At 31.6% G+C, this 112,418-nt stretch carries 103 protein-coding genes, 1 tRNA gene and 1 pseudogene (1 of these 105 only partly in view); 63 read left to right on the plus strand and 42 right to left on the minus strand.

From position 1 onward, the window contains the following. From U0D62_RS23190 to U0D62_RS23205, 4 genes are all read left to right on the plus strand, one after another. A protein-coding gene (locus U0D62_RS23190) for a GNAT family N-acetyltransferase (RefSeq protein WP_322289743.1) crosses the window boundary here: on the plus strand, positions 1-600 show its 3' portion. 318 nt of this gene lie to the left of the window's left edge; 600 of the gene's 918 nt are visible here — the last part of the coding sequence; its start codon lies off the left edge, out of view; its stop codon occupies positions 598-600. Between the two features lie 35 nt (positions 601-635). Then, positions 636-1,331, plus strand: a complete 696-nt coding sequence (locus U0D62_RS23195; RefSeq protein ID WP_322289744.1) for a cyclase family protein — start codon at positions 636-638, stop codon at positions 1,329-1,331. A 109-nt stretch (positions 1,332-1,440) separates the two neighbouring features. After that, positions 1,441-2,550, plus strand: coding sequence for a DNA alkylation repair protein (locus tag U0D62_RS23200; protein WP_322289745.1), 1,110 nt, complete (start codon positions 1,441-1,443; stop codon positions 2,548-2,550). 25 nt (positions 2,551-2,575) lie between these two features. After that, entirely contained in the window at positions 2,576-2,995 is a 420-nt protein-coding gene (locus tag U0D62_RS23205) for a DUF3995 domain-containing protein (RefSeq protein WP_322289746.1), read from the plus strand. A 28-nt stretch (positions 2,996-3,023) separates the two neighbouring features. Here the strand turns inward: U0D62_RS23205 and U0D62_RS23210 are convergent, their stop codons facing one another. From U0D62_RS23210 to U0D62_RS23220, 3 genes are all read right to left on the minus strand, one after another. Next, positions 3,024-3,836 carry a M23 family metallopeptidase gene (locus U0D62_RS23210; RefSeq protein WP_322289747.1) on the minus strand — a complete coding sequence of 271 codons (813 nt, stop codon included), beginning with the start codon at positions 3,834-3,836 and terminating at the stop codon, positions 3,024-3,026. An 80-nt stretch (positions 3,837-3,916) separates the two neighbouring features. Then, a complete protein-coding gene (locus tag U0D62_RS23215; RefSeq protein WP_322289748.1) occupies positions 3,917-5,698 on the minus strand; it encodes a TonB-dependent receptor in 1,782 nt (593 codons plus the stop codon). Between the two features lie 29 nt (positions 5,699-5,727). Beyond that, on the minus strand, positions 5,728-8,745 hold the full coding sequence (locus U0D62_RS23220; RefSeq protein WP_322289749.1) for a tetratricopeptide repeat protein: 3,018 nt from the start codon (positions 8,743-8,745) through the stop codon (positions 5,728-5,730). 338 nt (positions 8,746-9,083) lie between these two features. Here U0D62_RS23220 and U0D62_RS23225 point away from each other — a divergent pair, with 338 nt between their 5' ends. Further along, positions 9,084-9,767 carry a cell division ATP-binding protein FtsE gene (locus U0D62_RS23225; protein WP_322289750.1) on the plus strand — a complete coding sequence of 228 codons (684 nt, stop codon included), beginning with the start codon at positions 9,084-9,086 and terminating at the stop codon, positions 9,765-9,767. A 6-nt stretch (positions 9,768-9,773) separates the two neighbouring features. Here the strand turns inward: U0D62_RS23225 and U0D62_RS23230 are convergent, their stop codons facing one another. After that, positions 9,774-10,607, minus strand: coding sequence for a 2OG-Fe(II) oxygenase (locus tag U0D62_RS23230; RefSeq protein ID WP_322289751.1), 834 nt, complete (start codon positions 10,605-10,607; stop codon positions 9,774-9,776). A 56-nt stretch (positions 10,608-10,663) separates the two neighbouring features. On the opposite strand from U0D62_RS23230, the gene U0D62_RS23235 reads away from it, so the two are divergent. Next, a complete protein-coding gene (locus U0D62_RS23235; protein ID WP_322289752.1) occupies positions 10,664-11,548 on the plus strand; it encodes a glycosyltransferase family 2 protein in 885 nt (294 codons plus the stop codon). Beyond that, a complete protein-coding gene (locus tag U0D62_RS23240; RefSeq protein WP_322289753.1) occupies positions 11,548-12,486 on the plus strand; it encodes a glycosyltransferase in 939 nt (312 codons plus the stop codon). Before U0D62_RS23235 ends, U0D62_RS23240 begins: the two co-directional genes overlap by 1 nt. Here U0D62_RS23240 and U0D62_RS23245 read toward each other — a convergent pair. The 4 genes from U0D62_RS23245 to U0D62_RS23260 are packed head-to-tail and all read right to left on the minus strand — an operon-like array spanning position 12,469 to position 16,408. Further along, entirely contained in the window at positions 12,469-12,912 is a 444-nt protein-coding gene (locus tag U0D62_RS23245; protein WP_322289754.1) for a sugar 3,4-ketoisomerase, read from the minus strand. The genes U0D62_RS23240 and U0D62_RS23245 overlap by 18 nt on opposite strands. Next, positions 12,885-13,955 (minus strand): glycosyltransferase, encoded by a 1,071-nt coding sequence (locus U0D62_RS23250; protein ID WP_322289755.1) that lies wholly within the window; start codon positions 13,953-13,955, stop codon positions 12,885-12,887. The genes U0D62_RS23245 and U0D62_RS23250 overlap by 28 nt, the downstream gene beginning before the upstream one ends. A gap of 38 nt (positions 13,956-13,993) precedes the next feature. Further along, a complete protein-coding gene (locus U0D62_RS23255) occupies positions 13,994-15,289 on the minus strand; it encodes an O-antigen translocase (protein WP_322289756.1) in 1,296 nt (431 codons plus the stop codon). Continuing rightward, complete coding sequence (locus tag U0D62_RS23260; protein ID WP_322289757.1) at positions 15,290-16,408, minus strand: DegT/DnrJ/EryC1/StrS family aminotransferase; 1,119 nt, start codon at positions 16,406-16,408, stop codon at positions 15,290-15,292. 177 nt (positions 16,409-16,585) lie between these two features. Between U0D62_RS23260 and U0D62_RS23265 the strand changes: the two genes are divergently transcribed. Then, entirely contained in the window at positions 16,586-17,731 is a 1,146-nt protein-coding gene (locus U0D62_RS23265; RefSeq protein WP_322289758.1) for a glycosyltransferase, read from the plus strand. A 3-nt stretch (positions 17,732-17,734) separates the two neighbouring features. On the opposite strand, the gene U0D62_RS23270 is transcribed toward U0D62_RS23265, so the two are convergent. The 4 genes from U0D62_RS23270 to U0D62_RS23285 all read right to left on the minus strand — a co-directional run bounded on the left by U0D62_RS23270 (position 17,735) and on the right by U0D62_RS23285 (position 21,689). Further along, positions 17,735-18,667 (minus strand): GNAT family N-acetyltransferase, encoded by a 933-nt coding sequence (locus tag U0D62_RS23270; protein WP_322289759.1) that lies wholly within the window; start codon positions 18,665-18,667, stop codon positions 17,735-17,737. 84 nt (positions 18,668-18,751) lie between these two features. After that, positions 18,752-18,910 carry a hypothetical protein gene (locus U0D62_RS23275; protein ID WP_322289760.1) on the minus strand — a complete coding sequence of 53 codons (159 nt, stop codon included), beginning with the start codon at positions 18,908-18,910 and terminating at the stop codon, positions 18,752-18,754. Positions 18,911-19,219: 309 nt separating this feature from the next. Continuing rightward, the gene (gene typA / locus U0D62_RS23280) at positions 19,220-21,019 is read right to left on the minus strand and encodes a translational GTPase TypA (protein ID WP_322289761.1); all 1,800 of its coding nucleotides are present in this window, start codon (positions 21,017-21,019) and stop codon (positions 19,220-19,222) included. A 136-nt stretch (positions 21,020-21,155) separates the two neighbouring features. Further along, complete coding sequence (locus tag U0D62_RS23285) at positions 21,156-21,689, minus strand: DUF3575 domain-containing protein (RefSeq protein WP_322289762.1); 534 nt, start codon at positions 21,687-21,689, stop codon at positions 21,156-21,158. Between the two features lie 123 nt (positions 21,690-21,812). Here U0D62_RS23285 and kdsA point away from each other — a divergent pair, with 123 nt between their 5' ends. Then, entirely contained in the window at positions 21,813-22,634 is an 822-nt protein-coding gene (gene kdsA, locus U0D62_RS23290; protein WP_322289763.1) for a 3-deoxy-8-phosphooctulonate synthase, read from the plus strand. A gap of 9 nt (positions 22,635-22,643) precedes the next feature. On the opposite strand, the gene U0D62_RS23295 is transcribed toward kdsA, so the two are convergent. Continuing rightward, complete coding sequence (locus U0D62_RS23295) at positions 22,644-23,003, minus strand: DUF1801 domain-containing protein (protein ID WP_322289764.1); 360 nt, start codon at positions 23,001-23,003, stop codon at positions 22,644-22,646. 152 nt (positions 23,004-23,155) lie between these two features. On the opposite strand from U0D62_RS23295, the gene U0D62_RS23300 reads away from it, so the two are divergent. From U0D62_RS23300 to U0D62_RS23345, 10 genes are all read left to right on the plus strand, one after another. After that, positions 23,156-26,974: a M48 family metallopeptidase gene (locus U0D62_RS23300; protein ID WP_322289765.1), complete on the plus strand. Its 3,819-nt coding sequence runs from the start codon at positions 23,156-23,158 to the stop codon at positions 26,972-26,974. A gap of 182 nt (positions 26,975-27,156) precedes the next feature. Continuing rightward, on the plus strand, positions 27,157-29,076 hold the full coding sequence (locus tag U0D62_RS23305) for a lipoxygenase family protein (protein ID WP_322289766.1): 1,920 nt from the start codon (positions 27,157-27,159) through the stop codon (positions 29,074-29,076). An 80-nt stretch (positions 29,077-29,156) separates the two neighbouring features. After that, on the plus strand, positions 29,157-29,882 hold the full coding sequence (locus tag U0D62_RS23310) for a DUF6090 family protein (RefSeq protein ID WP_322289767.1): 726 nt from the start codon (positions 29,157-29,159) through the stop codon (positions 29,880-29,882). A gap of 342 nt (positions 29,883-30,224) precedes the next feature. Further along, on the plus strand, positions 30,225-30,836 hold the full coding sequence (locus U0D62_RS23315) for a hypothetical protein (protein WP_322289768.1): 612 nt from the start codon (positions 30,225-30,227) through the stop codon (positions 30,834-30,836). Between the two features lie 78 nt (positions 30,837-30,914). Next, positions 30,915-31,208 (plus strand): winged helix-turn-helix domain-containing protein, encoded by a 294-nt coding sequence (locus U0D62_RS23320; RefSeq protein ID WP_322289769.1) that lies wholly within the window; start codon positions 30,915-30,917, stop codon positions 31,206-31,208. 57 nt (positions 31,209-31,265) lie between these two features. Further along, complete coding sequence (locus U0D62_RS23325; protein ID WP_322289770.1) at positions 31,266-31,733, plus strand: hypothetical protein; 468 nt, start codon at positions 31,266-31,268, stop codon at positions 31,731-31,733. Positions 31,734-32,034: 301 nt separating this feature from the next. Further along, positions 32,035-32,691 (plus strand): DUF1361 domain-containing protein, encoded by a 657-nt coding sequence (locus U0D62_RS23330; protein ID WP_322289771.1) that lies wholly within the window; start codon positions 32,035-32,037, stop codon positions 32,689-32,691. Positions 32,692-32,755: 64 nt separating this feature from the next. Continuing rightward, positions 32,756-34,111 carry a cell envelope integrity protein CreD gene (gene creD / locus U0D62_RS23335; protein ID WP_322289772.1) on the plus strand — a complete coding sequence of 452 codons (1,356 nt, stop codon included), beginning with the start codon at positions 32,756-32,758 and terminating at the stop codon, positions 34,109-34,111. A 106-nt stretch (positions 34,112-34,217) separates the two neighbouring features. Next, positions 34,218-34,811 carry an RNA polymerase sigma factor gene (locus U0D62_RS23340; protein ID WP_322289773.1) on the plus strand — a complete coding sequence of 198 codons (594 nt, stop codon included), beginning with the start codon at positions 34,218-34,220 and terminating at the stop codon, positions 34,809-34,811. A gap of 92 nt (positions 34,812-34,903) precedes the next feature. Next, a complete protein-coding gene (locus U0D62_RS23345) occupies positions 34,904-35,404 on the plus strand; it encodes a DUF192 domain-containing protein (RefSeq protein WP_322289774.1) in 501 nt (166 codons plus the stop codon). 70 nt (positions 35,405-35,474) lie between these two features. Here U0D62_RS23345 and secDF read toward each other — a convergent pair whose 3' ends face one another. The 6 genes from secDF to asnB all read right to left on the minus strand — a co-directional run bounded on the left by secDF (position 35,475) and on the right by asnB (position 45,861). After that, on the minus strand, positions 35,475-38,501 hold the full coding sequence (secDF, locus tag U0D62_RS23350; RefSeq protein ID WP_322289775.1) for a protein translocase subunit SecDF: 3,027 nt from the start codon (positions 38,499-38,501) through the stop codon (positions 35,475-35,477). A gap of 180 nt (positions 38,502-38,681) precedes the next feature. Continuing rightward, positions 38,682-39,302, minus strand: coding sequence for a hypothetical protein (locus tag U0D62_RS23355; RefSeq protein ID WP_322289776.1), 621 nt, complete (start codon positions 39,300-39,302; stop codon positions 38,682-38,684). Between the two features lie 190 nt (positions 39,303-39,492). After that, positions 39,493-40,419: a malate dehydrogenase gene (mdh, locus tag U0D62_RS23360; RefSeq protein WP_322289777.1), complete on the minus strand. Its 927-nt coding sequence runs from the start codon at positions 40,417-40,419 to the stop codon at positions 39,493-39,495. Between the two features lie 150 nt (positions 40,420-40,569). After that, positions 40,570-41,571 (minus strand): DUF6588 family protein, encoded by a 1,002-nt coding sequence (locus U0D62_RS23365; protein ID WP_322289778.1) that lies wholly within the window; start codon positions 41,569-41,571, stop codon positions 40,570-40,572. A gap of 269 nt (positions 41,572-41,840) precedes the next feature. Then, on the minus strand, positions 41,841-43,781 hold the full coding sequence (gyrB, locus tag U0D62_RS23370; RefSeq protein WP_322289779.1) for a DNA topoisomerase (ATP-hydrolyzing) subunit B: 1,941 nt from the start codon (positions 43,779-43,781) through the stop codon (positions 41,841-41,843). Positions 43,782-44,172: 391 nt separating this feature from the next. Then, entirely contained in the window at positions 44,173-45,861 is a 1,689-nt protein-coding gene (gene asnB, locus U0D62_RS23375; RefSeq protein ID WP_322289780.1) for an asparagine synthase B, read from the minus strand. 260 nt (positions 45,862-46,121) lie between these two features. Between asnB and U0D62_RS23380 the strand changes: the two genes are divergently transcribed. Beyond that, complete coding sequence (locus U0D62_RS23380) at positions 46,122-46,655, plus strand: DUF2911 domain-containing protein (protein ID WP_322289781.1); 534 nt, start codon at positions 46,122-46,124, stop codon at positions 46,653-46,655. Positions 46,656-48,294: 1,639 nt separating this feature from the next. On the opposite strand, the gene U0D62_RS23385 is transcribed toward U0D62_RS23380, so the two are convergent. Continuing rightward, complete coding sequence (locus U0D62_RS23385; protein ID WP_322289782.1) at positions 48,295-48,924, minus strand: 7-carboxy-7-deazaguanine synthase QueE; 630 nt, start codon at positions 48,922-48,924, stop codon at positions 48,295-48,297. A gap of 74 nt (positions 48,925-48,998) precedes the next feature. Continuing rightward, entirely contained in the window at positions 48,999-49,460 is a 462-nt protein-coding gene (locus tag U0D62_RS23390) for a RidA family protein (protein WP_322289783.1), read from the minus strand. Positions 49,461-49,689: 229 nt separating this feature from the next. Between U0D62_RS23390 and U0D62_RS23395 the strand changes: the two genes are divergently transcribed. The 11 genes from U0D62_RS23395 (at position 49,690) to U0D62_RS23445 (ending at position 60,497) form a co-directional block, all read left to right on the plus strand. Next, the gene (locus U0D62_RS23395) at positions 49,690-51,225 is read left to right on the plus strand and encodes a helicase HerA-like domain-containing protein (RefSeq protein WP_322289784.1); all 1,536 of its coding nucleotides are present in this window, start codon (positions 49,690-49,692) and stop codon (positions 51,223-51,225) included. A 43-nt stretch (positions 51,226-51,268) separates the two neighbouring features. Further along, on the plus strand, positions 51,269-51,838 hold the full coding sequence (locus U0D62_RS23400; protein WP_322289785.1) for a hypothetical protein: 570 nt from the start codon (positions 51,269-51,271) through the stop codon (positions 51,836-51,838). A gap of 9 nt (positions 51,839-51,847) precedes the next feature. Beyond that, the gene (locus U0D62_RS23405) at positions 51,848-52,216 is read left to right on the plus strand and encodes a cupin domain-containing protein (protein ID WP_322289786.1); all 369 of its coding nucleotides are present in this window, start codon (positions 51,848-51,850) and stop codon (positions 52,214-52,216) included. After that, positions 52,213-53,049: an alpha/beta hydrolase gene (locus U0D62_RS23410; protein ID WP_322289787.1), complete on the plus strand. Its 837-nt coding sequence runs from the start codon at positions 52,213-52,215 to the stop codon at positions 53,047-53,049. Before U0D62_RS23405 ends, U0D62_RS23410 begins: the two co-directional genes overlap by 4 nt. Before the next feature lie 34 nt (positions 53,050-53,083). After that, the gene (locus tag U0D62_RS23415; protein ID WP_322289788.1) at positions 53,084-54,427 is read left to right on the plus strand and encodes a gluzincin family metallopeptidase; all 1,344 of its coding nucleotides are present in this window, start codon (positions 53,084-53,086) and stop codon (positions 54,425-54,427) included. Between the two features lie 170 nt (positions 54,428-54,597). After that, on the plus strand, positions 54,598-55,467 hold the full coding sequence (rluF, locus tag U0D62_RS23420) for a 23S rRNA pseudouridine(2604) synthase RluF (RefSeq protein WP_322289789.1): 870 nt from the start codon (positions 54,598-54,600) through the stop codon (positions 55,465-55,467). A 93-nt stretch (positions 55,468-55,560) separates the two neighbouring features. Continuing rightward, on the plus strand, positions 55,561-56,517 hold the full coding sequence (locus U0D62_RS23425; protein WP_322289790.1) for a YybH family protein: 957 nt from the start codon (positions 55,561-55,563) through the stop codon (positions 56,515-56,517). 37 nt (positions 56,518-56,554) lie between these two features. Continuing rightward, positions 56,555-56,980, plus strand: coding sequence for a VOC family protein (locus U0D62_RS23430; protein ID WP_322289791.1), 426 nt, complete (start codon positions 56,555-56,557; stop codon positions 56,978-56,980). A gap of 205 nt (positions 56,981-57,185) precedes the next feature. Next, positions 57,186-58,007, plus strand: a complete 822-nt coding sequence (locus tag U0D62_RS23435; protein WP_322289792.1) for a hypothetical protein — start codon at positions 57,186-57,188, stop codon at positions 58,005-58,007. 155 nt (positions 58,008-58,162) lie between these two features. Continuing rightward, entirely contained in the window at positions 58,163-59,104 is a 942-nt protein-coding gene (locus U0D62_RS23440; RefSeq protein ID WP_322289793.1) for a sterol desaturase family protein, read from the plus strand. A 28-nt stretch (positions 59,105-59,132) separates the two neighbouring features. Continuing rightward, a complete protein-coding gene (locus U0D62_RS23445; protein ID WP_322289794.1) occupies positions 59,133-60,497 on the plus strand; it encodes an aldehyde dehydrogenase family protein in 1,365 nt (454 codons plus the stop codon). Positions 60,498-60,582: 85 nt separating this feature from the next. On the opposite strand, the gene U0D62_RS23450 is transcribed toward U0D62_RS23445, so the two are convergent. After that, entirely contained in the window at positions 60,583-61,383 is an 801-nt protein-coding gene (locus U0D62_RS23450; RefSeq protein WP_322289795.1) for a class I SAM-dependent methyltransferase, read from the minus strand. A 157-nt stretch (positions 61,384-61,540) separates the two neighbouring features. On the opposite strand from U0D62_RS23450, the gene U0D62_RS23455 reads away from it, so the two are divergent. The 9 genes from U0D62_RS23455 to U0D62_RS23495 all read left to right on the plus strand — a co-directional run bounded on the left by U0D62_RS23455 (position 61,541) and on the right by U0D62_RS23495 (position 67,121). Next, positions 61,541-62,389 (plus strand): helix-turn-helix domain-containing protein, encoded by an 849-nt coding sequence (locus tag U0D62_RS23455; RefSeq protein ID WP_322289796.1) that lies wholly within the window; start codon positions 61,541-61,543, stop codon positions 62,387-62,389. Between the two features lie 109 nt (positions 62,390-62,498). Further along, positions 62,499-62,975 carry a hypothetical protein gene (locus U0D62_RS23460; protein WP_322289797.1) on the plus strand — a complete coding sequence of 159 codons (477 nt, stop codon included), beginning with the start codon at positions 62,499-62,501 and terminating at the stop codon, positions 62,973-62,975. A 38-nt stretch (positions 62,976-63,013) separates the two neighbouring features. Then, positions 63,014-63,385, plus strand: a complete 372-nt coding sequence (locus tag U0D62_RS23465) for a DoxX family membrane protein (protein WP_322289798.1) — start codon at positions 63,014-63,016, stop codon at positions 63,383-63,385. A 150-nt stretch (positions 63,386-63,535) separates the two neighbouring features. After that, on the plus strand, positions 63,536-63,697 hold the full coding sequence (locus U0D62_RS23470) for a hypothetical protein (RefSeq protein WP_322289799.1): 162 nt from the start codon (positions 63,536-63,538) through the stop codon (positions 63,695-63,697). A gap of 152 nt (positions 63,698-63,849) precedes the next feature. After that, positions 63,850-64,398 carry a carboxymuconolactone decarboxylase family protein gene (locus U0D62_RS23475; protein WP_322289800.1) on the plus strand — a complete coding sequence of 183 codons (549 nt, stop codon included), beginning with the start codon at positions 63,850-63,852 and terminating at the stop codon, positions 64,396-64,398. 43 nt (positions 64,399-64,441) lie between these two features. Then, entirely contained in the window at positions 64,442-64,798 is a 357-nt protein-coding gene (locus tag U0D62_RS23480; RefSeq protein ID WP_322289801.1) for a cupredoxin domain-containing protein, read from the plus strand. 67 nt (positions 64,799-64,865) lie between these two features. Next, positions 64,866-65,447: a Crp/Fnr family transcriptional regulator gene (locus U0D62_RS23485; RefSeq protein WP_322289802.1), complete on the plus strand. Its 582-nt coding sequence runs from the start codon at positions 64,866-64,868 to the stop codon at positions 65,445-65,447. 102 nt (positions 65,448-65,549) lie between these two features. Beyond that, the gene (locus tag U0D62_RS23490; RefSeq protein WP_322289803.1) at positions 65,550-66,281 is read left to right on the plus strand and encodes a type 1 glutamine amidotransferase domain-containing protein; all 732 of its coding nucleotides are present in this window, start codon (positions 65,550-65,552) and stop codon (positions 66,279-66,281) included. Positions 66,282-66,389: 108 nt separating this feature from the next. Next, a complete protein-coding gene (locus tag U0D62_RS23495) occupies positions 66,390-67,121 on the plus strand; it encodes a hypothetical protein (RefSeq protein ID WP_322289804.1) in 732 nt (243 codons plus the stop codon). An 80-nt stretch (positions 67,122-67,201) separates the two neighbouring features. Here U0D62_RS23495 and U0D62_RS23500 read toward each other — a convergent pair whose 3' ends face one another. Further along, positions 67,202-68,314, minus strand: coding sequence for a linear amide C-N hydrolase (locus tag U0D62_RS23500; RefSeq protein ID WP_322289805.1), 1,113 nt, complete (start codon positions 68,312-68,314; stop codon positions 67,202-67,204). 238 nt (positions 68,315-68,552) lie between these two features. On the opposite strand from U0D62_RS23500, the gene kynU reads away from it, so the two are divergent. The 10 genes from kynU to U0D62_RS23550 all read left to right on the plus strand — a co-directional run bounded on the left by kynU (position 68,553) and on the right by U0D62_RS23550 (position 78,000). Then, positions 68,553-69,821 carry a kynureninase gene (gene kynU / locus U0D62_RS23505; protein WP_322289806.1) on the plus strand — a complete coding sequence of 423 codons (1,269 nt, stop codon included), beginning with the start codon at positions 68,553-68,555 and terminating at the stop codon, positions 69,819-69,821. Continuing rightward, positions 69,821-71,218, plus strand: a complete 1,398-nt coding sequence (locus U0D62_RS23510) for an FAD-dependent oxidoreductase (RefSeq protein WP_322289807.1) — start codon at positions 69,821-69,823, stop codon at positions 71,216-71,218. Before kynU ends, U0D62_RS23510 begins: the two co-directional genes overlap by 1 nt. Before the next feature lie 13 nt (positions 71,219-71,231). Then, positions 71,232-72,224, plus strand: coding sequence for a fumarylacetoacetate hydrolase family protein (locus U0D62_RS23515; protein WP_322289808.1), 993 nt, complete (start codon positions 71,232-71,234; stop codon positions 72,222-72,224). Position 72,225: 1 nt separating this feature from the next. Beyond that, on the plus strand, positions 72,226-72,642 hold the full coding sequence (locus U0D62_RS23520) for a RidA family protein (protein WP_322289809.1): 417 nt from the start codon (positions 72,226-72,228) through the stop codon (positions 72,640-72,642). A gap of 12 nt (positions 72,643-72,654) precedes the next feature. Then, a complete protein-coding gene (locus tag U0D62_RS23525; protein WP_322289810.1) occupies positions 72,655-73,422 on the plus strand; it encodes an IclR family transcriptional regulator in 768 nt (255 codons plus the stop codon). A gap of 18 nt (positions 73,423-73,440) precedes the next feature. Further along, positions 73,441-74,883, plus strand: a complete 1,443-nt coding sequence (locus U0D62_RS23530) for an aldehyde dehydrogenase (RefSeq protein ID WP_322289811.1) — start codon at positions 73,441-73,443, stop codon at positions 74,881-74,883. Between the two features lie 30 nt (positions 74,884-74,913). Then, positions 74,914-75,693, plus strand: a complete 780-nt coding sequence (locus U0D62_RS23535) for an SDR family oxidoreductase (RefSeq protein WP_322289812.1) — start codon at positions 74,914-74,916, stop codon at positions 75,691-75,693. A gap of 84 nt (positions 75,694-75,777) precedes the next feature. After that, positions 75,778-76,305: a 3-hydroxyanthranilate 3,4-dioxygenase gene (locus U0D62_RS23540; RefSeq protein ID WP_322289813.1), complete on the plus strand. Its 528-nt coding sequence runs from the start codon at positions 75,778-75,780 to the stop codon at positions 76,303-76,305. A 50-nt stretch (positions 76,306-76,355) separates the two neighbouring features. Further along, the gene (locus U0D62_RS23545; RefSeq protein WP_322289814.1) at positions 76,356-77,453 is read left to right on the plus strand and encodes an amidohydrolase family protein; all 1,098 of its coding nucleotides are present in this window, start codon (positions 76,356-76,358) and stop codon (positions 77,451-77,453) included. A gap of 334 nt (positions 77,454-77,787) precedes the next feature. Then, positions 77,788-78,000 (plus strand): hypothetical protein, encoded by a 213-nt coding sequence (locus U0D62_RS23550; protein ID WP_322289815.1) that lies wholly within the window; start codon positions 77,788-77,790, stop codon positions 77,998-78,000. A 96-nt stretch (positions 78,001-78,096) separates the two neighbouring features. On the opposite strand, the gene U0D62_RS23555 is transcribed toward U0D62_RS23550, so the two are convergent. Continuing rightward, on the minus strand, positions 78,097-78,918 hold the full coding sequence (locus U0D62_RS23555) for a tetratricopeptide repeat protein (RefSeq protein ID WP_322289816.1): 822 nt from the start codon (positions 78,916-78,918) through the stop codon (positions 78,097-78,099). Then, complete coding sequence (locus U0D62_RS23560; protein WP_322289817.1) at positions 78,915-79,478, minus strand: RNA polymerase sigma factor; 564 nt, start codon at positions 79,476-79,478, stop codon at positions 78,915-78,917. Before U0D62_RS23560 ends, U0D62_RS23555 begins: the two co-directional genes overlap by 4 nt. Before the next feature lie 128 nt (positions 79,479-79,606). On the opposite strand from U0D62_RS23560, the gene U0D62_RS23565 reads away from it, so the two are divergent. The 6 genes from U0D62_RS23565 to U0D62_RS23590 all read left to right on the plus strand — a co-directional run bounded on the left by U0D62_RS23565 (position 79,607) and on the right by U0D62_RS23590 (position 85,938). Beyond that, positions 79,607-80,071 carry a hypothetical protein gene (locus tag U0D62_RS23565; RefSeq protein ID WP_322289818.1) on the plus strand — a complete coding sequence of 155 codons (465 nt, stop codon included), beginning with the start codon at positions 79,607-79,609 and terminating at the stop codon, positions 80,069-80,071. Between the two features lie 31 nt (positions 80,072-80,102). After that, complete coding sequence (locus U0D62_RS23570; protein WP_322289819.1) at positions 80,103-82,832, plus strand: CHAT domain-containing tetratricopeptide repeat protein; 2,730 nt, start codon at positions 80,103-80,105, stop codon at positions 82,830-82,832. Between the two features lie 99 nt (positions 82,833-82,931). After that, a complete protein-coding gene (locus U0D62_RS23575; RefSeq protein WP_322289820.1) occupies positions 82,932-83,459 on the plus strand; it encodes a hypothetical protein in 528 nt (175 codons plus the stop codon). A 280-nt stretch (positions 83,460-83,739) separates the two neighbouring features. Beyond that, the gene (locus U0D62_RS23580) at positions 83,740-84,360 is read left to right on the plus strand and encodes a hypothetical protein (protein ID WP_322289821.1); all 621 of its coding nucleotides are present in this window, start codon (positions 83,740-83,742) and stop codon (positions 84,358-84,360) included. Between the two features lie 502 nt (positions 84,361-84,862). Then, on the plus strand, positions 84,863-85,489 hold the full coding sequence (locus U0D62_RS23585) for a hypothetical protein (protein ID WP_322289822.1): 627 nt from the start codon (positions 84,863-84,865) through the stop codon (positions 85,487-85,489). A 203-nt stretch (positions 85,490-85,692) separates the two neighbouring features. After that, complete coding sequence (locus tag U0D62_RS23590; protein ID WP_322289823.1) at positions 85,693-85,938, plus strand: hypothetical protein; 246 nt, start codon at positions 85,693-85,695, stop codon at positions 85,936-85,938. A gap of 92 nt (positions 85,939-86,030) precedes the next feature. Here the strand turns inward: U0D62_RS23590 and U0D62_RS23595 are convergent, their stop codons facing one another. Next, the gene (locus U0D62_RS23595) at positions 86,031-86,537 is read right to left on the minus strand and encodes a ferritin (protein WP_322289824.1); all 507 of its coding nucleotides are present in this window, start codon (positions 86,535-86,537) and stop codon (positions 86,031-86,033) included. 556 nt (positions 86,538-87,093) lie between these two features. Between U0D62_RS23595 and U0D62_RS23600 the strand changes: the two genes are divergently transcribed. Beyond that, positions 87,094-87,753, plus strand: coding sequence for an O-methyltransferase (locus U0D62_RS23600; protein WP_322289825.1), 660 nt, complete (start codon positions 87,094-87,096; stop codon positions 87,751-87,753). A 65-nt stretch (positions 87,754-87,818) separates the two neighbouring features. Here the strand turns inward: U0D62_RS23600 and U0D62_RS23605 are convergent, their stop codons facing one another. From U0D62_RS23605 to U0D62_RS23630, 6 genes are all read right to left on the minus strand, one after another. Further along, a complete protein-coding gene (locus U0D62_RS23605) occupies positions 87,819-89,312 on the minus strand; it encodes a S8 family peptidase (protein WP_322289826.1) in 1,494 nt (497 codons plus the stop codon). Between the two features lie 334 nt (positions 89,313-89,646). After that, positions 89,647-89,940 (minus strand): Sec-independent protein translocase subunit TatA/TatB, encoded by a 294-nt coding sequence (locus U0D62_RS23610; RefSeq protein ID WP_322289827.1) that lies wholly within the window; start codon positions 89,938-89,940, stop codon positions 89,647-89,649. Positions 89,941-90,030: 90 nt separating this feature from the next. Continuing rightward, positions 90,031-92,343, minus strand: coding sequence for a M1 family metallopeptidase (locus tag U0D62_RS23615; RefSeq protein ID WP_322289828.1), 2,313 nt, complete (start codon positions 92,341-92,343; stop codon positions 90,031-90,033). Positions 92,344-92,406: 63 nt separating this feature from the next. Continuing rightward, the gene (locus tag U0D62_RS23620) at positions 92,407-92,916 is read right to left on the minus strand and encodes a DUF6702 family protein (RefSeq protein ID WP_322289829.1); all 510 of its coding nucleotides are present in this window, start codon (positions 92,914-92,916) and stop codon (positions 92,407-92,409) included. A gap of 102 nt (positions 92,917-93,018) precedes the next feature. Further along, positions 93,019-93,777 (minus strand): peptidase associated/transthyretin-like domain-containing protein, encoded by a 759-nt coding sequence (locus tag U0D62_RS23625; RefSeq protein ID WP_322289830.1) that lies wholly within the window; start codon positions 93,775-93,777, stop codon positions 93,019-93,021. 131 nt (positions 93,778-93,908) lie between these two features. Beyond that, on the minus strand, positions 93,909-94,697 hold the full coding sequence (locus U0D62_RS23630; RefSeq protein ID WP_322289831.1) for a carboxypeptidase-like regulatory domain-containing protein: 789 nt from the start codon (positions 94,695-94,697) through the stop codon (positions 93,909-93,911). Between the two features lie 170 nt (positions 94,698-94,867). On the opposite strand from U0D62_RS23630, the gene pepE reads away from it, so the two are divergent. From pepE to U0D62_RS23645, 3 genes are all read left to right on the plus strand, one after another. Further along, positions 94,868-95,575 (plus strand): dipeptidase PepE, encoded by a 708-nt coding sequence (gene pepE, locus U0D62_RS23635; protein ID WP_322289832.1) that lies wholly within the window; start codon positions 94,868-94,870, stop codon positions 95,573-95,575. 8 nt (positions 95,576-95,583) lie between these two features. Continuing rightward, positions 95,584-96,501, plus strand: coding sequence for a glutaminase (locus U0D62_RS23640; RefSeq protein WP_322289833.1), 918 nt, complete (start codon positions 95,584-95,586; stop codon positions 96,499-96,501). Between the two features lie 64 nt (positions 96,502-96,565). Further along, positions 96,566-98,896, plus strand: coding sequence for a tetratricopeptide repeat protein (locus U0D62_RS23645; RefSeq protein ID WP_322289834.1), 2,331 nt, complete (start codon positions 96,566-96,568; stop codon positions 98,894-98,896). A gap of 26 nt (positions 98,897-98,922) precedes the next feature. On the opposite strand, the gene U0D62_RS23650 is transcribed toward U0D62_RS23645, so the two are convergent. From U0D62_RS23650 to rffA, 3 genes are all read right to left on the minus strand, one after another. Beyond that, a complete protein-coding gene (locus tag U0D62_RS23650) occupies positions 98,923-100,401 on the minus strand; it encodes a hypothetical protein (RefSeq protein ID WP_322289835.1) in 1,479 nt (492 codons plus the stop codon). 140 nt (positions 100,402-100,541) lie between these two features. Then, on the minus strand, positions 100,542-102,761 hold the full coding sequence (locus U0D62_RS23655) for a hypothetical protein (RefSeq protein ID WP_322289836.1): 2,220 nt from the start codon (positions 102,759-102,761) through the stop codon (positions 100,542-100,544). A 3-nt stretch (positions 102,762-102,764) separates the two neighbouring features. Next, positions 102,765-103,901 carry a dTDP-4-amino-4,6-dideoxygalactose transaminase gene (rffA, locus tag U0D62_RS23660; protein ID WP_322289837.1) on the minus strand — a complete coding sequence of 379 codons (1,137 nt, stop codon included), beginning with the start codon at positions 103,899-103,901 and terminating at the stop codon, positions 102,765-102,767. A 139-nt stretch (positions 103,902-104,040) separates the two neighbouring features. On the opposite strand from rffA, the gene U0D62_RS23665 reads away from it, so the two are divergent. Continuing rightward, positions 104,041-104,961 carry a glycosyltransferase family 2 protein gene (locus U0D62_RS23665; RefSeq protein ID WP_322289838.1) on the plus strand — a complete coding sequence of 307 codons (921 nt, stop codon included), beginning with the start codon at positions 104,041-104,043 and terminating at the stop codon, positions 104,959-104,961. Continuing rightward, positions 104,958-105,638, plus strand: a complete 681-nt coding sequence (locus tag U0D62_RS23670; RefSeq protein WP_322289839.1) for a GNAT family N-acetyltransferase — start codon at positions 104,958-104,960, stop codon at positions 105,636-105,638. Before U0D62_RS23665 ends, U0D62_RS23670 begins: the two co-directional genes overlap by 4 nt. A 16-nt stretch (positions 105,639-105,654) precedes the next feature. Here the strand turns inward: U0D62_RS23670 and U0D62_RS23675 are convergent, their stop codons facing one another. From U0D62_RS23675 to U0D62_RS23705, 7 genes are all read right to left on the minus strand, one after another. After that, positions 105,655-106,497, minus strand: coding sequence for a GNAT family N-acetyltransferase (locus U0D62_RS23675; RefSeq protein ID WP_322289840.1), 843 nt, complete (start codon positions 106,495-106,497; stop codon positions 105,655-105,657). Further along, entirely contained in the window at positions 106,498-107,361 is an 864-nt protein-coding gene (locus U0D62_RS23680) for an NAD-dependent epimerase/dehydratase family protein (protein WP_322289841.1), read from the minus strand. After that, the gene (locus U0D62_RS23685; protein WP_322289842.1) at positions 107,354-108,970 is read right to left on the minus strand and encodes a hypothetical protein; all 1,617 of its coding nucleotides are present in this window, start codon (positions 108,968-108,970) and stop codon (positions 107,354-107,356) included. The genes U0D62_RS23680 and U0D62_RS23685 overlap by 8 nt, the downstream gene beginning before the upstream one ends. Beyond that, complete coding sequence (locus U0D62_RS23690) at positions 108,961-109,377, minus strand: hypothetical protein (protein WP_322289843.1); 417 nt, start codon at positions 109,375-109,377, stop codon at positions 108,961-108,963. Before U0D62_RS23690 ends, U0D62_RS23685 begins: the two co-directional genes overlap by 10 nt. Further along, on the minus strand, positions 109,364-110,212 hold the full coding sequence (locus U0D62_RS23695) for a polysaccharide deacetylase family protein (RefSeq protein ID WP_322289844.1): 849 nt from the start codon (positions 110,210-110,212) through the stop codon (positions 109,364-109,366). Before U0D62_RS23695 ends, U0D62_RS23690 begins: the two co-directional genes overlap by 14 nt. 97 nt (positions 110,213-110,309) lie before the next feature. Beyond that, positions 110,310-111,188: a glycosyltransferase family 2 protein gene (locus U0D62_RS23700; protein ID WP_322289845.1), complete on the minus strand. Its 879-nt coding sequence runs from the start codon at positions 111,186-111,188 to the stop codon at positions 110,310-110,312. Between the two features lie 145 nt (positions 111,189-111,333). Further along, positions 111,334-111,406 (minus strand) — tRNA-Gly (locus tag U0D62_RS23705). A 352-nt stretch (positions 111,407-111,758) separates the two neighbouring features. Between U0D62_RS23705 and U0D62_RS23710 the strand changes: the two are divergent. Then, positions 111,759-112,418 (plus strand): annotated as a pseudogene (locus U0D62_RS23710) (hypothetical protein); the annotation flags it as partial.

Raw genomic sequence — 112,418 nt, forward strand, 5'->3', positions numbered from 1 at the left:
GGTTATGGGTTTGAAATAGCAAATGCAACAATGAATTATGCAAAACATCATCTTAATCTCAATAAAATTGTAGCTATTACTGATGTTAACAATACAGCTTCGATAAAACTTGTTAATAAAATTGGGCTTCAATTTGAAAAAACTGTGAAATTATCAGAAGACGATAGTGTACTTCTCTTCTCTCCTCCGTCTAATAAAAAAGATAAAGAAGAAATTGATCTTCTATCAACCAGTTTTTTTGACCTCTTCACCAATGCTAATGGTGCAGCTCCCAACTTAAAGAATATAAAAGACCTATTCATTTCTAACGGGATGATTATAAAAAACACTGAAGGAAATCCTGAAATATATAATTTAGAAGAATTTATTACTCCTAGAGAAAAAATCTTAAATGATGGAACACTTATAGATTTTAAAGAAAGTGAAATTTCGCATACCACTGAGATATTTCAAAATATAGCACATCGATTTAGTCTATATAAAAAATCGGGGAAACTAAATGGTGTAGATTTTGAATCCAAAGGTGTAAAAACAATTCAGTTTATTAAAGTTGACAATACATGGAAAATTACCTCTGTTGCCTGGAGTGACGAGAATTAATTTTTTATAAGATAGTTAACACCACATATAATTTAATGAGTGAAATAATTGATTTAAGCCAGGAGATCTATGAAGGGATGCCCGTATATAAAAGTCTCCCGCAAGTTAAGATGAGTATTCATAACACTCATGAAGAATGGGATGGGGTTGAAAATCCTATTACCTCAACACCCAGTGTATACAAAATAGAAATGGGAGAACACACAGGTACTCATGTAGATGCTATAAATCATATGGCAAAAGAGTATAAAGAACAATCAATTGATATAATGCCACTTTCTATGTTTTATACAGAAGGAATTTGTCTTGATTTTTCGTATAAAAGCCTGAAAGAACTTATTACTAGTACAGAAATTAAACAAGCATGTAATAAGGCTAATCTTAAAATAAAAAAAGGAGATACTATACTATTATATACTAATCATTACAGGAAATATTTCACTACCGAAAATTGGGGTAATGGACCAGGAATAACTGCTGAAGCCACTCGCTGGTTAGGGCAAAAAGAAATATCAGCTTTTGGCGTTGAAACCATGTCTCCAGGAGTTCCCGGAGTTTCTAATAAAGAAGTACATAAAATATGTGGAGAATTAAATTTCACACATTATGAAAATATGATCAACTTGCATCTTTTGATTGGAAGAGGGCGATTTCGGTTTATAGGATTACCATTAAAAATAAGAGGAGGAACTGGTTCTCCTGTAAGAGCAATTGCCGTATTCGAGGATTAAAGACTATAATCCGTAGCTCGTTATATAAAAATATAGAATTCTCATAAAACTATTGACATAGGGTTGTCACCACCCTCTTTTACTTTTGTCATATAATAATTATTAACTCATGGCAGAATTACTTAAGAACATATACAACGATCATTTTTTTAAACAATTTACGGAGGTTATTAAAAAGGTAATTCCAGACTTTAACTCCTCTTCTTTTATTAATACTATTCATGATGGTGAATGGAAAAATAGGGAGCTTAAACAAAGAATGCGACATATATCCATTACTTTAAAAAATCATTTGCCCTCAAACTATAGTCAAAATGTAAAGACTATCTTAACTCTGATAGAAGAATTAAAAGAAAACAAAATAACAGAAAGCAGTCTTGAGTTTATGTTCTTTCCCGATTTTATCGAGTTATATGGTTTAGATTACTTTGATACTTCTATTCCTGCTATTGAAGAAATAACAAAATTTACGAGCTGTGAGTTTGCTGTCAGACCCTTTATTATAAAATATGAAGAAAAGATGTTAGCTCAATTAGAATTATGGAGTACTCATAAAAATCTTCATGTACGTAGATTAGCATCAGAAGGGTCTCGACCGAGATTACCTTGGGCAATGGCTATTCCTTCTTTTAAAAAAGATCCTCAAAAAATAATACCCATATTAAAGAACCTAAAAAATGACACGTCAGAATATGTACGAAGAAGTGTAGCCAATAATCTAAATGATATTTCCAAGGACAATCCAGAAGTAGTTATCGATATAGTCAAAAAATGGAACGGTTCTAATAAAGAAATTAACAAACTAGTAAAACATGCAAGTAGAACACTTTTAAAAGAAGGTAATCAAGAAATTATGCAATTGTTTGGCTTTGGTTCTATTGACAGGATTAAAGTACATTCTTTTCAAATATTAACACCCAATATACAGATAGGAGAATTCGTAGAATTTAAATTTAAAATTAGTAATATAAGTGCTGTAAAAACCAAAATAAGGCTAGAATATGGCTTGTATTATCAAAAAGCTAATGGTACGTTGTCAAAAAAAGTATTTAAAATAAGTGAAAAGGATTATAGTGCTAATTCAACTACCGTTATTAAAAGAAAACAATCATTCAAAATAATTACCACCAGAAAACTTTATCCAGGAAAACACCAAGTATCTCTAATTATCAATGGGATTGAAGGTAAAAAATTAGATTTTGAATTAATCAAACAATAAAACTTTGATCGATAAAAAGTTAATTATGATTTTACCTATTTTATTAAGCTTGTTATTTTTTGTATTAGGTCTTATACATTTAAGTTGGGTTTTTGGCGGAAAATTTGGATTTGAAGCCTCATTACCTACAAAAGAAAATGGCGAACGTGTATTAAACCCTAAAAAATTAGATAGTGCTGTTGTAGGATTAGGGCTCATGGTGTTTGGACTCTTTTATTTATCAAAATCTGGTATCATTGATTATGATCTTCCTTCTATCATACTTAACTATGGTAGTTGGATAATACCTGCTATTTTTATCTTAAGAGCTATTGGAGAATTTAAATATGTTGGTTTTTTTAAACGTGTAAGACAAACAAAGTTTGGAAAATTAGACACACTATTTTTTTCGCCTTTATGTCTGGTAATTGGTATTCTAGGAATTCTAATTAAGTTAATGCACTAATTATATATTTGAGGTTAAGTTTCTATTTTTAATACATTCTAGTGTATTGTTCCTTCTCAATAAGTTCCATAGCTTTATTTCCTTTATCCACCAAAAATTTAGTTTTTAATGTCTCTCTATCTTTGATTCTTTGAAAAAACACAATAAAGTGTAAATGTGGACCTGTCGCCCATCCTACATTGCCACTATATCCAATAAATTGCCCAATTTTTACTTGATCACCTATCTTTACCTTAGCTCCTTCTTGTTTGATATGTGTGTATTCTGCAAAAGTCCCGTCTGAATGGTATACGACAATAAAGTTATTAAACTTGGCACATTCTGCATCTGTACAGCTTCTACTATAACTATCTTCTACATCAATTACGACTCCATCTCTTGCCGTATAAATTTTAGAACTCATTGGCATTTTAAAATCTAAAGCATTTTCACCCTTATGAGAAGTGGCTCCATCGTATCCTTGTGACAACCAATAGGTTTTACCTTTCTCAAAAGGAAGGTAATATCCAAAATCATCCTCGTACTTATTTAGGGTATGATCTCCAAAATTATAGGAAGTATTAAATCCTAGTTTCATTCTTTTTTTTCGATCTACTACCGTAAGATTGGTGATTATATGCTTCTTCTTTTGAGCAGGAATAACGAATATTTTATTATTTCCTTTAGAAGATTCCAGGTTTTCTAAATTGAAGTTAATTTCCGCAGAAACAGGGCAAAACTCATCATTATCGGCTAGAATAACAAAACCTGTATCTGTATGCTCATAATATATTTTGAAATTATCTTGTGAGAATATAGCAATTGAATAAAAGCATAAAAAAAGAATCGTAATCTTCTTCATAACCAAAATTTTATTCAATTTACATCAAAAATTATACCTGGCATATTACTTTAACCTGAGTTTAAGCCGGTTTTGATATTTTAATAATTGAATTTATAGGTTACTCCTCCTAAGAATTGAATCCCCTGAACCGGAAAATTAGCCCAACGTTGGTAATTCTCTCCAGCCAAATTATTTCCTTTTACAAAAACAGATAACTGTTCATTAAATCTATATCCTAGATTTACATTAGCATCAAAATATGAATCCAGAGTTATAGTAGCTTCTGGATTAGGAAGTGATAATGGGATTGCTGTATTAATGTCCTTACGTTCACCAACATAAAATAATTGTGCTCCGGCAAACCATTGATCTGTAATTTGATAATCCACAATGGCAGATGCTTTAAGTTCTGGTAAATTCCAGGCTTCTTGCTCATCATCTAATGAATAACTAAAATATTCTCCTGTAACTCCCAATTTGAATTTCTTATTGATATTAAAATTCAATTCGCCATATCCAGTAACTGTAGTAATATCATCATATCGGTATGAAAATGAATTTCCAAAATCAAAACCTTCTAATTGAAGTGTAGGTATTCTATTGTTTACAAATAATGGTTTATCATCCTCAGAACTATAACTAGCTCTAAAGTTATAACTTACCACATCTGATACCTTTCCTTTTAAACCTACAAACGCATCATATTGATTATTCGTAGTTGTCAAAATCAGAGTTGGAGAAACATATGGATTATTTTGTACTGCATCTCTATAAGTATTTTGTTTTAATCCTCCTTCTAAACCACCATAAGCAATTACGGTTTCATCTATAAGTCTATAAGAAGCTGTTACTTTTGGGTAAATAAAGAAATCATTGTCATTATTTTTGGTATCTATACTATAAAACACAGCTGCTCCCAAGTTAATGGTCAAATTATCTCTTAAGATTACCAGGCTGGGATTAACTCCAAGATTTAATATGCTATACTCATTAGGTGTTTGTAAAACCAAATCCAGATCACGCTCAAAACTTCCGTTTAAATAATCTACAATAAAATTAGTAGTGATCAGTTCATCACCAATTTCGAATTCAAAAGTAGGTTGCGCTACTACATGATGTTCTACAGAGCTTAGTTCATCGGCAAAAAACCGATAATTAAGTGTTGCTCTTCTAAAATGAAGATCATCGAATTGTAGTTTCCCTCCTATTTTTGCTCCAAAATAACTCTGCTGAGGATCGATTGCATTAATCTGATCTGGTGTCAAAACAGGTAACTCTGGTAAACCATACCAGTTATATAATTGATGTTCAACTCCTACTTCGATTCCATATGTATAATCTCTAGTGCGAGACGTATAATTAAGATCTAAAAAAGTATTATAAAATTTATCTTCCAATTGTACATCTTCAATACCTCCTTGAGAAGAATTATGATGCAGATACAATCCCATATTATCAGAACGACTAAGCTGAAAATTACTGTAAAACTCTGCAAGAACTGACGTAAAATTACCAAATCCTAAGGTAGCATAATTATCATAAATAGGTACTCGTTTTGGTTTATCTATACTTGCTGCCCGTCCTTTTGCAGGGGTAAATGTAGATGCTACTGGAACTGAGAAAATGCTATATCTTATTTCTTTTTTCTGTTGTGTGACAGAATCATTTAAAATAGGGGTAGATTTTATTTTAAATGCATCACTAATAGTTGGTGTATATGCTTTGACAATAACTACGCGTTCTGTCTCTATAGTTTCTTCTTCTTTTTCTTGCGCTACCATGGCTCCAAAGCTCATTATAGACAAACATAAAAAAAGTATCTTTTCAGGCTTTACTAGTGCATGAGGCCTGCTTATCATTTTTTGAAATTTTATGGACATACAATACAAATCGTTTACTAACTGGATTATTACTGTTCGGTTTGGATGGATGAATTAGTTTTTGCTTCTTCGGCTTTTATTTTTTTGAGTTCAGCTCTCGCTTCATCAATTACATCTGGATAATCTGAAAAGTTTTTGATCACACTTTCTAAAATATAGGTAGCTTGATAGGCATCTTTCAACCCATAAAAATTCTTAGCCATTAAGACTAATCCTTTTGCTCCATATAATTTATATCCTGAATAATCTTTGGCTAATTTTTGTATGGTTTGATTAGATGCTTTATAATCACTTGACCTGTGTTTGAAATAAGCATTATAATACAATGCTTCTGCAGCGAGTTCTCCTGTTGCTATTTTCTGAACTTCTGCATATGCTTTTTTTGCTCTTACCTCATCTGCAGTTTGTAAAGCAGCTCTGGCTATAAATATCTGAGCATCACTTTTTACATCATTTTGTATTTTGGGATTCGCCAATACTTTTTCTGCATAATCAATGGTTTTCTGATAGTTGATCAATTGATAAAAAGACTTCATTAAGTTAGATTGTGCAAAAATGATATTTTGCGGAAAATCGGCATCTTTTTCTAATCGTTCTAATACAGGAATTGCTTTTTCATAAGCTCTATTCTCCAAATGCACTTGAGATAATCTAGCTAAGGCTTGCTCTGTAAACTCTGTACGATCTTGTTGTAAAACATATTCGTAATGCGGAATTGAAGCATCTCTATTTCCTTTTTTAAAGTATAACTGTGCTAATTGAAAGTGACTTTTTAATGCATGAATTCCGTTAGGGAATTCACTTAAATATTTCTCAAATCCACTAATAGCTCCACTATCGTTATTCTCTAAAAACTGTTTTTCTGCGGCTTCATAAGAAGTATTATCCAGATCTGCATCACTAACATCTACAAAACTTAATCCTTTTACCCAATTAGCATATTCATCTGTTCTTCCGAGATCTACATATATTAATCTAGCTGTATTCACTGCTTGTACTGCTTCTTCGGTTCCTGGATAATCTGCAACTACTTTTTTAAATTTGGATAAAGCTCTATTTCCTTCATCTCCGTTATAATATATAAGTCCTTGTTTTAGCAACGCCTTAGGGACATAAGAACTTCTTGGTATTTCTTTGATCAAACGATCATAAGCACTAATTCCGCTTCTAATTTTATCTTGTGCTATATAGGTGTCTCCCAATGCAAACATTGCATCATCTCTATAAGTAGAATGAGTATACTGCTTAATAAACAGTTCTAAATCATTGATTTTTTTATTATTCTTATTCACAAACCCATAACTTATTGCCTTTTGGTAATGAGCATAATCAGAATCCGGGCCTCCATTTTTGATTGCTTTATTATAGGATTCCATCGCCGGCCAATAATTCCTTGAAATAAAATAGCTATCTCCTAATCTAAGATAAGCATCTGTTAAACTAACCTCATCAACTCCTCTTTTCTTAGAAAACGTCCCAAAAAAATCTGCTGCCTGAGTGTATTGTTTTAATTTAAAATAAGTATAACCGATATGGTAATCGATCTTTTCATATTCTACTGTGTTAGCAGCATCAGAACTTCCTTTAAATTGTTTAAACCCAATTAAGGCGTCATCATAATTATTTTGCAGATAATCACTTTCTGCTTTCCAATAGATTGCCCTAGCTGTAAAAATAGGATCTCGTTGCTCATTAAGAGATTTATCAAAATACTGAATAGCTTCTGGATAGTTATTTTCATTATACAATTCGATACCACGATAAAAAGCTACTTTCTGATATACCACCTTATCCTGAAAATTACGGCTACTCTCTAACAAGTCCATCGCCTCTTTATAATTCTTGGATGTAATGTAAGAACTGATCAACAATTCTCTGATTTCCTCTCTATATTCTGAATTAGGGTATTTGTCGAGATAAGACAATAAAACTTTGGGAGCTGTTTCATAAGAATTCCCGATCTCATAACTCAATTTTGCATAATTGTATAAGGCATCCTCTTTGATTTTGGGTTCAAAATCCATTTCTGAAGCATTCTTAAAAGCATTTAGTGCTTGCTGCTTCTGATCTGTATTTAAATAAGATTCTGCAAGATGATAATAAGCGTTTTGAGCTGTAGCATTTCTCCCGTCAACTATTTTATTAAATTCAGAAATAGCATTGGTATAATCACCTCCTTTATAGAACGCGTATCCTAACTGATAATAATCGGTATTGTTCCATTTTCCTTTTCTACCTCTATACCCTTTAAGATAAGGGATCGCTTTTTCATATTGCCCAAGATTAAAATAACTCTCACCAATAATTTTATTCAATTCGGATTTCTCAGAAGGTTTTGACCTTGATAATTGTCCTAATCCTTCATCAATAGCTTCTTGAAATTTACCTGCCTTAAAATTCATGTCACTTTGAAAATATGACAGATTCTTATTGTATTGATCCAAATCTTTTACTTCATCAAACAACTTAGTAGCTTCTTGATAATTATCTCCTTCATAGGCAATAAAACCAAGGTAATATTTGGCTTTAGCTCCGTATTTATCAGACTCCTGTACTTTATTTAAGAATTTTTTTGCTTCATTAAAGCGTTGAATTTTGAAATACGCGTATCCGTTATTAAAGTTAAATTTTTCTTTTTCAGAACGCCCCATATTACCCTCATCCACTTTTTCATACCATTTACGTGCATAAGCATATTTACCATTATCAAAATAATAGTTAGCCACGTCGAGGTAGGCAGCGTTACGCTTAATACTTGTAGGATACTGTACTACAAAATCTTCCATAAGCTGATCTGCGCCTTTTTGGTTTAACCAAACTGCACAATTTGCAATATAATAGGTACAATCAGCATCTATATTTTCATCATCCACTGCATCTCGGACTTTATCAAATAAATTCTGAGCTGCCAGAAATTGTTTATTGTTATAAAGTTCAAGTGCCTGATTATACAGTACTAAATCGTTGGTATATATTGCTGATTGCTGAGCGGATAGATTCGCAGACAGGCTAATCACAAAAAGTATCAAGGTGGTGTACTTGTTCATTTAATTACTCCTTTTAACGGTTACACTATAGGTAGCATCCATAATTTTAATCTTACAGAGCGCCTAAGATAAACCTTACACAATTTTTCTAAAAGTAAATATCGTATCCCGTGAATAAATTTTGTGTTAAAGATAGCCTAATCTTCATTTTAATAACGAAAGATTTTGATGTTAATTACATGGTGAATTCAGAAATATCATATTAAAGCCATAAATTATCTAACTCAAACCAAAATATTCGAATAAAATAGAGGTTATATTTTTATAAGTTCTTAAACTCAATAATTTTAAAAGAAACTTTATATTTTTACACTTATAATTAATTCTGAAATCTAAACATGTCTAATACCGTTTTACAATTAAAAAATGCTTCTATTTATCAACGAGAAAGTTTAATTCTATCAGATGTAAATGTTGAAGTTAACAAAGGTGATTTTGTATATCTTATTGGTAAAACAGGTACTGGAAAAAGTAGCTTTATGAAAACCTTATACGGAGATATTCCGTTAATGGAAGGAGATGGAAGTATCGTAGATTTTGATTTAAGAACTCTTAAAGAGACTCAAATCCCTTTTTTAAGAAGAAAATTAGGTATTGTTTTTCAAGATTTCAAATTACTTAATGATCGCACGGTAAAAGATAATCTTTTATTTGTTCTTAAAGCAACTGGGTGGACGGATCAAAAGGCTATGGAAAGTAAGATTGATGATGTCTTGGATAAGGTAGGTATGAAAACCAAAGATTTTAAATTCCCATATCAATTATCTGGAGGGGAACAACAACGAATTGCTATTGCCAGAGCACTATTAAATGATCCTGAGCTTATTCTTGCTGATGAACCTACAGGAAATCTTGATCCGCAAACTTCTGTAGAAGTTATGGAGGTATTGCAGGATATAAATAAAAACGGAAACACCATTCTTATGGCAACTCATGATTATGCTTTGCTACTTAAATATCCATCTAAAACTTTAAAATGTGATGGCAATAAAGTGTTTGAAGTAGTTCAAAGAAAGGAGTAATAACACTCAATCATTATCTTTCTTTTTATACACATGAGGATTCTCTTTTACACCTTTTTTGAATAATTTTCTTAATCCCATCCTTAGAGAAGAATCTATTTTAAGAATACGATTTTTAAAGCGTTGATCTGGTCTTCCTCTAAATGTGGTGACATGAAAAGTTTTTGCTGAATCTACAGGTTTTTCTGAAAAATAGTAATTAGAAACACAACATCTAATCTTACTTACGCTTACTTTACTTACAGAATGCCAGGACTTTTTATGGGTCGCCATTACAGCTAAACGATTAAAGCGGGATTCAACGGTTATTGGATTATCCTTTATTCCGTTAGGCCATAATTCTAGGTTACCTCCATGATCAATTTCCCACGCTGGTGTAACATAATATAGTAGATTAAGTACTCGCCATAATTTTCGGTCTTTATCGTGAGAATTATCTAAATGTGGATTCAAATAATTGTCTTTACCCATCATAGAAATTCCTCCTGCATATAAATTTTTATCAGGCTGTATATCGTTATAGTTACATATATTAGAAATAACCTCTACTATTCTCTTATCTTGAAAAGCATATGTTACTTCCTCTAATAGTGGATGATACTTATCCATTTGGGCAGCTACATACTTAAATTCTCTAATACTCTTTTTTAGATGTACTTCTTCTTTTGACGGAAAGCAAGAGAATATCTTATTAGCTAGCTCGTCTGGCAAAACATTATCCAGATAAAAAAAACCAATAGCATCACGTGAGGCTGTAAAGTGTTTTTTTAAAGCATCTTCATTATCTTTGAGACTTGTTAATATAAGATCGGCTATTTCTGTCCTATTGGGGTAATTCATAGATCCATCGCAAATTTGTTCTAAAAGTAATTATAAACTTTAAGTAAAACATATAGATGTTATCAATTTTAATTCCTGTTTATAATTATGATATCGTTCCACTGGTTATCGAAATCCATAAACAAGTAACTACAAGTGATCGTATTTTTGAAATATTAGCTTATGATGACGGTTCTGATCCTCGGTACAATGCCAAAAACAAAGCTATCAAAAACCTTAAAGGTTGTACTTTTAAAGAATTACCAAATAATATTGGGCGTAGTGCTATCCGAAACCTATTAGCTTCTGAGGCTAATTATGAATTGTTATTATTTATAGATGCGGGTACTTTTCCTAAACATAAAAATTTTATTAGCAATTATCTAAAAGAAAAGTCCAATACCGTGGTTACTGGTGGTATGACTTGTTTATCCAAAACACCAAAAAAACCTTACAAATTAAGATGGTTATATACCCAAAAGAGAGAATCTATAAATAATCAAGATCCTTCTAAAAATGCTACAATTATATGTTCTTCTAATTTTTTGATCAGAAAAGAAATATTTGAAACTGTACAATTTGATGAAAGTCTTAAAAAATATGGTTGTGAAGATGTTGTATTTTTTGATGAAGTTTTGAAACAAGGAATTTCTATAAAGTATATTAATAATCCTGTAATTCATGATGCTGGAGATGATTCTTATGCATTTATGAAAAAGACTGAGCAAGCCGTAGAAAATTTGGTGTATTTAATTTCATCAAATAAGATTGATAAAAACAGGTATAAAGTATCCAAAATCTATCATAATCTAAATAGATTAAAACTCGATACTCTCGTTGCATTTATTTTTTCAAGCTTTAAAAAAATATTATTAATAAATTTAAATTCTTCTTATCCTTCAATTTTATTATATGATTTCTATCGTTTAGGCTATTTTTGTTTATTAAAAACCAAAAATTAGTGCCTTATTTTTCTGTAGTCATACCACTTTTTAATAAAGAACATAATATTGCCAACACGCTGCATTCGGTAATTAATCAAAGTTTTATTGACTATGAAATTATTATCATTAATGACGGTTCTACCGATAATAGCGAACATATTGTTTCTCAATTTACCGATCCAAGAATAAAGTATTTCTATCAAACTAATCAAGGTGCGGCCGTTGCCAGAAATAAAGGTATTAATACCGCTCAAGGAAATTATATTGCGTTATTGGATGCCGATGATCATTGGTTTCCTAATCATCTAGAGGAGTTCAAAAAAAGTATCGATCAATATCCTGATCATTTTATTTTTTGCAATAATTATTCGATTAAAGTAACATCAAAAAATAATATCCCTACTCATTTTAGCTATTTACCAAAAGGAAACATTGTTATTATTGACAATTATTTTAAAAGTAGTTTATTTAATTCTATAGCCTCTTCTACGACAATCTGTATTCATAACTCTGTTTTCAAAAAAGGATATAATTTTGATCAGCAAATAGCTTCTGGGCAGGATACTGATTTATGGATTAGATTAGGGCTTGAATATAAATTTATATTTAATAAAAATGTAACTGCCATATATAACAGATACATTGACAACAGTTTATCTAAAACTAATAATTCTGATGCTCGCAGAAAATTTACATTAAAATTTATCGAAGCTGAGAAAAAAGATAAGCACTTAAAAAAGTATATCGATTTAAACCGTTTTTCTATTGCTCTTCAATATAAAATAGACGGAAAGACTAAGGAATATAAGCAACTACTATCAGAGCTAGACCAGAATCATCTTAATCAAAAGCAAAAACTCTTAATAAGATCACCAAAATTTATAATTGTTATTCTTAAAAAGATTCAAGAATTATTAATCTACGGAGCAAATATCAGGTTAACTAGTTTTAAATAATTCAAAATCTTCAAAGTTTCTGATATAATCTTCTTCTTTATATATATCAGAAGCAAGAACCACGCATACTGATCCAGAAGAAAAGTTATCCAATTCTCTCCATATCCCAGGAACTATTAATAATCCTTTATCGGGTTTATTAAGCGTAATTCTTTCTTGGTTTTCTCCATCTCTCAAAACTACTTCAAAACTTCCGCTAACGGCAATCAAAAACTGATATAGATTTTTATGTGCATGACCTCCTCTACTAGCATCACTAGGAACATCATATAAGTAATATACTCTTTTGGTTTCAAAGGGAACAACATCTTTTTCAATAACCGCAATATTGCCTCTTGTATCACGAATTTTAGGAACTTCAATAATTTTACAACTAGAAAGTTTTGTAGGATGGTTCACTATTTTGGAGGAAGTATTGCTTGCCATTGTGGGGTAATATTTTGAATTCTAAATTTTGATACACTCGATATAGAACCTTCTTTACATTTTTTATAAAAACCTACGTCTGTCACCATTTTATTTAAGGAGTTTATAAATTCATTTTCATTTTTATATGGCACTAAGATACCATTCTCTCCTGTAACTATCACTTCTGAGGGTCCCGAATTACAATCTACAGAAACCACTGGAGTACCCATTGCCAAAGATTCTATTAAAACCATCGGAAATCCTTCATAATTGCTAGTTAATGTTGTAAACAAGGCGTTACGAACATATGGAAATGGATTTTCTGAAAAATTTTTAAAAACTACCGAAGATTCTATATCATATTCTTTAACTAAGTTTTGAATTTTTTTCTTATCTGGTCCTTCGCCTAGAATCCATAGTTTTATTCCCTTAGAAGGTAATTTTGAAGATGCATACGTTCGAATCAAAAAACTATAATTCTTAGATTCATCTACAATTCTTCCATAAGATAATATATAAGGTCTCTCAGGTAATTCAATTTTTGCTTGTGATAAAGTATTCCAATGTCCTTCATCAAAAGCATTGTAAATACAGATACCATTATTCAAACCATATTTTTGCTTAAAATGAGTTACCGCAGCCTTTGACACACCTGCTAGCTTATATGCTTTCTTATATAAACTTCTCGCTAACCACCTATTATCAGGGAAATATGATTTCAAATTATAATTATGTACCATATAAACTATGGGTAATGCTCTATAGATAAACATAGTGGTAATCCATTGTTTTAACCATCCTGGTCTGGTACGTGCATCAATTACATAGTCAAAATTTTCTTTTTTAAATACGTTATAGGTGTATCTAAATTTTTTCAAACGTTTAAAAACACCTCGTTTTTCTAAGGTTAATTTTCCCAGATTAACAAGGTTTCCTTTATATTCAAATATTATTTCATCTACTATACTAATGATAGTTACTTCATATCCGCTATCAACTAACATTCTAGAAAGTATTGCTGTAGACCTTTCTGCTCCTCCTGAGCTTAGAGAATATACCATTAAGCAGATTTTTACCTTTCTTTCTTTCTGCATATCAATCAAATATTTCTATCTGGTCCAAAAAATGATTTTCTAAAAATCAAAATCAATAAAATGAAATAAAACAAATAATTAAAAAAATGAGCCATCGAACCTCCAATAAAACCATATTGTTTAATCAAAAATATACTACAGAAATATAAAAACCCTAATGAAAGTATTTCTGTAATGATATAATGCCAAAACATTCGTTTTGCCAAAAACTGATATGCAATCACTAATGAAGCAATTTTAAAAACATCTCCAGACAGCTGCCAGATAAAAAGTGGTTCCATTTTTAAAAAATCATCAGACAGAAGAATCCTAACGATAAAATCTCTTAAAAAGTAAATTAATAAGAACCCCAAAACAAATACTGGAAGAATGATTTTATAAAAGTTTAAAACCTCCAGTTTAAATTGTTTGCTTCTCTTTATTTCTGATAGTTTTGGCAATAAATATAATGTAAGTAAAGTGGTAATAAACATCATATACTGATTGCTTATTCTCTGCATAGCTTCCCAAAAACCTGCTTCATCCACTCCTTGACTAGCTATAATAAAGTTTCTGATTTTAATCAATATAGCTGGTAAAACTGTAGCTGAGATTAAAGCCATAATAGAATAAGAACTAAATCTTTTAAGATATTTGAAAGAGATTCTATTTGCTAATAATAGTTTGGCAAAATTCTTTTGGTTCATTATCACAATTATGGTGATCAAAAGAGCAATTGCAGGGTTTAAAACAATGGCAAAAAATGCTCCTTCCAGTCTAAACTCCCAAATCAAAAATAAGGTTACTAATAAACCTAAAACACTACTAGCAATATTAAGGAGTATATATACTTTATATTTTGAAAAACCATTAATTATTGCAAGACATAACATATTAACCGCATAAAACGGCAATGCAATGCCCATAGCTTCAAAAATATAATCAAAATCATATTTCTCTCCAAAAACCAAGTCGTTCCAAAAATCTGGATTAAAGTATAACCAGCCTGCCAAGCACGTCATTACAATAAAACAGCTGTAATAAGCTGTAGAAAGTACCTCTATGAGCTCATCTTTATTTTTTTTATGCTCAGCAATGTATTTAACAACTCCATTATAAAGTCCTAAAGTCCCTACAGATTGTATCGAGGTTAAGACATTTCTTAAGTTACCGATAAGCGCCATGCCTTCTGCTCCCAAAAGTACTGCTATAACTTTGGAGCCTACCAAAGCAGTTACAAGTTTAACCGCAACCCCAATGGCATTAAAAGAACTAACTTTTACTAATATGTTCTTTTTTAATTTGTCTAAGTATGAACTCACTTAATACGCATTAAGGATTTTAATAATTTGTTTTATTTCTTCTTCTGTTAAACCAATATGCAAGGGGATACTGACTACTTCTTCGTGAATTCTTTCAGTAATTGGTAACGAAAGATATGAAAATTCGATCAATGCTTTTTGTCGATGAGGAGGTACCGGATAATGAATCAAATAACCTATTCCTGATTTTTCAAGATAATTAACAAAGTGCTTTCTATCTTTTACTCTAACCACAAAAAGATGAAAAACATGATTATTTGTTTTATTCCAAAATGGTAATAGAATCTTATGGTTATTTATTTCTGAAAGATAGCTTTCGGCTATTTGCCTACGTTTGATATTATCTTTCTCTAGATTCTTAAGCTTTGCCAGTAAAAAACCTGCCTGTATTTCATCTAATCTAGAATTGACTCCAATGAAATCATTAATATACTTGGTAGAAGTTCCATAATTACCTAAACTTCTTACCATATCAGCTACGTCTTTATCATTGGTAGTAACAGCTCCTCCATCTCCCAGTGCTCCCATATTTTTAGCCGGATAAAAACTAAAAGCTGCTGCATCACAAAGATTCCCTGCTTTATTGCCACCTTTATCTTCTGCTCCATGTGCCTGCGCTGCATCTGCAATCACCAAGAATCCTTTTTCTTGAGCAAACGAATTAATCTCAGGTATTGGTGCTAACTGGCCGTATAAATGTGTTGGGATAATTACTTTTGTTTTAGAAGAAACGCTTGTTTTGATATTAGGTATATTAATGTTAAACGTCTTTTCATCTGGTTCTACCAAAACTGGAACTAAACCAGCTTGTTTAATTGATAATATAGTTGCTATAAATGTGTTTGCTGCTACAATAACCTCATCTCCTTCTTCTAAACGACCAAGTTCTATATATGCTCTTAATATCAAAGTTAAAGCATCAAGACCATTTCCTGTACCAACACAATATCCGGTACCACAATACTTAGCATATTCTATTTCAAACCTTTGTAAAAAGCTACCTTTAAGGTATACTCCTGAATCTAAGAATTCTGAAAATATATTTTTAAATTCTTCTTGATAAGATATGTTGATTTTACGAAGATCTAAGAAAGGGATGGGTAGTTGATGATTAGCCATAAGTACATATTTATGTTTACCCTTATCAATCCTCTGATTAAGTATTCAATTCGGGAGCATTGTATTTTTTTAATTATTAAAGGATTTACAACTACCTTTACAGCAAAGATATTTTTTTTTACGTAAGCCTAATAATTGGTATTTAGAATTTTTATAGTATTTATTGAAACGTTTTGAATGAGAATATTACTTGTAGGAGAATATAGTAGACTTCACAATTCACTTAAAGAAGGACTTATAAAAAATGGTCATGAAGTTACTCTTATAGGTTCTGGTGATTTGTTTAAGAACTATCCTGTTGACATCAATATAGATGCTCATAAGGTAAAGAACAACTTTTTAATTAATAAAATACGCCATTTCATATATTTTACTACTAGTATTGACATAGCTTCTATTGAAATCATTTCTAATGTTAAAAAACATAAAAAACAACTTATCGATTACGATGTTGTTCAACTTATTAATGAAACACCTTTTAACATAGGGCCTTATTTTGAGAAAAGATTATTGAATTTCATTTTCAGGAATAACAGCAATGTTTTTTTATCAGCTTGTGGGGATGATCATGTTTTTATTTCTTATTTATTATCTAACCAACTCCCTTACAGCACTTTCACTCCTTTTTTAAAAAATAAAAAACTAAAAAAACATTATAAATTCCCATTACGATATATCACAAAAAAACATAGAAAATTGCATGATTTTGTTTTTAAGAATATCAAAGCTGTAATACCTGCAAGTGTAGAATATAGTATTGCTTATAGTCATATTCGTAAAACAGTTCCATTAATCCCCAATGCTGTAAATGTGGATATTATCCAGAAAACACCATTATCTACAGAAGGTAAAATCAAAATTTTTCACGGGATTAATAGTTCCAATACTATAAAAAAAGGGCATCAGTATTTTAAAGAAGCTTTAGACTACATCATCCAAAACTATAATGATAAAATCGAAATAACTACCACTAAGGATTTACCTTATGCTGATTATATTAAAAAATATAAAGAAGCACATATTGTCTTAGATCAGGCTCAAGCTCATGATCAAGGATACAATGCTCTTGAAGCGATGGCAATGGGTAAAGTCGTATTTACAGGTGCTGGTAGTGCTTTTAGGAATTACTATAACCTGGATAAAACTGTAGCAATAGATGCTACTCCGGATAGTAAAAAAATTGCCCAGAGTCTTGAAAAACTTATTTTAAACCCAAAAGAAATTATACAAATAGGTAACAATGCCCGAGAGTTTATAGAAAAAGAACATCATTATATGCAAATAGCTAAAAAATATGTTGAAACCTGGAAAATTAATTCTTAGAATTTATAGAGATAAGCGATAAAAATCCTGAGTATAAATCTCACAACCTAATTCTTCTTTTTGTTTTAATAAGCCAAAATTATTTTCAGTAACTGTACCCATGTCAAAGAATAAATAGCCTTCTTCTTTATATTTTTTAATTAAAGATATAAATAGAAAGTCCAAAGCTCTATTTTTTTCTCCGTCCATTGTTACTGCTCCATACTGTGATTTTACTACAGTAGTTGTTTTAAAAATAGTTATCCCTGCTTGAATTTTTCCTTGAAAACGTATAACAAATTGTTTAATGTTTTCTGGAAAACGATTTTTAAGTAACATAATCTCAGAAATCGAATGTACAGGAGTTGTTTTATGTTTTTGTTGTAGTCTTGGTATTAAAACCTGTTCCCAAAATTCTGAACAATCTTCTACTTCTTCAATTACAAACCCTAGATCTCTTTTTTTGTCAAAGTGTTTTAATTTACTTTTATGTATTTGTAATGGTAAGCGATAGTCTATAGCCAGATTTAAATCCCTTCTATACATCTCTCCTCCAGAATCCGTAAGAAAAAAAGAAAGCTCATTCGAAGGTCGTTGATTATAGAAAGATGGTTGATACTTAATAAAGAGTCTATGATTGCCTTCAGATTTTATATAATCTGTTAGTGTTTGAAGTATATGTCTTATTTTTTCTCCGCCAATGCTTTTCCTTAAAATGAGTCCTCCATATGTTAAACCTTGATGAGAATAAATATCCGTATTACTTTTGTTAGCGGGTAACAATGCTATTAAGCGCTGCCCATCATAAATCAAGAGTGAAAAGTCATCAAATCGATCTTTATGATATTCAATAAAATCTCGGTGAAAGAGAAAAGTACCATTTTTTGCATCCGCTACAAACGAATTCCATAGGGAATAATGATCTTTTTGATATTTTTTAATAGTATATACTCTCAAAATTTATATTTGGAAAGTGAAAATACTCAATTTGCACGTAGTAATTTAAATATAAATATTACTTTTATATGAGCATATGTAATATTATGCTTCTTTTTTGATAAAAAGATAATATAGATTTATACTCACAATTGCCATATTGGTTATAACAATAGGTAATGACCAATTGAGTAGTATCCCATAAATCACAAAGGCAACACACCCCACAGAGTTTACAAGACGAAGCTTTTTTATATCTCTCATCAGAAAAGATATTAATACCATAAAAGATGCGAAATATCCAACAATTTCAGTAATTAGACCTAGATCTGAAAACATAGCATTTATGTGTTTTATCGTTAAAAAATGTATTTTACCGGTAATTTGATTGTTTTTTACAAGTTTTGGAACACTTAAGCACATTACATTTGTCACCTAATTGATCTGGACAAATAAATGTTAAAAAATATTGTCCCCCAAAACCAATTTACCCCTAAAATTTTCCCCAATTATATCTAAAAAAATCCCGAGTGCACTCGGGATTTTTGTTTTTTTATATAATATGCAATCGCTTTATACGATTTTATTACGCTTACGTTCTACCTCAGTCAGAAATACTTTTCTTAATCTCAAATGATTAGGAGTAACTTCTACATATTCATCCTTTTGGATATACTCTAATGCTTCTTCCAATGAAAATTTAATAGCTGGAACAATTTTAGCTTTATCATCAGCACCCGATGAACGTACGTTAGACAGTTTTTTAGTTTTAGTAATATTTACTGTCATATCATCACCACGAGAGTTCTCACCGATTACTTGTCCTTCATAAATATCTTCTCCTGGATCCACAAAGAATTTTCCTCTGTCTTGTAATTTATCAATTGAATATGGAATAGCAGTTCCTTTTTCCATAGAAACAAGTGAACCATTTATTCTTCCAGGGATATCTCCTTTTAAAGGCTGATATTCTTTAAAGCGATGTGCCATTATAGCTTCACCAGCAGTTGCAGTTAATAATTGATTACGTAACCCTATAATTCCTCTTGAAGGAATCAAAAACTCACAAACCATACGATCTCCTTTAGCTTCCATACTTAGCATTTCACCTTTACGCAAGCTCACCATCTCGACTGCTTTTCCTGAAACGTGCTCTGGTAAATCGATAGTAAGTTCTTCTATTGGTTCACACTGTGCACCATCAATAGTCTTAATTATAACCTGTGGTTGTCCGATCTGTAATTCATACCCTTCACGGCGCATAGTCTCGATTAAAACTGATAAGTGCAGTACACCTCGTCCAAATACCAAAAATTTATCTGCACTATCCGTATCATTAACTCGTAATGCTAAGTTCTTTTCCAGCTCTTTTGCTAATCTTTCCTTTATATGTCTTGAGGTTACAAATTTTCCGTCTTTACCAAAGAAAGGTGAATCATTAATGGTAAATAACATACTCATTGTTGGTTCATCTATAGCAATAGTTTTAAGTCCTTCAGGGTTTTCAAGATCTGCAACAGTATCCCCTATTTCAAAACCTTCTAACCCTACTAATGCACATATATCTCCTGCCTCAACTTTTTCAACTTTTTTTCTTCCTAAACCATCAAAAGTATGAAGTTCTTTTATTTTAGACTTCTTAATAGTTCCATCTCGTTTTACAAGTGAAACCTGCATCCCTTCAGTTAGTGTTCCTCTCTGTAAACGACCGATAGCAATACGACCAGTAAACGAAGAGAAATCTAATGATGTGATAAGCATTTGTGGGGTTCCCTCTTCTATTTTAGGAGAAGGGATATGGTCAATTACCATATCAAGTAATGGTTCAATATTATCAGTTTCATTCTTCCAATCTTCACTCATCCAGTTATTCTTAGCAGACCCATAAACCGTTGGAAAATCCAATTGCCATTCTTCTGCTCCTAACTCAAACATCAAATCGAATACTTTCTCATGAACCTCATCAGGAGTACAATTTTCTTTATCTACCTTATTAACCACAACACAAGGTTTCAAACCAAGGTCAATTGCCTTTTGTAAAACAAAACGAGTTTGAGGCATAGGTCCTTCAAAAGCATCTACCAATAATAATACTCCATCAGCCATATTTAACACACGCTCTACTTCACCACCAAAATCGGCGTGACCAGGAGTGTCAATAATATTAATTTTGGTGTCTTTATAAGTAACCGAAACATTTTTAGAAGTAATTGTAATTCCTCTTTCTCGTTCCAGATCATTATTATCCAAAATAAGATCCCCTGTATTTTCATTCTCACGAAATAACTGGCAATGGTACATAATCTTATCTACCAACGTAGTTTTTCCGTGATCTACGTGAGCAATTATAGCAATATTTTTTATAGCTTTCATATCTCCCTGATTTTTAAGGGTGCAAATGTACGAGTTATTTCGACAGGTTGTATATTAAAACTGAATTATTAAAAAAGCTTCATAATCAGGCATCTAAAACCTAAACATGAAGCTTAACTATTTAACTACTTGTTCTTTATTTACCTATTACCCAGCTAAGTCTAAAGCCAACAATGGGTGCTATATTTCCATCCTCATTAGTAAACTCATACCCCAAACCAAGTTCTAAACCTATATTAAAATTAGAATTATATGTTCGTTGAAATCCCCAAACAGGGCCAACGACTCCAATATAATCTATATCTGTATCCAAATCTCCGATAATTGGGTTTCCAGGAGCTAAAAAGGAAGTTAATGCTACATAGTTTCCTGAGTTTTTTGTAATATTTTTATTTTTTGACAAACGTTTCTCCAGATTGTAATAATATCTATATGCTCCCTCAAAAGTGAGAAATACTCCAAAATCTTCTTCATTATTTGTTTTTACATAGGCAAAACCAGTTCCTACTCTAAAATCAAGAGTGCTATTTTTATTAAGACCTACTTCATACTCTATCCCAGGAGTAAAAAGATTAATTTTAAATAATTGATCTTCTACACTAGCATCCCCATATTGTGCAGATACTACTATAGTTGTTAAAAAGAAAATTGCTGTGAGTACTTTTTTCATGAATGTTATCTTTTGTGTGAATGCCTAAGCATTTATCAAACTCTATACCAGATCCACTTTTTCTAAAATTTCTTTAATCCAAACTAACTAAAACTCTATCTTTGCTGCTCTTAAAAAAACGATATGAATCTTTCTGAAATCAAAAACCTTAAAAATCTTGAAGCTGATAATTTTTTCTTACTTGCTGGCCCTTGTGCTATTGAAGGAGAAGATATGGCACTACGTATAGCAGAAAAAGTTGTGGCTATTACTGATAAATTAAAGATTCCATATGTATTTAAAGGTTCTTTTAAGAAAGCTAATCGTAGTCGTATTGATAGTTTTACAGGTATAGGAAATGAAAAAGCTTTAAAAATATTACGTAAAGTTGGCGAGACTTTTACAATTCCGACCGTTACAGATATTCATGAAAATGAAGATGCTGCAATGGCGGCAGAGTATGTGGATATTTTGCAGATTCCAGCTTTTCTGGTTCGTCAGACGGATTTAGTAGTTGCTGCTGCTAAAACAGGTAAAACGGTAAATCTTAAGAAAGGGCAATTTATGAGTCCTGAAGCAATGCAGCACGCAGTTAAAAAAGTAAATGATAGCGGTAATTCTAAGGCTATGATCACGGATCGAGGAACTATGTTTGGTTACCAGGATATGATCGTAGATTTTAGAGGAATACCTACAATGAAACAGTACGGAACAACGGTATTAGATGTTACACATTCTCTTCAACAACCCAATCAATCAAGTGGAGTTACTGGAGGTAGACCAGAAATGATAGAAACTATCGCCCGTGCCGGAGTTGTAACAGGAGTTGATGGACTATTTATGGAAACTCATTTTGATCCTGCTAATGCAAAAAGTGATGGTGCTAATATGTTACATCTGGATCACTTAGAAAAACTATTAACCAATCTTGTAGCAATAAGACAGACTGTAAATAATCTGTCGTAAGATATACGGTTATTTCCAAAACTTCTTACCTCTTACTTTATAAGCATCTTGTAAGACTTCTATTAAAATAGTGTGGTCTATTTCTTCAATACTTCTGTATCTAAGGGATTTCATTACTTTACGTCCTGCTGTTGTCATATGATCTAAATGCACTGTAAGATGAGCTGCATTCCAGAAACCAACATCTACATAATCTTTTGCAGCATTGAGATAACAAAATGGTTTACCGTCAATATAATAAAAGGGGATTTTATATTTATATAATAGTTCTACTGATGGTATTGTTGTTTCTATAAGCACTTGTAACTGTAGAAGAATCGTTTTAAACTTTTCTGGTTGATTAAGTATATATGTTTCTGCAGGATTCATATTTCAAAAATACATTTATAATTAAGTTTTTATATCAAATAATGTATCTACTCTTTTGAATTTAATGGAGAAAAATCATAACTGGTTTGGTAACATTTTCCTAGGTTAAGACACATACCTATACTAATCACCTGAAAATCTAAGTTTTTACTATGGAAAATTTTTATGAAAAAATCTCTACCAAAATACCTGAGAATCTAACTAAACCCAGTACTTCTTTTAAAAAACACGTATGGTTAGCTATGGGAGGACTAGTTCTTTTTGTTATTGCCTATATAGCATTGTCTTGGTGGTTTGGGTATACCTCGTATAGATTGTTTTCTGATTCGCTAGCGGGAGGAAAAAATTCGTTTTTGAACTTTTTACTTGCTCTTCCTAACCTTTTTCTTTTCATTTTCATGATTAAAGCCTTGTTTTTCATAAAGAAAGGAGGGGATCCTAATCAAAAAGAAATCACAGAAAAAGAGGAACCTATTTTATTTAATTACCTCCATCAACTTGCAGATGAAGCTGGTGCTCCTCGCCCACATAAAGTATTTCTTTCTAGTAGAGTAAATGCGAGTGTGTCATATGATCTTTCTGTATTAAATCTCTTTTTTCCTTCAAAGAAAAATCTAGAAATAGGGATTGGTTTAATCAATGTTTTAAACTTAGGAGAGTTCAAAGCCGTATTGGCACATGAATTTGGACATTTTGCTCAACGCTCTATGTTGGTGGGTCGTTGGGTATATATGGCACATCAAATAGCAGCTCATATAATTGGACAACGAGATATTTTAGATAAATTTCTAAATACTATATCATCTGTAGATATAAGAATAGCTTGGATTGGCTGGATACTTTCTATAATTGTTTGGTCTATAAGGTCTCTTATTGAGATTTTCTTTAAAATCGTTCTTGTTGCGCATCGAGCACTTTCTAGAGAAATGGAATTTAATGCAGATTTAATCGCAGTTTCTTTAACAGGTAGTGATGCCTTAATACACGCTTTACATCGACTCCAAGCAGCTGATGATGCTTATGACAAATCTTTAGATATGGTAAACATAGCACTAACTAACAAAAAAGCTGTAGTCGATATGTTTGCTTTGCAGAATAATGCTATTGAAAGAATGCGATATATACTTAATCAAAAAGATTATGGTGCATCTCCAATAGTTCCAAAAGAAAATCCAGAAAATAACAGGGTCTTTACTTCCAAACTTGCAAATCCCCCTAAAATGTGGGCTACGCACCCAGCAGATCACGATCGAGAAAACAATGCCAAAAAAGTATATATAAATGCCTTTATTGATGAGCGTTCTGCTTGGAGTCTCTTTAAAAACCCTGAAGGTACCAAGAAGAGAATTACAGCTGAGCTAATAGAAACTGCTAAAGTTGAAACAACTCCATTATCTACTGAAGAAAGTATTGAAGAACAAAATAAAATTTTCAATAAAGTATATTACAATCCAAAATATAGAGGAGTTTATTTAGATCGATCTTTTTTCAGAAATTATGAGAATGCTAATGATATATATTTATTGAACCATTCTTTTAAGAATCTAAAAAATGAGATTACCTCTTTATACCCAGAATCTCTTAATGAAGATTTAGAAATACTTAAAACGATTAATGAAGAGCAAGTTTTACTTACAGCTCTGAAAGAAAAAATTCTTACCGCCCCTGGAGGTGTAATCATGTACCGTGGTGAGCAAATTTCTAGAAAAGATCTTCCAGAAGTTATCAAAAAAGTAGACAAAGAACTTATCACAGCAAATGATAAAGTAATATCTCATGACAAATTAAGTAGAACAATTTCACTCGAAGCTGCAAAACAAGCTGGAAACGGATGGGATAAATATCTTAATAATTTATCTGGGATTTTACATTTTACAGAACATACCAGAGCAAATGTAGAAGATGCAGAAAATGTTCTATACAATGTACTTAATGTTGTTATGGCTGATGGAAAAGTAACATCATCAGAACTTGATAGATTATTACGAGCTGCCAATGATCTACGTGGAGTACTGAGTAAAGCCTTTACTAATAGTAGAAGCATCGAACTCTCAAAAGAATTTCTAGATAAACTAGAAACAACAAGTTGGCAAGAATACATTGGTACATTTGATCTTGTTCATGCCGATAGGGATAACATTAACAAATGGATGGAAGTAATTGAGAGCTGGACAGGAACTATAAAATCTGCTTTATCTGCACTTAGGTCCATTGCACTAGAAGATCTTCTTAAAAGCGAGGAATATGTCAATAATCTAGTATTATCAGAACAAACCTCCGATATGTTTCCTCCAAAACTTTCTAATCTACCAGAAAAATACAATCTATTAATACCAGGAAAAGAAAGGCCTATTCAGAAAAAATTAGGATGGTGGGATCGTTTTCAAACAGCAGATGGATTTTTTCCTTCTATTGTAAAATTAATAGTCGCAGCTTTGGTTGTTGGAGCTACTGTCTTTGCAGGTGGTTATATTGGAACCTCATCATTAGCTATTTATAATGGTTTAGCAAAAGATGTAATCGTGTATGTTGATGATAAAGAAGTTAAATTATCTCCATATTCTTCTGAAAAAATAGATCTAATTACTTCAAATGGAATTTCTATAAAAACGGTTTCTTATGATGATCAAACAGAAATAGAAGCATTTACACCAAATACTGAATCTGCATCTAAAACCTATGTATACAATATTGCAAATGCAGCGACCTTAGTTAAATGGACTGCTTTTTATGGAGGGATTTCATACAATGATAACAAATATTTAGGCACTTCTCGATGGAGTACAACCAATGCTGATTATGTTTTTGAAGAACCACCATCATCAGTTTCTACAAGAGGTGGATCTACCACCAGGGATGTTCTGGAAGCCTATAGTGATCTAGCTCCCCAAACATTACTGAATATGGTTAAATCAGAAGATGATATCAGTCCCATGGTTCTGGCTCACGCTAAATGGGATGACAGAAATTCTATCCACATTATGACTTGGTTAACATTAGCCCAAGAAATGGAAGAATTTAAAACTATCCTTAAAAAGAGATTAGATCAAAATCCTGAAGATACTATGCTCTTAAGAATGCTTCAGGAAAGCGCAACTGGAGAAACAAAAACAAAAGTTTGTAACGATCATACTGATCTTGCAAATGCTAATCCTGATAATGGTAATTATTTTTACCTCAAAACTCGTTGTATGGAAGATGGGATAGCACAAAACAACGCTTTTAAGAATGGTCACAAAAAATGGCCCGATAATCCTTGGCTAGCTTTTGCATCAGGCTATGCTTTTGCTGAAGATAAACAATGGAAAGAAGCTGAAAATAGTATGAAGATTGCTATTAGTAAAGAACCAGCCCTTAGTTATTATATCAGCATTGATCTTAAACGAATTCAGAATCTTTTAGATAGAAATGAACAAACTTCTTTAAAACGTGATTTTAAAATAGATTATCTGGATTATATTGAAAACCTTAAAACAGAAAGTGTGGAAGTCAGAAATTCTCCTGATTATGCATATGTCTTATTAAATAATGGCGAACTAAAAAAGGCTATAGTTCATGTACAAAATGATAATTTATATGACTTCTTTATAAGACAAGCAGCTGCTTCAGACAATGCAAATCAAGATATTATAGAGACAGCTTTATTATTGGACAACGAAAAAGGAATCGATGGCTATTCTATATGGTCAGCATTAGGACTTGCTGCAAAAAAGAATAAAAACCCAGAAAAATTCAGATCTAAAGTAAAAGAATTATATCCAGAATATGAAAATCTTATATATGATTTTATAGGTCTTGTAAAAAACAAAAGTATCAAAGAAGCTGAAACAAAATTACAGGAAATGAATCCCTTTGAATTGGGTTCGTTTTATGCAATGGGGACCGTAATTCTAGGTAATCAAGCTCCCAAACATTGGAGAAAAAATGCAAAAAGATTGTTATTTATCACAGAACGACCTTATTTTGATTAAGTAAAACTTAAAAAAATCAGGTAGTCAAAACACCAATGACTACCTGATTATCAAATATTTCCACATAAAAACACGTAATAATACGCTTACATAGTACATTACTCTTTATTACATTTACATAGTATCATTTTTTTAATTAGAAATGATCAAAGGGCTTATTTATCATCACAAATCTCTTTATTATGGATGTAATTCTGGCAATTATCGGAGGTATTTTGCTTATACTACTACTATGGTATTTGTATCGAACCTATATAAAAAAAGAAAAATCGATCCGTCATTTACCTTTGCAAAGATTAGGTTTTCATCACGTCCCTGCTTATCCTATTATTCTAACAGAAGTTTTAGAAACTTTACTCAATCTTGCTGCTAGAGAAAGAGAAATAAGTCAAGCAAAATCTGGGCTTTCAGAAATGTTTACAATTCAAGGATATTTTGCAAATGCATATTCATTTGTCTTTGGAAAAACTAATAATGATGAAAGAGAAAAGGAATTACTTAAATTTAGAGGAGAAGTCAAAAAAAATAATTTCCGACAGTTTAAAAACTCAGCGTTTGTAAAACGTAAATTAACATTTGAAAGTAATTCTAGTATTGCATCAAAACAATCTTTAACAAATTTATCTTTAGATAAACCAAGTCAGTTTTCTTTGTCATGGACCACTTTTGGTAACATATTTAGAAATGCTTCTGAAAAACTACTCCCAATATGGACAAAAACTATTTCTAACGCTGAAGAGGCTACAAAACAATTTTTTCCAACTATCGCCAAATATGGCGCTGCTTATAATTTGCTAATACTTCAAAAAGTAACAGATAAAAACCTATCAGAATATAGAAATGCTTTTCCTAAGCAATGGACAGAAGAAATGGACCTCCTCTATAAAAAGGGAAATTTATATGTCATAGATTTTAGAATTTATGCGACTCTTGAACCTCAGGAAGCTAAAGGATCAGAACGATTTACACCTACAACTTTTACCTGGTTAAAACAAAATTCAAAAACAAAAGAACTTAGACCATTCGCCATATATGTATCAGGATACAATGGAAATCATCAACAATTTTATGATATTAACACAACTACTGAATCTGCCTGGTTATATGCTTTACAAGCAGTTAAAACATCAGTTACAGTTTATGGCATATGGTTAGGTCATGTGTATCATTGGCATTTAGTTACTGCATCTATGATTATGACCATGTTCAATAATATCTCAAAAACTCATCCTATTTATGAGATCCTGGCACCTCAATCTAAATATATTATAGGTTTTAATGATGTTCTAGTGCTTCTTTGGGAAAAAATAGCACCACCAACCTCAATAAAGACACCTTATCAATTCCTAGAGCTTATCGATAACTTTGCAAAAGACCGTACTTTTTTTGATGATGATCCAACCAATACTTTAAAAAAACTTGGTTTGTCAAAAAGAGATTTTACTGTTTCAGAACCTTGGGATATGTATCCAATTATTGGATATCTTTTAAAAATTTGGGAGATTGTAAAAGAGTACACCTACATTTTTGTAGAAAACACATACATAAGTAATGAAGCTGTTAAAAAAGACACCGAATTACAAGCCTGGATTGCCGCCGCCGGACAAAAGGAAAATGGAAATATTAAAGGATTACCCAAAGTTGATACCAAACAAAAGTTACAACAAATACTCACAAGTATTTTATATAGAATTACTGCGCACGGATTATCAAGAATGGATAATACAGCTAATCCCGCTTTAACCTTTGTCGGCAACTATCCTCCTACTCTACAAAGTGCACATATTCCTGAACCTTCAAGTACATTTTCAACAGAAGAGTTACTTCAGTATTTACCCAATACCGGTACAATAGGAGAAATGATTACTTTCTACTACACTTTTGTAAATTCTGCTCCTTATGAACCTTTAATACCCGTAACCGGAGCGGATGAGGATCTATTTTTTAGCGGTGGAGGAACCGACGCCAGAAATATAGCTTTGGCCGATTTCCGAAATAAATTAACTTCTTTTATTAAACAATATACAATAGAAAATAAAATACCAGACCTGCCTCCTAATATGCCACAAATTCATCAGTGGCCTATGAATATTGAAACCTAAAAAGATCTAATCTTTTTAGGTTTCAATTTCAGTTAAAAAGTTTTACCTATTTTTAGTAACTACAAAAAAGGTAATTACTTATGGCGAAAATCTTTAGAAACATTCGACAGAACTCTTTATTATCAAATAGATTTTCTAAATACCTCTTTTATGCAATTGGTGAAATCATACTTGTAGTCATAGGAATTCTTGTCGCAGTACAGATTAATAATCTAAATGAGTCCAGAAAACAAGCTAAGGTTCTTAAAAGCATCTTGAAGAATGTTTCGTATGATCTGGTTACTGATACAACGATTGCAGGAAATTATATAAAAACAGAAGAAGAGGTTATTATTCATAGTAATCGTATTTTAAATAAAGAGATTAATCTTTCTAATTTTAAAGAATGTCGCCCTTGTGCCAGTATTGTTACTACGTACAGACCTTTGTATATTAATACCAAAGGATATACACAATTAAAAAATTTGATTGATGAGAACTCAGCGCAAAAAGATTCTCTAATTATAGACATCGTTCAGTTTTATGATATTTTTTCTGGTCTTATTAATGATAGTAACACTATGCTAAAAAACGAAGCATTAAAAAATGTTAGTGATTTTCAACAATATGACTGGTTTGTAGATTGGACCCAAGGAAAGTATAATGAAGAAATGATAGCCTATTTTGCTGGTAGTGAAGATTATCGAAAAAGAGTAGCTGCATACAACCTTTTGGCAGAAGGAAATCACCTTGCTCGTTTAAAACTTTATCATCAAAACGCTTCAGAAATACTGAAATCTATAGACAAAAGGATTAAAAAAGAGTAATCCATTCACAATTCTATCCTTATTGGGTCTAAACCCGTATTATGCATTAGAAAATTTATTACAATTTTCAATTACTTCAAATACTGACGTTTCACTTCGTTTTTTAATCTCATCATAGCGGTGCTATAATGAAATCAAGAAAATAACAGTATTTATTGTACTCAAAAACTTCTTGACAAAGTTCTAATGCATAATCCGAGTAAAAATAATATTTGCACAATTCAATATTTTAATTTTACTTTGTATTTCAAAGTACTTTTAATAATATGATTTATTTATATATAACAATTCCTTTGTATTAAACAGTACTTAACCCACTGACTTGAGATAAAACCAGGCATTATGAGTACAGAAGATTATTTAAAAGACATTACCGAGATCAAAGACATGATGAATAAATCATCACGCTTTTTTTCTTTAAGCGGTTTATCAGGGATATTAGCAGGCATTTATGCTTTAATAGGCGCTGCAGTGGCATACTATCTTGTAAGTATTAGTGGAAGAGATTATTTAATCCTTGATGGAAAAATCTTTAACTATATACTACTTGATTTAGTAATTGTCGCCTTTCTTAGTGTTTTGACTGGTATCGCTCTTAGTATACGAAAGGCGAGAAAGAATAATGAAACATTATGGAATGGTACTTCCAGAAGATTGCTTGCAGCCTTCTTAGTTCCTCTTGTTACAGGAGGGATTTATATTATAATCAAGATTTTTAGCAATCATTATGGCCTCACAGGTTCATTGATGCTTATCTTTTATGGATTAGCATTAGTCAATGCCTCAAAATATACAATTGGTAATGTAAAATATTTGGGATATATAGAAATTGTATTAGGTTTGATCTGCGCAATTTATCCCGGTTATGGTTTCTGGTTTTGGGTATTGGGATTTGGTGTTATGCACATTGTGTATGGAAGTTTAATATATTTTAATGAAAACTCAAATACTTAATAATTGAATTGAAATAGCTAACAGTTTGAAGCTTTCACAATCAACTAATTAAATCCTGAAACAAATTCGGGATAGCAAATGAAAAATATAATAGGTAATATAAATAAAGCTTTTGATCATCGCATCCGATTAGGGATTATGTCTATATTGATGGTAAATGAACATGCCGATTTTAAGAGTTTAAAAGAACTGTTAGGTGCTACTGATGGTAATTTGGCAAGTCATACCAAAGCACTGGAAAAAGAAGAATATATCATTGTAGAAAAATCATTTATAGGTAGAAAACCTAACACAAGATATAGCGCTACAAAAAAAGGAAGAGAAGCTTTTAAAAAACACGTAGAAGCTATTGAAAAATTACTGAAACAATAAAAAGAATATTTTTTTAATCATTTTACTTTGAATTTCAAAGTACTTTTAAATCATCAAATGAGAGCATTTATTTTAGAAACAATTTATGAATGGAGCAAGACACCATATCAAAGGTGGTTTAAAAAGAATCCTCCCTGGGAAATGACAACAAAAACTTTGATTCAATTCCCTAAGGATAGTTTAGGATTTCATCTGGGATGTTTTTTGCTTAAACATAATTTTAGCCCTCAACCTAAATTAGAAAACCATGATGTTTTTCACGTTTTGACAGATACTGGTACATCTGTACCCGAAGAAATATCTATGCAGTATTACCTTCTTGGAAATGGCAAACGTAGTATCTATCTATTTATGGTAATTCTACTAGGCACAATACTCTATCCTGATAAACTATTACTGTTTAAAAGAGCCTATCAAAAAGGAAAAGTAGCTTATCCATTTCATCAATTGGACTATCAAAAATTATTACACAAATCCATAGAAACAATTCGAACAACATTTTTAATCTCATCAATATGCAAATAGTTCAATCAATTAATAAAAAAGCCCTGATGTTAGCGTCCATAAGTTTTCTATTAGGCACTATTATACTTTTATCTTACTTCCTCATTGAATCAGAAACCTTTCTGATTATCGGGTTGTTTTATGTGTTAGTAACACTGGTATTAAACGGTATGACACTTATAGGTTTACTTGTCAATTCTGTTATAAACTATCAATATTACAGAGAAAACATCACTACCATATTAATCTTCTTACTTAATATACCAATTACAGCCGGGTACCTTTTCCTAGTTTTCAACAACCCTTTTAAACATAATTTGATATGATCAATATACTAAGCAAGCAACTGCCTTTTATTAAAGGGTTTGTTATTTCCGTCACCTTTAGTATTCTTCTGTTGTTTACTAGAATTATAAAAACCGATTCTGGATTCTTCCTATTTCTGGTATGGAACTTATTCTTAGCCTGTATCCCTTATGCCATCACAATGATTTTAAGTTTTAGAAAAATAAACAATCTATTATTCTGGACAGGTTTTATCATATGGCTGGCGTTTCTGCCCAATTCACCTTATATCCTAACCGATTTACAACACATTAGATTAAGCACGTTACAATCAGTTTGGTTTGATGTATTACTAATACTTTCTTTTGCCATTAATGGGTTGATTATAGGGTTTGTCTCCTTAAAAATGATGCAAAAACTACTTGTACAACGATTTTCTAAAACCGTTACAGATCTTATCACTTATCTCATACTACTGTTATGCGGGTTTGGTATCTACCTGGGTAGAATATTACGATGGAATAGTTGGGACATTCTACAACACCCTTTAGATATCCTGGCAGATATAGCAAAAAGAATATTGTTCCCAATACAACACCTCAATACTTGGGCATTTACTATAGGCTTTGGTGGTTTTCTAATCATTACCTATAGGCTATTTATCATTTTAAAAAAAATCGAAATTAAATCTTAAAACAACACTTTATTTCTCTTTCAAAAAGAATCATAAAATACAATCACTATAAAATTTTTAAACTATGGAAACGCAAAAACAAAAAAAGTCATTTGGTCAATGGATAAAAACTTCTATCACTATTAGAATGCTAATGGTTGGTATATTAATTCTAGTACTCCTTATTCCGTTATCTTATATTAAAAATCTAATACAAGAAAGAGCATATAGGCAAGAAGAGGTTGTAAATGAAATTAATCAAAAGTGGGGAAACGAAGTTTTATTATATGGTCCCATACTTAAAGTTCCTTATCAAGTACATAATCTCAAAAAAATCTGGGATGATAAGACCAAATCATATTATGAAGAAGATCTAATCTCCACAAAATATGCTTTCTTTTTCCCTAACACTCTAGACATAAAAAGCAATATCGAATCTGAAACACTAGGTCGTAGTATTTATGAATCAGTAGTATACTCTGCCGATATGAAAATAAAAGGTTCTTTTACCACTCCCAGTTTCGAAATTCAGGATATAAAAGACGAAGATATCTTGTGGAATAAAGCAACCATTATAATTAATTCTACCAATCTTAAAGGAATAAAAAGCAATCTCGATTTAAAAATCGGATCAGATTCATACCCATTAAGATCACGATATTCTCAAAATTCATACACCAATACTTTAGAGACTAAGTTTCTTAAAGAACACTCACTCCCAAAAGAAGGTGCTATTAATTTTAACCTTGATTTGATTATTAACGGAAGTGAACAATTAAGATTTATCCCTATTGGAAGAGAAACCAAGGTTTCTATGAACTCTAACTGGGCTTCTCCAAGTTTTAATGGCAATTATTTACCAGAAACAAAAACCAAAGAAATTACAGCATCAGGTTTTAAAGCCACCTGGAAAGTTTTGGAAACCAATAGAGAATTTGAACAAGAGTTCTTTGGAGAATTACCACAAATTAATTCCTCTGCTTTTGGAGTAAAATTATTGATTCCTGTAGACGAGTATCAAAAAAGTGAACGTGCTACAAAGTATGGATACCTTGTAATTGCTCTTACTTTTTTAGTCTTCTTTTTAATCCAAACGATCAGTAAAATAAACATTCATCCTTTTCAATACCTTATGATAGGGTTGGCATTAACCATGTTTTACACATTACTTATCTCTATCTCTGAGCATTCAAGTTTTCTACAAGCATATGCTATTGCTGGTATAGCTGTGGTATTACTAATTTCTATGTATTCTAAGGCTATTCTTAAAAGTTTTAAATTCATGGGATTCATCGCTGCTTCACTAGCTGTTTTATACACTTTTATATTTGTTATCATTCAGTTAGAAAATTATGCACTTCTAGTAGGAAGTATTGGACTCTTCTTAATATTAGGAACAATTATGATGATATCACGCAAGATTGATTGGGGGAATTATTAAAATCAATTATGAAATATAGAGTATTGTCTGTTGGGCAATACTCTATATCCTATCCTTATTATAAAAATATATCACATCAAAAAATCATCAATAACATTCTCTGTTTATGGTAGACTTAAACAACAATATCATCATAGGAATTGGAAAAGGGGATTCAGGAATATTAAAAGCTTTTTACAAAAAGAATATGCCACACATCAGAATGTATATACTCAAAAACTCTGGGTGTGAAAAAGATGTGGAGGATGTATTTCAAGATGCACTAATCATTATTTATCAAAAAATTCATTTAGGTACTTTAGAAATAAGTACCACCATCCATTCTTATTTTTATGCTGTCGCAAAAAATATTTGGTACAATCAACTACGAAAAAGAAAGAAACTCCTTTTTGATAAAAGGTTTATTGAGCTTTTTGACAGAGGGAATAATGATTCTATTATTGACAAAATAAATCTTAAAGAAAAGTATGGTTTGTATTATAAATATTTTCTACAATTAGATACATCTAGTCGTCAATTACTACATCTATTTTTTGAAGGAAAAAGTACAAACGAAATTTCTAAAATCATGGGATATACTAAAGCATATACTCGTAAGAAGAAATTTAAAGCAAAGAAAAAGTTATTAGAAATGATAGAAAAAGATCCTGCATATCATGAATTAGCAAGCAACCACATCTTTTTACAAGCTGTTTCATAAAATCGCGTTGGTTAGTTAGTGATGAAAAGTCGTACTTCGTATTTTTGAAGTGCGGCTTTTTTAGCTACTTTCGTTTTTTAAAAATTTATATAATGATAAAGAATAAATATCCACTCATAATAGCTCTTACTGCTTTTAGTATCTTTTCTTGTAAAACAGATCCTAAAAATGAAAAATTAGTTATTCAAGAGGTGACATTCACCAAAGAAGCAGAGCTCTCTCTTTTTAATCTGAAAGATTCCATTGTAAATCCAATCACCAAACTTGATATCGAAATTGCAGATGATGATTACCAGATACAAACTGGTTTAATGTACAGGAAATCTATGCAAAATAATCAAGGGATGTTATTCATCTTTTCAGAAGAAACTCCTCGCTCTTTTTATATGAAGAATACTGAGTTTGCTTTGGATATTATTTTTATAGATGCTAATAATAAAGTAGTAAGCATCCAAAAAAATGCAAAACCTCTTGACGAAAGTTCTTTACCTTCAGAAGGGCCTGCTCAATATGTTTTAGAAGTAAATGCAAAACTTACTGATACTTGGAATTTACAAAAAGGAGATTCTATTTCATTCTCTAAAATAAAATAAAAACATATTACTTAAATAAAAAAACCGTGCGATATCGCACGGTTTTTTTTTATTATTCATTGAGAAAGAATTACTTCTTCTCTTCTTCAGTTTCTTCTTTAACTTTTAAACCTACTTTACTTACAGTGTCATACATTACTGGCGTTGCAATAAATAATGAAGAATACGTACCTACTAACACACCTATTATTAATGAGAACATAAATCCTCTAAGTGGTTCTGCAAATATAAATATTGCAATAAGTACTAATAAAGTAGTTAAAGACGTATTTAATGTACGACTCAATGTACTATTCAATGCACCATTAATATTTTTACTCAATGGCCATGTTGGATGATCATTAAAGAATTCTCGAATTCTATCAAATACAACCACCGTATCATTCAATGAGTAACCAATCACGGTAAGAATAGCAGCTATAAATGCCTGATCAATCTCCATATTAAATGGCATAAATTTATATGTCAAAGAGAATACACCAAGTACTAATAATACATCATGGAATACAGCACTTACTGCACCTAAACTAAACTGCCATCTTCTAAATCGTAATAAAATATATAAGAACACCACAATTAATGATCCTAATACAGACCAGAAAGCAGCTTTCTTAATATCATCTGCAATAGTCGGTCCTACCTTCATCGAAGACATTACCCCTACTTGCTTGGCTTCATCTCCATCAGAGAACTTCTCATAGGTTAATCCAGCCGGGAGATATGATTTTAATGCATTAAATAATTTATTAGAAACTTCAGAATCAATATCAGTTCCTGTTTCATCAATCTTATATTTGGTAGTAATTTTTAATTGGTTATTTGCTCCTAAGGTTTTTGCCTCGGCACTTCCAAACTCGGCTACCAAATCTTTTTCTACAGTAGTCGGTACCACATCTTCAGCAAAACGAACAGTATATGTTCTACCTCCAACAAAATCTACACCTTGATCTAATCCTTGAGTAAATAATGATCCAACACCAACAGCAATAATAATTCCTGAAATTACATAAGCTATCTTACGCTTCCCTAAGAAATTAACACTCACATTCTTAAATAGGTTCTTAGTAAGGTTTGTAGAAAACGCTAGCTCTTTTCCATTTTTACCATATCCATCGATAAATAATCGAGTTACGAATATTGCGGTAAATAATGAAGTAAGAATACCTATCAATAATGTAGTTGCAAAACCTTTAATAGGTCCTGTACCAAAGAATAATAAAATTAAACCGGTAAGACCAGTAGTAATATTTGCATCTAATATTGAAGACAATGCATTTCTAAATCCATCTTTAATAGAATCAGCCTGAGACTTACCTTTGGCAAGTTCTTCTTTAATTCTTTCAAAAATAAGTACGTTCGCATCTACAGACATACCAATTGTCAATACAATACCAGCGATACCAGGAAGTGTTAATACAGCTTTTAATCCTGCCAATACTCCAAAAATAAATAAAATATTCACTACCAAAGCAACATCTGCAAATGCTCCTGCTTTACCATAGTAAAAGATCATCCAGATAAGGATTAATACTAATGCAATTGCAAAAGACATAACTCCACTATCTATAGCTTCTTGACCCAATGAAGGTCCTACTACTTCACTCTGGATAATATCTGCAGAAGCTGGTAATTTACCCGCTCTTAATACATTTGCTAAATCTTGCCCTTCTTCAATAGTAAAATCTCCACTGATCTCACTTCTTCCTCCACTAATAGGTCCAGAAGTTACTCCTGGAGCAGAGTATACTATATTATCCAGTACAATGGCAATTTGACTTCTATTGGTAAATGCATTACCTGTCATTTCTTCCCATTTCTTAGCTCCTTTACCATCCATTTGCATAGTAACGGTAACTTCTCCTACCTGGCTATATTCTTGTCTTGCATCAGTGATTACACCACCACTAAGCTGTGGTTCATTATCACGATTACCTTTGATTGCATATAGATCAATAAATTCTGAATCTTTCTTAGGTTTACCCCAAGCAAACTTTACAAAACGTTGTTCTGCTGGTAATAAAGCTCTAACTTTAGAATCTCTAAGATAGTTACTAAATTGAGCTGTATCTTTTGCTGCAATAGTAACAAGAACAGGTTGTCCTTGTGCACCAGGTGCCACCATTAAGTCAAATAATGGATTTACCTGCTCCTCTACTTCTACAGAATCTTCAGCACTCTCTAATAAGTTTTCGATAGCTGCATCTGCATCAGTTTTTGTAGTATCAACTTGTGTAGAATCTGCAGTAGCTTCTGTTATCTCGCTTTTCTCTTCTACTTCAGTTTTAGTCTTTTTTGCTTTTTCTGCTTCTTGTTTTAAAAGATTATTTGCTTGAAAAAGGAAAGAAGAAAGCTCTTCAGACTTATATACATCCCAAAACTCTAATTGTGCCGTACTCTGTAATAGTTTCTTTACACGATCAACATCTTTGGCTCCTGGTAATTCTACCAAAATACGTCCAGATTCTCCTAAACGCTGAATATTTGGTTGTGTAACACCAAATTTATCAATACGCTTACGCAGTACTTCGAAAGCCGAAGTTACTGATTCATCAATCTTTCTTTTTAGAACTGGTTTTACCAGATCATTAGTCATATCATAAGTGATATCATCACTTAGATTTTTATTTGCAAAAATATCCGGAGATGCTAATTTTGCATCTGGAATTTTTTCAAACTCAGTAAAGAAATCTTCAACGTATGTATTCTGACTATTCTTCTGTACTTCGTCTGTAGCAAGTAAAGCCTGATTAAATGATGGATCTTTAGAACCATTAGCCAAACCTTTTAAAATATCCTTTACAGATATTTGAAGAATCACGTTAATACCTCCTTTAAGGTCAAGACCTTTATTAAGTTCTTTATCTTTTGCATCAACATAAGTAATACCAGCAAAAATTGGATCTTTTCCAATTGAATCCAAATAGGTACGTTCTGCTATTTCTCTTTGCTTAGAGTCTTTTGCTTCAGGATACTTTTGTTGTGCGTAAACTTCAGCTTCTTTTTCTTTTGTATAAGTTAAATACGTATATGACAATTGGTATACACATACCAATCCGAACAATATCGCAAATACTCTTACAAGTCCTTTATTTTGCATTAGTTGTTTGTTTTGAGTCAAACCTGATATTTAAATTCGTGATCACTATAATCACTCTTAGGTTTGACAATTATTTTTAAATATTAATTAGTGTAATAAGCTTTATCATACTATATATGATAAGCTATCGTAAAGGTTAATTGATTTTTTAAAGAAATCTCTTTAAAATCCCGATCGTAATTAAGAAGTTGGACCGGCTCGTACTTCTGGAGTGTTATGAGAAGTGTTGTCTATTGCTATTGCAATATTTCTATTTATTTTCTGGGCGACTTTTACAAGCCTATCTATGTCATCATAATCAAATTCGACACCAAAGCTATGAGGATTATAATTAGAATACCCATCTTTTTCTTGCTGTATTTCTAATACATATAAACCATTAAAATCAGTTTCAAAATCTGTACTTTTTTGGATTTCATAAACATCAAGATTGTAATCTTTTACGTTTTTATCGGTCGGAAGTTCTTTATCACCCTTATTTTGATCATAAAAAACATGATCAAGCGCTATACTTTGTCCTTCAGAAAGTATTCTTTTAATATAGGTGACATCTGCATCACTATAGTAAGCTATTTTAAGTTTCCCGTCTTCTAAATCCCTTGATATTCTAGTGTTTTTTACTCCTATTGATTCCAATTGTTTTTTTACAATTGTTATCGCATTTTGAGCTTCTGGAGAAGATACATCGGCGTTAACAAACTCTAGAACTATCTCTTGATTAGGTACAACGACTTGTTGCTGGATTACAACAAGTAATGCCAGCGCAGTAATTAAAGTCCCGAAGTACCATTTTTTAGACATGCCGCAAATATAAAAAAATTAAAACTACATTTCTAAAGTCTTTGCATAAATATCACCGGTTGATCTTAAACACTTATAACGATCTAAAAAGATAACCTATAAAATTTCTATTATTCATCTATCTATTTAAAAAACAAAGAACTGTCATATGACAGTTCTTGTTAGTATATTTAAGTAAGATTTAAAAAGATTATAGTTCTAATAATCCATTAGTTTTTCTTACTCCTTCTGCACTTTCTGTAAGTTTAGCTTTTTCAGCATCGCTTAATTTAATCTCTACGATTTTTTCGATACCATTTTTACCTAGAACCACTGGAGCTCCAATACAAAGATCATTTAATCCATACTCTCCTTCTAATAAAGTAGAGCAAGGGAATATTTTCTTTTGATCACAAGCTATTGCCTGAACTAAACCTGACACTGCTGCTCCTGGTGCATACCAAGCTGAAGTTCCTAAAAGCTTAGTTAATGTTGCTCCACCTACCTTAGTATCTGCTGCAACTTGCTCTAAACGCTCATCAGAAATAAATTCTGAAACCGGAACACTATTTCTGGTAGCTAGTCGTGTTAATGGTACCATTCCTTTATCACTATGTCCTCCAATCACCATTCCATCAACATCAGAGATAGGAGCTTCTAATGCTTCTGCTAATCTGTATTTAAATCTTGCGCTATCTAGTGCTCCACCCATACCAATAATTCTATTCTTAGGTATATCTGTAGTCTTGTGCACTAAATAAGTCATAGTATCCATAGGATTACTTACCACTATAATTATAGCATTTGGAGAATGCTCTATAAGACTAGAAGATACTGTTTTAACAATACCTGCATTGATACCGATCAACTCTTCTCTAGTCATTCCTGGTTTACGAGGGATTCCTGAAGTGATTACAGCAATATCGCTTCCTGCAGTCTTGGAATAATCACCGGTAGTTCCTGTTATCTTAGTATCAAATCCATTTAAAGAAGCTGTTTGCATAAGGTCCATTGCTTTACCTTCTGCATATCCTTCTTTAATATCTAATAACACTACTTCTGAAGCAAAATTCTTTATGGCAATATATTCGGCACAACTTGCACCTACTGCACCAGCTCCTACTACTGTAACTTTCATTGTTTATATTTTATGTTGTGATTAAAATTTTATTCGCCCCGCGAAAATACGAATTCTTTCACGATTTTTTTTCTCAAAAAAAGGTTAATTGATTACAACAAAAGTGAATATAACTGTAAAGTGTCAGATCAAGTAAAAAAAGTTATAAAATTACCATCCAAAATTAAGCCCTAACGATACATTATTGTAATTCTGCAATGTATAATCAAGATTAACTCTAAAGAATGTAAGTGATAATTTTGCTCCAATCGTGGCTTTTACTCCAGATTCATCATGCTCTACACTTAAGGGATCTGTTACCGTTTGTGAAACTAATGGTCCATTTTCTATTCTATAGGTACCTAATAAATCAGTTGTGCTTGATCCAGTATAGAATCCCAGTCCTGCATAAAAATTGAGTACAGGTAATTTAGTAGACACAATACCAGAGACCAACCATGAATTTGCTTTTAATTCTACCTTTTGACCTTCTCCATCAATAGCACTATCTTCGGTAAAATCATAGGAGCCTTTTATATTGGTATATCCGATAATTCCCGAAATCTTAACTGGCCATCGTTTCCAACCAAAAATCCAACTTGTCAATTCGTGCTGAACACCTACTCCATATAATTGAATTTCTGTATTATCACCTGCTTCAATTTTAGGTAAAAAACGTCCTTTTAACTCTGTTCCTTTAGACAACCCAACACCAAATTGAAGATATCCTGTAGGCATAAAATTAACACCTGTTCCTCCTAGTCCATCAGGCAGTGTAATTTCAACTTCTCCAGCTGTGCCTTCAGCAAAAACCAAAACCACATCAGATTCGTTTTCTCCAAAAGCATTAGCCACAGATTGTACAGATGGTCCGTTTCTGAATGTTATATCTGTATAATCGTTTTCATTTAATCTAAAAGATTGCTTTTCTTCTCTTACAAAAGAAGCATTCCCAACAATACCTATTTCAAAGTGAAATAGCTTCTTAGCGGCAGCAGAGTTATACCAACCACTGGACATTCCGTTAACCACTCCTTCTCCCGCTGGTTGAAAATAATCTTGACTAAATCTTTGTGCGTTATCAATTCCTATCTCAAGAATCTGATCAATATTTACTTGAGAAATAGTAACATGACCGGTAAGTAATACAAATAGCAATGTAAGTTTTTTCATGTCTTTAAGTTTACGGTTGTTAAATTCGTCCAATCTTCACTCTAATAATTATTTAGAATAAAAACAGTTAAACTCATCATATATCAATTTTGTCTCTGCAAAATCTAAATATGATTCATTTATTAGATTTGGGTTTAATATCAAGTCAATTATAAAAGAACTAAATAATCTGCTTTACATTAATCTGATATTAATAGGCTTTGCAATATAAAAAAAATCCGCTATATCAGAGATATAACGGATTTTATATACTTGTTTTATTCTATTGGTTATGCATCGATATTTGCATATACTGCGTTCTTTTCTATAAACTCTCTACGTGGCGGAACCTCATCTCCCATTAACATTGAGAAAATACGATCTGCTTCAGTAAGATTATCAATACCTACCTGTCTCATGGTTCTGAATTCAGGATTCATTGTAGTATCCCACAACTGTTCTGCATTCATCTCTCCAAGACCTTTATATCGTTGTATTTTTGAATTTTCTCCAAATTGTCTTACAATCTGATCACGTTGATCGTCATTCCAAGCATATTGCTTCTTAGCACCTTTTTTCACCAAATACAATGGTGGTGCTGCAATATATATGTGTCCTGCTTCTATTAATTCTTTCATATAACGGAAGAAGAATGTTAAAATCAAAGTAGAAATATGGCTACCATCCACATCCGCATCACACATAATCACTACTTTATGATATCTTAATTTCGAAAGATTTAAAGCTTTACTATCTTCTTCTGTACCAATAGTTACTCCTAACGCGGTAAAAATATTTTTAATCTCCTCGTTTTCAAAAACCTTGTGATGCATTGCTTTTTCTACATTCAAGATTTTACCTCTTAACGGAAGAATTGCCTGAAACATACGATCTCGACCTTGCTTTGCTGTACCACCTGCAGAATCTCCCTCTACAAGGAATACTTCACACAACGCTGGATCTTGTTCTGAGCAATCTGATAACTTACCAGGTAAACCTCCAATACTCATTACAGACTTACGCTGCACCATTTCACGAGCTTTTTTAGCAGCGTGACGTGCCTGCGCGGCAAGAATAACCTTTTCTACAATCGTTTTTGCATCACTAGGATTTTCTTCAAGATAGTTTTCTAACATTTCAGAAACTGCCTGAGAAACTGCAGAGGTCACCTCACGGTTACCCAATTTTGTTTTGGTTTGCCCTTCAAATTGAGGTTCTGCAACTTTTACTGAAACTATCGCTGTTAATCCTTCACGAAAATCATCTCCAGCAATTTCAAACTTTAATTTATCTAACATCCCTGAAGCATCTGCATACTTCTTAAGTGTAGATGTTAATCCTCTTCTAAAACCCGAAAGGTGTGTTCCACCTTCATGGGTATTAATATTATTCACATACGAATGAAGGTTTTCTGCATACGAATCATTATAGATCATTGCTACTTCTACAGGAATGTCATTCTTTTCACCTTCCATAGAAATTACATGACCAATAATAGCATTACGGCTGGCATCTAAGAATCTTACAAATTCTTTTAACCCTTCTTCTGAATGAAATACCTCAGAAACATAATTACCTTCATCATCTTTATGACGCTTATCTGTTAAAGAAATAGTAATTCCTTTATTAAGATATGCCAGTTCTCTCAAACGACTCGCTAAGGTATCGTAATTATATTCTGTGGTTTGTTGAAAGATTGAGGTATCAGGTTTAAATGTAACCACGGTACCTCTAAAATCTGTATCTCCAGTAGATTTTACTGGGTATAATGGTTTTCCTCTTTCATATTCTTGTTCCCACACTTTACCATCTCTATGCACATAGGCATGTAAATGATCTGAAAGTGCATTTACACAGGATACCCCTACTCCGTGCAAACCTCCTGAAACTTTATACGAATCTTTATCAAATTTCCCTCCTGCTCCAATCTTGGTCATTACTACTTCTAAAGCAGAAACACCTTCTTTTTTATGAATCTCTACAGGAATCCCACGACCATTATCTTTTGTCGTAATAGAATTATCTTCATTTATGGTAACCTCTATAGCATCACAATGCCCTGCTAGTGCTTCATCAATAGAGTTATCCACAACTTCATAAACCAAATGGTGTAAACCTCTGGTTCCTACATCTCCAATATACATAGATGGACGCATGCGTACATGTTCCATTCCCTCTAATGCCTGAATACTATCGGCAGAATACTTTTTTTTGTTTGTTTCTTCGCTCATAAACCAGCTTTATTTTATGATAATTTTGGTCAACGAACAAAGATAAAAAAACAGTAAAAGGATAAAAGGGTTTTATCAAGGATGATTTAAAGAGTTATCAACAATTAGTTAAGAATAACACCAGAAAAAGAAAAAATGCTCTTAAAAACGATAAAAATAGCCTTAAAAACGATTTAAGATTATAATAACATTTCTACAGGTTTTAAAATTATATTTTTCAAATCGTTAAAAATGAGTTTAATAGAACAACTCATTTCTTTTATCCGCTTCAAAAACAGAAGATTTAGAAAAAAGCAATATTCTATAAACAAAAAAACCCCGGAAAATAAATTTTCCGGGGCACATCTCAATTAACTCAACTTACAGCTACACGCTCAAGCAGTTAGTCTTATTATTGTTCTACGATTGTTTCTAATTCATAAGCTTCATCATGTACATTGGCCACTGCTCTTCCACTTGGGTCATTCAAGTTTTTAAAAGCTTCATCCCATTCTAAAGCAATTTTGGTACTACAGGCTACAGATGGTTCTTGAGGAACACTTAATGCTGCTGTATCACTTGGAAAATGTCCTTCAAAAATAGATCTATAATAGAACTCCTCTTTGTTTTGCGGAGTTTGTATTGGAAATCTAAAATGAGCATTCGCCATTTGTTCATCACTAACTTCTTGTTCTACTACTTCTTTCAAAGTATCAATCCAGCTATATCCCACACCATCAGAAAATTGTTCCTTTTGTCTCCAGGCAACACTTTCTGGCAAGTATGATTCAAATGCTTTACGGATCACCCATTTCTCCATTCGTTCTCCGTTGATCATTTTATCTTGAGGGTTGATACGCATGGCAACATCCATAAACTCTTTATCTAAAAACGGAACTCTTCCTTCAATACCCCATGCTGCTAATGATTTATTAGCTCGAAGACAATCGTACATATGTAATTTATCTAATTTACGAACTGTTTCTTCATGAAAATCCTTTGCACTAGGTGCTTTATGAAAATATAAGTATCCTCCAAATATTTCATCAGCTCCTTCTCCTGATAGTACCATTTTCACTCCCATAGATTTAATAACCCTCGCCATTAAATACATTGGCGTCGAAGCTCTAATGGTTGTAATATCATACGTTTCTAAATTATAAATAACATCACGAATTGCATCAAGACCTTCTTGAATTGTAAATTTAATTTCGTGATGAACAGTACCTATATGATCTGCAACTTTTTGAGCTGCTGCTAAATCAGGAGAACCTTCTAATCCAACAGAAAATGAATGCAATTGTGGCCACCAAGCATCTTTGGTATCTCCAGATTCTATTCGTTTTTCAGAATATTTTTTAGCAATCGCAGAAGTCACAGAAGAATCCAAACCTCCAGACAACAATACACCATAAGGTACATCTGACATCAATTGCCTATGCACTGCAGCTTCTAGAGCTTCTTTTACTTCTTCTATGCTTGTCTGGTTTTCTTGCACTGATTCAAAATCATTCCAGTCCCTAATATACCATTTTTTTAGGTCTTTATCCCTACTAAATTTATAATGCCCTGGAGGAAACAATTCTATCTTCGCACAAACACCTTCTAATGCCTTTAACTCTGAGGCTACATAAAAGGTACCGTTCTGATCCCACCCCATATATAATGGGATTATACCCATATGATCTCTGGCAATTAAATACTCATCTTCTTCAACATCATACAACGCAAAAGCAAATATACCATTCATATCATCCAAGAAATCAGCTCCTTTTTCTTTATATAACGCTAGAATAACCTCACAATCAGATTCAGTTTGAAAATTATATTTTCCTTCAAATTGTTTACGCAACTCTCTATGGTTATATATTTCACCATTAGCTGCAAGTATCAGTTTTTTATCTTCACTAAACAAAGGTTGCTTTCCTGATACTGGATCAACTATAGCCAGACGTTCATGAGCAAGAATTGCTTTTTTATCTGAATATATCCCGCTCCAATCAGGTCCACGATGACGAATTTTCTTCGACATTTCTAATAATTGAGGTCTTAACACCTCTGCATCTTGCTTTAAATCAAAAGCACAAACAATTCCGCACATAAATTTTCTTTTTCTATTAATCGAGAAGTCAAAGATTAGCCTATAGTTACAATAATAAAATCATATATGTTATTTTGATTATAAATTGAAATCATAAATATTCAAAAAAATAACAATAAGTAAGCTACAATTGTTATTTCATAAAATTTACTATCAGATCGTTACTTTTAATATTTAACAGAATTTATAGAGTGGATTAACATTTAGCATGTAAGTTGGAGCATATCTTTACGTCAGTTACAGAAATCAAAATCACTATTATGAAAAAAACAATTTTATTAGTTGCTATTATGTTTTTAGGTGCATTGTCCACCGTAAGCGCTCAGAAATTTGCAGGACTACAAAAAAGTCCAACCGATATTTCTTATGCAAAAGCTGATAGAAATTCTAAGCCAGCGATTAAAGTAATCTATAGTAGACCACAGAAAAAAGGAAGAGAAGTATTTGGTAATCTTGTAAAATACGACAAGGTATGGAGAACTGGAGCTGACGAAGCAACAGAAATTAAATTATTTCAGGATATGAAAATTGGAGATAAAACTGTTAAAGCAGGAACATATTCTCTATATACTATTCCTGGTAAAAATGAATGGACTATTATTTTAAGTTCTGACCTAGATAGTTGGGGAGCATATTCTTATGACAAAGGAAAAGATGTTGCTAGAATTAAAGTACCTACATCTAGCGGAGAATCTTTAGAGGTTTTCTCTATTGCATTCAAAAAAGCTGACAAAGGTTATCATATGGTTATGGGATGGGATACTACCAGAGTAGAGGTTCCTTTTTCACTGTAATCTATTGGTAAGAAAGAAATTGTCATTAAAAAAAGAAACGAGACTGTGGTTCTGTCTCGTTTCTTTTTTAATTTTAGAATGCCCTTAAATAGTGATTTAATTTTCGACACAAGGTCGAAATAACATCTTTACCTACCTGTGTATAGCGTTACCTGATGCACTTGGTAGTTCTTTTAGAAAATCCATTACGACTCTAAAAGTTAATTTAAACTTCGTGTAAAATAGCCCCATAATCTTTATTTAAAAATTAATTATTACAAATATAACACCCAAAACAGTGATGTCAATAACTTTCTTAATTTATTAGATATAACACAAAAATTAATCGACAACTAACGCAAAAAATATTTTTTTTGTTAATTTTTTTGACTGATATCCAATATTTTACAAGTTTTAATACATATTTCGCAACAAAACTTATTAATCTTTTAATTTAAATTTATAATAAACTTCGTAACATTATAAATAATAAAGAAATCTATCTATGAATTGCGTTGCTACACGCTGACGGTAACTCTTTCAAAAATTTCTTTAGTGCCTTTATATCTATTACCAATATACCGTAAAATAGCTTCATAATCCACTGTCATTTAAATTATTATACAAAGATACACCCTAACTCTTTTTTTGTAAAAAAAATTAACATAATCAAAATATGATTTTAGATATAACACATTCTTGAAACGACATCAAGTTTAAAAGCTATTTTTTTCTGTTAAATTATGAAGAATTATCTTACACAAAAAAACATAATTCCCGGGGTTTTACCCCCCTATAAATGAACTAAGCATGTATAATTCATTTTTTACAATACCAGAAAAAATAAAAATATCTCTTCAAAATATATCTAAATCTTAAAAATCATTAGAACTTCCCCATTGTTACTTATTTCATTAAACAAAAAAAGACAACCTACAATTTGGGGCGTCTTTTGTATAAGTTTGATTATATAAGTAAAATTAAATTTAGGATATAACACATAAGACTTTATATAATCTAACATTATATCACTTTAGAACTGATTAAAGTTCTTTACATAGGCATAAATAGAATTCAGGAGTGTTCAATTAAGAACTAATTGAACATAAATATAAAGAATTATCCGTTAAGATTCAAGCATTTTAATAAAAAAACTAATTAATCAGAATATCAATCAAAAGGTGATTCTAATAAAAAAAGAAATTATCATGTAGATAATTTCTTTTAAATTTTTGTTTAACAAATGAGTAATAATACAATAATTGTATCAATTACATATTATCTGCGCATTGCATAACGAGATGCTCGCGGCAAATCTTTTAAGAAGTTAATAAAACCTTGAAAATTTAATCCAAAAATAGTGTAGAATTGTTTCATAGCATGTTGATTATAAATTAGTTACATAAAGTTACCTTTGGATGATGGTATTTTCAAATAAAATTAAGGTTAAAAAGTATTTTTTCGATTAAACACAATTAAAATCGACAAAAAACACAAATATCATTTATTGAATAGAAAATAAGTAAGAAAAAACCTTCTTTTATTTTATGTGATTATGGGGGAATTTCCCCTTATGTACGGTTTAAACGTAAATCGCTAACAATCAAATACTTGTACTTTTGATTAAAAATTCACTTAAACCGTAATTGTTTAACTTTTTTTAAGGAATATTTAAGTATTTATGAGTTTGCAGAGACACTTTCCATTTAGGGTTTTTCATAACATACTCTACTATTAAAGGGATCATTTTTTCACGAACGCTCCATTCTGGTTGTAGATATAAAATACAGTCTTCAGAAACTTTGGCAGCCTGTTCTTCAGCAAATGCAAAATCATTCTTGTTATATACTATACATTTTAGCTCATCAGCACTTTTATATATCTTGGCCTGAGGTAATTTTACTTTTTTAGGAGATAAACAAATCCAATCCCAATCTCCTGTGAGCTGATATGCTCCAGAAGTTTCGATATGCGTTTTAGCTCCTCTATCTTTAAGGCCTTTTGTTAACGCACTCATATCCCAAGTAAGAGGTTCTCCTCCTGTAACTACAATAACATCACTATAACTAAGAGCATTTTCTATAATTACATTTGTATCTGTTGGAGGGTGAAGATCAGCATTCCAACTTTCTTTCACATCACACCAATGACATCCTACATCACATCCTCCGATTCTAATAAAATACGCAGCCGTGCCTTTATGATATCCTTCTCCTTGAATGGTATAAAATTCTTCCATCAACGGAAGCATTTTTCCTTCATTCACCAATTTCTGTGTACTTTTTTGCATAAGGATGCAAAGGTAATTAATATTGATTTACCAGATATCTTTTATAAACTTAGATTTAAAAATTAGCTAGAAATTTATTTACTAGCTTTAACGGCAATACATTCTATTTCTATTTTTGCACCTACGGCTAATCCTTTTGCAGCAAAAGTAGTTCTTGCCGGTTTTTGAGGCAAGTATGTTTTATAAACCTCATTAAAAGCTGAAAAGTCTTCAATATCTGCAAGTATAACAGTACATTTTACTACATCTTTCATTTCCAGGTTATGGTGTTTCAGAACAGCTTTAATATTTTCAAGCGTTTGTTTTGTCTCTTCTTTAATTCCACCCACTACGAGTTTTCGGGTTGCGTGATCCATACCAACTTGTCCAGAAAGAAAATATAAATCTCCTACCTGTACTGCATCAGAAAATGGTGCTCTGGATTTTTTAGGTTCATGTGTTTTATGAAATATTGCTTCTACAGGAACGTTCGTATCTGTATTAGTACAACCTATCGCTAGCAAAGCAATTGCTAAAATGATATAAAGTCTCTTCATGATGTGTGTGATATATTAATTCTTACAGTTTAAGCATTATCAAAATTAACCGATTATACACCTTAATGTATATTATACTTCATAAAATGATTCTTTAAAAGTTATAAAACAGTTAACTCCTTTTATTACATTTTTGTCAAAAAGTCTAAATTTACTAAAAAAACAAAATCACATCCATTCTCGATAGAATAAGTTAAGATTCTTATTTTTATCAAAATTTACATCAATTATGAGCGATACTCAGGCTTTTCTGGATCATATTAATAAAGGATATACAACCAAAGGTGATTTTTTAACCTTAGGTGCGGCGATATATAATAATGAAACGATTACTAATGCCCACGTAAAAGTACCTTTAAAAACCTTAAATAGGCATGGACTTATTGCTGGAGCTACTGGAACTGGTAAAACCAAAACATTGCAAGTGCTGGCAGAAAACCTTAGTGATCAAGGAATCCCTGTTCTTCTTATGGATATTAAAGGAGATCTGAGTGGTATCGCTGCGGCTAGTCCCGGACATCCAAAAATTGATGAACGTCACGAGAAAATAGGAATCCCTTTTGAGGCAAAGAATTTTCCTGTAGAAATCCTTTCATTATCAGAACAAGATGGTGTCAGACTTAGAGCTACTATTAGTGAGTTTGGTCCTGTCCTGCTATCTCGAATTTTGAATGTTACAGAAACTCAAGCCGGAATTATTTCTATCATCTTTAAATATTGCGATGATAACAAACTACCTCTACTGGATCTTAAGGATTTAAAAAAAGTATTGCAGTTTGCTACACAAGAAGGCAAAAAAGAGTTAGAAAAAGACTACGGAAGAATTTCTACAGCTTCTACAGGGTCTATTCTTCGTAAAATTGTGGAGTTAGAGCAACAAGGAGCAGATCTCTTTTTTGGTGAACGTTCTTTTGATGTACAGGATTTATGTAGAGTTGATGATGATGGTAGAGGAATGATCAATATCATTAGGTTAACTGATATACAAGACAAACCTAAATTGTTTTCTACTTTTATGCTTAGTCTTCTGGCAGAAATATATGGTACATTTCCTGAACAAGGGGATAGCGGAAGACCTGAATTAGTTATATTTCTGGATGAAGCCCATCTTATATTTAAAGAAGCATCTAATGCCTTGATGGGGCAAATAGAAAGTATTGTTAAATTAATTCGATCCAAAGGAGTAGGACTATACTTTGTGACTCAAAATCCTACAGATGTACCAGACGGTGTTTTAAGTCAATTAGGGCTTAAAGTACAACATGCACTTAGAGCATTTACCGCAAAAGATCGCAAAGCCATAAAACTTACCGCAGAAAACTACCCTCTTTCTGATTATTATGATACCAAAGAAATTTTAACCTCTCTAGGTATTGGTGAAGCTTTAGTTACTGTATTAGATGAAAAGGGAAGACCCACTCCACTTGCTGCCACTATGCTTCGTGCCCCAATGAGTAGAATGGATATTCTGGAAGAAAATGAACTCAAAGATCTGCTAAAAAAATCAAAACTTATCTCTAGATACAACGAAGATATTGATCGAGAAAGTGCTTATGAGATATTAAATGAAAAAATAGAAAAAGCTGAAGCTGAAGAAGCTAAAGCTGCGGCCAAAAAAGAAAGAGAAAAGCTAAACCGGAGTTCATCACGTTCTCGTTCCCGAAGCAGAAGAACCAGTACTACTGAAAAAGCTATAGTAAAAGTATTGACCAGTGCAACTTTTATTAGAGGTGCTTTAGGTGTACTTAATAAGTTATTGAAATAATTTACGTTTAGTAGTTATATTATAGTATTACTTAATTTAAAAAATGATGTTTAAAAAAATCTCTCTCATATTTATTGTTGCGCTTTGTATTTCAAGTTGTCAAAAAGATACAAAACAAGAACCCTTTGAAATAGCTTCAAACAGGGTCGGTCATTTGACCAATACCACCAAACTTTATCAATTAGATTCGATCTATTCTCATGATTCGATAGTTAAAAACACCGCCAAGAACAAATTTTTGTCTAATTCTGATGAAATCGAAATCTATGAAAAAGGAGGCGTTAAACTTTTAATACTTCAGCCTAGAGAAGCATCTGATTCCACATCTACTATCGCAAGTATACAAGTACTCGATCCAAGATATCAAACAGTTTCTGGATTATCACCCGAAGGTTATTTTACTGATATTAAGAAAAACTATAAGATCTCCAAAATTAACAACACCTTAAGTGCTGCGGTTATATTTGTAGATAGTATTCAAGCATATATAGCTATTGACAAGAAAGAATTGCCTAGCGAATTTAAGTTCAATACAGATATTAAAATTGAAGCCTCTAAAATTCCAGATTCAGCAAAAATCAAACATTTTTTGATAAGTTGGGATGAAAACTAAATACAAAAAATGAGTAAGAAATATTATATTCAAAAGTCTCCGTTCATCGTTCCCACCAATGATGGTAAATTGATAGAAGAACATTTTGGCAAAGCATCAGATCAAAATTCTGATATAAGCATTGCTCATATGGTAGCTCCCCCACATTGGAGTGAACCTTTTCAAACTCCCGATTTTGATGAATATACCTATATCATTCGAGGCAAAAAGCAATTCATTATAGATGATGAAAAAATAATTTTAGAAGCCGGACAATCTATAAAAATCAAAAAGAACAGTCGAATTCAATACTCCAACCCATTTGATACAGAATGTGAGTATATTGCTATTTGCCTTCCTGCTTTTTCTATAGAAGCTGTGCATAGAGAAGATGCATGAATAAAAAAGTAAAAAAATATGCTCCGATTATAATAGGAAAGAGACTCCTTTTATTATTCTTTTTTGTTCCTAAAAAAGCAATCCATAAAGCCTTTCTACTGGTATGTACTCCAAGAAAAGGTAAAGTTTTACCCGATCAAATATATTTTCTTGAAGATGCCGAAGATGAAATTGTTATTGTTGATAATCTGTATATACAAACGTATCGATGGCCCAATGATGGTGAAACTATCCTTATGGTTCACGGATGGGAAAGTAATACCCACCGTTGGAAGACATTAATACAGAAGTTTCATCAGAAAGGATACAATGTTATCGCATTTGATGCTCCCGCTCACGGAAACTCCTCTGGAAAAATATTAAACGTACCTCTATATGCAGAATGTCTTCAAAAAGTTATAGAACTCTATAGACCTAATCATATTATAGGGCATTCTGTTGGAGGAATGACTACTATTTTTCATCAATATAAATACCCGAATGATGAAATAGAAAAACTTGTAATACTAGCGCCACCATCGGAATTGTCTAGAATTATGAAAGGTTTTCAGAAAATTCTAAAATTATCACCAAAGTTCATGAAAGCTCTTGAGCAATATTATAAAGATCAATTTGGATATAATTTTAAAGAATTCTCCGTTGCCGATTTTGCAAAAAACATTACTCGTAAAGGATTATTAATACATGACCTAAACGATGATATTGCTCCTTATTCTGAGGCACAAGCAATAAGTAAAAACTGGAATGATGCTCAATTTATAACAACAGAAGATTTTGGTCATTCCCTATTCTTTGATGAAGTTGATGATATGATTATCAAATTTTTAGATTAACAACCTATAACAATACATAATATAGTCTTTCAATATGTTACTCAAAATCATAGATAAACGATTTTTAACCCTTATTGCTTTATTATGTATAAACTGTATAATAGGTCAAAAGTTCTCTACACCTAGTGGACATATAAGTGGCTCATACACCATTAATATTGAAAAACAAACGATCCAGGCAGAATTGATAATTACCAATATTGATGTATCTGACCCTTCTCAACTAATCCTTAACGATATATTCAAAATTGATTATTTACAGTATAATCAAAATGAAATTCGCATTAAAAAAGATAAAAAGAACTGTTATGATTGTGTTGGGTATAAAATTGATGCCGTCGTAACAAAAAAAGACACTATTAAACTCAAGTATTCAGGGCGATTCAATACACCTAAGAAAGATTATAAAGGTAAAATTTCGTGTCAGCATAAAACTCTAAGAGCTAGCGAACAATCTAAATGGTTGCCTGTATGGCATATTACTAATAGTAAAACTCCTAAAACATTCTCAGAAACGTTATACACTTATGATTTATCAGTTAATTGTAACACTTGTAAAGGTATACTTATCGAAAATCAGTACTATAAATCAGGAAACAACACTAAGCAATTTACAAATACTAAAGGATCCAAAACTATAATGCTTATTGCTGGAGATATCAATTACAAAAAAGGAAAGAATGCTGCTTTTTTAAACCTTAACAAGAATCAAATTAAATATACAGATAGTCTTGCCGGTAGAATAAGAACCTATTATAATACGCTCGTTCCTCAAATTGAGTTACAAAATAACTTTATCGTTGCGAACTGCCCATCAACTACAGAATGGGCTTTTATAACCTATCCAGTAATAGTAACTACTCAAAATAATTATGATGATTACTATAAAAGTAATAAACTTATAAAGACACTTTCACACGAATTTGGTCATTATTATTTTGGAGGTAATATTTTAAAAGCTAACAGTCCTCTTTTTTGGTTCTACACAGAATCTTTTGCAGAATATCTCTCACTAAAATTCATGAATGACTCTCATTACCCAAAAAGGTATTTTAATAACTTTTCTGATAAAATCAATCAATCTTTTATCAATCTAAAAGAAATAGAACACTACAATCAAATAGATGGAACCTATAGATATAGGATTGCTCCTTTATTATTACTTGCCATAGAAAAACATATAGGAGAAGAAAAGATGACAAAATTCATTAATCATATTTTACAAAAAGCGATAAAAGATCCAGCTTTGGTAACCAATTATGAGTTTTTCACAACATCTCTTGTTGAATCTGGAGTTACTAAAGAGCAAATAACTTATATAGAAAATAACGGAATTATTAAATTCAATCCTGAGTTTTACAAAACAGCTTTTCAATAAAATATACAATATCTCTTTTTATAAACTAACATAAGAGTAGGTTAGATAATCCAAAGTCAAAAAACAAATCAAGGTAAACATCAATTACTAATACTAATACATTGTAACCATCACAAAACAACCTAATATAAACAGATGAAATAGTATATTTGCCTATTATTTATCAAACTATGTCAGAAACCAATCTTGTACGATTAAATAAACACCTTAGCGAGGTAGGATATTGTTCTCGTCGCGAAGCAGATAAACTTATAGAACAAGGTAGAGTTACAATTAATGGTAACGTACCAGAAATGGGTACCAAGGTAGCACCCAATGATGTAGTACGAGTTGATGGTGAGTTAATAAGCGAACCAAAAGATAAACACGTGTACTTGGCTTTTAACAAACCAGTGGGAATTGTTTGTACAACGGCTCAAAACGAAAAAGATAATATCATTGATTATATCAATTACCCAAAACGTATATTCCCTATTGGTCGATTAGATAAACCTAGTGAAGGCCTTATATTCTTAACCAGTGATGGAGATATTGTCAATAAAATTCTTCGAGCCAGAAATAATCACGAGAAAGAATACTTAGTTACCGTTAATAAACTAATCAGTCCTCAATTTATAAAACGAATGGGAAATGGTATTCCAATTCTGGATACGATTACTCGAAAGTGCGAAGTAGAACAAATTAATAAATATGATTTTAGAATCGTTTTGACACAAGGGCTTAATCGACAGATTCGAAGAATGTGTGAATATCTGGGTTATGAAGTAATTCGATTAAAAAGAATCAGAATTATGAATGTTACTTTAGATGTTCCGGTTGGTCAGTGGCGAGATTTAACAGCTCAAGAATTAAAGGTTATTAATACTGATGTTGGAGATTCTAGTAAAACTCAAGAAGCTTCAGTTATAGAAGAATCAAAACCAAAAAGGCAACGTAAAAATCCTAAACGTTTTAATGCCAAAAATGACATTAGAAAAAGTTCTACTAAAAGAGATTCTTCGATATCAAAAAATAAAAAACGCAGAGATCGTAGAAATTAATTCTTGTTGTTAATTATATATTAATTTTATCCAAGCATTTATTGCTCCTATTTCAAAATAAGTAAATTACGGTACTAATCAATTCTTAACCTTATGAAAAAATTAGTATTTCTCACCTTCTTATTTACCACTACTATTGCCATAGCGCAGAGCGAATATGAACCGTCTGATGCTTATCCTTTTGGTCAACCCAATCCTAAAGCTCCAAAAGAAATTACAGACTATGCTCCATTAATAGGTATTTGTGATTGTATTTCTCAAACTCGTAATCAAGATCAAACTTGGGCTGATCCTGTTAAGATGACCTGGGAGTTTAAGTATATAATGAATGGGATGGCCGTTCAAGATCAAACTATAAAAGAAGATGGTAAAAATTCTGGGAGTATCAGGCAATTTATAGCAGATAGTAGTAAATGGTATGTTCATTATTATTCTAGTGCAAGTCCTTCTACTGTCTTATCGGTTTGGGAAGGAAATAAAAAAGAAGACAAAATCATTCTATATCGTAAACAAAAGGCTCCCAATGGAATGGATGGTTTCTACAAAATAAAATTTCACGACATTAGTGAAGATGGTTTTAAATGGATTGGTGCCTGGGTAACTACTAATGAATCTTTTTCATTACCAACCTGGAAAATTGAGTGTACAAAAAGAAAAGACACGCAAAAAATATCAGATAAAGATCAGATCATGGCAGCAAACAGAGCTTTTTCTGCCGCTTATATTAAAAAAGATTATGAAGCGTTGTCAAAAATCTACACTGTAAATGGTAAAGCTTTTCCTAACCGTTCTCCAATAATCACAGGGTATAAAAACATTAAAAAAGCTTGGTCTGGTTCAACAGATTATACTCCTGTAGAACACGAGATTATTTCTGAAGAAATTGTAGTACTAGGAGATACTGCTCACGACTATGGTTATTATAAAGGAAAAAACTTAGACAAAAATGGAAAAGAAATAACCTATAAAGGAAAATATGTCGTTATCTGGAAAAAAGCCAACAACCAATGGAAGATGTATCTGGATATATGGAACTCAATAAAAGAATAAAAAAACATTATTTTTCAATATAAATTTTAAACATACCATGAGTACACTCTCCCCTTTTCATCTAGCCATACCAGTAGACAATTTAAAAAAAGCTCGAGATTTTTATGCAAATATTCTTGAACTAGAAGAAGGCAGAAGTAGTGATCACTGGGTCGATTTTAATTTTTTTGGTCATCAATTGGTGATTCATTATAAAGCAAAGCCTGATTTAAAAGAAAATCATACGAATCCAGTAGATGGTAAAAATGTACCTGTTCCTCATTTTGGAATCATTCTGGATTGGGATACTTGGGAAAACCTTTCTCAAAAACTTTTAGAAAAAAAAGTTCAGTTTGTAATTGAACCGTATATCCGCTTTAAAGGTGAGACAGGCGAACAAGCTACTATGTTCTTTTGTGATCCGTGTGGCAATGCTTTAGAATTTAAGTCTTTTAAAGACACATCTCAGATTTTTGCAAAATAAGCTTATAAAAGTAATATTTAAACACATTTTTGTAGTGCAAAACCTACAATACTACATAATTATTTTTAAAAATGTGTTTTTTAAAGCATTTTTATTATATTTAAACGTTCACTCTTAGTAAAACTCATACATTACTTAACAAATTCTATATTTATAATTTAACATTTCATACGATTATATATCGTAACTGTAACAAATACTAATTATGAAAAATAATCTACTCTTCAATATTTTAATAGCATTAATTATGGTCGGTTGTGGAGTACCACAAGCTGATTATGATAAATTAAAAGAAGAAAACGAAAAACTTAAGAAAGAAATATCAGAATGTCAATTGACACCTAATCAGATCTTAGATCAAGCAAATGATTATTATGATGGGTTGGATTATGAAAAAAGTAAGAGTCGACTTATAGCTCTTGTAGAAAAATATCCCAATTCAAAGGAAGCCAAAAAAGGCAAAAAACTTCTTAAAAAAATAGAAAAGGAAATTATAGAAGCAAAAAAAGCAGACGATAAAGATAAACTAGCTGCTCCTAATACTCCAGAATATAAAAGAGCTATTTCTAAAATGAATAAGAAATATGATGTTGAAAATGAGGTAACCTGGTATTCTGATAAATCTACATCTCGCCAACATAATGTAAATTCTTTTTACACTTATATAGGTAAAAAAGATAAAAGAAAACCTTGGCTTGCATTAGTAATCAATCACTTTTCTAAAAAAGAATGGTTATTTATACAAGAGATTGTTATTGATGCGGACGGAAAAATCTTTACACTAGAAGAAGAAAACCCAGGAGAATTTAAAGCTCTTGCAGAATCAGGAGGAACAAGAGAATGGTTAGATAGAGTTATTAAAATAGAAGATCTTGATTTAATCAACGCTGTTGCTTCTAGTAAAAAAACCAAAATAAAGTTTATAGGTAAAGAAGAAAACGATGAACGCATCATAAGTCGAACAGAGAAAAAAGCATTGAAAAATGTTCTTACTGCATTCGAAATTTTGGGAGGTGAGGTAAAATAAAACAGTGAAAACGGGTTTTATTACTGCAAATAATAATTTTTTATTTAGACAATCGTTAAAATAACCACATCTTGTGTAATAAGAATTAAGATTGTTAAAGGAATACTAAAAATTAATGTTATATTCTGCCCCAAATTAAACCCAACAAAAAAAGAATGGATTTTACAAACCCTCTGGTATATGGAGTTCCCTGTTTTTTAGGACTTATATTGCTGGAACTTACCTACAGCAAAACTCACGATCATAAAGAACTATACCAATGGAAAGATCTCGGAGCCAGTTTATTCATGGGAATAGGCTCTGCTATATTAGGACCACTAATTAAAACGGTTTTAACCATATTGATCTTTACCTATGTTTATGATTTATTTAATCCTGAAGTTAATGGAGTGCGAACAAATATTATGGGATGGAAATCTTTTGGTTATGCCTGGTATATTTGGTTAGCCTGTCAACTATTAGATGACTTTACATATTATTGGTTTCATAGACAAAATCATATGGTGAGGGCTTTATGGGCAGCTCATATTGTGCATCACTCTTCTGATAATTTTAATCTCGGAACCGCCGTTCGAAATGGCTGGTTTACATTGCTTTACAAACCATTATTCTATATGTGGCTACCTGCAATTGGATTCCCTCCAGAAATGGTAGTTGTATGCCTTGGTATAGAAGCATTATGGCAGTTTCAACTTCATTCTGTATATATCCCTAAAATGGGATTCATAGAAAAGGTTTTTAACACCCATACAATGCATCAAGTACATCATGCTAAAAATGTAGAGTATATGGATAAGAATCATGGTGGATTCCTTAACATATTTGATAAAATATTTGGTACTTGGAAAGAATTAGATGAAAATATAGAAGTACAATATGGAGTTACTCACGCACCTAACTCATACAATCCATGGGTAATCCTTACTCATGAATATAAAGATATCTGGAACGACACTAAAAAATCTAAAAACTGGTATCATAAATTCATGTATATTTTTGGCCCTCCAGGATGGAGCCATGACGGTAGCACGCTAACTGTTAAACAGATGCAAAAAGAATTAGAACTCAAAAAGAAAAAACTTCAACCTCAAATATAAGGTGTAATTATTCAAGCTAAATCAATTTATGAACTATCAGGAAATTATAGATCATCAACGTAGTTTTTTTAATACTAATGCAACAAAGGATATTGCTTTTAGAATAAAAGAATTAAAACGCTTGAAAAATGTATTACAACAAAATGAATCTTTCATTTATAGTTCAATATATCAGGATTTTAAAAAATCCGAATATGAAACATATGTAACCGAGTTATCAATAATTTACCATGAAATTGATCTGGCATTGATCAAAATCAAAAAATGGTCAAAAAGAAAGAGAGCTTCGGTAGGACTAGCAAACCTACCAGGAAAAAGTTATATTATACCAGAACCCTTTGGAACAGTTTTAATCATTGGTGCCTGGAACTATCCATATCAATTATCTATTGCTCCAGCAGTAGCTGCCATTGCAGCTGGTTGTACTGTAATTTTAAAACCCAGTGAAGTACCATCCAACACTTCTAAAGCAATGGCCAAAATTATAAATCAAAATTTTGACCCTAAGTTTTTTAAAGTAATAGAAGGAGGTGTAAAAGAAACATCAGAGCTTTTAAGTATTAAGTTTGACAAAATATTCTTTACCGGAAGCGCAACAATAGGAAAAATCATCTATCAAGCTGCTGCAAAATATCTTACGCCTGTTACTTTAGAATTAGGGGGAAAAAGCCCAGCCATTATCACTAAAGATGTAAATATTGATATGACTGCCAAAAGATTGGTGTGGGCAAAATTTTTGAATGCCGGTCAAACCTGTATAGCTCCTGATTACGTTTTAGTAGAATCATCTATAAAAGATAAGCTTCTGGAAGCTATTAAGGATCAGATCAAAAAAGCAGATTACAAAGTAGAGAATCAAAATTACACTCAGATTATTAATCATAAAAATTTTGATCGACTTGTAGAAATGATAGATCCCGATAAAATTTATCTGGGTGGAGATCATAAAAAAGACGATAGAATCATACCTCCAACGGTTTTAAAAGATATAGAATTCTCCGATAAAAGTATGCAGGATGAGATTTTTGGACCAATCTTACCTGTACTTTCTTTTGATAATATAGAAGAAGCAATTAAAAAAGTTAAAACCCTCTCAAAACCACTTTCTTGTTATGTTTTTACCAAGAATAAATCTATAAAGAATAAAATCCTAAATGAAGTTTCTTTTGGAGGAGGAGCTGTAAATGATGCTGTTATGCATTTTACAGAACAAAGTCTTCCTTTCGGAGGGATTGGAGATAGTGGTATTGGTAATTACCACGGTAAATATGGGTTTGAAACATTCTCACATTATAAGAGTATACTACAAAAACCTTTCTGGGTAGAATTAAACCTCAAATATGCTCCTTATAGTGCAGTAAAGTTAAAATGGTTAAAAAGAATTATCGGGTAATAGAGTAAATTCTATTTCAATAACCATCAGCCATATATAAACCAAAAGATACTTAAAACCTATATATCAAATCCAAAAAAAGTTATTATTTTTTTGTTGCTTTAATCGCAAAAAGCAACGGATATAATTGGTCTTTTGTTTCAAACATTCCATTTTTATTTTCTATTAAATCTGGAAATATTTTATATGGTGATTCATCATATTCTTCTAAATAATCAATGGTTAATCCTGCTTCTGAGAGAGAAGATATTACTTCTCCTAATCCATGATTCCATCCATATTCTTTACTAACCATAGCAGAATCTGGATCTGCATAAGTACCTTGATACTCTTCATATATCGCTTCTTTTTGATGGTACCCATATCTTATTTCAGGTTTTTCTTTCAGATAATCAAACATCCAAACAATCGGATGGAATTCTACAATATAAAAAACACCTCCTGGTTTTAATTTTTCGGATATCATTTTCCCCCAAGGTTTTAAATCGGGTAACCAGCCGATGACTCCATAACTTGTAAAAACAATATCAAATTGATCCTTAACATATGAAGAAGTCTCTAAAACATTACAACAAGTAAATTGTGCATCCAAATCCAATTCAGAATTTATCATTTTTGCCAATTCTATTCCCTTTTCAGAAATATCAACCCCCATACACTTTGCTCCCATTCTACTCCAACTTAAGGTATCCTGACCAAAATGACATTGTAAGTGTAATAGCGATTTTCCTGAAACATCTCCAAGAGCTTCGAGTTCATAACGTTTTAAAGAAGTTTTCCCTTCTTTAAAACCATTCATATCATAAAAATCACTATCTGAATGAACCTCAACCTTTAGATTCCAGGTTTCTTTATTAGTATTAAAATGTTGTATGTATTCTTTCATTTTTATTAATCTATTAACAGAGGTTACAGCGTAATAAAGTTAATTTTATAAAGCTTAAAATTAAGAGAATTTCAGAAAAAATCAGGAAATATTATTTTTTCTGAAAAAATCCCTAGAACCCTGTAATTTTAAAGTTAAAAAAACGACTATCTTAAGTATGATAAAAGAGTTTAAAGAATTTTCTACCGATGCTGTCTTAAAAGTAGCAAATGAAGAGCTATTAGAATCTTATACTACATCAGAAATTATAGGCCTTTATACTTTTATCTGGACCAAAGAAGCTGAAGCCACTTTTGAAATTGATGGTATCTCTACTACTATTCAAAAAGGAAATATTGTGGTGCTCACTCCTAATCAATATTTTAAATTTATAGAGGGTACTGGCCTTATTGTATATCAATTTAATAGAGAGTTTTATTGCATTAAAGACCACGATAAAGAAGTTAGTTGTATGGGGGTTCTTTTTTATAATGGTAGTATTACTCCTGTGGTAAACCTTAATTCAAAAGAAAGTACTAAATTGGATTTCTTATTTCAAGTATTTTTGGATGAATTAGAAACTGTTGATACCATACAAGCAGAAATGTTACGAATGTTAATGGCTCGTTTTATCATTACCACCACTCGATTGATTAAACAACAAAATAATTACAATGCTCCAGAAGATCAGGTTGATTTAATACGAAAATTTAATTTCTTAGTTGATACTCATTTCAGAGAGCATCATTCTGTAGGGTTTTATGCAGAAAAATTATTCAAATCTCCCAAGACTCTTTCTAATAATTTTGCTAAATTTGAGAAGAGTCCTTTACAGATCATTCATGATCGTATAGTACTGGAAGCCAAACGCCTACTTATTTATACTGAAAAATCTGCTAAAGAGATAGCCTATGAAGTTGGTTTTGAAGATGCTTCTCATCTTAGTAGAATGTTTAAAAAACATACATCTTTTTCTCCTTCAGAGTTCAGAAAGCAGTTAAAACTTGAACCTGTCGGGAAATTTTGACAAACAATAAGGAAAAAGCTCCATTCTATCTTATTAGTTTTTACATCAACTTTGCATGGTAATAATACTATAAACCACCGAAGTCATTTCGGGTAAAGAATATATAGATATGAACACTTCAATAAAAAAAAGCAAGTTAGTAGTAATAATTAGTATATTATTTCTAACTACCCAGATTCTCACTGCACAAGTAACTTATCAAGATGAATTAGAAACCGTGTATCTAAATGATCAATCTGAAGAAGTAGTGTATGAGAACAATTTTAGCAATTTTAATGAAAAATTAATTTCCTTAAATGAAATTAATTTTAAACTAGAAATTCAAAAAGCTAAACTAGATAATAGTTATTTACGTTTCTTATCAGAAAGAAGCACTCTAGAATTATATACTGTAATTTACTTAAAAACAATACGTAAGGGTGCTAATCGCAGTAGAAATGCAGAAGATTTTGAAATTTACATGATGGATAAACTTCCTGAATTGATGTATCAATTCTCAAAAGATAAAAATCTAAAAGAATTGTATATTATTTCTAGAAAGGATACATTTAACGGAAAAATAGACGCATTACCCGGCGTTTTATAATTTTTCTAATTAAATAATAATCCTAACGCAAACTAAAAATGAAGAAGGTATTACCCCTATTGCTAAGAATTATCGTAGCAATAATCTTAATTCAGACACTTAGATTTAAGTTTACCGCTCATCCCGACAGTGTGTACATTTTTACAAAAGTTGGCCTTGAACCCTACGGGAGAATAGGAACAGGAGTTGTAGAATTGTTAGCAGGTATCCTATTGCTTATCCCTAAAACAATATGGATTGGCGCCGCTCTTACACTTGGTATTATTGGAGGCGCAATTTTAATGCACGTTACCAAATTAGGTATCGAAATTAACAATGACGGTGGTGTACTTTTTATTACAGCTGTAATCACATTTGTACTAAGTGCAGTTATTCTATGGATTAATAGAAAACAAGTCAAGTTTTTCTAGCAATTATAATATCCATTAACTTAAAAAACCTCCAATTATGGAGGTTTTTTTTATGCTCGGGAAAAATTGACATGTCCGCGGGAAATTTGAATCTTTATCCACTTTGATTATCGTCTCATATTTGCACTGTTAATTTAAAACAATACAGAGATGAGAATTCAAAATAAATCAATATTCAACCTAATCGAAATTTTCAGAAGCGGAAGAAAAAGAATCATCAATACTTTTAGCACAAAAACCCATTGTGATCAAAGAGGGATTCATGATTACTATTGTGATGCTGAAAAACCTTTTATTAGCGGGCAATTTTAGGTCCTAAAAACAAATCGGGAAGATTTGACATGCCTTCGGGAAAAACAAGCATTTCACCACTCCACTTTACAACGCAATTTTGTATCAAATAATTTAAAACAAATAATAACAATTCCTGAAACACAAAATTCAGGGCAAAATAATTAAAGATCATGAGCACATTTAATGTACCAACAAGAGAAGAAGTAAGCAGTAATAATCAAGCAATTTTTGATAATTTAAATAAAGCATTAGGTTTTGTACCTAACCTGTATGCAACTTATGCACATAGTGAAACTGCATTAGAAAATTACTTAAATTTTTCTAACGCTAAAACATCACTTTCTGCAAAAGAAAAAGAAGTTGTAAACTTAGCAGTAAGTCAAGTAAACAACTGTATTTATTGTTTATCTGCTCATACAGCTATCGGAAAAATGAACGGTTTTACTGACCAACAAATATTAGAGCTTAGAACAGGTAGTGCATCTTTTGATTCTAAATTGGATGTTCTTGCAAAATTAGCTAAAAACATTACAGAAAACAGAGGTCGTGCAGATGAAGGAGTTGTAAACAACTTTTTAAATGCTGGTTACAGCAAAGGTAATTTAGTTGATACTATAGTATTAGTAGGAGACAAAACAATTTCTAACTATTTACATAGTACTACTCAGGTTCCTGTTGATTTTCCAGTAGCACAACCATTAGAAGCATCAACCATTTAATCCATACAATTAACAATTTATAACTATTTAAAAATTTAAAAGAATGAAAAAAGTAATCACATTATTCGTATTTGTTTTAGCAGTTGCTTTCAGTGGAGTTGCACAACAAACTAAGACAGTATCTCTAGAACAAACTAAAGGAGAATTTACTCAAAAAGAAATAAAACTATCAGAAGGTTCATATATTTTTGAAGTTTCTAATACTGGTGTTGGACATAATGTTGGATTCGTCCTTGCACCAAAATCAAATCCTGATGCACATATCAAAACAGCTTATGTAACTGAAGCTGTTGCAACAGGGAAAACTCAAAAATCCAATGTAACTAAACTAAAAAAAGGAGAGTATGTATATTTCTGTCCTTTGAACCCTACACCGCAGTACACATTAATTGTAGAGTAATTATATTGCAATCTTGAGTTTAAAAAGCTTCCTTAGTAAGGAAGCTTTTTTTGTTTAATTTAGCAGTATGTATTCAGAGCTTGAAAAACATATTTCGAAGCATATTCAGTTAACTACAGAAGAATGGGATCTATTTACCTCAGTGCTTATTAATAAAAAACTACGTAAGAAACAATATCTTATTCAAGAAGGCGATATTGTTGAATATGAATACTATGTCGTTAAAGGATGTCTTAAAGCCTATCGTGTAGATTCTGAAGAGAACGAGCATATTGTCCAATTTGCTATAGAAGATTGGTGGATAAGTGATTTTAAAGCATTTTTTAAAGAAGAAAGAGCAAGACTCAATATTGATTGCATAGAGGATACAGAATTAATAGGTATCAAAAAAGAAGATTTGGAAATATTATATTTAAAAATCCCAAATCTTGAGCGTTTTTTTCGGATCAAACTCACCAGTGCCTTTGTCTCATTTCAAGATAGAATATTATCTGCGCTAGAAAAAACAAGCGCCGAGCGTTATTTAGAATTTCAAGAAGCTTATCCTAATATAAAGCAAAGGATCCCTAATTATCAAATTGCAAATTATCTAGGTATAAAACCAGAAAGTTTAAGTCGTCTTCGCAAACAAATCCAGAACAATTCTTAACATAGGTTAATAAAATTTCGTGATTCAGGTCAACCTCTTCCAGCACCTAGTTTTCCGAAATTTGATGTATCAAAAATTATACATCTAAAAACCCATATCAAGATGAAAAATTTAAGCGTATTAATGATTACCACATCGCATGATGCATTAGGTAATACCGGAGAAAAAACCGGAGTTTGGCTGGAGGAATTAGCTGCACCATATTATAAATTTTCAAAAGAGAATGCAAACATCACTATTGCTTCTCCTAAAGGAGGTGCCATTCCTTTAGATCCAAAAAGTGAACTTAATGAATGGCAAACAGAATACACCCGGCAATTTAATAATGATCCAAAAGCATTAGAAGCCATTAAAAATTCGAAGAAAATTTCTGAGATTCAAGCTTCTGATTTTGATGTATTATTTTTTCCTGGCGGGCATGGTCCTATGTGGGATCTAAGTGATAACACTGAAATTGCTAAAATTGTGAATTCTTTCAACAAAGAAAGTAAACCAATTGGATTGGTATGTCATGGTGTAGCTGCTCTAAAAGGTGTTATTGAAAATGGAGTTCCATTTGTAAAAGGAAGAAAGCTAACCTCATTTACTAATAGTGAGGAAGAAGCAGTTCAATTAACTGATGTAGTACCATTTTTGTTAGAAACGGCACTTATTAATGAAGGAGCAATCTATCACAAAGGAGAAGATTGGAGCGAATTTGTTATCGAGGACGAAAATCTTATTACAGGTCAGAACCCTCAATCATCTGTTAAAACAGCACAAAAGACATTAGATTATATAAAAATTAAAGGATACTTAACAGCTTTAAAATATCTAGAAACAACGAATTATTAAACTTATTTAAATCTTTGCTAAACCCATCTTATCTGCTGGTTAAAACCTTGTTAATCGAGATTAACAAGGTTTTTGTTTTCTATACTTTAGCAAAAAAAGTAATCCGTAATGAAAAAGTTATCTCTATTAGCATTATTTCTTTTGGTTCTACTCTCGTGTAATAGTACCGTTAAAGATAATCCTAAGGAAAATTCTGAAGATTTCGTTAAAACAATAGATTCAGAATCAAATTCTAATGACAGCACAAAGAAAATTCTTAGTACTACAGAAGCAATTGCCCAGGCCAATGGTTTCAACAACTGGAAAAATGTCAAGGAAATACAATTTACATTTAACGTAGATCGTGATAGCAGTCATTATGATCGCACTTGGAAATGGAGACCCAAAGAAAACTTGGTTACTTTACTATCTACCAAAGATACTGTTGAGTATAACCGTACTCAAATGGATAGTACTGCTCTAAAAGTGGATCCAGGATTCATTAATGACAAATATTGGTTATTAGCACCGTATAATTTGATTTGGGATGCTGATAGTTTTACCTCTACATTGCAAGTAAATCAGATAGCTCCAATAAGTAAAAGCAAAATGCAGAAACTCACGATTGTTTACAAAAACGAAGGAGGATATACTCCTGGTGATGCATATGATTTCTATTTTCAAGGAGATTTTATAATAAAGGAATGGGCTTTCAGAAAAGGAAATGCACCTGAATCTTCTTTAATTACAACCTGGGAAGATTATAAAGATTTTAATGGAATCAAAATTGCAAAAACACATAATCGAAATGAAGGTAATTGGAAACTTCATTTTACCGGGATCAATGTATTAACAGAATAATAGTTTTGAATTCCTTATCCGCAAAAAAAGCCTTGACAAATATCATTTATCAAGGCTTCTTTATTAAAAGTAGGCTTAAATTAATTAAGTTCCATTTCAAGATTTGTTATCTCGCTTTCTTGATCTATTCTATTTGTTAGATCTATAGCATTGTTTTTTATCGGAATTGCATATTGTTTTCCGTCCAATTTCTCAAAATCTAATTCATCTAGCTTGATCGAATAGCTTAATGGACTTTCATACATTCGAACGTTGTAGATAACATCTGTAAGATTCGAAACCGATATCCAAAGAGTATGATCACTATTATTATCAATTGTTTCAGGCTCTTTTCTTACTATACCAATCGGAATATCTACAGTATTTAAAATATGAAAAGCTAGATTTGTCGCTTCATGTGTATCATGAACCGGGTAAGCATAATTAACAGAATAAGCAGCTTTCACAAACCTGGCAGAAGGCAGTTGACTGCTAGAAACAGGTATAAAACCAGTTCCATAACTCTGATAACTCTCTACCTGTTTTAAATTTCCTTTCATTGATTTCATAGTATTGACCGGAGTAACAGACACATAATTTTTTAAATTCTCTATCTGCCACGGTAAAATTGGATCATTTGTCAAAACCCCGTAAGTAGTATTATCCCACACTTTCATTTCTCCATCAATAATCTCAATTACAATAGACTCTCCGTGTTTGTCATTTATAGAAAAATGCTGCCCAAACGCCTCTTGCCAAAAATTATTTACCTGAACTGTTCCTGCTTCAAGGCTTTTTCTTACTTCTTCACAATTTTTAAAAGAACTCAATATCCAATGACCAAAATTAGTAAAAGACAATCCCTTTTTAGGATCAGTAATCTCTTGATATATCGTGCTATTTAATTGAAGTGTTCCAAACCAAAGCCCTTCAGTATTAATACCATCAGTTACTATTGGTTGATTAAATGCATTCATGGACACAAAAGAGTATTTCTTTTTCCAGGTGAACTTGTAGTCTTTTGATATATCAGATGAAACATCTCCTTTTATAAAAGGATCGTAATAATTTTGATGAGCTGTTTTTCCGTTTCCATAACTAAAATATAATTTAGCACCCATAAAAATGGCGAATTCCATACTTCTACCGATTACTACTCCAGGAAGTTCATTCGGTTTTTTCGTTTCTGTTCTAATCTTAAAATTTGTACACATAATATTTTTTTAAGACAAGGTATAGTTTCTACCTCCGACAAAATATTACATAATATTACATAGTTAGGCCTAAACACACATCTTGACACATTCAAAATAGAAATAGAAATGCCTCAATTTAACAACACCACTAACTTAAATTAAATAACAATTACAATATCTTTCATAAAAACCATGCGCTATCAGTAGATTTTTTGTAAATTAGTGAAACGCTGTTTCAATTATTAAAACACAGAAAATGACAATAGCATCAAAGACTAGTTTAGCATACGCAAAAGAGCTAGATCAAAAAGATAAAATAGGGCATTATAGAGATCAGTTTCATATCCCAAAAGACGATACCGGAAAAGATTGGATCTATATGTGTGGAAACTCCCTTGGATTACAACCTAAAACCACAAAAGAATACGTTCAACAAGAACTGGATGATTGGGCCAATTATGGTGTAGAAGGTCATTTTGAAGCCAAAACACCTTGGATGCCATATCATGAGTTTTTAACAGACGCTATGGCAAAAGTGGTTGGAGCAAAACCACTGGAAGTGGTGATTATGAACACGCTAACTACGAACCTTCATTTATTGATGGTATCGTTTTATCAACCTACCAAAACAAAATATAAAATTGTAATTGAAAGTGATGCTTTCCCATCGGATCGTTATGCGGTAGAATCTCAATTACGTTTTCATGGATTTGATCACGAAGAGGGATTAATTGAATGGAAACCAAGAGAGGGAGAAGAATTATTAAGAATGGACGATCTGGAAACGATTCTTGATCAACAAGGTGATGAAATTGCATTATTACTTATAGGTGGTGTTAACTATTATACTGGTCAATTTTTAGATATTAAAAAAATAGCAGATTTAGGTCATGCTCAGAATTGTATGGTAGGCATTGACCTTGCGCATGGTGTAGGAAATATCAAACCAGAACTTCATCACTCAGGTGTTGATTTTGCAGCTTGGTGTACCTATAAATACTTAAACTCGGGCCCTGGAAGTCTTGGAGGTTTGTTTGTTCATGAAAAACACGCACATAACAAAGAATTAAAACGTTTTGCTGGTTGGTGGAGTCATAATAAGGATACTCGATTTAACATGCGACAAGATTTTGATGTTATGCCAGGTGCAGAAGGTTACCAATTAAGCAACCCTCCTATCCTATCTATGGCAGCAATTAAAGCTTCTCTTGATATTTTTGAAAAAGTAGGTATGGATGTTTTAAGAGAAAAATCCGTTGCCTTAACTGGTTATCTAGAATCATTAATAAACGAGATAGATACAGACAGGATTAAAATCATTACTCCTACTATCCCAGAAGAAAGAGGTTGTCAACTATCTATACAGGTAAAGAATGCAGATAAAAGTTTGCATCAAAAACTTACTGATCATCATATCATAACAGATTGGCGAGAACCAGATGTAATACGGTTTGCTCCAGTACCTCTATATAATAGCTTTGAAGATGTATATAAAATGGTGGAAATATTAAAAACCCTTTTGTGATGTCAAAAAAAGAAAATATACTCATTATCGGTGCTGGACTTTGCGGATCGCTTTTAGCTTTAAGATTGGCACAACGAGGGTATTCTGTTATTGTTTATGAAAGTAGACCTGATCTAAGAACTACAGATATTTCTTCTGGACGCTCTATTAACCTTGCATTATCTGATCGAGGTCTTAGAGCTATGAAAATGGTAGGATTAGAAAAAGAAGTAACACCCTTATGTATCCCTATGCATGGTAGAATGGTACATGATATCCATGGAAATACTTTTGCCTCTAACTATTCAGGAAGGACTGGAGAATACATTAATTCTATTTCAAGAGGAGGTTTAAACGGTTTATTACTAACTGAGGCCGAAAAACACGATAATGTAAAAATTCATTTCAATAAAAAATGTACTGGAGTTGATATAGAAAAAAATATTGCCAAATTTAAATGTTATACTACCAAAGACAAGTTTGAAATCAAGGCTGATATTATTTTTGGAGCGGATGGTGCTGGTTCAGCGCTTAGAAAAAGTTATTATCTAGAAAAAAAGTTTTTATTTAGTTATTCGCAAAACTACTTAACACACGGATATAAAGAATTAGAAATCCCTGCAGATAAAGTAGGAAATCATCTTATTAGTAAAGATCATTTACATATCTGGCCGCGAGGACAATATATGCTTATTGCACTACCTAACTTAGATGGAAGTTTTACAGTGACCTTGTTTTTATCCTATGATGAAGGAGATTATAATTTTAATAATTTGACTTCTATTGAAAAGGTAACAGAGTTTTTCAAAACCCAGTTTCCAGACGCATTAGAATTAATCCCTGATATTCATCACGAGTTCTTTAATAATCCTACAGGTGCTTTAGGTACCGTAAAATGTTCTCCTTGGTATTACAAAGGAAAAACATTATTAATAGGAGATGCTGCTCACGCGATAGTTCCTTTTTATGGTCAAGGTATGAATGCTTCCTTTGAAGATGTAGTTGTTTTTGATGAAATTCTAGAGGATCATCAAGGCGATTGGGATGCTACTTTTAAAGCGTATCAAAAAGCTAGAAAAGAAGATACTGATGCGATTGCTGATCTTGCGGTAGATAATTATTATGAAATGCGTGACCATGTGGCAAATCCTATTTTTAAGGAAAAAAGAAAATTAGAAATGGATTTTGAAAAAACATTTCCAAACAAATATTTCTCAAAATATTCATTAGTCACATTTAATGAAACTATAAAATATGCAGAAGCCATGAAAATAGGGCGAGCACAGGATAAAGCATTACTCAATCTAATAGCAGATAATGAAATAGATACCAGTAAGGATTTAAAAGTTTTATTAAAACAAGTACAAAAAGAGACCAAAGAAATCTTGCAAGAAGATAAAATCGCAGGATTAAAATAAAAACGAATGATTCATGAAATTAGCATCTTTAAAAAACAATAGTAGAGATGGACAACTTATAGTTGTCAATAAAGACTTAACACTCGCAGTTAAAGTGCCTCATATTGCTTTAACTCTTCAACAAGCAATGGATAATTGGAAAGAAATTGCTCCACAATTAGAAGATATTTATAAAAAACTGCAAAGTGATCAAATAGAAAACACTTTTGTCTTTGATGCAAAAGAAGTTATGGCTCCTATTCCTCGTGCGTATCACTGGGCAGATGCTAGTGCCTATGTTACTCATGTAGAATTAGTGCGTAAAGCCAGAAATGCAGAGTTGCCAGATTCATTTTGGACCGACCCATTGATGTATATGGGAGCTTCTGATGCATTTATTGGTGCGCAAGATAACATTGAGATCGAAAATGAAGAATGGGGAATTGATTTTGAATCAGAAGTAGCAATAATTACTGATGATGTTCCTGCAGGAGTCTCCTCAGAAAAGGCAAAAGATCATATCAAACTGATTTCTTTAGTAAATGACGTATCTTTAAGAAACCTAATTCCCAATGAGTTAAGCAAACAATTTGGGTTTTATCAATCAAAACCCTGGACTTCTTTTTCTCCAGTAGCGGTAACTCCTGACGAATTAGAAGATGCCTGGGATGGAGCAAAAGTAAACCTACCACTAATATCAACTTTGAACAATAAAAAAGTTGGTTCTCCTAATGCTGGTATAGATATGACGTTTGATTTTGGTCAGCTTGTAGCACATGCTGCTAAATCCAGATCATTAATAGCAGGAACAGTAATCGGGTCCGGCACAGTTGCTAATCAAGGAAGCAAAGATGGATCAAGTTGTTTAGCAGAAATAAGATGCTTAGAGACTATTGAAAATGGTCAACCTTCCACTCCTTTTATGAGCTATGGTGATCGAATAGAAATTGAAATGAAAGATAAAAATGATCAATCGATTTTTGGAAAAATAAATCAATTAGTAAAAAAATATGAACCAATAATATAACATGAACAAAGGAAAATTAATACAAGGAAAAGCCACACCAAGAGGCAAGTTTCCTCACGTTAAGAGAGTTGGTGATTTTATTTATGTTTCAGGAACCAGTTCAAGAAAGCCCGATAACACTTTTGCTGGTGTCCAGGTAGATGAATTCGGGACCACCAATCTTGATATTAAAGAGCAAACAAAAGCGGTTCTTGAAAATATTAATGATATCCTGCAAGAAGAAGGTGCTAGTCTTAAAGATGTAGTAGATGTAACTTCTTTTTTAGTAAACATGAATGATTTTGGAGGCTACAATGAGGTTTACGCACAATTTTTTGATTATGAAGGCCCTACAAGAACAACAGTGGCGGTTCACCAATTACCTCATCCACATTTATTGATTGAGATCAAGGTAGTGGCATATAAAAAATTAGGATAAATTAATTAGGTTATGAATAACATCACAGATAAAAAGATTCTAAATACTTCAGTTGAAAAAGCATTCAAAATTCTGGATTGTTTTTCAATGGATAAATTAGAGTTAGGTGTTACAGAAATTGCCAAACAGATGGGAACTAATAAGAGTGCAGTATATCGCATGTTGGCAACTATGGAAGCACTGAATGTTATTCAACAAAACCCAGAAAATGGGAAATATCGCTTAGGTCTTAAGCTATTTGAATTAAGCCAAAAAGTAAGCATCCATAAAAACTTTATTTCCAAAGCCAGGCCATTTATGGAAGAGTTGGTAAAGCGTGCAGGGGAAACGGCGCATCTGGCAATTTATAAAAATCAAAAAGTTTATTTTCTTGATAAAGTTGTAGGTAGACACGATCTGCAGATCAATTCGCAAATTGGTTCAGAAAAACCTTTACACTGTACTGGATTAGGTAAGATTATGCTTGCTTTTGCAGAACACAATTATCAAAATATTATTCATAATCTAGAATTAGAAACAGTTACTAAAAATACCATAACGGATAGGAGAAAGTTAATTACCGAAATTGAAACTATTAAAAATAAAGGTTTTGCTTTAGACCTTGAAGAAAATGAAATTGGTTTAGTCTGTGTAGCCGTTCCTGTATTTAGTACTACTGGTAAATTTATTGCCGCTATTAGTACTTCTGGACCTTCTGCTCGGTTTAATGAAAATGAGATTCAAACCTATACAGGCGATCTAAAACAAACGGCAGAACAACTCAAAAATATTTTCAGTTAATTGAACACATAAATAACAATGAAAAAAATATTAAACTATATACAAGGTGAATTCAGAGCTCCTAAGCTAGATCAATGGATCGACAATTATAATCCGTCTACGGGTGAGATGTATAGTTTAATTCCAAATTCATCAACAGAAGATGTAGCTATGGCATACGATGCCGCAGCTAAAGCATTTCCAGATTGGTCAAATACCACCCTACAAAAGCGCAGTGAAATATTATCCCGAATAGCATCACTAATAACAGAAAATCTAGATCAGTTAGCTGAAGCCGAATCTATTGACAATGGAAAACCTTTAAGTTTAGCTACTAATGTAGATATTCCCAGAGCAGCATCTAATTTTCAATTCTTTGCCCAAGCCATTACTCAATTTTCTAGTGAATCCCACGAAAGCATTGGTTTAAACGCCATCAATTTTACGCTAAGGCAATCTTTAGGAGTTGTTGGATGTATTTCTCCATGGAACCTTCCTCTCTATTTATTCACCTGGAAAATTGCTCCGGCTCTAGCTGCTGGTAATACTGTAGTAGCAAAACCTAGTGAGGTAACCCCTATGACTGCATATTTACTAGCAGATATTTGTTCAAAAGCTGGACTACCAAAAGGAGTATTAAACATTGTTCACGGATTAGGTAATAATGCCGGACAAGCCATCATAGAACATCCAGATATCAAGGCTATTTCTTTTACAGGAGGTACCAAAACTGGTGCTCATATTGCTAAAACAGCCGCTCCAATGTTCAAAAAACTCTCTCTTGAATTAGGAGGAAAAAATCCAAATTTAATATTTGCTGATTGCGATTATGAAAATATGCTCAATACAACAATACGATCTTCTTTTGCTAATCAGGGACAAATCTGTCTTTGTGGCTCCAGAATATATGTTGAAAGAGAAATCTATGATCAGTTTAAAAAAGATTTTATTACTAAAACCAAATCACTGATTGTTGGTGCTCCAATGGATGAAAAGACCAATATTGGTGCCTTAGTTTCCAAATCACATTTAGAAAAAGTAAAATCATACATCGATCTGGCAGAGAGTGAAGGAGGAACTATTTTATGTGGAGGAGATTATGTAAATGTAAAAGAATATGAGAACGGATATTATTTACAACCCACAATTATTGAAATAAAAGATCCGAATTGTCGAGTATCTCAAGAAGAAATTTTTGGACCTGTTGTAACAATTATGCCATTTGATACAGATAAAGAAGCTTTAACACTAGCAAACAACGTAAAATATGGATTATCCTGTACGATCTGGACCAATAACTTAACTCGAAGTATGCACTTATCAAAACATATACAGGCAGGGATTGTTTGGATCAATACCTGGATGATGCGAGATTTGCGTACTCCTTTTGGTGGAACTAAGGATTCGGGAGTTGGTCGTGAAGGAGGGTTAGAAGCTTTACGATTCTTTACAGAACCTAAAAATGTATGTATACAATATTAAAAACAAATCATAAACGATTGAACTAGTTATATGAATCTTAATTTAACTCATAAAAACGCATTGGTATGCGGAAGCACGCAAGGTATAGGAAAAGCTTCTGCTCAACAATTAGCTGCACTAGGTGCTAATGTCACTTTGGTTGCCAGAAATGAAGAAAAACTTCAAAATATTTTAAAAGAATTAGCCACAGATAAGGGGCAATCTCATCATTATATTGTGGCAGATTTTCAAGATCCTAATAGTTTACAACAAAAGATTTCATCAGCCAATAGAATCTTTCACATTTTAATAAATAATACAGGAGGACCCGCTGGAGGACCTGTTTTTAACGCTTCGCTAGAAGAGTTTGAACGTGCTTTTACCCAACACCTTAAATGCAATCACATCCTGGCACAAACGGTAGTTCCTGGAATGAAAACTGAAGGATACGGAAGAATTGTTAATATTATTTCGACCTCAGTAAAACAACCTCTCAATGGATTAGGTGTTTCAAATACAATACGAGGAGCAGTTGCTAATTGGTCAAAAACATTAGCCAATGAACTAGGAGCTTTTGGGATTACAGTAAATAACGTTTTACCAGGAGCCACAGCAACAGAGAGATTAAACGAAATCATAAATAATAAAGCCAAAAAGACAGGTAAATCCGTCGAAGAAGTTTCTGAGGCAATGAAAAATGAAGTGCCGGCAAAAAGGTTTGCGCAACCAGAAGAGATCGCTTATGCAGTAGCATTTTTAGTTTCAGAAGCAGCATCATACATTAACGGTATTAATGTTCCTGTAGATGGAGGACGCACAAAGTCCTTATAGTTAACCATTTATTATTACAAAATACCAATCAAAATATTTAAATTTAATACAGCATAAAAAATACATCTAAATTAAAGTAAGCATATGAGCACTCTAGTTTCACCATTAAATTTTAAAGCTTGGATAGATGAGCATCGCCATTTACTAAAACCACCCGTAGGCAATAAATGTGTATGGGAGAACGGTGATTTTATCGTCATGGTAGTAGGCGGACCAAACAACAGAAAAGATTATCATTATAATGAAACTCCAGAATTTTTCTATCAGGTAGAAGGAGATATTATATTAAAAATAATTGATAATGGAGAGCCTAAAGATGTTCATATTAAAGAAGGTGAAATCTACCTGTTACCTCCCAAAGTTCCTCATTCTCCTCAACGAGGAGCTGATACTGTAGGGCTTGTAATAGAATATCCTCGTTCAAAAGGTATGATGGATGCCCTAGAATGGTATTGCGAAAAATGTGATACTCCTCTTTATAGAGAAGAATTTGCTCTAGATAATATAGAAACAGATATGCCTATCATTTTTGATAAATATTATAGCGATAAAGAAAAATGCACTTGTTCTAACTGTGGAGCGATTATGGATGCTCCCCAGAAGAAAAAATAACCACATTATACAAACAAACAAGAATAACAAAAGAACAACGCCTAATCAAGATGAAAAGAAAACTTAGAATAAATGGTCACTCCCATCTTCTGCCCTATCCAGAAGACATTCCAAAATTCATGAAGGACAAAGAGATTTTTTGGGTTGATGACGAACGAAAATACATGTTACAAAAGGGCTGGAAACGCCCAGTAACACACTCTAGTTTTTTCCTGGATGAAAAATTAGAATGGATGGAACAAAACAAGATTGATCATGCAGTTGTCCTTAATCTTTCTCAATTATATGGTAATGGATTACGTCTTGAAGAAATGAAACACGCATTACGATTCCAGAATGATTTTAATGCTAATACACAAAGAGATCACCCTTCTAAGTTCTCTTGTGGTTTTGTTGTACATCCAGGATTCATAAACGGCGCATTATGGGAAATGGAAAGATGTGTAGAAGAGTTAGGGATGCGAGTACTGTGCCTACCAACTCATTTTATGGATTCTATTGGTCAATGGCGATGTATTTTTGACGAAGAAAATGACCCTATTTTTGAGCTGGCAGATAAATACAAATTAGCGATAGAAGTTCATCCGTATGATGGTGATAAAATGATTAAACTAGAAAACGTTGCCTGGCGTTTTCATTTAGTCTGGATGCTTGCTCAATGTGGAGATGCTTACCATTTCTATACCCTTAATGGTATGCAAAATAGATATCCTAATATAAGAACTTGTTTTGCTCACGGAGGTCAATTAGCACAAATGAATTTGGGAAGACGTATTCAAGGTTTTGACGGAAGACCGGATCTTTTTCAAGGAAAACAACATCCTAGAAAAGCTGTAGGTCATCCTAATATTTATTTCGACACTCTAGTTCATGATACTGACTCTTTAAAACTTACAGTAGAACGACAAGGAAGCAAACAGGTAATTATGGGATTAGATGATCCATATCCATTAGGAGAAATGGAGAGTGAACCTCAATCCTCCTATCCAGGAAAAATTCTTGACTTGGCTATAGAAAGAGATATTATTAATCAAAAAGAATATGATGATATCTGGGAAGATAATGTATTGCAATGGCTGTTTGGTGACGATGAAAATGCAAAACAGGATTTAACCCATAAAATTCTTGGCAATGTAAAAGTCAAATAACGTTTCCTTTTACTGTAAAAACCGTCTAAAAATGTGGGAAAAGTCCCTGAAAATTAAGATATTGTAGCAATAATAATTCTTAAAACCTTTTTACAATGACCAGTATTTTAAATTTTCAAGGAGCAATCTTCTGAACATGTCGCAGTCAAACTTAAACTGTGACTGAGTTTTCTTTTACTTGTATGATAATAATACAAGTACTTAGAAGGATATAACTTATTATAAAATCTACTCATAGAAACTTCTTTCTTATTGAAGCCTCATTCGTAAAGAGTAGACAGAAGCCTGAGTGTCTATAAATGTTCAGGAAATCACAATTCATAAATTTAGTATTATGTTAAAAAACATTTTAAAATTAGAGGGTGTTGAAATCTTAGTAAAAAATCAGCTTAAATCTATAAACGGTGGGAGTATGACTTGTTCCTGTAGGGATATTCCAGGTACATGGACTGGAAGCTATGCTAATGAGGAAGAACTTCAAGATGCCGTAAATCAATATTGTTCTTCTGGAGCACGTTGTAGAGGTACATATGATTCAATAGAATAAATCTAATGTGCTAAATCAAGATGCAATAAGAAGCATTAAAAAAGCCAAATGTCGTTATACATTTGGCTTTTATCTTATTTAAATAATTTAGAATCATTATTTTATCTTACCCATTAGTTCTTTAGCTTCGATATATTTATAATTAGTTTCATCTTTAAGGATTACTTCTAAAATCGAAATCGCTTTATCTTTTTTCTCTTGTTTTAAATATGTCAAGGCTTTATACCAATATCCTTTGGATTGATCAATAGCATCAGAATTGATTAATTGATCAAAATAAGAAATAGCTTCATTATATTTATTTAATTCTAATGATGAAAGCCCTAAATAAACCAGTATCTCAGGAGAGGTTTCAAGTTTATTATCTTCAAGGTTTTTAAATAATTCATAACTAGCTAAAAATTCTTTTTGTTCAAAGAATCGTTGACCTTCTGCTAATTGAGTTTCATCACTTCTACTGGTTAATGATGGTAAATCATCCCATTCACCATATTCTGCATATAATTCTTGTGCAGTATATCCCGAATTGAATGTATATACGAAGAAAAGTAAAGTAAAAGAAGCAGCCACTAATATAGGAATGAACCATTTTTTGTTTACAAATATGGATTTCTTCTTATCACTTTCGGTATAATTAGACTGTGCAGTACTAATTACATCTTTCAAGTTTTGAACTTCTTCACTTTTAAAATAAGCTTCCACCTGTTTTACTTCAGATTCGTCTGGATCGAATAAATCTTGAATCCAGATTGAATCATCTTCTAGTGCAAAAAGTTCTTTATGGATCAAGAATTCTTTTTTTAACTCTTGATCCTCTAATAAAGACTGCTCAAACAGCGCCCTATCCTCAGAAGAAAGTTCTTCTCTAAGGTATGCATCTATTTGATCATGATATTTTTCTTGGTTGGCATCCATCATGATATCATTTTTTTAAATCGATTATCAGCTTTTACCATTGAGATCAACTTTGCTTTACACTTAAAAACACGTTGTCTCGCTACCGTTTCAGAAGAGTATGATAATTGAATTACCATATCTGCATAAGATACTTTTTTAAGAAATAAAGCTAAAATCTGTTTACAGTTATCAGACAACTGATTTAGTTTTTCTCTAAAAAGCTCCCATCGCTCCTGCTCCAATAAAGCGTAAGCCATATCCGATTCTTCACTAGCTAGTTCTACTACTCTATCGTTTGTTACCCTGTTTTTTTGTTTATTTAGTTCTCTACGCCATAAATTTTTACAAGCCGTAAATAAATAACCTTCAAACGTTGAGTGAATTACCTCTAATTCTCTATTTCGAATTCTTACTGAAATTTGTAGTAAAACTTTCTGAAAAATATCTTCTGCATCTACTCGTTGCCCTTTGTTTTGTAAAACAAAATTCAACGCTTTTGGAAAAAAAAGAGTATAGATCTCTGTAATGACTTTTTCATCAGAATTTAAGATCCCTTGAATAAAATAATTATTGTCCTGCATTTACGCTCTCGCTAAAAATATCTACAACTTAAGGTAACAAAACTAGTGATTTTGAACTACTTCTTGAAAACTACTTTGAAAACAAGTTTTCAATTAAATAAATATTAATATTTTTAAAACAAAATTAAATGATGAGGAAAATTTTAATTGGTTGTATTACCCTGATAGTTACCTTGTTAATTTCAAGTTGTACAAATGATGACACAAATGACATTGATGAATTAAAATCTGAGAATGGCATTAATAAAATGGGGCCTGGTTTGGCCGGTGAGGATGACGGAATCTGCACAGTATTATTTGATTTTAGCTCTCCTGGCTTAACGCCTTCTCAGAAATCTGTTATAAGAGCTTTTTATAATAGTAATCATTTTCAGATCTTTAGTTATCAAACTGTTGATAGCGATACAGAAAGATGGCAAGTTGATTGTCAAAGTTATTCTGCATATTTACATTCTTTAGGATTAGAATTAGACGACACTTCATGTAATGGTGACGGATGTATTGTTCTTGAATGTGAAAAAGCTTCTTGCGAGAATAGTGGTCCTGGTTCAAATCCTGATCCGGTAGATCCTTTGGAATCACCTTTTGACTAAAAAATAATTATATAAAAGAATAAAGAAAAGTATGATCGAACACAAAATAACATTCTCAGTATTTTTCTTTATTCTTTTTCTTTCGCTAATTCCTTTAAAGACAACAGCACAAGATTTTAGAGAGATTATTAACTCAGAATTATCTCTGGAAGAGAAAGATAAGAGTATAAAAGTTTTATTAGATAATTACCTTAAAGATAACGACTCTTTAAACTATAGTCTCACCAGTGGTAGATATGCAGCTTGGTTATCAAAGATTGAAAATACGGATCAAGCAATTCATTATTACAAGATATCAGTATCACATAGTCCTAACCCGGATAAAGACCTTACTAGTAAAAAAATTTATCTTAATGGTTTATTAAACCTAGGATGGATTTATAAAAAAACATATGATTATATTCTTGCTATTAAAGCATTTCAAGATATAATACTTTTTGAATCTTCTATAGATGTTATAAGTTATACTCCACATATATATTTGGAATTAGCAGAGACTAATAAAATTATTGGAGATCATCATAAAGCCATAGATTACTTTGAAAAGGCTCTTGCCATATTCAAATCTCAAAAAAAATACAAAAATCAGCTAAATACACTAATTAGATTGTCTCAAACATATCAGGAGATATACAATGAAGAGAGTTTTGAAAAAGGGTTACAGAACCTCCAACAAGTAGATTCTTTAAAAAAACATATCGCTATTGATCTTAATAATGAGTACCTGATCAATGAGAGTAAAGGTAATTTATACAATTCTAGTAAAAAGTATGATCCATATGAATGTTTAAAATATTACAAGAAAGCTTTACAGATCGCTCTTGAACAAGATAATGGTTACCGAATCTCAGCCTCCTACAAAAACATTGGCAACATTTATCACGGTAAAAATCCAGATACATCTTTATATTATTTTCATAAAGCACTGGAATACCCGCAATATAACAGTATTTCAAAAGCAAGAACTTTTTTTAATATTGGGATTAGCTATCTATATAAAAAACAGTATTCAAAAGCAATCAATTCTTTAGAAACTGCTCTTGACACTTTGGGGATCCACAAAAAAAATACGGGTGATAGTTTTTCAGAATCAATTTCTAATATCAAGGACAAAGATCTTGTATTACAAGTTCTTAAACGTGCGGGAGTGATCTGGTTAGAACAATATCATACAGATACAAAAAAAGACACCTTATATCTTAAAGAATCATTGTCTTATTTTAAGCAAGCAGATAAACTTATTGATTTAATCAAACTGGAAAGCTCTGGAGATCAATCGAAATTATATTGGAGAGAACAAGCCTCCGGATTATATATACATATAGTAGACATCTGTCATTTACTTGGTGAATCTGAGTTAGCATATCACTATATGGAAAAAAATAAAGCTTTGCTGTTACTAGAAGATGCAACACAAGATCAGATTAAAAGAATTACAAATATCCCATCTTTTATTGAAAAGAAAGAAACCTTATTTAAAAGAAACATTGCTAAAACAAAAAATCTAATTAGCGATACTAAGAATAAAGCTCTTAAAGACTCTTTAAAAATAAAATTATTTGATCAAAAAGAGAAGTATGAACATTTTGTAGACTCTTTAAAAGTTGATTACCCCCAATATTACTACTCTAAAAAAGGGGTAACTATATTACAACTAGAAGAAGTAAAGAAATATACTCAAAAGCAAAACACTTCATTTCTTCAATATATCTTAAACGATACCGAAGGGTTTGGATTGATGATCTCAGATCATAACACAATACTTTTTGAACTTAAAAACATTTCTTCATTACTCAAAGACATAGAACAATTTACCACGTTAATCTCTCAACCCTTTTCTACAAAACGTGACAAATCCCTATATGAAGAAACGGCCAAAACTCTATATAACTCTCTGTTTCCTGAACAGGTAAGACCCCATCTAAAGCAAAAAATCAGTGTTATTCCTGATTATACTTTGAATAATATTCCTTTTGAAGCCTTAATCACAAATACGAATAGATATATGATTGAAGATTTTGAAATTAGTTATGCCTATTCTATTTCTTTCCTTAATCAAAATAAAAAATTAAAAAGAACTTCAAAAAAAGAATTTCTTGGTTTTGCACCCGTAAACTATTCTAATAGTCTTTCTACACTTCCTAATAGTAAAAAAGAAATCGAAGAGGTTTCTATTCATTTTAAAAGTGATAATTTACTTCTAAAAAATGCTTCTAAACAAAGTTTGATAGATCTCATTACAGATTATAAGGTCATACATTTATCTACACACGCCAATGCCAACGACTCTATCACTCCGTGGATTGCCTCAACAAATGATAAAATCACATTAAATGATATTTATACCACAAAAAACAACGCAGAATTGGTTGTATTAAGTGCCTGCAACACTTCTGTCGGAAAAATAGAAAAAGGAGAAGGTGTTATGAGTTTAGCCAGAGGTTTCTTTAATACAGGAGCTAACAGTGTAGTTTCTACCCTCTGGAAAGCAGACGACTCATCTACTTTAGAATTATCTATTGACTTTTATGCGTATCTGAAAGAAGGGAAATCAAAATCTGAAGCTTTACGTTTGGCCAAACTTAATTATCTCCAAAATCACTCTTTAAGTCAAGCATCTCCTTATTATTGGTCTTCATTAATATTAATTGGTGATCCGGATCCAATATATACCTCATCTAAAATCCTATTTTTAGTTATTGGTTTTATTCTTTCTATTGGTCTAATATTTTTTATTTATAAAAAGAAATCGAAAAAATAATTTTTATTGGGTAACACAAAACAGGGTTTTGAACTGTATTATAGAATATCGAAGTTAACACAAGTAATTAATAGATATTATATCTAAAAATTAAAAGTCATGAAAAAAATAATTTACACACTTAAAACCCTAATCATCCTATCATTAATAATCTCCTGTCAAAATGATGACACTATTGATGATGTTATGCCCGAAGAACAAAAAACTGCTAGTGAAACAAGTTCCCGAAATTTTAACTCTAACAATGACATTGTAGGGCCAGATGGAGAAAGTGCAACTTGTGTAGTGATTTTTACATTTAATAGCCCATTTCTTACCCCATTTCAAAAGACACAAATAAGGAACAACTATAATAACAACCATTTTACCATTTTTGGATACAGTACAATAAACAGCTCTACTGAAGAATGGTATGTATTTTGTCAAGAATATGAAGAATATCTTGATTCAATAGATTTAGACATATCAGATACTGACTGTAGTAGTGGAAACGGATGTGTTACCTATGATAGTAGATGTGAAAAAGCTTCTTGTGAAAATGGAGGAGGTAGCAACGGTGGTGGAAATGATGGTGGTGGTAAAGGAGATAGTGACCCTATAGATCCGCTAGATTCTCCTTTTGATTAAGAAATTATTTTAACTAGGTATAGAAACCTTAGAGAAGTACAATTTGTTACAAAAGCAAAGGTACTTCTCTAAGGTTTTTCTTTTTTCATATATATCTACAATTTGAAATTTAGAAAATATTTTAATTTTTTTTTGGGTAACAAAACATTCCTAGGTGAACTACTCTTTGAAATCTCAATCGCGAAGAGTAGACTCTCACCTTGCATGTCTATAAAAATAAAGGGGTTTAAAAATCATTATTAACTCAGGAAGTCTTAGAACTTTCAAAACTTACTAAAAAATGAAAAATATTTCAAAATTCGCATTCACTTTACTAATTGCATCATCTATGCTATTTTCTTGTTCAAAAGATGATATAACTTCAGAGCAACAAAACATTTTTGAAGATGTTAACGATTTATCCAAAGATGCTTCTTTTACCAAATTACTTGAAGAAAACATAGACTTAATGTCCAATGTTTCTGATTTAGAAAGAGCTCAAGAACTCATATCAAAAGGAGATAATCTTTCTGAAACAGAATTAAATGAATTATCCATTTCACTAGGCTTCTCAGATTTAAACAGCTATGCTGAATTCTATGAAAAACAAAGCGTTATGCTAAACGAACTTAATCAAAAGTACGATTTGGCCAGCTACGATGAAGCTACTATTCAATCTTTGGCCATAGAAAACTTTAATAACATCGCTCCCATAGAAAGAAATAATAATTGTGAAAGAATACGTAGAAATTGTATTGTTGGCGCTGGAGCTGCTGCCATATTAGGGCATATTGCATGTGGTACTGTAGACATCACGGTTGTACTAGGAGCAATTTGTCATTCTGCGGTTTTAGTTGCACAAATTGCTGCAAGTGATACTTGTAATGCAAATGCTGAAAATTGTGAATCTGGAGGTAACTAAATCATGAAGTCCAGTTTTAAAGGGTATAAAATACTCCCCTTTTTTTTACTATTGACATATGGTTTTATATTATTAATATGTCCAGAGGTTTCTTATAAAAACAGAATCCATTTATTACTCTGGATGATTATAATCTCTATAATTCCACTTGGTATTTCTTTGAGAAAAGAACATATAACCAATATAAGAAAACAAAAAGTATTATTATTTATCGGTTTCATATCCTTTTTAATAACTATATATTTCTTATATAGTTAGATTATTAGTAATGAATCATCTAAAAAAACCCAGTGAAGATTTAACTTCACTGGGTTTTTTAAATCAAATTAATTTTAAAATCACCCTTTTAGGGTGAAAATTCCCTTTGATTTTGATTATACTTTTGTTTTGAATCCCATTCACAAAGAATAGGCCTATACTTAGAATGTTTATAAAAAAACAAGGGGGTTATAAAAATCATTACTAACTCAGAAAGTTTTAGCGCTTTCAAAACTTACTAAAAATGAAAAACATTTCAAAAATCGCATTTACTTTATTAATTGCATCATCTATATTATTTTCTTGCTCAAAAGATGATATAGTTTCAGACCAACAAAACACTTTTGAAGATGTAAATGATTTATCTGAAGATGCCTCTTTCACCAAATTAATTGAAGAAAATATAGATTTAATGTCTAATATTTCGAATCTCGAAAGAGCAAAAGAATTATTATCAAAAGGAGATAATCTTTCTGAGGCAGAACTAAATGAATTATCAAACTCTCTAGGTTTCTCAGATTTAAATAATTATGTAGAATTCTATAAAAATCAAAACGTTGTTTTAAAAGAACTTAACAAAAAATATGATTTAACCAGTTATGACGAAGCTACGATTCAATCGTTGGCCATAGAAAATTTAAATAACAACTCTTCAATGCAGAGAAGTAATAATTGTGAAAGAATACGTGTAAATTGTATTGCGTCAGCTGCTGCTGCTGCTACAGTAGGACATATTGCTTGTGGTGCTTGGGATCTTACAATTATAGGAGGTATACTTTGTCATTCTGCTGTTGTAGTCGCACAGGCTGTTGCTAGTGATACTTGTAATGCAAATGCTGAAGAGTGTGCTAAAACCCAGATCTCATCATAATTACATTCTAAAATCTAGTTTTAAATACTATAAAATAGTGCCATTTTGTTTAGACAAGAGAACTTGGAAAGAAAAAAGTATATTTTCTTGGGTAACAAAACATTTCTAGATGAACTACTCTTTGAAATCTCAATCGCGAAGAGTAGACATATATATTGAATGTCTATAAATGTTTAAGATCGATATTATCTAAAATTAAAAAAATGTTACAAAACATTCTAAACATTAATGGAATTAAGACGCTGGAAAGAGCGCAAAAAGAATCCATCAGAGGAAGAGGATTTGGTGATGTAGGGTTACCAGATGTTGGTCCTGGCGATATTGATTATAATAGTCCAGCCGCACAATGTGCAGCTTCTGGAGGCTTATGGTTTCCAGAGTGTAGTAGATGTGATGCTGTCGGTGTTCGTTATATTGCAGGTCCTGATTGTCAACAATGGTTTCCATAAAACCTAATTCTTTAAAAGGATAACAAAAAAAGGTAGACTATGTAGTCTACCTTTTTCATTTTAGATATTTGGTCTTTAAACTCTAAATAATTTTATTCTTGAGGAATACGTTCATCTATAAACTTTAATGGGGTATCTCCCATAAGATCAAACATATCAAGAATATCTCGCATCGTTTGCTCTTCTTCTAGCTGTTCTTCTACAAACCATTGTAGAAAGTTTTCAGTAGCAAAATCATTTACTTTTCGGCATTTGGCTACAATTTTATAAATAGATTGAGTAATTGAGACTTCTTGTTGTAAAGCAATCTCAAAAATCTCTCTTAATGAAGCATAATCGTGCGGTATATCAACAACTTTAGGCGAATAAGCAGATCCACCACAGTCATTAATAAATTTAAAAATTTTCATCATATGCTCTCTTTCTTCCTCTGACTGTCTATAAAAAAAAGCTGCGCTATTAGTTAATGCTTTCTGATCACACCAGGAAGCCATTGCTAAATATACAGATGAAGAATGTTGTTCCTTGGATAATTGCTGATTTAGCAGATCCATAACCTCCAAATTAATGCTGATTTGTTGTCTGGCAATATCTTCCATAATACGAATTTTAACTTTAATTGATAATTCAATAAAATTAGGGAAAATACCACGTTAAAAATAGAGGAGAATGTAATTTATAGACAGTCTAAATCTAACCTAAATCAGGTAAACAGAGCCGTGTTTAGTTCCAACATTGCAAAAGTACCCTGGATAAGTTCTGAAAAATCCAAAACTTGTAAAGTATCCAAAATAACTATATGCTCTTTGTCACAAAATGTAAGTAATGTTATATCGCTATGATTTAACATGTACTCTAAGTGTTCGTGAGAAGATAACTGTTTAATTTTATATCGTAAACTAAGTAATTGACAAAAAGAAACCTTAATCATCTTGTGATCAAAGTTTATATAAAAACACCTATCTTTTGAATCTTGATAAGTTGTATAATATTTTGAGGCAAAAACTTGTTCCATATTCCGTTTGCGAAACTAATTCTTATTTAGATTAATTCCAAACGTTATGTCGTTTTTTAGATATCAAGCTTACATAAATTCTTTTCATATTATAAAAGGAAATATTACTTAATTCATTGTAAAGTAAAAAATCTATAGCTTTGCAAAAAATAAATAGGATGCATTTCATACCAGAAGCATTAGACAATTATGTTGTTCTACATACCGAAAAAGAACCCGAGTTATTACAGCAACTTCATAGAGAAACTTATCAAAAAATTTTACAGCCACGTATGCTTAGTGGTCCATATCAAGGTCGTGTGCTAAGTATTCTATCCAAACTGATTAATCCTAAAAACATTCTTGAAATTGGGACTTATACTGGGTATTCTGCTTTATGCCTTGCCGAAGGAATGCAGCAAAACGGAGTTTTACATACTATTGATATCAATGAAGAGTTAGAGGATTTTCAAAGAAAATATTTTAATCAATCTCCTTTTGGTAGTCGAATACATCAACATATAGGTGAAGCTACTAAAATAATTCCTGATTTGGATACTACTTTTGATTTGGTTTTTATAGATGCAGACAAGCCTAACTATCCTACTTATTTTGAACTGGTTATTAATAAAATGAATTCTGGTGGAGTCATTTTATCTGATAATGTGCTTTGGAATGGAAAAGTAATAGAAAAGGTTGAAGAAGAGGATATATCAACACAGGCACTAATAGAATACAATAAACTCTTGGCAGAAGATGATAGAATTGAGACCGTAATGCTACCTATTAGGGATGGATTAACGATAAGTAGAGTAATATAAAAAAGTGGAACCCTGAGATTCCACTTTTAGAAAATTAGTAATAACTACAATTGCTAATTCGTTAATTATTGTACTGCTTTTAGAGCATCAATATTTCCGTAACCAAACTTACTATTACGGTTAGGATAAAAATCTCCTGCTCTTTTAAGTTTATCTAATACTTGTGCTCTAGACATATTTGGATTACGAGCCCAAACCAGTGCTGCAATTCCTGCGGTCATTGCAGTAGCTACAGAAGACCCTCCTACATACGCTTGAGTGCCATTGTTAAATCCTAATACAGGAACTGTTCTACTTGTATTACTTGCTCTTTGCATAACGATGGTAAAATCAATTTTGCTACCATCATGGCAAATATTACAACGATTATATCCATTGTCTTTTAATCCGGTTACCGCAACTGTTTCACTCATACTTGCAGGGAAAATAACACCGTACCAATTTGTAAAAGTTGTTGATGTACCACCTGCAGCTATAATCATTTTACCTTTTCCGTAAGCATAACGTACTGCATCCTTTACATTTCCTATAGACCAGGGATATCCTACAGACATAGAAATTATCTTTACATCTCCTCTATTTCCTAATGCTTTTAATGCATTGCTAACTCCTTTACGTTCGTGATAATCATTAAGCACCACATCTTCTGTTCCTCTATACGCTACCAAATTAGAATTATAAGCTACCCCAACCGGCATAAAATCATCATTACGAGGAGAAGCAATAGCAGAAGCCATTTGAGTACCATGACCACATCGATCATTAGGGCCATCTATATTATTTGACCACCACCAAGGTGAATCAATAAAAGTTCCAAAACGTTGTACAGTTCTTCCATTTGAAGCTCCATCATTAAACCCACTTCCTAATAAATTTTGATTAGCAGATAACCCTGTATCAATTAATCCTACGGTAATTCCTGCTCCTGTACTATATCCCCAGGCTTGTGGAATCCTATGTATATCAAAATTCCATGGTAATTTTGCATTTGGCGAAATCGTTCTATAATCCCCACCATTAATAGATTGCCCATCTTGTGAGCATCCTGCAGATTTCTCAGTATCTGTATTTTGTAAATAAAATCCATATCCTGCAGGTTCTAAATAGCGAATATCTTCTGCATCTTGTAATGCAATAATTGTTTCTAGTTTGGTAACTTTTAAATCTACATTATTAAGAATATCATCATCTGATACTGTTGTGCTTGATTTATCTGCTTGCTCCTCAGTTTCTACAATAGAAAATATATTTTCTCTGATTTGTATCAATTGTGGGGAGCGTTGTTCAGAGTAACTTTCTCCTTTTGATCCGTATCCAATGCTTAAAATATTATCTCCGTGTACAGTGGCGCTCCATAAAACTACTGCTGGTGCAGATGTCCAGTCAACATCACCATTACTTTTTAATTCTCCTTCAATGAAAGTATTAACTTCTTCAATAGAAAGTAATTTTTGTAATTCTGGAGAATTTGAGTTCGGGTCGGCAATTTCATTAGGATCTTCTTTAGAACAAGAAAACATAACAAGAAGCCCTAAACATAAAAGAGTAATTCTTTTCATTTTAGTATAAGATTTATGAGTTTGTGTGTAGGAATTGATTAAATGAAAAAATATAATTTTAGTTAAAAATTACCATTTAATCAATTTCTCAGCTAATATATTAAATATAATTCAATTATTTTAGTTTTTAATTATCATAATCACAATAAAAACTTCAATATTATGCTTGCATAGGATCAAAATACATAGTAAAAGTGTAAGAAAAAGTCAATGTTTATAAGGGCTTGATGAAGGGAGGGTAAAAAATAAAATTATCGCAAAAAAAATGTTCATTTTTCTTCAAAAAACGAACATAAATATACAAATATTAATAAATTCTCAGTTTTCAGAGCAATTAAAGCTTCCGTTTTACCGGTCCAGTAATTTCTTCTATATCATCTTTAACTTGATTGATCTCTTTTTTGATATCCGAAGTTATTGTAGTAGTAATATCTGTATCCAGACCGTGTTTTTCTGCACTTTTGGTGATTTCTGATTTAATATCGTTTGTAGCATCTTTAATCACTCGCATTCCTTTTCCTAAACCGCGAGCGATCTCAGGAATTTTATCTGCTCCAAAAACCATCACCAGAATAAAGACTATAAAGGTAATTTCGGTTCCGCTAATGAATGAAGGTAGTACGGTCATAACTCTGCAAATATAGATAATATTGTGCAGAAAAAAGCCATCCTGATCAACTTCAGGATGGCTTTAATTATAATTTAAGAAAAATACGTTTTATTGTCCTTTTACTTTATTCTTGAATTTTCCAAATTTTCCAAGTTTCTTTCTTTGAGGCCAACTATTGTTAGATGTATCTATATCTGCAGTTTCCTGATTAGGATCTACCACAATTTTAGAAATTGCTTTTTCTGAAGCAATAGCTCTTTTTACCTTATCATCATTTTTTCTCCAAATCTGAGCTGGATAGGTAACGGTTTCAGTTGTTCCATCTTCATAGGTATATTCTACTATTAATGGCATTACTAATCCTCCTGGTTTTTCAAAAGTAATTTCATAGAAAAACTTTGGTTCTTTAAGTTTTTGACGCTCATCTATAGAGAAATTATCAATAAGATATTCTTTTAATGTTTTTGCATCATCTATAATGTTTCCATTACTTTTAATAGTGTTATATTCTTCACTACCTTCTTCAACCATAAAAACTAGTGGGCCAAAATCTTCAATTTTTGCTCCACGAGATTTTGCGAAATCTTTAGCTCTTTGATTAGGCTCTTTAGAAACTACATATTTCTTAACGTCAGATACTCCGATATCAGTATAGTCTGTTGTATAGAACCATCCCCTCCAGAACCAATCCAAATCAACCGCAGAAGCATCTTCCATGGTTCTGAAAAAATCTTCTGGTGTAGGGTGTTTAAACATCCATCTTTGTGAGTATGTTCTAAAGGAATAATCAAAAAGATCTCTCCCCATTACAGTTTCTCTAAGAATATTTAATCCTGTTGCTGGTTTAGAATATGCATTTGCTCCAAACTGATATATGTTATTAGATTGTGACATAATCGGAGAGATAAAACTTTGATCTCCGCTCATGTAAGGAACTATCTTAGCTGCAGGTCCACGACGAGAAGGATATTTCTTTAAAGGAGTTATCGCGTCTGGATACCACTCTCCAAAGTCCTGTTCTGCAACATACTGTACAAAAGTATTAAGTCCTTCATCCATCCAAGTCCATTGACGCTCATCACTATTAACAATCATAGGGAAAAAATTATGTCCTACTTCATGAATGATTACACTCATCATTCCGTATTTCACACGGTCACTGTATGTTCCATCTGGATTAGGTCTTCCATAGTTCCAGCATATCATTGGATATTCCATCCCTTGATTTTTTGCATGTACAGAAATTGCTTTATGATAAGGGTAATCAAAAGTCATACGACTGTATGATTTTAATGTACTTGCAACAGCTTTTGTAGACCAGTCTTCCCATAATGGGTTTCCTTCTTTTGGATACATAGAAACAGCCATCACGTCTTTACCTCCTATTTTAACGGCCATCATATCCCAAATAAATCTTCTAGAAGTTGCGAATCCAAAATCACGAACATTTTCTGCTTTTAATCTCCAAGTCTTTTTATCCTGAGAAAAACTTTTTTCCTTTGCTTCTGCTTCTTTTTGAGAAACAACAATCACTGGTTTATCATATGATTTTTTAGCTTTTTCATAGCGCTTCATCATATCTTTAGTAAATACTTCTTTTCTATTTACTAATACTCCGGTTCCATCCAAAATATGATCAGCAGGAACTGTAATATTTACCTCAAAATCACCAAATGGTAAAGCAAATTCTCCTCTACCCCAAAATTGGTGGTTCTGCCATCCTTCTACATCATTATAAACAGCCATACGAGGATAAAACTGAGCGATTACATATGCTCTATTACCATCCTCAAATTGTTCATATCCTGATCTACCTCTTCCGTTAACGTGGTCATTAATATTATACCACCAATCTATAGAGAATACAAACTTCTCACCAGATTTAAGATCGCCAGGCAATTCTACACGCATCATAGTTCTATTGATAGTGTATTGAAGTGGTTTCCCATTTACATCCTTGACAGATGTAATATTAAAACCACCATCAAAAGGCTCGCCCATATATTTTCCAACAAATCGATTTGGTGGATCTGCAGCATCCACTCCTCCAGGTTGGATAAGCGGAGTCTTAGAATCCTTGGCACGCATATTTTGATCTAACTGTACCCAAAGGAATTCTAAATTATCCGGAGAGTTGTTAGTATATGTTATCGTTTCTTTTCCTGAGAGCTTTTTATTTTTGTCATCAAGCTCAATATCCATTTTATAATCCGCTTGCTGTTGATAATATGCAGAACCAGGAGCCCCTGAAGCCGTTCTATACATATTTGGTGTAGCAAACTCATCATACATTTGTTTGAACTTGTTTTGATTGGTATGACCTAACTCACGAGTCTCTTTTGTCTCCTGCTGGTTTTGTGCATACGTGACAGTTCCTGACAACAAAAAACTCATTGAAAGGGTTAAAAAAATTTTTCTCATCTTAATGATATTGTGTTAATTGAAACAGATTGCAAAATAATTGTTTTTTAAAAGTTTAATAATTTATTTACTAAACTTTAACATCCCGGTTTCCTTTTCTTTTTCAAGGATCAGGCTTTTTCTTTGATTTCCTTTCTTTACATGGATTATATTTTGTTGTTCTTCAAAAAAATCCATTAGGACTTGATTAGAAACCTCAATAGTATCCAAGGCAGTTATTTGTTCTACTTCTAGATAACATAGAATAAGATCATCTTCATATTCCTTTCCTAAAAAACTAAAGCGCACTTCTTTTCCATTTACTAAAACGCTAAGTTTTTGCTCCAAATATCTCTTGAGATAATCATCTGTTTTAGTATCATCAGTTTTAGCTCCTAATTCTATGGCTTCATCATACCTCTTTCTTAAAACCTCTTCTATATCATCAATAAAAATTCTTGATATTATTTGTAAAGATTGTTCCTCTGTATTATAATCGATTTGAGTAACACTCACATAAAACTTATGTTTATTAGTGAATGATGTTAAAGGCAATAATGCCAAACACAAAACAAAAACTACTATTCTTTTCATTCTTTAATGTTTGTAAAACGATAAATGTAATTAAATTTAAAGGTTTGAATTAAAAAATTGTGCCAAAGTTAAGTAGGTATTTTAAAAATTGTTAAAAAATCACTACTCAATACCTTTAAATTCTTTATAGAAGATCACTTTTTTTTCAAAAAACTCAACTAGTGTTAACCTTTTTGAATTACCTAGTAAATCTTTGAAGTATTCATCTTCTGCGCAGAAAAACATAAAATCAGTTATCAAATTTTCTGGTAGTTTCAAGGCTTCAACAAAAAAAGCTGTGTTAAACGTTGTCTCTCCTTTTTCAACTAATCTATCTAAATCTTCCAAAGCTTTGATACGTTTTAGTTTTTTAAGTTTTCCATTTAGATAATTAATAGGTCTATCGAGAATACCCGATTTGGCAGTGTATATTTTTCTTTCTGCTTGAGTAGGTTGTTTTATATCTCCAAAAGGAAGTCCTAAATTTTTATTATTCACAAAGGGTTGCAATTCTACTACAGTAGCATCTTTACTGAGGTTACCCGTAAGTCCAATATTACTTACTCTCACTTGTTCCAATTGTCTTACGATTGGTTTTAAAGATATTTCTAGCACTTCTTTTTCCAGATCTTCCTGAGTAATAACTATGGATTTGATTTCATACTGAACCGATGAAAAAACAATGGAATCTTTTACACTAGCAGAAATTCTGAAAAAACCATTTTCATCATTTGTGCTACCAATCTCTTTTGTAAAATTTACAATATTGATTGCATATCCTTCTATAGAATCAGCTACAATTCTACCTTTTAAAATTTGAGATTGGCTAAAACCGTGAAATGAAATTGTAATAAAAAAGCAAATTAGTAAAGTTTTGGTCATACTTTTTGGGTTATCAAAAAACCAAAACAGATCTTAAAATTTAGACGTTATAACTATCCTGATCATTTTGATTCTTACCAAAGAAGACTCACAAAAAAAACGTGCGTTACATTTCTTTACTTTTTAAAATTTTATTGTTGTCGATATAATTTACTTTGAAAGAAAAGAAATTGTAGAAGATCCAGTTCTTTTCCTGTCTCAAAATAAGCGTTATTAAGTCCATTATCTTCTGCAAAAAAGATAAAATCATTTATTTGATCCATTTCTAAAGCAAGGTAATCTTTAAAAAACTTATCATTATACATGTTTCTAACCTTAACATCTATATCCTTTACCTTTTTGTTTCTTTTGGATTTCCCTTTATTGTTATACACTAATTTAAAAAGATTGACAAAATTTAACCCATTTATCATTCTATCTTCTAAAAAGGCATTATTTTCTAATGAGGATAATTCATCTGGTCTAAAATCATAATCAGCATCATTGATTCGTGCAGCAGTTTGATTTGCAACCTGAGAAATACCTCCTGGTGTAACCCCAATTCTTTTTACATCAACTGACACATTACCCAGTAAATCATATGGAGTTACAATAACTTCATCTAAAAGATTTACAGACTCATTAAGAAAAATGTTAAGGCTTTTACTATCTAAAACACCTTTATCGACGACAATAACAAATTTTTGAAATTGCATGGCAACCACTTCTATCCTATCGTCGATTCCTGCACTAATTTTAAATATTCCTTTGTCATTAGTAATTGTTCCTTTATTGGTACTACGATTATATACCACCACTCCTTCTACGTCATCACCAATTGGAGCACTAATTTTTCCATTTATTACAATTCTTGAAGTGATTTGTGCAAACGACAACCCGATTACGCAAAACATAAAAACTAGGGATAATTTTAATTTCATTTATGTAGGTATTTGATTTTCTATTAATTAAACAAACAAAACTTGTTTATATCAGACACATAACTGGATAGATTACGTTTCTGTTGTATTAAGATACTACATTTTTTCAATATGCTTTAAGGATTTCTCTATAAGAAAACGTTAAACTACCTTTACAAAAAAATCATTTGATGCAAAATTGTATAATCGCAAGTACTTCTACAATTTATGGAAGTGAACCATTAGAGTATCTTAATGATGCTCTACTTGAGCTATTCTCGGATTGTAATGAAATTTTATTTATACCATATGCTCGACCTGGTGGAATATCGCACGATCAGTACACTGCTAGCGTAAGTAAACCTTTTAAAAAAATCGGTAAAAAAGTAGTTGGATTACATACATTCTCTAATCCACAAGAGGCTATAAAAAATGCTAATGGAATTTTTACAGGTGGCGGAAATACATTTTTATTAGTTGATCAATTGTATCGTAATAAAATTATTGAACCTCTGCAAAAAGCTATAAATTCTGGCACAGCATATTTGGGAACTAGTGCAGGAAGCAATATTTGTGGGCTAACCATGCAAACTACTAATGACATGCCTATCGTTTACCCACCTAGTTTTAAGACATTAGGGATTATTCCGTTTAATATTAACCCTCATTATCTAGACCCGGATCCTGATTCAACACATAAGGGAGAAACCAGAGAAACAAGAATCGAAGAGTTTCATAATTTAAATTCACAACCAGTCGTTGGTTTGCGAGAAGGAAGCTGGATAAGAATCCATAATAACGAAATTACTTTAGAAGGAAATCTATCTGCTCGTATCTTTAGAAAAAATGAAACTCCATATGAGATAGAAACGGGCAGCTCTTTATTACAATTAAACTAAAACAACTCATGCAATATCAGGAAATATTAAACATAATTCAGGCTGAGTTATCTTCAAAAACACAAGTAGGAAAAGTCGCTTCTTATATTCCAGAATTAGCCAAAATTGATCCGAAAAAATTTGGGATGCACCTATACTGTATCAATTCTGGTCATTATGGTTTTGGAGATCAAAATGAACGATTCTCCATACAAAGTATTTCTAAAGTATTCTCTTTTACTCTTGCTATGTCATTATTGGGCGATGAATTATTCAATCGAGTTGATGTAGAACCTTCTGGAGACCCTTTTAATTCATTAGTTCAATTAGAATACGAAAACGGAATTCCCAGAAATCCATTTATCAACGCTGGAGCTTTAGTAATTTCTGATATCTTAATTTCTAATTTAGAAAACCCAAAAGAAGATCTGCTTGATTTTATACGTACAATCACTAGAAACAAATCGATTACGATAAATCAAAAGGTTTTTGAATCTGAAAAAAAGTATAGTTATAGAAATGCTTCTTTGTTGAATCTTATGAAATCCTTTGGGAACATAAAAAATGATATCGAGGTTGTTCTTGATTTTTATATATACCAATGTTCTATAGAAATGTCTTGCAAAGAACTTGCAACAGCATTTATGCTGTATTCGAATAGAGGTATTGTAATCGATAATAACAATCAACAACTTATTTCTTCCAGAAAAATAAAACGTATCAATGCTATTATGCAAACTTGTGGGTTCTATGATGAAGCCGGTGAGTTTAGTTTTAGAGTAGGACTGCCTGGTAAAAGTGGAGTTGGCGGAGGAATCGCTGCTATACATCCTGGACAATATGCAGTAACAGTATGGAGCCCTCCTTTAAACCCAAAAGGAAATTCAGAATTAGGAATGTATGCTTTAGAAAGGTTAACTACATTGACTGGTTTATCCATTTTTTGAAAAACAGTAAGATTTGTTACCTCTTCAAAAAAAAGTTAATTTTAAATAATTAAAAGAAATCACATTGAACTTAATCAAAGAAAAGAAGAACTTATATTTTATTGTTTTTATGGTGATACTTACCACCATAACATATCTTAACCATTTTGATAATTCTTTCCATTTTGACGATACGCATACAATACAGAACAATGTTTATGTCAGAAGCTTGAAAAATATCCCTTTATTTTTTAAAGATGGTAGCACGATAAGCTCTTTGCCACAAAACCAATCTTATCGCCCGATAGTAGCAACATCTCTCGCTATAGATTATTGGTTAGGAAATAGTTATAACCCATTTTATTTTCATTTAATTTCTTTTTTATTATTTCTTTTTCAGGGAATACTAATTTTCTTTCTGGCAAAAAGAATTTTAAAATTATCATCAAATAACAACTTCAATTTTTATATCGCTGCTGGTATTACTTTATGGTATATGCTACATCCTGTAATGGCCGAAACTGTAAATTATATCATTGCGAGATCAGATCTACAATCAACATTTTTTGTAGTACTAGCTTTTGTTATATATCAATACTCAGCTATCGGAAGGAAATTCTATCTCTATTTAGTTGCTGTTATTATTGGAGCCCTGGCAAAACCAATAGCTATAATGTTTGCTCCTTTATTATTTTGTTATCTCTTGCTTTTTAAACACAACATGAGTTTCTATGAATTATTTTCTTCAAAATCATCTTCTAAAAGCCTAAAAGTACTGAAGGAAACACTCCCTTCATTTTTAGTTTGTTTGCTCCTTTATTTTTTCATCACAACAATGACTCCAGACACTTATACTACTGGAGCTTCAAATGTTTATAATTATCTTATCACCCAACCTTATGTAGTAACTTATTATTTTGGAAGTATATTATTTCCAATACACCTTAGTGCAGATACAGATTGGGTAGCACTAGAAAGCATATGGTCCTACAAGTTTTTTATAGGTATATTGTTCATTCTAGTTTTAGTTTATATACTATTAAGATGTTCTAAGAAAAGAAAATATTATCCTATTAGTTTTGGAATTGCCTGGTTTTTTATTGCTTTGATTCCTACATCCAGCTTTTTTCCTTTGTCAGAAGTAATGAATGATCATCGTATGTTTTTTCCTTATGTAGGATCAATTATTGGTTCGGGATATGCAATAGGATTATTGGCACAATACATAAAAGAAAAATACAAAGTAAGCAAGTTATATATTCTATCTGGAATTTCGATCCTTTTGTTATTATATGCTTTTGGCACCTATCAAAGAAACCAAGTATGGGATAATAATGAAAGTTTATGGAAGGATGTTACTTTAAAAAGTCCAAAAAATGGCCGTGGTCTAATGAATTATGGTTTAACATTAATGTCCAAAGGCCAATACAAAACAGCTGAACAGTATTTTTTAAAAGCTTTAAAATTGACACCCTATTATCATACATTACACATTAATCTAGGGATTTTATACAATGCTCAAGGAAACGCTACTGAGGCTGAAAAATATTTTAAAGAAGCTATAGAACATGGCCCTAATTATTATAGTTCTTGGTTTTATTACGGTCGTTTTTTATCACAAAAATCAAGAAAAGCCGAAGCTATTCAAAAACTATCAAAATCATTAGAGTTATCTCCCTCTCATATGGAAACTAGAATCTTATTGATGGAAAATTATTTAGATCAAGAAGATTGGAAGAGGTTAAATGAAATTGCATACTCTACTACTCAATTAGATAAAGACAATAAAAAAGCTCAATTATTTTTACTTGCAAGTATCCAAAAAATAAGCAAGTTGGATATGGAGGAAAGAGAAGTATCTAACAATCCCACTCCAGAGCAGTACCTAAATTTAAGTTTAAAATACTATCAAAACAAACAATATCAAAAATGCATCGATGCGGCTAGAAAAGTTTTACAACTTAAACCCGAATCTTATGAAGCTTATAATAATATCTGTACTGCTTATAATTTATTAGGTAATTATGACGAAGCTATTAATGCTTGTAATAAAGCCTTAGAGCTCAACCCTGATTATGACTTGGCAAAAAACAATCTTACAGATATCATGACTCGTAAATCAAAAATACAAAACCTTAATAAGCTCTTAATTGATAATCCAAATGAAGTAAACTATTTAAACCTTAGTTTACTTTATTATAATTACGGTTTTTTTAAAAAGTGTATTACTATCTCGGAAAAAGGAGTCATTGCACACCCAAAATCCGACAAGTTATATAATAACCTATGCGCTGCATATAACTCCTTAAATCAATGGAGTAAAGCAATCGAAGCAGGAAAAAAAGGATTATTAGTTAATCCTAGTAATCAGCTTTTGAGAAATAATTACAATCTAGCTTTAGCTAATTATGAATAATAATTATTAGATTAAACAGATTATATTTAATTTTTAATTTGATTAAATTCTACAATAAAACTAGATTCAGATTCTGCCACAATTTTAGGATGTATTTCGACATTAGTTTCTAAAAACACGCTATTAGAAACTTGTGTTAAAGCCTGATTGTATCTATTTTTTAAAACAAGTAAACCATAACCATCAATCAAATATTTAAATGAATCAAACTTATTTTTATGAAATGGTATATTAGTAAGCCACCCTCCAAAATATAATTTATCAATATTATGGTTTAAAGAAAGTTGAAATGGATTTTGATACTCTACTTTATAATCACCAGAATATACAATTACTTTATTATTCTTTTCTTTTATATACTTATTAATCATATTCGATTGATCGGCATAAACGTAATCATAGTGTCTTTTAGTTTTATAAGATGAGTATGTTACATTTCCTATATACATAGCTAATAAGAAAACCGATAAAAACATAACTCTTTTCTGATTTGACCATTTAAAATCTCTTAATAAAGTAGACAGTATAAATACAAAAGGCACCAAGACTGAAAAGAAAACTCTATACTTAACTATAGCATTAAATGATAAAAAAGATAGTACACCAATCATTATTCCTATTATCACAACAACTACAATATTTATCGATGCTTTTTTCTCTTTCGTATACCTACAGCTTAACAATATAACTAAAAGCAAAAATAGAGGTGTTATATAATAATGTAATCCATATATATATCTAATTTTTGTAAGAGAAGGAATTTCTTCAATAACCTCATAAATATCTTGTAAAGAATCATAATTCATTACAGCAGGGTTGGCAAAAAAAGTAAGTAGGGACTCATAATCTAATCTTGACACTCCCTTAGGCAAGTTATAAAACACCATTCTTGCATTGGGATTATCATTAATCTTACCTCTTAATGAGTTATACTCAGAATAATGCTTCCAATCATCATGAAATTGATAATAAGTATAATCAATAAATTTACAGGCAAAAGCTATAGAAATCGATAAAATTAAAGTCTTAATTCTTACAGTTAAACTAAATTTCCTTGGAGAATTAAAGTAATCTAAGAAAAAAACCGGACCAATAACAATTAAAACTAAAAATGCAGCTTCAAATCGAATTAATGCAGCCAATACAAATAAAAGCACTCCCCAATACTTTTGACTATTATTAAAATTATAAATTGTCAAGACACCAGATATTGCTGCTATTGCTGCAGTTTTAGTAAACTGAAGGTTTACTAAAATTTCAACAAAAACAAAAAAAAGAAAAGTTAAAAAGGTTGCTTTAACAACATAATTTTTTGAAAATCTAATAATATTTAAACCTATAAGAGCAGTTGATATAATATTTATCACAATAAAAATCAATGTATACCACTCTATGGAAGGCCAAATGTAATAAAGAGCATTTAACAATGATCCATACATCATGTTTATAAAGATCAAATGATTATTTAAGTCTCCATTATAACTTCCTGATGAAATTAATGCCATAACTATATCATCATTTTCCACAAATCTGATATCTAAAAACCCATATATCAGAAAAAAAATAATAATTGAAAAAATCAATAGAGTATAAAAAGTATATTTTTCAACAAATTTCACCATTGGTTATTCTAACTTTTAATAAATCATTTTTTTAACTTTTCCTGAGCCCACTTCAAATTATTCTTTGCCAGATCAAAATTTTGATTGATTTGCAGAGCTTTTTCACAAGCTTTAATCGCTTTCTCCCATTCACCTAGATTATTGTATGAACTACAAATATTATTATAAGCTGAAACACTACCTGGATTTTTAAGAAGCAATTCTTCACTAGCTTTTATGCAACTCAAAAAATCCTTATTTTGAAAGTAATTATAACTTAAGGTCAAATATTCCTTCTCTGTTAATAATTGCCCCTCTCTCTTTTGAACTCCCTCTTTACTAACATTCAAGTTATTAATAGCTAACTGGAAATTCGGGTTTATTTCCAGAGCTTTTTCTAAAACAACTTTAGCTTTACTATACATTAACAACATATTATATGAAACTCCCAGATTATTATATGCTACTACATTTAATGGGTCTAATTGAATCGCTTTCAATGAAGCTTCAATAGTTTTAAAATAATTAGCTTTATTAAAATGCAACAAACTAAGCTGTACGTACCCATCAGCACTTGGCAAAGTCTTTAATTGATTCTCTAATAACAAAACTTCATCTATTTTATAGTTGTTTTTGGTCACAACGCAAATAGCTAAATCATCTACTTTTACCTCATAAACTGTATTTTCCGGAGGCCAATTATCTAAAAGTGATTTATAAAGTTTTGCTTCAGATAGCATAACAACTGAATAATCCCAATTTTTTGATTCTTTATGAGCAACAACATAGTCTAGGTTAGGGATATTCTCTGCATAATATTTTAATTTTAGCTGTTCTCCATAAAACAATCTTACTCTAGCTGGAGTCTCTATAGAACCTACATTATTCTCTAACCATTCAATAGCAGGTTTTATACCAACACCCCAATAATCTATTTCATAGTTTTTAAATGCTCCTTTAACTCCACCGATTACAGGAGTAAAATAAAGTGATTGTAATTGGTGGTTTCTTAACGTAAAAAATAAAGGTTCTAAAAGAAATAACATAATTCCAACATAAGCAGCAATCAGATGTTTTTTATTGGTAATTTTATTCAAAATCCCATTATAAGAAACAGCAACTGATGTTATGATTGGAGGTAGAATAAACATAAAATGCCTTCCATTATCATAACTATTAGGTTCTCCTAATACAATTAACCCCAACGGAATCAAACCACTAAAAAGAACAAAAGAAAATAACAATATTTCCTTTTTACTTTTTTCAACATAATAGATAGGAATCAAAAAATATCCTATCAAAACATGAATTGGAATGACTAAAAACAATAAGCTTTTAATCATATAATACCAAGGCACATCATGGCTATTACCCCATTGTCCTTCAAAAAGCTGAATACTAGTAAAACCTTTAAAATCTTTTAGTTTAACAAACAACTCTACGACCCCTGTAAGAGGTTTTGTTTGGATATATGGCCAAAAAATAAATACAGAAAAATAAGAAAGTGCTCCTATCCCAAGAATTTTAAGTCCAAAGAATAATGTGTTTTTAGTTACTATATTTTTATATTTTTCTTCGTGATGTTTCAATAACCACCAAATAAACGTAACACAAAAAAATAAGGGTAACACAACTAACCCAAGTAATCTTACATTAATTAATAATGAGAAATTGAAAGCAAGTAATCCAACTCTTTTTAAAGTTATTTTGGGTAATTCTTTTAATAGTTTAATAATATGAAAAACAGAGAATATGTAAAATGCTGCAAAAGGAATATCTTTTGGATTTGTCATTGCCTGGCCAAACAAGTACGGAGTTAAGACAATACTTATGAATGAAATAATTCCAGCTCTCCAACCTCCTATTTCTTTACCTATTAAACCACAAAAAACAAATAACAAGAGGCCAAATAACGAACTAATGATATTTCTAAACTCATAAATACCTGAAGATGGAAAAAATTGGTGTAAAAAATTACTTAATAAATCAAAAAAACCTCCAAAGATATTCATTCCTCGATGTTCGTTTTCAACACTTTGCACAACGTCTACAAAATTTCCTTGATCATCCAGAGGGCTATATAATGAAACATCACTTATTCCTTTATAATAATCTAATAATCTTTTTCCATGTTCTTGATGAAATCTCTGATCTTCAGTTTGACTATAATCGACACTTAAAAAAGGCATTAAAAACCCCACAATTACCGCTAGAATAATAAAACCATTCTTGTAATTTACCTGAAATGATAATCTTGATTTCATCATCTATTTATTCAAATTAAAAAAATGAACAACATTTTGAATAATATGCTCTTGTTCATCTATTTCAAGTTCGTAAAACAAAGGTAATCTAACTAAGCAATCAGAAAATTTATCGCAATTTTTAAGGATGACCCTAGTTTCATTTTCTGTATAAAAAGGGCTATTATGAAGAGAAACATAATGAAAAACAGAATAAATTCCTTTATCCTTCAAAAACTGAATCAATTGATCTCTTTCTTCAATGTTTTTACAAACTATATAAAACAAATGACCATTCACTGTTGCATAATTAGGGACTTCCGCTAGTTTCAAAAGCCCTTCTTCTTCAAGTTTTTTTAACCGTTCATAATAGTTATTCCATAAAGTTCTTCTTCTGGATTGAATTTTATCTAGATTTTCAAGTTGTGCATACAAAAAAGCTGCTGTAACATCAGAAGGTAAAAAAGAAGATCCTACATCAACCCAGGAATATTTATCAACTTCTCCTCTAAAAAAAGCAGATCGATTGGTTCCTTTTTCCCAAATAATTTCGGCGCGCTTGTCAAAACGCTCATCATTAACAACTAACATCCCTCCTTCTCCCGATATAATATTTTTTGTTTCATGAAATGAAAATGCTGCCAAATGACCTATCGTTCCAAGTAATTTATCGTTATAATATGAATCAATCGCTTGTGCCGCATCTTCTACAACAAATAAATTATGTTTATTAGCTATATCCATAATTAATCCCATATCACAAGAGATTCCTGCATAATGAACAACCACAATAGCTTTAGTTTTCAAAGTAATTAACTGTTCAATAGGTATTGCATCAATATTTGGATTATTATCATAACTATCTGCAAATATAATTTTGGCTCCTCTTAAGGCAAATGCATTAGCAGTCGAAACAAATGTATATGAAGGCATAATAATTTCATCCCCAGGTTTTACATCAATCAATATAGCTGCCATTTCCAAAGCATCGGTACAAGAAGAAGTTAACAAACAATTTCTAAACCCCATTCTTTGTTTAAAAAACTCATGGCACTTTTGCGTATAATATCCATTACCAGAAATTTTACCTCTAGATACTGCATCCTTTATATAATACAGTTCATCTCCGGTCATATAGGGTTTATTAAAAGGAATCTTCAAAATTTGGTTGTTTTTTAGAGAGATTTTAAATTTAGGTATTTTTTTGGTAAGCCAAATTTCATACAACTATAAATATTAAAATATAAAGTGAAAGTGAAAATATATTTTTAAATTGTTGACAACTACAAAAAACTAATCGTTGAAAATATCTATTGTAAGCCCAGTCTACTTAGGGCAATATTTGGTTCAGGATCTCGTAAAAAGATTGGAAAATACTTTGTCCTCCATTTGTGACACCTACGAAATTATTCTTGTTGAAGATGGTAGCCCAGATGAATCCTGGGAATCGATAGAAAAAGCTTGCCTAACAAGTAAAAATGTAAAAGGAATAAAATTAAGTAGAAATTTTGGACAACACTATGCAATAACTGCTGGGTTGAATAGCGCAAAAGGAGAATGGATAATTGTTATGGATTGTGATTTACAGGATAAACCTGAAGAAATTCCGAAATTATTTAATAAAACTCAAGAAGGTTTCGACATCGTATATGCAAAAAGAGAACTTCGACAAGATAATGCCATTAAAAAAGTATCTTCAAAAATATTTTATAAAACTTTTGGTTACTTAACCGATAGTAAGCAAGACTCTTCTATAGCTAATTTTGGGATTTACCATCATAAAGTTATCGAATCAATTCTCTCTATGAAGGATCATGTGAGGTTCTTTCCTACAATGGTACAATGGGTAGGATTTAAAAGTACAAAAATAAATGTAAGTCACGGACTCAGAGAAGAAGGTAAGTCTTCCTATTCTTGGAAAAAATTGATTAATCTTGCTTTTGATAATATCATCTCTTTTTCAGATAAACCTCTTCGTCTTACGGTACGTTTAGGTCTTATAATTTCTATAATTTCATTCCTTTCAGGAATTTTTTATCTCTTTCGATATTTTAATGGAGAAATTAAGGTTTTAGGATTTGCCAGTATTGTGATTTCAATTTGGTTCTTATCTGGTTTAATAATCTTTACACTTGGAATAATAGGAATTTATCTTGGAAAAACGTTTGACAGAGTCAAAGATAGACCCACATATATAATTTCTAAAAAAGTAAATTTATGATAAGTTCCCGTTCTCCAATTAAGAGATTAAGCTGGGATTCTAACTTTTTTGGAATTGAAGTAGGTCAAATACTCCTTAAAGATGAAAAATTAGACGTACTTAAAAAAAATAATTTTGATCTGATTTATGTCCATTCTGATAAACCTTTAAAAGATTTTTCAATTCATTGTTATGATAAAAAAGTTACTTTTAAAAAAGTATTACCTGCTCAAACCAATATCAAAAAACTTAATTCAGTCAAAACATATCAAAGAGAACTAACCCCTTCTTTATTAAATTTAGCTCTTATAAGCGGCAAATATTCTAGATTTAAATCTGATCCTAAATTATCACCTTATTTTGAAGAGTTATACAAATTATGGATTCTTAATAGTCTAAGTGGAGTCCTAGCGGATTATGTTTTTATTTACGAAAAAGAAAATGAGATTATTGGTTTTGTTACTTTAAAGAAAAAAGAAAAATATTATCAAATTGGTTTAATAGCCACTTCTACTCAACATAGAGGTCTAGGTATTGGATTTGCTTTGTTGCAAAAAGTAGATGAAACAATTATTTTAGAAGGAGGAGGCGAACTAAAAGTAATTACGCAGATTGATAATGATACTGCTTGTCAATTTTATAAAAAAAATAATTTCCAAATAGATCATCTTGAATACATTTATCATTTATGGAAATAGCAAAAAACTGCACTCATCAATACGCATCAAAATCCAAAGCACTAAATCGTACCCCGGTAAACTCAAATTTTCTATCTTCTTTAGTTAAATCTTTAAAAATAAGGTTCAATGGAGAAGGTCTCATCTTTAACGGGATGTCATAATAAAAAGATTTTTTCCAGTTAATAGTATCATCTATTCCAATCCACAATTTTATAGGTTTAAAACCTAAACCAAGTTTATTGTTATCAATAGTATATTCCTGATCAAAGTCTTTAAGAATTGCCTGAATTCCAAAACGATCTGTCGAAGAAGAAACTCTGTTATCCTTAACCTTATATAGTAGTTCAGGATTAGACAACCGCCATTTAATAGAATCTTCATTCCAAATTCTCTGATAATCAACATTCTGATCTGCTTCTTTACGAGCAATTTTGCCCCAACCTAATTTTGCTTCAAGCATCCCCACTAATTGAAAATCTAGTTTCTTCAAAAAACCGGGTGTACTTTGGGCATTGGCAACGCCTATTACAAATCCAAATCCTTGATCAGCTGCCAACTGATAACTTTTATCCGCAAGAGAAGTAAATAACCTTTTCCCTCTATGATCAGGGTGCGTGGCAGTATTTAAAGACAATAAGCCTTTTTCTTCCTTACCAAAAATCTTTGCTTTTATAGGCATCAATGCATAATGAGCAGCAAGTTCATCATCCAGAAAAGCATTATAACCTACCATTTTACCAATTGGATTATCTACATATTGCCAGGCAACAAATTCTTCTGTATATTTTTCAGTATTCGGAAATGTAACCTTAAGAAGGTTAGTAATTTGTTTTATGGATGTTTGATCCGTTTGAATAGGTAAAAATCTATAACTCATTTATTCTAGTATTAAATCAAGACTTTCCTGATAGCTTTTTAATTGTATCCCTATAATATTTTGATCTTCCAGTGTTTCAAAAGTTGTTAATTTCTTTAGCCCCAATACGCTTTCTGACGATACGGGTATTTTTATTCTTAATCCTTCAAAAAACCTACAGGCTAAATATAATAATGATATTGAAATAGGAATAAATGTCAACTTTCGATTCAATCGTTGAGCAAGCTCTTTGTAAAAAACTCTCATAGATATCACTTCATTATGAGCTATCATAAAAGTTCCTGATAATTCTTTTACCAATACGCTTTCCACAACATTACATAAATCCTGAATATAAACAGATTGCAAAGGTTGTTTCCCTCCTCCAACCAAAGGAAAAACAGAAGAGGTTTTCATTCGATTAATCATTTCTGCCAATATTCCTTTGTCACCTATAACAAAACCAATTTTTAATACAACATCTTTATCCAGGTCAAATAATTCTTCACAACGCAATTTTGTGGTTCCATAGTGAGAAACTGCGCCTTTATGTGCAGAAAAAGAAGAAAGAAAAACCATTTTTATATTTTTCTTATTACATATAGAAACCAACTCTTTGGTTCCTTTAAAGTTAATTTCATCAGCTCTTTTGTCTTTTTCAAACCTCAAATATGCTGAATGAATTAAGTAATCAACATTATCAAAATAAGATTCTTCAATACCGCCTTCCATACTATACTGAATATAGTCTACACCATTCTCTTTTTCTTCAGGAAAGTTATGTACAAATGCTTTAATATTCCATCCTAAAAGAAGAAAATTATCCAAAAGGCATTTGCCTAAGAACCCATTTGCTCCTGTAATTATAATTGTTGGTTTACTCATCTTCTATTACATTTTTTGCCACTCTATAAGCATTTGCCATCAAGGTAAGAGTCAAACCTTTTGCAGGCAAGTATTTAAATCCTGAACCATCAGCTACATAAACATTATCAGTTCCTCCTAATTTACCTGATTTAGCAATAGTAAAAGGTTTTCCACTTTCATCAAAAGGCAACGTCCCTCCATAATGAATACTACCACCAAGAGGAGTTCGAATTGTTTTTAGCGGAAAACAACCTAAAGACTTTAAAGCTTTTCTAATCTTTTTCTCTCTATCCAGGTTTATTTTTAACTCTTCATCAGATAATACATATTCTCCTGTCAAAACATCACCGGTATAACTATCTGGATCTTTTTTTAAAGAAATATATTTTTGCTCAGTTCCTCGATCGGGATGATGAATTCCAGCAATGGTGAACGAAGAATGCAAAAACTGCATAATTATTCTTGCATCGGCAAAATTGAGTGGGGTTTCTTTTATTAATTTAAACAATAAAAGTGACCGGTAACTAAACAAGGCCGCCATCCCGACATCAAAATTATTTTTGTGTTCATCCAGGTAAAGTACTAATTGAGCAAAACTAGTTTTATGCTGTTCAATTTTTTTACCTAATCGTCTCCATTGTAAACAAGGTATATATGAATATGGATTACAAATAATAGGAAGTTTTTCTTTTTTATAGTCAAAAGATCTGATCACAATACGAGCAGTTGCTAGAACGCCTGGGGATAATATTAACCTCTTACATTTAAATATCTGTTCTTTATCCGTATCCGTTCTTTTCACCCATACCTGTATCCCATCTTTAGTTTCCTTAAACTTTAGAACAAGGCAATTATTATGATAAGTAAAATTAGAGGTCTTTATCAATTCATCTATAGTAATCCAAGACCGATAGGCTGATTTGTTAGTATCACTCCAAAATCCCATATCCTGGTATTTGATTGCCGATCGATTATTAATATCCTCAGTTAATAAAGCCAATCCAGACCTACCCAAAAAAATATTCTTCTTATTTAAACGACTTTTCTTTTTATGATACGAATTCGATATCCCTTTTAAATTATCTTCTATTCTTGTAGCTGGTTGTATGTCTTTAAGATTTCTCAAAGTATATGGCGTTCCATCATCCTCTTGTCCTGATATACCTATATAAGATGCAACAGATTGATAGGCAGGTAACATTTCAGATTCCTCAAGGCCAAGCGCTTCTAATTCAGGTTTTGAAAAAACATAACATCCTAAACCCCATCCTCCTCCAAGACCACCTTTGGCTCCACTTTCCATAGGTTGAAAACTTTCAGATCTAAAAGGCATTAATTTTTCAACAAATCTTGTCAAAAAACTACGAGGTGGTGTTAATTGAGATCCTACCCGAGTGGTCTCCCAAGGAATTCCTTCAAATTCGTTTCCTAAAAAATATTGATGCTGTTTTTTATCTTCTTTTCGAGTAGTAGTAAAATCAGAATTAGGAATTAAGTCCTTATATACTTTATCTTCAATACCAATATCTAACATTCCTACTTGAAGCCCTTCATCAACCAGCTTTTTTGCAGCTATTGCTCCTGTAGCTCCAGATCCCACTACTATATAATCATAATCTAATTGCATTGAGATCGGATTTTTTTAATCATTATTATTCCCACAATAGCTCTAACAATAGATCTAAATCCTATCCAGGCTATTTTAATAAGATAGAAAACAGAAAAATCTTTGGATAAAAAGTGTTTTGTATAATTTGGTGATGCCTCTAGTATTGCCAACATTATAAAAATCTTTCTTCGCACTATATTACCTGGATCTTTAAGAGCTAATCCAGCATCTATACAAGCCATTCTCCATTTACTTCTAAGCATGTTCTTCCATAGTAAACTTTCGTAAGGATTGAGATCTAAATTCAATTGCTTCATAGCGTTGATATAATTATCAGTTTCGTCTTCTAATAAAGATTCTGAAACCAAGTAATTAGTTATATGGTTTGCTTCTTGAATATATTCTTTATTTCTATACTCTTTCATCTAATAATTCAATATAACTTTTATAGGTTATAATTTTCGAATCAAAAATATCCATCACTTTATTTAATCGAGCAAATACTTTTTTCCTATTATAATACATCAATTTATTATACATCAAATTATTATTAATTTCGGGATGCATAAATTTTTCTTGTTTTAAATCAATGTCATAAGGGTGAAAATAACTAGTAACCGCCAGATTATTCTTATAATAAAATTCAAAACTCTTTTTGATCATAAAAAATGGTAAAAACCTGAAGTATACTCCGCCAGAAAAAGGAGTTTTAAATAATGATCTTTTGCTTAAGCTTACTGGTATTTCCCATAATTCTGCACTCATTTTTCTAGGGGATTGTCCAAAACCTTTCCAACCATATAATGGATTTTTAGCAGGAAGTACAGAACTAGAGTATTTAAACCCTAAATCCTCCAAAATATCAAAAGCCCATGGAGTTTCTTTAGTAATTGAATATGTTGGAGCTCTATACCCTATAATTTCATTTGCTCCTGCTTTATATAAATTATCTAAATTTTGTAATAAATCATCCTTAAACTCTTTTGGAGTCTGACTAGTTACTGGAAGGTGCTTATTAGAATGACAAGCTACTTCATGCCCTTCATCCACAATAGTTTTTATCAAACTCGGATAAAACTCAGGAATATCTCCCACCGTAAAAAAAGTTGCCTTAGAATTATATCTATTCAAGAAATCTAAATACTCGTCTACTAATCTTCCAACGCTGGCATTATAAATTAAGCCATTAGGAATCCTTGAACGAATATCTTCTAAATCAATACTAAACAAAAAAATATTATCGTTATTTCTATGCTTCATTATTTTTAAGTATAGAATTAATTACTATCTTTTAAAACACACACTATCTAGACTCAAAATATGGAGTTCATAATTAAAATTCCAATCTATTTCTAAATTATTGATTTTTCCTAACAGCAGATAATTGTTCAGCTATCAATCCTAAAAGAAAGATAATTAACCCTGTCAATATTAAGGTACTTGCTCCAATACTTATTCCTTTACCTTGAAAGAAAAAATTGGCTCCCCAGGCAACACCAAAAACAAAAAAGAAAGCCGAAATAGGCAGGAAAATTCTTGCTGGATTAAATAAAATAATAATATTTATAATTTCCATAACTGTCTCAAAAGCAGTTCTTACTCCAATCGTACTTTTACCCTTTAGCCTATCCTTAATTTTTATTGGTTCCTCGATTACCAAATGTCTATTATTAACAAAAGTTAATGTAATAATATCACTAAAAGACATTGTATCTGGAGTAAGTTTCAAGTATCTTTTAACTAACCCTGTATTGTATATCTTCATACCAGAATTAATATCGTGAACTGATAGCTTCATTAGCATTTTTGCCACAATTCTAATAATCCGCTTACCTATTCCTCTAAAGACAGAGGCAGATGCCTGACCTTTTCTACTACCTACAATTAAATCCGCATCCGTTTCCAGAATTTTACTGAATAATTTATCAACATCTTCCAAATAATGCTGCCCGTCAGCATCAATTGTGATTACAAAATCAGTTTCACTAGCTTCTATTCCACTTTTAAGTGCTCCTCCGTAACCTTTATTAAGTTTATGTGATATTATTCTAAAATCAAATTCAGATTCTTTTTGAAATTTTTCCAGTATTTGCAATGTTTCATCACTCGAACCATCATTAACTATAATCAAATCGTATTCTTTATCAATACAATGCTCCATAACCTCAGGGAAAAATAATCCTAGAGATTCAGCTTCATTATAAGCTGGTATAACAATAGTTAATCTTTTAAGCATCCAAAAATTTAATTTTGATAAATCTAAGTTTTTTATCTCAAAATAAAAAGATGGTTTTTATACAACTTTCTATTTTGAAATAGATTTAAGAAATATAGTAAATTATTACAAAACAAAAGGCCTTGTCAAATTGACAAGGCCTTTGAGCGGGAGACCGGGTTCGAACCGGCGACATTCAGCTTGGAAGGCTGACGCTCTACCAACTGAGCTACTCCCGCATTACGATGGAGCAAATGTATTCAGTTTTATTTAAAAATAAAACCTTAAACCAAAATATTTTTACAAACCACTTCTGTTTTTTCTTAAAATATGATGTAAAAATCTCTTTTATAACACTTTAAAAAAACCAATAAAACTTGTATACAATTTCATGTCAAAAAGTATTTTATCGGCAAAAATTGCTTTTAATCGAAAAAAATATATATTTTTGTAGTTAAGAAAATATTAATATATTAGCAACTTATGTACATTTGATTAGTTAATTAACTAATATTGCAGCATAAAAGTTATTACGGGATTCCCGTAAAAAAAGAAATATTAAGCCCCCTATTTAAAAATTATCCTCTAACTATGAAGATAAAACTACTCCTACTTACATGCATAGTTTTTTCTTTGACCGCTATTCAAGCTCAGGTCAAGGTTGGTGATAACCCTAATCAAATAGATAGTGCATCCGTTTTAGAACTTGAAAGTATAGATAAAGCTTTTGTACTTACCCGGGTTACCACAGCTCAAATGAATGCTATCACTCCATTAAATGGTGCTTTAGTTTACAATTTAGACGACAACTGTATTTTTCAATACAGTAATAATAGTTGGAATAGCCTTTGTAGTGGCAATGATGACCAACAATTATCTTTCGATTCAACAACAAACATCTTAACTCTTGAAAATGGAGGTTCAGTAGATTTAACTTCTTTAATAAATGATGCTGATTCTGATCCAACCAATGAAATTCAAATATTAAGCCAAACAGGAAATACCATTACATTATCAAATGGAGGCGGAAGTGTAACCGAAACAATTTCTACTCTTGTTGATATTGGAGGTGGTATGTTTGAATATACTGCTGAAGATGGTACCATAACTGTCATAGGAACAGTTGGTGCAACCGGAGCTACTGGACCAACAGGCGCTACTGGAGCAACGGGTGCAACCGGAGCAGCAGGTGCTGATGGAACTAACGGAACAAATGGTACTGATGGAGCGACCGGGGCAACCGGAGCTACT

The organism is Aquimarina callyspongiae, assembly GCF_034322225.1.
In the GTDB taxonomy this organism is placed as follows: Bacteria; Bacteroidota; Bacteroidia; order Flavobacteriales; family Flavobacteriaceae; genus Aquimarina.

Coding starts and splice junctions, on each gene's coding strand:
- U0D62_RS23195 (WP_322289744.1), top strand. CDS start 636: ATGAGTGAAATAATTGATTTAAGCCAGGAGATCTATGAAGGGATGCCC.
- U0D62_RS23200 (WP_322289745.1), top strand. CDS start 1,441: ATGGCAGAATTACTTAAGAACATATACAACGATCATTTTTTTAAACAA.
- U0D62_RS23205 (WP_322289746.1), top strand. CDS start 2,576: ATGATTTTACCTATTTTATTAAGCTTGTTATTTTTTGTATTAGGTCTT.
- U0D62_RS23210 (WP_322289747.1), bottom strand. CDS start 3,836: ATGAAGAAGATTACGATTCTTTTTTTATGCTTTTATTCAATTGCTATA.
- U0D62_RS23215 (WP_322289748.1), bottom strand. CDS start 5,698: ATGTCCATAAAATTTCAAAAAATGATAAGCAGGCCTCATGCACTAGTA.
- U0D62_RS23220 (WP_322289749.1), bottom strand. CDS start 8,745: ATGAACAAGTACACCACCTTGATACTTTTTGTGATTAGCCTGTCTGCG.
- U0D62_RS23225 (WP_322289750.1), top strand. CDS start 9,084: ATGTCTAATACCGTTTTACAATTAAAAAATGCTTCTATTTATCAACGA.
- U0D62_RS23230 (WP_322289751.1), bottom strand. CDS start 10,607: ATGAATTACCCCAATAGGACAGAAATAGCCGATCTTATATTAACAAGT.
- U0D62_RS23235 (WP_322289752.1), top strand. CDS start 10,664: ATGTTATCAATTTTAATTCCTGTTTATAATTATGATATCGTTCCACTG.
- U0D62_RS23245 (WP_322289754.1), bottom strand. CDS start 12,912: ATGGCAAGCAATACTTCCTCCAAAATAGTGAACCATCCTACAAAACTT.
- U0D62_RS23250 (WP_322289755.1), bottom strand. CDS start 13,955: ATGGTATATTCTCTAAGCTCAGGAGGAGCAGAAAGGTCTACAGCAATA.
- U0D62_RS23260 (WP_322289757.1), bottom strand. CDS start 16,408: ATGGCTAATCATCAACTACCCATCCCTTTCTTAGATCTTCGTAAAATC.
- U0D62_RS23265 (WP_322289758.1), top strand. CDS start 16,586: ATGAGAATATTACTTGTAGGAGAATATAGTAGACTTCACAATTCACTT.
- U0D62_RS23275 (WP_322289760.1), bottom strand. CDS start 18,910: ATGAGAGATATAAAAAAGCTTCGTCTTGTAAACTCTGTGGGGTGTGTT.
- typA (WP_322289761.1), bottom strand. CDS start 21,019: ATGAAAGCTATAAAAAATATTGCTATAATTGCTCACGTAGATCACGGA.
- U0D62_RS23285 (WP_322289762.1), bottom strand. CDS start 21,689: ATGAAAAAAGTACTCACAGCAATTTTCTTTTTAACAACTATAGTAGTA.
- kdsA (WP_322289763.1), top strand. CDS start 21,813: ATGAATCTTTCTGAAATCAAAAACCTTAAAAATCTTGAAGCTGATAAT.
- U0D62_RS23295 (WP_322289764.1), bottom strand. CDS start 23,003: ATGAATCCTGCAGAAACATATATACTTAATCAACCAGAAAAGTTTAAA.
- U0D62_RS23300 (WP_322289765.1), top strand. CDS start 23,156: ATGGAAAATTTTTATGAAAAAATCTCTACCAAAATACCTGAGAATCTA.
- U0D62_RS23305 (WP_322289766.1), top strand. CDS start 27,157: ATGGATGTAATTCTGGCAATTATCGGAGGTATTTTGCTTATACTACTA.
- U0D62_RS23310 (WP_322289767.1), top strand. CDS start 29,157: ATGGCGAAAATCTTTAGAAACATTCGACAGAACTCTTTATTATCAAAT.
- U0D62_RS23315 (WP_322289768.1), top strand. CDS start 30,225: ATGAGTACAGAAGATTATTTAAAAGACATTACCGAGATCAAAGACATG.
- U0D62_RS23320 (WP_322289769.1), top strand. CDS start 30,915: ATGAAAAATATAATAGGTAATATAAATAAAGCTTTTGATCATCGCATC.
- U0D62_RS23325 (WP_322289770.1), top strand. CDS start 31,266: ATGAGAGCATTTATTTTAGAAACAATTTATGAATGGAGCAAGACACCA.
- U0D62_RS23330 (WP_322289771.1), top strand. CDS start 32,035: ATGATCAATATACTAAGCAAGCAACTGCCTTTTATTAAAGGGTTTGTT.
- creD (WP_322289772.1), top strand. CDS start 32,756: ATGGAAACGCAAAAACAAAAAAAGTCATTTGGTCAATGGATAAAAACT.
- U0D62_RS23340 (WP_322289773.1), top strand. CDS start 34,218: ATGGTAGACTTAAACAACAATATCATCATAGGAATTGGAAAAGGGGAT.
- U0D62_RS23345 (WP_322289774.1), top strand. CDS start 34,904: ATGATAAAGAATAAATATCCACTCATAATAGCTCTTACTGCTTTTAGT.
- secDF (WP_322289775.1), bottom strand. CDS start 38,501: ATGCAAAATAAAGGACTTGTAAGAGTATTTGCGATATTGTTCGGATTG.
- U0D62_RS23355 (WP_322289776.1), bottom strand. CDS start 39,302: ATGTCTAAAAAATGGTACTTCGGGACTTTAATTACTGCGCTGGCATTA.
- mdh (WP_322289777.1), bottom strand. CDS start 40,419: ATGAAAGTTACAGTAGTAGGAGCTGGTGCAGTAGGTGCAAGTTGTGCC.
- U0D62_RS23365 (WP_322289778.1), bottom strand. CDS start 41,571: ATGAAAAAACTTACATTGCTATTTGTATTACTTACCGGTCATGTTACT.
- gyrB (WP_322289779.1), bottom strand. CDS start 43,781: ATGAGCGAAGAAACAAACAAAAAAAAGTATTCTGCCGATAGTATTCAG.
- asnB (WP_322289780.1), bottom strand. CDS start 45,861: ATGTGCGGAATTGTTTGTGCTTTTGATTTAAAGCAAGATGCAGAGGTG.
- U0D62_RS23380 (WP_322289781.1), top strand. CDS start 46,122: ATGAAAAAAACAATTTTATTAGTTGCTATTATGTTTTTAGGTGCATTG.
- U0D62_RS23385 (WP_322289782.1), bottom strand. CDS start 48,924: ATGCAAAAAAGTACACAGAAATTGGTGAATGAAGGAAAAATGCTTCCG.
- U0D62_RS23390 (WP_322289783.1), bottom strand. CDS start 49,460: ATGAAGAGACTTTATATCATTTTAGCAATTGCTTTGCTAGCGATAGGT.
- U0D62_RS23395 (WP_322289784.1), top strand. CDS start 49,690: ATGAGCGATACTCAGGCTTTTCTGGATCATATTAATAAAGGATATACA.
- U0D62_RS23400 (WP_322289785.1), top strand. CDS start 51,269: ATGATGTTTAAAAAAATCTCTCTCATATTTATTGTTGCGCTTTGTATT.
- U0D62_RS23405 (WP_322289786.1), top strand. CDS start 51,848: ATGAGTAAGAAATATTATATTCAAAAGTCTCCGTTCATCGTTCCCACC.
- U0D62_RS23410 (WP_322289787.1), top strand. CDS start 52,213: ATGAATAAAAAAGTAAAAAAATATGCTCCGATTATAATAGGAAAGAGA.
- U0D62_RS23415 (WP_322289788.1), top strand. CDS start 53,084: ATGTTACTCAAAATCATAGATAAACGATTTTTAACCCTTATTGCTTTA.
- rluF (WP_322289789.1), top strand. CDS start 54,598: ATGTCAGAAACCAATCTTGTACGATTAAATAAACACCTTAGCGAGGTA.
- U0D62_RS23425 (WP_322289790.1), top strand. CDS start 55,561: ATGAAAAAATTAGTATTTCTCACCTTCTTATTTACCACTACTATTGCC.
- U0D62_RS23430 (WP_322289791.1), top strand. CDS start 56,555: ATGAGTACACTCTCCCCTTTTCATCTAGCCATACCAGTAGACAATTTA.
- U0D62_RS23435 (WP_322289792.1), top strand. CDS start 57,186: ATGAAAAATAATCTACTCTTCAATATTTTAATAGCATTAATTATGGTC.
- U0D62_RS23440 (WP_322289793.1), top strand. CDS start 58,163: ATGGATTTTACAAACCCTCTGGTATATGGAGTTCCCTGTTTTTTAGGA.
- U0D62_RS23445 (WP_322289794.1), top strand. CDS start 59,133: ATGAACTATCAGGAAATTATAGATCATCAACGTAGTTTTTTTAATACT.
- U0D62_RS23450 (WP_322289795.1), bottom strand. CDS start 61,383: ATGAAAGAATACATACAACATTTTAATACTAATAAAGAAACCTGGAAT.
- U0D62_RS23455 (WP_322289796.1), top strand. CDS start 61,541: ATGATAAAAGAGTTTAAAGAATTTTCTACCGATGCTGTCTTAAAAGTA.
- U0D62_RS23460 (WP_322289797.1), top strand. CDS start 62,499: ATGAACACTTCAATAAAAAAAAGCAAGTTAGTAGTAATAATTAGTATA.
- U0D62_RS23465 (WP_322289798.1), top strand. CDS start 63,014: ATGAAGAAGGTATTACCCCTATTGCTAAGAATTATCGTAGCAATAATC.
- U0D62_RS23470 (WP_322289799.1), top strand. CDS start 63,536: ATGAGAATTCAAAATAAATCAATATTCAACCTAATCGAAATTTTCAGA.
- U0D62_RS23475 (WP_322289800.1), top strand. CDS start 63,850: ATGAGCACATTTAATGTACCAACAAGAGAAGAAGTAAGCAGTAATAAT.
- U0D62_RS23480 (WP_322289801.1), top strand. CDS start 64,442: ATGAAAAAAGTAATCACATTATTCGTATTTGTTTTAGCAGTTGCTTTC.
- U0D62_RS23485 (WP_322289802.1), top strand. CDS start 64,866: ATGTATTCAGAGCTTGAAAAACATATTTCGAAGCATATTCAGTTAACT.
- U0D62_RS23490 (WP_322289803.1), top strand. CDS start 65,550: ATGAAAAATTTAAGCGTATTAATGATTACCACATCGCATGATGCATTA.
- U0D62_RS23495 (WP_322289804.1), top strand. CDS start 66,390: ATGAAAAAGTTATCTCTATTAGCATTATTTCTTTTGGTTCTACTCTCG.
- U0D62_RS23500 (WP_322289805.1), bottom strand. CDS start 68,314: ATGTGTACAAATTTTAAGATTAGAACAGAAACGAAAAAACCGAATGAA.
- kynU (WP_322289806.1), top strand. CDS start 68,553: ATGACAATAGCATCAAAGACTAGTTTAGCATACGCAAAAGAGCTAGAT.
- U0D62_RS23510 (WP_322289807.1), top strand. CDS start 69,821: ATGTCAAAAAAAGAAAATATACTCATTATCGGTGCTGGACTTTGCGGA.
- U0D62_RS23515 (WP_322289808.1), top strand. CDS start 71,232: ATGAAATTAGCATCTTTAAAAAACAATAGTAGAGATGGACAACTTATA.
- U0D62_RS23520 (WP_322289809.1), top strand. CDS start 72,226: ATGAACAAAGGAAAATTAATACAAGGAAAAGCCACACCAAGAGGCAAG.
- U0D62_RS23525 (WP_322289810.1), top strand. CDS start 72,655: ATGAATAACATCACAGATAAAAAGATTCTAAATACTTCAGTTGAAAAA.
- U0D62_RS23530 (WP_322289811.1), top strand. CDS start 73,441: ATGAAAAAAATATTAAACTATATACAAGGTGAATTCAGAGCTCCTAAG.
- U0D62_RS23535 (WP_322289812.1), top strand. CDS start 74,914: ATGAATCTTAATTTAACTCATAAAAACGCATTGGTATGCGGAAGCACG.
- U0D62_RS23540 (WP_322289813.1), top strand. CDS start 75,778: ATGAGCACTCTAGTTTCACCATTAAATTTTAAAGCTTGGATAGATGAG.
- U0D62_RS23545 (WP_322289814.1), top strand. CDS start 76,356: ATGAAAAGAAAACTTAGAATAAATGGTCACTCCCATCTTCTGCCCTAT.
- U0D62_RS23550 (WP_322289815.1), top strand. CDS start 77,788: ATGTTAAAAAACATTTTAAAATTAGAGGGTGTTGAAATCTTAGTAAAA.
- U0D62_RS23555 (WP_322289816.1), bottom strand. CDS start 78,918: ATGATGGATGCCAACCAAGAAAAATATCATGATCAAATAGATGCATAC.
- U0D62_RS23560 (WP_322289817.1), bottom strand. CDS start 79,478: ATGCAGGACAATAATTATTTTATTCAAGGGATCTTAAATTCTGATGAA.
- U0D62_RS23565 (WP_322289818.1), top strand. CDS start 79,607: ATGATGAGGAAAATTTTAATTGGTTGTATTACCCTGATAGTTACCTTG.
- U0D62_RS23570 (WP_322289819.1), top strand. CDS start 80,103: ATGATCGAACACAAAATAACATTCTCAGTATTTTTCTTTATTCTTTTT.
- U0D62_RS23575 (WP_322289820.1), top strand. CDS start 82,932: ATGAAAAAAATAATTTACACACTTAAAACCCTAATCATCCTATCATTA.
- U0D62_RS23580 (WP_322289821.1), top strand. CDS start 83,740: ATGAAAAATATTTCAAAATTCGCATTCACTTTACTAATTGCATCATCT.
- U0D62_RS23585 (WP_322289822.1), top strand. CDS start 84,863: ATGAAAAACATTTCAAAAATCGCATTTACTTTATTAATTGCATCATCT.
- U0D62_RS23590 (WP_322289823.1), top strand. CDS start 85,693: ATGTTACAAAACATTCTAAACATTAATGGAATTAAGACGCTGGAAAGA.
- U0D62_RS23595 (WP_322289824.1), bottom strand. CDS start 86,537: ATGGAAGATATTGCCAGACAACAAATCAGCATTAATTTGGAGGTTATG.
- U0D62_RS23605 (WP_322289826.1), bottom strand. CDS start 89,312: ATGAAAAGAATTACTCTTTTATGTTTAGGGCTTCTTGTTATGTTTTCT.
- U0D62_RS23610 (WP_322289827.1), bottom strand. CDS start 89,940: ATGACCGTACTACCTTCATTCATTAGCGGAACCGAAATTACCTTTATA.
- U0D62_RS23615 (WP_322289828.1), bottom strand. CDS start 92,343: ATGAGAAAAATTTTTTTAACCCTTTCAATGAGTTTTTTGTTGTCAGGA.
- U0D62_RS23620 (WP_322289829.1), bottom strand. CDS start 92,916: ATGAAAAGAATAGTAGTTTTTGTTTTGTGTTTGGCATTATTGCCTTTA.
- U0D62_RS23625 (WP_322289830.1), bottom strand. CDS start 93,777: ATGACCAAAACTTTACTAATTTGCTTTTTTATTACAATTTCATTTCAC.
- U0D62_RS23630 (WP_322289831.1), bottom strand. CDS start 94,697: ATGAAATTAAAATTATCCCTAGTTTTTATGTTTTGCGTAATCGGGTTG.
- pepE (WP_322289832.1), top strand. CDS start 94,868: ATGCAAAATTGTATAATCGCAAGTACTTCTACAATTTATGGAAGTGAA.
- U0D62_RS23640 (WP_322289833.1), top strand. CDS start 95,584: ATGCAATATCAGGAAATATTAAACATAATTCAGGCTGAGTTATCTTCA.
- U0D62_RS23650 (WP_322289835.1), bottom strand. CDS start 100,401: ATGGCATTAATTTCATCAGGAAGTTATAATGGAGACTTAAATAATCAT.
- U0D62_RS23655 (WP_322289836.1), bottom strand. CDS start 102,761: ATGAAATCAAGATTATCATTTCAGGTAAATTACAAGAATGGTTTTATT.
- U0D62_RS23670 (WP_322289839.1), top strand. CDS start 104,958: ATGATAAGTTCCCGTTCTCCAATTAAGAGATTAAGCTGGGATTCTAAC.
- U0D62_RS23675 (WP_322289840.1), bottom strand. CDS start 106,497: ATGAGTTATAGATTTTTACCTATTCAAACGGATCAAACATCCATAAAA.
- U0D62_RS23680 (WP_322289841.1), bottom strand. CDS start 107,361: ATGAGTAAACCAACAATTATAATTACAGGAGCAAATGGGTTCTTAGGC.
- U0D62_RS23685 (WP_322289842.1), bottom strand. CDS start 108,970: ATGCAATTAGATTATGATTATATAGTAGTGGGATCTGGAGCTACAGGA.
- U0D62_RS23690 (WP_322289843.1), bottom strand. CDS start 109,377: ATGAAAGAGTATAGAAATAAAGAATATATTCAAGAAGCAAACCATATA.
- U0D62_RS23695 (WP_322289844.1), bottom strand. CDS start 110,212: ATGAAGCATAGAAATAACGATAATATTTTTTTGTTTAGTATTGATTTA.
- U0D62_RS23700 (WP_322289845.1), bottom strand. CDS start 111,188: ATGCTTAAAAGATTAACTATTGTTATACCAGCTTATAATGAAGCTGAA.